This window comes from Paenibacillus borealis, from assembly GCF_000758665.1.
Classification (GTDB): Bacteria; Bacillota; Bacilli; order Paenibacillales; family Paenibacillaceae; genus Paenibacillus_AQ; species Paenibacillus_AQ borealis.
Genome location: NZ_CP009285.1, coordinates 8,008,594 through 8,123,936, shown reverse-complemented (window position 1 = coordinate 8,123,936; position 115,343 = coordinate 8,008,594). Strand labels below are relative to the sequence as shown.

Sequence of the window (115,343 nt, the reverse complement as noted above, 5' to 3'; positions counted from 1 at the left end):
GCGAGCGTTGGGGACGAGCACATAAGGGACTGGATATTGTATCCGGCAACCGTACAATCAAAGCCGCTGATGCCGGTACGGTAAGCTTTGCCGGTGTGCAGAGCGGATACGGTAATGTGGTTATCGTCAATCACAACAACGGATACGTTACTTACTACGGACATTTAAGCAGAATCTCCGTTTCTGTCGGACAAAAGCTTGGACAGGGCAGCCAAATTGGAATTATGGGCAGTACAGGCCGCTCCACCGGAACACATCTGCATTTCGAAATCCGCAAGAATGGAACAGCAGTCAATCCAATGAAATATCTGAAATAATATATAATTCATAAGCTCCGCTAATATAAACACCAGCCGTCCGGATGATTTCGGGCGGTTTTTATTTAGAAATATAAGAATGTACAGGTTTCATACGATGTGACGCCCGGACAGGTATGTTAAAATAAAGGAATCAAGGACCCTAGTATCGTTAGAAAGGTGAAGCGGAGCATATGCAAATGGGCACGATTCTAGTAGTGGATGATGAACAACCTATTGCTGATATATTGAAATTCAATCTGGAAAAAGAGGGCTATGAGGTTATCTGTGCTTTTGACGGCAACAGTGCTGTAGAGCTGGCTCTGTCCAGACGCCCGGACCTGATGCTGCTCGACCTGATGCTGCCCGGCAAGGACGGGATGGATGTGTGCCGTGAGGTGCGCTCTGCGCATCTGGATATTCCGATCATCATGCTTACCGCCAAGGACGGAGAGATTGATAAGGTGCTGGGCCTGGAGCTGGGTGCCGATGATTATGTGACCAAGCCGTTCAGCACCCGTGAGCTGCTGGCCAGAGTCAAAGCCCAGATGCGCCGCCAGCATAAGCCGGCCTTGTCCGAAACGCTGAGCGAAAGCGTGGAGAGCAAGCAGGGGGTATATCATTTCGGCTTATTTATCGATACGGATATGTATCTGGTCTACAAAGACGGCGAACCGCTGGATCTGACGCATCGTGAATACGAGCTGCTCTATTATATGATCCGTCATGCCGGCAAAGTAATGACCCGGGAGCATCTGCTGCAGGCCGTATGGGGCTTCGAATATTTCGGTGATGTGCGGACCGTGGATGTAACGATCCGCCGGCTCAGAGAAAAAATTGAGGAGAATCCCAGCAAGCCGGAATATATATTTACACGGCGCGGACTCGGTTATTTGATGCATAGCCCCAAAAGCGGAGGGCTGTGATGAAAGCACTGTCCTTTTTCCGGACGATTCAGGCCAGGCTTATCGTTATTTATGTGCTGCTGATTCTGATTGCGATGCAGCTGATCGGCGTGTATTTCGTCAGCTCCATGAAGAATTCACTGACAGATAATTTCACCAAGGACCTGAAGGCGCGGGCGGAGATGCTCTCGATCCTCACTGCCGACAAATTCGGGAGTGAGACGGGCACGGCAGATGAAGAATCTGCTGTGGAAAGTCTGCGCGGCATGGTGAACAATCTGTATATTAACGGCGCTGAAATTCAGGTGCTGGATGCGAGCGGCAAGATTATTACCACTTCAGTTCCTTCGCAGAACGATTATGTGGGCCAGCGCAATACCCAGACTGTTGTCAGCCGCGCCTTGCAGGGGATCAGCGACAACGAAGAATATATCATCGCGGATGACAATGTGCGCAAGAAGGTTGTGGCCAAGCCGGTGATTTCCGGTGACAAGGTCGTAGGGGCGATCTATATCGCTGCAGATATGAAGGATTTATATGCCACAATGAGCCGGATCAACAGCGTATTCCTCTCGGGGCTGCTGCTGGCGCTCGCCCTGACAGCGGTGCTGGGGGTTATACTCGCGCATACGATCACCCATCCGATTAAAGAAATGACCAAGCATGCCACTGCGGTGGCGGAAGGCCGCTTCAACCGGAAGGTTCCCGTCTTCGGCAATGATGAGATTGGCCAGCTGAGCCAGGCTTTCAACTATATGACGGACAGGCTGCGCGAAGCGCTGTCGCAGAATGAAGAGGAGAAGGAGAAGCTGTCCTCCATCCTGGCGAATATGAGTGATGGTGTGGTCGCGACGGATGAGAGCGGTGCAGTCATTCTGATGAACACCCGCGCCGCCTTGATGCTGGGTGCGGAAGGGCCGCTTCCGGAAGGAGCGCCGCTCGATGAGCTGCTTGGACTTGACCATGAGCAGTCAGGGTCGCTGGCTCAGGGCAATGCCCAGTCGGCAATGCTGCATCTGTCCCCCATGGGCGGAGAGGACCCTAATATTGTGCGGGTCACCTTCACCCCGATTCACCGCCGTGAAGGCGGGCGGATCGCAGGGACGATTGCGGTGCTGCAGGATGTCACCGAGCAGGAGAATCTTGAAGAGTCCCGCCGTGAGTTCGTGGCGAATGTATCCCATGAGCTGCGGACGCCGCTTACGACGATTAAGAGCTATGCGGAGGCACTGGATGATGGTGCGCTGGAGGATCCGCAGCTGGCCGTGCGGTTTGTCGGGGTCATCCGCAACGAGACAGAGCGGATGATCCGGCTGGTTACCGATCTGCTGCATCTGTCGCGCCTGGATTCTAAAGAGTCCAGTCTGCGTATTCAGCAGACGGATATCTCCGAGATGCTGGAGGATGTGGCTGACCGCTTCTCCTTCCAGATCCGCCAGAAGCGGATTCATATCAGCACCCGAGTGCACAAGGAGATAGCCACTGCCTGGCTGGACCGCGATCAGATTGATCAGGTGCTGGGCAATCTGGTCTCCAATGCCCTGAAATATACGCCGGAAGGCGGTACGATCCGGCTTGAAGCGCATAAGACTGAGGACGGAATGCTCGCAGTTTCTGTACGCGATTCCGGGATCGGGATTCCGAAGAAGGACATTGAACGCATATTCGAACGCTTTTACCGGGTTGATAAAGCCCGCTCGCGGAATATGGGCGGCACGGGTCTCGGGCTGTCCATTGCCCGGGAAATTGTCAAAGCGCACGGCGGCTCCATTTCCCTGCAGTCTGAGCTGAATGAAGGCTCACTGGTAACGTTCACGCTGCCTTTGATGAAGCATAGGGGGAGTGAGGCGTGAAGGAGAAAATCAAGTCATGGATGCTGGTCTTGCTGATACTCGGAAGCCTCGTGGAGAGTTATTACCTGATTTACAGGCTGCCGGGCAGCGACTCGGCGGTGTTATCGGAGAATCTGTATGTGAAGACCGATATTATGGGCCCAAAAGAAAAGGTCGAGAACCTGCTCTATCCTGATAAAATGATTATTCATATGGGCGAGGATAAGCATACGCTGTTCTACCCCAGCTCAACCTTCTATAATCTGATTCTGAACCGGCTGAAGGGGCGCAGCTTCGAGAGCTTCCAGCGCCGCTCTGTGCAGGATTTCGACTGGAATAAGATCCGCAGGGAGAATCCGGGTATTGAGCTGTCCTTCGGGTCAGGGATTCCGGTAACGCTGCTGCAGCGGGTGATGCAGATCTCGCCGGATTCGCTGTTTGAAGGAGAGAGCATCGACCGGATCTGGATTTACAATATCAAGAATGATTCCAAAGCACATGCCATCTTCTTCAGCACACGCGGTGATATTGTGTATGAGGCGGCGAAGGCGGACCTGACGGTGCAGGACGTGCAGCAGCATGTGGACTTCGGCAAGAACCTGACACCTTATACCGCTGTGAACGGCGAGTATTATGTGCCTGAGGCGGCAATTCCGCTGGTTGAGGTAGTGATGCCTGCGGGTATGTATACCATTGAGCAAATGCAGAGCAATCTGTTCTTCGATGCGGGCAGCACAAGATATATTCCTGAGAAGGACGGCTCCAAAATCTACACTGACAGCAAGCGCAGCCTGCAGGTGGATCAGGAGCAGAACTGGATGAGCTATAGCGATCCTGCCGCTCTTCCGGACGGAGACAGTACACCGGCGAAGGATGCGCTGGAGGCGGTGGATTTCGTCAACATGCATGGCGGCTGGAACGGAACCTACAGGCTGGCGGCTACAGAAGAAGGCCGGCAGGACCGCAAGGTATCTTTTCAGCAATATTACGGCGCCTACCCGTCGGGTTCCTATCCGATCATGAGTGATTCTCAGCTCCAGTACGGAGTGATTCATCTGGAGCTGCAGCAGGGGACCGTATCCTCTTATGAGCGCTCCCTGATGTATATGGATGAAGAGAAGTCGGAGAAAACAATTGTTGAGCTGTCCGGGGGCGAGGCACTGAAACAGCGTCTTGCCCAGATTGGAAGCTCCCTGCGGATTACTGATCTGACCCCCGCCTATATGCCTACGCTGACAGGGGAGAAGCTTAAGCTTCATCCGGTCTGGCGGGTTACGCTCAGCGACGGCAGTGTGCTGACGCTGAATTAGATTAAGATTATCCAAGGAGGAAACGGTATGGACTGGGGAAGAGCCAAAAGTGTATTAATCTACGCCTTTCTGGTGCTGAATCTGCTGCTATGCTATCAGCTATGGATAGATGTGCGCGATCAGGTCAGTGCGGGGCTTGACTTCACTTCCCTGTCCGCAGAAACGCAGGCGGTGATGGAGGAGAAGGGCATCCGGCTGCTGTGTCCGATTCCGGCTGCCACTCCGCAGCTGCCTGATATCACGTACCGCTATTCCGGAGAAGAGCAGAACGAGGTGCCGGTGAAGCTTAACGAGCCGATCGACAGCAAGCTGATGTATTCCTCTTTCTCCGAACTGAGCAGCCTGCTGGAGAGCCAGATTACGGATATTGCGAATTACCGCTTTGATTCACAGGAGAGCGAGGTGGGCAAGTTCGTGCTTCATCCGCTGGTGGACAATAAGTGGTCGCTGTTCAGAGTAAGGCTGGAGCTGATTAACAGTGACCAGAAGATTGTGGCGTACCGTTGGCCGCAGATTGAGATCGGTGCCAGCCGGAGCGATAATCTGCAAAAGGTGCTTCCGGCCTCGCAGGCGCTCAGCAGCCTGATCGAAAAGTATTTCCCGGCCAATTCTGCGGTGAAGGAGATTGAGCTTGGCTATTACGGTGAATTATTCAACTCCGAGAGTCAGGTGGCTTCTCCGATGTGGCGGTTTATGCTGGAGAACGGCAGTGCCTATTACGTGGATGCAATTAGTGCGGACATTATCAGTCCTAAGACAACAGAGTAGAAGGAGCAGGAGAGATATGGGGATTTCATTTACAGTACTGTCCAGCGGTTCTACCGGGAATGTGACGGTGGTGCGTAACGGCGAGACCACGCTTATGATCGATGCGGGTCTTAGCGCGAAGCGCATTGATGAGCTGCTGGCCATGCGCGAGCTGACGGGAGCAGATTTAGACGGGATTCTTGTGACCCATGAGCATTCCGATCATATCAAGGGGCTTGGAGCGATTGCGCGCAAATATGATCTTCCGATCTATGCGAATACCAATACCTGGGGAGCGATAGAGAAGGGAATCGGCAAGATTGCCGAGCATAACCGGGTCATTATGGAAACCGGGCAGCACCGGGATTTCGGCAGTATGCGGGTAGAGTCGTTCGCGATTTCCCATGATGCTGCGGAACCGGTAGCCTACAATTTCTATGACGGCAAGGAGAAGCTGTGCGTGGCGACAGACCTCGGGTATGTCAGCGATAAGGTGAGGACGGCAATATCGGATGCCGATGTGCTTGTGCTGGAATCGAATCATGATATTGAGATGCTGCGGATGGGGCGTTACCCGTGGAATACGAAGCGGCGGATTCTCGGCGATCTGGGGCATTTGTCCAATGAGGCAGCGGGAGCGGCGCTCAGCGAGATACTGACGGGGCGGACCAAACGAACCTATCTGGCCCATTTAAGCAGAGACCACAATATGATGGATCTGGCGAAAATGTCTGTGCGCGGCGCGATGGAAGACCGGGGCTGCTTCTTCAAAGACAGCGAGTTCAGACTCTGTGATACTTATTATGACCGGCCTACGCCATGGGATAAGGTGAGCCAGTCATAAGACGGTCCAGTTCAGCGATTTGGTGCTCCAGCTCCTGGCGGGAGAATAGTCCCTTGGCAATCAGCAGCTCGATCAGTGCACTTTGGACAAGAATCAGATGATAGTGTTCATCCTTGAGATCCCCCAGCTTGCCGATAAACTGTACCAGGTCCATACTTGTTGAGAATGACTCCATAGTCCGGCCCTCCTTTTAGATGAATTGTAGCGGAAATGTAAATATTTCACATGTAATTTAACACAGAAAAAATGTGGGCGGCGCTGTTGCCTGTGATACAATCATATAGAGCGTACTAATACTATTGTAGTCTTTTAAGTTGCAAAATATTCCGTATATAAGCTTATAAACTTTTTAGTAGGTTGAAAGAATAGGAGACACCCCTTGCGCTTAGAACCCACAGGAATGTGGTGAATGAATCAAGTGAAACCTTTTAGCACTTTGTGAAGTCTAAGAGTTATAGCGGTTAAGCTCGGGCGTGGTTGCTTGGCGTTCAGGTCTTGAATGCGGTGGCAATAGAGGGGAGAGGATTTAACGTGGGATTGTTTGATGATGATTTCTATTCAACCAAGGTATCGCGGCGCAGAACCGGCAAACAGGGTGTCTCCAAAGGATACGCCGAAGGGAAATGGTCTGTCCGCAGATCGCGGCGTTCGCTTTCAACCTGGCAGATTTCCCTGATCAGCTCAGTATGCAGTGCGGTTGTGGCTGTATTGCTGTTCAGTCTGGTTACGGGACAGCTGACCGAGGAGAAAGCACAGGCTCCGGCGGTTATTGATAAGGTAGCGGTAAGCAGCGCGGATCCGTATGACCGGATTATTCAGGCTGCTGCGCTTGTCCGCCCGGCGGTGGTCAGCATCATTAACCATAAGGAAGACAACGAAGAACTCAATATTCTCGATGAGTCTGCACTAGGCTCGGGAGTTATCTATAAAAAGGACGACAATAAGGCATTCATCATTACCAATAATCATGTCATTGAAGGCGCCGGCAAGCTGGAAATTGTGACTGTAGACGGCGAGACCCGCAAAGCGGAGCTGGTTGGTGCTGATAAGGTGAGCGATATTGCAGTACTCTCTATTGACGCCAAAGGAATTGACACCGTTGCGCAGATCGGTGATTCCTCCAAACTGCGTCTGGGTGAGACGGTCATAGCGATCGGCAATCCGCTGGGGCTTGGGGATACGCTCACTTCAGGTATTGTCAGCTATACGGAGCGGACGATTCCTGTATCCCTGAATCAGGATGGGGTATACGACTGGGAGCAGGAGGTTATCCAGACCGATGCTGCCATTAATGAAGGCAACAGCGGAGGCGCACTGGTCGATCTGGACGGCAAAGTGATTGGCATCAACACGATGAAGATCTCTGATACGGGTGTGGAGGGACTGGGCTTCGCCATTCCGGCCAATCATGTGATGGAGACAGCTGACGAGCTTACAACCAATGGGAAAATCGCCCGTTCATACCTGGGTGTGTACTCTGTGGATCTGAATAATCCGTATGTACCGCTGGCTGAAGACCAGCGCAAGGAGCTTAACCTTCCGACTACGGTAACCGACGGGGTTGTGGTATTGGATGCAGTGGGACCGGCGAAGGATGCAGGCCTGCAATTCAACGATGTCATTACCAAGTTCGATGATAAGTCGATTACATCCACCTTGGCTCTGCGCAAATATTTGTATGACCACACCAAGATCGGTGATGATCTGCAAATTACATTTTACCGCAATGGTGAAGTGAAGCAGGTGACCGTACAACTTCTTGAGAAACCCGAGGAATAAAACCGGAAGCTGCCGTATATAATAATAGGGCAGTCAGGATAACGGACACGGTTCATGCCGTCCTCTTATGCCAAATATAAGAGGACGGAGCCCGTTTCAAGTCCAAATCAACGGGGTAAACAATGATATCAGCTCTAAATATTACTATTTACGGCAACTGGTAACCCTTACATTGGGAAGAAGACCTTATAAGGGAAAAAACGGAGAAATTCGGATAGGACAGCTTGCCTTTGTTATAAAGGTGTGGTAACATGAAATTATTCATACAATTGATACCTAATTCTCGCATTGAAAAGGGCTGTCAAATGAATTACAACCTTTCTCAATGTGTGAATTTTTTCTTTGTCTGAAGATAAAAAGAACATATTAATTTAAATTTGTGGAGGTAACACACATGCAAACAGGTACAGTTAAATGGTTCAACGCAGAAAAAGGATTCGGTTTCATCGAAGTTGAAGGCGGAAGCGACGTATTCGTTCACTTCAGCGCAATCACTGGCGACGGCTTCAAAACTTTGGACGAAGGCCAACGCGTTGAATTCAACGTTGTTCAAGGCAACCGCGGACCACAAGCCGAAAACGTTGTAAAACTGTAATTAATAGAAGGTGCCGTCCCCGCTTGTGAAAGTTGGGACGGTCTTTTTTTATCGTTACTGAGCTTGTAACATAAAGGAAGGGAGGAACGGCAATGAACTACCGGAAGAAGCCTTTGGAGGAAGTACCGGAAGAAAATACCGCAATATGGGCCTGTACCAACGATGGATGTAACGGATGGATGAGGGATAATTTCGCATTTGAGCATGCGCCTTCTTGCCGTCTCTGTCATTCCCCCATGGTTCGTAGCATGAAGATGCTGCCGCAATTGCTTAATTCGAATGGCGATCTCAAATCGCTTAAGAAAGGTATTTCCATTACCTAAACCAATGCCTTTATGAACCAAGACAACTATAAATGATGAACAAATTCAAGACGGCGAAACCGTCTTATTTTTTTTGCTTTCTTTATGTAATATTGTGATATTTGTCACAAATTTATTGATTTTCATGCTGAAACAGGGTGTATAATGTGATAATTATCACACTTAAGGCCCTGGAAATTTGACAGAATAGACATATCGAATGGGGAGAAGGAAGGGGAGAAATATGGATACAGTAATGCTGTCGCGTATACAATTTGCGTCGACGACGATTTTTCATTATTTCTTTGTGCCGGTATCGATCGGACTAGCGCTCTTAATTGCTATTATGGAGACCATGTACGTTAGAAAAGGCAATGAAGAGTACAAAAGAATGGCGCAGTTCTGGGGGAAGCTGTTCCTCATTAACTTCGCAGTAGGCGTAGTGACAGGGATATTGCAGGAGTTCCAGTTCGGAATGAACTGGTCTGACTATTCACGCTTCGTCGGCGATGTTTTTGGAGCCCCGCTGGCTATTGAAGCCTTGCTCGCATTCTTCCTGGAGTCCACGTTCATCGGAATCTGGATCTTCGGCTGGGATAAGGTATCCAAGAAGGTCCATCTCGTCTCCATCTGGCTGGTAGCACTCGGAACGATGCTGTCGGCATTCTGGATTCTGCTGGCGAACTCGTTCATGCAGCATCCGGTAGGCTTCCAGGTGAATAACGGGCGGGCGGAAATGAATGATATCTTCGCACTGATCACGAACGGGCAGCTGCTGGTGGAGTTTCCGCATACAGTACTCGCTGCATACGCTACAGGCGCATTCCTGGTAACGGGGATCAGTGCTTATAAATTACTCAAGAAGCAGGACGTTCCTTTTTTCCGGAAATCGTTCGAAATCGCAGCCATTGTTGGTATTATCTCTTCATTCGGCGTAGCTGTTGCAGGTCATGCCCAGGCACAGTATCTGGTAGAGACCCAGCCGATGAAGATGGCCGCCTCCGAAGCACTCTGGGGTGAGAGCGGCGACCCGGCACCATGGACGATCTTTGCCAATATTGACACGGATAACAAAACCAACAGCAATGAAATTCAGGTTCCCTATCTGCTAAGCTTCCTGTCCTACAGTAAATTCTCCGGTGAAGTGAAAGGGATGAATCAGCTGCAGGCGGAATATGAGCAGGCATATGGACCGGGAGACTATATCCCACCTGTCAAAACAACGTTCTGGAGCTTCCGGATTATGGTGGCTGCAGGCTCACTGATGATCGCGCTTGGCGTGTATGCCATCTATCTCATGTGGCGCAAAAAGATGGACAAACCGAATACCTGGTTCATGCGGTTCATGTTCTGGGGGCTGCTGCTCCCGCCGATTGCCAACACTTCGGGCTGGATTATGACGGAGATGGGGCGTCAGCCATGGACGGTATTCGGACTAATGACTACAGAAGACAGTGTATCACCTAATATTACGAGCGGACAGGTGTTATTCTCAGTGATTTCATTTACCGCAATTTATGCCATACTGGGTGCAGTGCTGATTGGCCTGTTCATCAAAGTTATCAAAAAAGGGCCTTATGCTATGGATAACGACCACGGCGAATCCCACGATCCGTATAACAAGGAGGAATCAACCCATGCTTTCTCTTAATGAATTGTGGTTTCTGCTGATTGCAGTGCTGTTTGTCGGATTCTTCTTCCTTGAAGGCTTTGACTTCGGCGTAGGGATGGAGACTCAGATTCTCGCCAAGAATGATACAGAGCGCCGGGTGCTGATTAATTCCATCGGTCCGTTCTGGGATGCGAATGAAGTATGGCTGATTACGGGGGCGGGCGCAATGTTTGCCGCATTCCCGCATTGGTACGCGACGCTCTTCAGCGGATTCTATATCCCGTTTGTGTTCGCCCTGCTGGCGCTGATTGCCCGCGGTGTTGCCTTTGAATTCAGAGGTAAACGTGATTCGAAGGTATGGCAGAAAACCTGGGATGTCTGCATCTTCTTCGGCAGCTTCCTGCCGCCGTTCCTGCTGGCTGTGGTGTTTGCCAGCTTCATCAAAGGCTTGCCGATTGACGGGGATATGCAGATGTATGCCGGTTTCTTCGATATCGTTAATGCCTATACAGTTGTAGCGGGAATTACAGTAGTCCTGCTGTGTCTGGTACATGGACTGATGTTCACCACGCTCCGTACCCTTGGAGACTTGCAGGAACGGGCACGCAAGCTGGCCCAGAAACTGCTGATCCCGCTGGCAGCGCTGCTGGTAGCCTTCGTTATTATGACGTACACCATGACGGATATCTTCGATAAACGCGGAACACTGCTATGGATTGTAGTTGTTCTGGGCGTAGTTGCTTATCTGCTCGCCGGATATTTCATGACTAAGAAGAAGGATGGTTATGCCTTCGGAATGACCGGAGCGGTAATGGCGCTGTCGGTAGCTTCGATCTTCATCGGACTGTTCCCGCGGGTGATGATCAGCTCGCTGGATCAGGCGTTCAACCTGACGATTACGAATGCGGCTTCCGGCCACTATTCACTGAAGGTAATGACGATCGTTGCCCTGACGCTGCTGCCATTCGTGCTGGGCTATCAGATCTGGAGTTATTTCATCTTCCACAAACGGGTTCACGAGAAGGAGCATCTTGAATACTAATGGATAAAAATTTGCTTGGGTACAAAGGAGTAAAGCCTGTCTTTCTGATTGTCGGCTTCCTTACCCTGGTGCAAAGCCTGTCCATTCTTCTGCTGGCGAAATCGCTGGCCGAAGTTGTCTCTGCGCTGTTTGCGGGAGAACCGCTGAAGGAACAAGGGGCTAAATCGCTCTTGTTCCTTCTTGCATTTCTCGTGCGCCATGCCTGTGCCATGCTGATGAGCCGCACAGCTTACCGCTTCGCGGAAGCTACCGGCAGCAGCATGCGGAGACAAATGATGGATAAGCTGTTCCAGCTGGGACCGAGGCTGGTAGGGGACCGGGGAACCGGGAATGTGGTCACACTTGTGCTTGAAGGAGTAACCAAGTTCCGCACCTACCTGGAACTGATTATTCCGCGGATGGTCGGCATGGCGGTAACACCGGCCCTGCTGCTTGTCTATGTGTACACCGAGGATACGTCCAGCGGTGTCATTCTTACCTTAACCATGCCGATCATCATTGTCTTCATGATTCTGATCGGCATGACGGCCCGCAAGCAAATGGACCGCCAGCTGAAGTCCTACCGTACGCTTTCCAATCATTTCGTGGATTCGCTGCGCGGTCTGGAAACGCTGAAATTCCTTGGGCGCAGCCGCAGCCATAGCGAGAGTATTGCTACGGTCAGCGACCGCTACCGTTCGGCCACGATGCGTACGCTGCGCGTGGCGTTCCTGTCTTCATTCGCCATGGACTTCTTCACCATGCTGTCGGTGGCTTCGGTGGCAGTAAGCCTCGGTCTGCGGCTGGTTAATGAGCAGATGACACTGGTTACAGGCTTAACAATCCTTATACTGGCTCCGGAATATTTCTTGCCGGTGCGGCTGGTGGGTGCGGACTTCCATGCCACACTCGACGGCAAGGAAGCCGGAGAAGCAATGAAGAGCATCATTGACCGTGAGACCGTGCAGGCGAAGCTGCTGGAGCCGGGGGGACAGGAAGCTATACAAGATGGCAAGGCACCTGGAGCGTTTTTCACGTGGAACAATAACAGCAGTTTACGGCTTAATGGAGTCAGCGTGAAATATGAAGACGACGGTGCCTCCTCGCTTGAAGAGGTGAATCTCGAATTCAAGGGATATGCCAAGATCGGAATTATCGGGGAGAGCGGAGCAGGCAAGTCTACGCTCGTGGATATCCTGGGCGGCTTCCTTCATCCGACCTCCGGTAACATCACAATTAACGGAAATGGGGTCAGTGCGCTTACGGATGAGGACTGGCGCAAGCAGACCGCTTATATTCCGCAGCGTCCTTACATCTTCAGCGGCACATTGGCTGACAATGTGCGGTTCTATTATCCGGAGGCTACGCAGGAAGCTGTTGCGGCTGCACTGGAGTCCGCCGGACTATCGAAGCTGATATCCTCGCTGCCTGGCGGCCTGGATGAAATGATCGGCGGCGGCGGACGTTCGCTCAGCGGCGGACAAGAGCAGCGTGTGGCACTGGCCCGTGCGCTCTTGAGCAGCCGCCCGGTTATGCTTCTGGATGAGCCGACGGCTCACTTGGACATTGAGACAGAATATGAGTTGAAGGAAACGATGCTGCCGCTGTTCGCAGGCAAGCTGGTATTCCTGGCTACGCACCGCCTGCACTGGATGACCGACATGGATCTGATTGTCGTCATGCAGCAGGGACGCGTTGCCGAAATCGGCACACATAGCGAACTGACCGCCCGCAAGGGTGCCTACTACGGGCTTATTCAAAGTCAATTGGAGGGAATCCATTGAAACGTGAAGGATGGTTTGCTCCCTATTACTCTGCCTACTTCTGGCGGTTCGTGCTGATTATTGCACTGGGCGCACTGACGATCTTCTCGGCATCGTCCCTGATGTATACCTCGGGGTTCCTGATCTCGAAGGCATCGATTCCGCCGGAAAATATACTGATGATCTATGTGCCGATTGTCGGCGTGCGCACGTTCGGGACAAGCCGGGCCGTCATTCACTATGTGGAGCGGCTCGTAGGACATGACACGATTCTGCGCATTCTCTCGAAGATGCGCATCCGGCTCTACAACATTCTGGAGCCGCAGGCGTTGTTCCTGTCCTCGCGCTTCCGGACCGGGGATATTCTCGGCATGCTCGCGGATGATATCGAATATCTGCAGAATGTATATCTCCGCACGGTCTTCCCGAGCATCATCGCACTCCTGATCTATGCGGTAGCCGTTATTTCGCTCGGCACGTTTGATCTGGCGTTTGCCCTGCTTATGGGCTTATACATGCTGATTCTGGTGGCCGTATTGCCGCTGATCTCCCTGCTGTTCACCCAGAAACGTCAGCGTCAGGTGAAGCAGGAGCGCAACCGGCTGTATCAGAAGCTGACCGATGCCGTGCTGGGTCTGGGCGACTGGGTCATCAGCGGACGGCAGAGCCAGTTCGTCGACACCTATGAGGCCGACGAGCAGACCGTCGCCCGCACAGACGGTGCGCTGCGGCGCTGGGCGCGGCTGCGCATGTTCATCGGCCAAGCCGTTGTCGGGCTTGGCGTGCTGTCCCTGCTCTACTGGGCAGGCGGACAGTATGCCGATGGAGCGATTGCCGGAACGCTGATTGCCGCGTTCGTATTGGTCGTCTTCCCGGTAGCAGATGCTTTCCTGCCTGTATCCGAGGCCGTCGAGAAAATTCCGCAATACCGGAATTCACTGGAGCGCTTGGAGGGGGTGGGAGCAGCGGAGGGAGCTGTGCCGCTTGCGGCCGAAGCAGCCAAGAATGCAGAAGCCAAGGCGAAGGCTGCCGCTGCTGTGCAGGCTATCCAGGCCAGCGGGCAGGCCCATATTGAACTGAAGTCGGCGGGCTACCGCTATGCGGCGGGAGACGACTGGTCAGTGCAGAATATGGTGCTGGACCTGCCGCAGGGCCGGAAGGTTGCCGTGATCGGCCGCAGCGGAGCCGGTAAATCGACGCTGCTCAAGATGGTGCAAGGCGTAATCACGCCTACCATCGGCTCCGCCACGATTAACGGAATTGACGCTGCGGCTTACGGTGAGCAGATTCCGCAGCTCATCGCCGTGCTGAACCAGAGCCCGCATCTGTTCGACACTACGGTGGCGAACAATATCCGGCTCGGGGACCCGGGGGCTTCGGAGGCAGCGGTTAAGCAGGCGGCAGCCCTGGCGAAGCTGGATCCATTGATCTCTTCGCTGCCGGAGGGCTACAACACTCCGGTACGCGAAGCAGGGCAGCGCTTCTCCGGCGGAGAGCGCCAGCGGATCGCTCTGGCCCGTATTCTGCTGCAGAATACGCCGGTCGTTGTGCTCGATGAGCCGACGGTAGGCCTTGATCCGCGCACGGAGCGCGAGCTGCTGGCCACCATGTTCGAGGCGATGGCGGGCAAGACGCTGATCTGGGTTACCCATCATCTGGTGGGTGCGGAGCAGATGGACGAGGTGATTTTCATGGAGAATGGCCTGGTGGAGATGCGCGGCACCCATGCGGAGCTGATGGAGCGGGAACCGCGTTACCGCAAGCTGTATGAGCTGGACCGGCCGAGCCAACTCATGAATGCGGCGGCTGAGAAATAATATTGACATACAAAGAAGCTCTTTCCGCCCGGGTTCGGGTAGAGAGAGCTTCTTTGAGGTTGGGATAGCTGCATAATGTGCAATTAAAAACGGCGATTAGTTATACTTGCAGACTATAACTGTATTTCATACAACTAAAACTGCCCGAATTCGTTAATGTGGTCCTTATAAGGCCGATTAAGTGTACAGAATACAATTAAACGGAGTCCGGGGGCGGAAAATAGAACTTTTAATTGTACGAAGTGCAGTTAAGCGCAACAGATGTACCGAAAGCGGGATATCTGATATCTGATATCTGTTGCGCTTCAGCGAGCGATTGTCCAAAGTAGAATTCACTACGCTTAATCTGGGGTAGTACCCGCCCGTTATATACCGTACTGCTCCGACACCCAATCCGCGAACATGGCATAGTCTTTCTCTACCTGCCCGGCATAGCCGTAAGCCCATTCTGCGATATAACGGGCAAAGGCATCAGAATCGGGACCCATGGCCTTGGCGATCTCCTGCTCACTGTGATAGTCGAGAATACCCTTGTCGACATCGGCATCGGCGCGGGCATGCATTTTGGCGGTCAGGCTGCCCATCTGCTGGATAACTACGGTCAGCTCGTCCATGTCTGCGATATTCTCCAGCTTCAGACTTTTTTTGTACGGGGAGCGCTCCCTGACATAGAACTCCCGGCCGTCTACCGTTAAGAAGCCGAGGTAGGGATCAGCCTGGTGGTGCATCGCCTGCTGGGTCGCGGATACACGTTTGCCCTGATGGGCGAAGGATTGCCAGAATGAGTCCGAGTAAGGCAGGAAATAGGCGGGAACGGGAACACGGACTTCTTTGACCTCGAGTACAGTGTCGTCAGTACCGGCCTGCTCCATGCCGCCTTCAATAAGAATATAATAGCGGTCCAGTCCGATGGAAGCCGTTCCCGAGCCGCGTTTGACCGCAATGTCCTTGATCCGGAAATGCTCCTCGTTCAGGCTGCGCGTAACCACCGTCTGCGTATAGAAGCTCCAGGCCAGCTCCAGCTGTGCCTGCTCGGCAGCTCCGGGAATCAGCAGCTCCGAGGTCTCGAGGAATACCCGGCTGGTCTGCATCTGTGCGGTGACCTTCTCCAGGAAATGACTCTGCCGGCGTTTCTCCAGCTTGCGGAGCAGCTTCTTGATGGGGCCTTTGGCCATATCCTCATCCAGGACGAAATTACCGGGATTGTCTTTACTATCACAGAAGCGGTGAATTTGACGGTAATAAGCCTCCGCATAACTCCGGATCAGCTTAAGCTGATCTGTCTGTCCCAGCCCGAGCTGTCTGCCGACAAGCGCAATACTGACTGCCATCCGCAGCAGATCGTACAGATAAGAGCCGACATACCCCTCGTCAAAATCATTCACATCATACACAATCTCTCCGTCTTCATTGCGGAAAGCGCCGAAGTTCTCGAAATGCAGGTCCCCTTGAATCCAGGTAGGGCGGCTAGGTGAACTGTGGTAAGGGAAGTACTGCCTTGTCGTGTCAAAATAGAACAGATAAGCGCTCCCCCGGTAGAAGGAAAAGGCGCTTTGCGCCATTTTGCTGTATTTCTCGGTTCTTCGGTCAGGGGATAGAGCCATGATGCTGCCATCGAACTCATCAAAAATAGAAATCAGCAACTCTCTGCGCAGCTTCGAACGTGTACGTATAACCCCTTCGGTGATCGACTGGTTGACCATGCGGTGCTCCTTTCCGGAAATCGGTTATGGCTTGGTACAGTTGATTATATCTAATATTTCCATGGACTTCTAATTTGGCAGGCGTGATATACTGAAGTGGATTTTGCAGCAAGGATTATGGCGGACGGGGTGGAAGCATGTGAGGATGAATTGTTCCTGCGACTATAGATAAGGGGATGTTAGAAAATGCAATTAACATGGGATCTGGACCGGATCTATCCCTCCTTCCAGTCGGAGCAATTTCAGCAGGACCGCAGGCTGGTGGAGACACTTGCCGTGGAGCTGAATACATGGTCAGCCTCGCAGATGAATAGCGGGCAGGATGCTGCGGGTGTGATGGAAGAGTTCCTGAGACAATATAATGCTTATCAACATATATATCTCCGCTTGTTCAGCTACGCGGAATTAAGGTTCAGTGCAGACAGCAGTAATATGGAGGCCGTTAATCTGATGGATGAGCTGGAGGAGGTCACATATGGTGCGGGTGAAGCCTTGGTCAGCTTCAGCAAGTGGCTGGCTAAGGTAAGCACGGATGAACTGGAGCGGAGTATCGGGTCCAGCGTTTATCTGGAGCAGCACGGCTTCTACTTGCGGGAGCTTAAGAGTAAATCCGAGCATTTACTCAGCGAGGAAGGCGAAGCGGTGATTGCCCGGATGCAGGCGACGGGGTCCAAGGCGTGGGAGCGGCTGTACATGCAGACGCTGTCTACCTTGCGAGTCGAGGCGGAGCTGGACGGGCTGAGCCGGAGTGTGTCGCTTGCCGAGCTGCGCAATCTCGCCTATGATCCCGATCCTGCGGTACGCCGGGCGGCGGCAGAAGCGGAGCATGAGGCCTGCCGCAGGGTAGCGGAGCAGAGTGCAGCCTGCATTAATGCCGTAACCGGGGAGGCTGCGGCCGTCTATGAGCTGAGAGGATATGCTTCACCACTGCATAAAGTGCTGGAAGCATCGCGGATGGATCAGGAGACACTTCAGGTAATGCTTCAGGCCATTGAAGAGAGTCTGCCGGACTTTCAGCGCTATTATGCCAAAAAGGCGGCATTGCTGGGGCATGCTGGAGGGCTGCCGTTTTGTGATGTTTTTGCGCCTGTCGGGACGGCGGAAGCTGCTGCGGAGCCCATCACTTATGCTGAGGCCCAGGCGATGATTATTGCCGGCTTCAGCAGGTTCAGCCCGGAGCTTGGCGCGTTCGCCCGTAAGGTGTTTGAGCAGCGCTGGATCGATGCCGAGCCACGGAGCGGTAAAGGCAACTTCGGGATGTGCGTTGATATTTTCCCGGTTGGGGAGAGCCGGATCATTACCAGCTTCAATGGCAATTATATAGATGTGAGCGTGCTGGCCCACGAGATCGGTCATGCGTACCACAGCAGCCGCCTCAGCGAGGAAACGATGGTTAACACGGAATATCCGGTTCCGATTGCCGAGACGGCGTCGATTTTTTGCGAGAGTCTTATTCATGTGGAGTTGCTTCAGTCTCTGCCTGCGGGTGAAGCGGCTGCCATACTGGAGCGGAGTCTCACGGATGCCGGGTATTATATTGTTGATTTCTATGCCCGGTATGGCTTCGAGAGCGGGTTATATGCCCGCAGGAAATCCGGTGCTCTGTCTGTGGAGGAGCTGAACGCGCTGATGCTGGAATCCATGCATGCGGCTTACGGTGAGAGTGTGCTGCCGGGCTCGATTCATCCTTACCAGTGGATCAGCAAAGCCGGGTATTATATGGCGGGTAATGAGTTCTTGAATTTCCCGTATTCCTTCGGATTATTGTTCTCCAAAGGGCTGTATGCGCAGTACAAGAAGCGGGGCGGGGCCTTCGTAGAACGCTATGAGCAGTTCCTCTCAGCGACCAGTACCCGGAGTATTACGGATGCGGCAAAGCTGATGGATATCGATGTACATTCACTGGCATTCTGGCAGGATGCGCTCGGGCTGATTGCCGGGGATATTGATAAGTTTACGGGGCGGGAATAAGGCGTGGATTTTGCGCTGCGGAAGGTTCCTTTTTGCCGGGAAATGTGGTAGAACAGTAGTAGAAGTATACACCGAAGCGGCACAGAAAGGGATGCTTGATTGAATGTATGTAGTGTGTAAGGAACACGTAGAGCTGGCCATCGACAAATTTGTGGACGAATACGAGGATGCACCCGATGTAGTGGATCTGAAGGAGACGGAGTTCTCGGACTGGGACCCGCCAGCGAAATGTGCGGAATGCGAGCAGAATGCGGAATATCTGGTGGTCTGAGGACTGCTGAGATTAGAAAAAACACCCTGCAGCCGTGGATGGCTGCGGGGTGTTTGGGCTTTCTGGCATAAACATTACTTAATGTTAGGCGTCTGCTGCTTCCGCCATTTCGGCCAGCGAGCTGCTCTGGCTGCTGCGCCCATATATAAAGGCTGATACAATCGCGACGATTGCCGCAATGGACAATCCCCAGTAGATGTTGGAGTAAGCCGTCTGGAGCGGTAGACCACGTTGCCATTCCAGAGCGCTTGCGGCCATCGCCACGCTGAAGGCTCCGCTGAAGAACTGCAGCAGCTGGAACAGCCCCATTCCGGAGCCAATCTGCGAAGCAGGCAGAATGCGCGAGATTTCGTTCGATACGCTGCTGGACAGTACGGTGAACGAGAGACTCATAATCATATAGACGAGCATGACAGCAACCCACGACCGCCCGGCGAACAAGGCGAACAGTACGGTCGCGGCCAGTACCAGGAACGGTGCCAGGCGCAGAATTCCGGCATTGCCGTAGCGGTCAATGATCCGCCCCACGGTGCGCGAGACGAAGATCGCTAGCAGCGAGCCGGGGAAGATTACAAGTCCGGCATGGCTGGCGCTGAAGCCGAAGCGGTGAACCAGAATCTGCGGCAGCAGGAACAAGGTGGCGAAGCTGCACAGGTAGGAGGCGACACCAACCAGGGCCAGCACGAGATAGGACCGGTTACGGAATAGCGCCGGCATCACGAATGGATCAGGAGTGGTGCGGATGCGGCCGACAAACAAGGCAATTGCTACAATGCCGGCGATCAGGGCAACCCACAGTCCGCTGGTCAGGAACAGCAGCAGACCGGTGGTGCCGACACCGAGGAACACTCCGCCCAGGATGTCGAAGGAGCCGCGGGTAGGAACTTCCTTAGGCAGCAGGATCAGGAATAGCGGGACCAGGAGCAGGATCGCTGCGGTTACCGCGAACAGCCAGGTCCAGCCGAGATACTCAACGATGGAACCGCCTGCTACCGGACCGAGGCCCAGTCCCAGTGAGACGGCGGACATGATCGTCGCCATTGCTTTGCCGCGGCGGGCCTGCGGGACATAGCGGGTGAACAGGACGAGTGACAGAGACATCACTGCACCTGCACCGGACGCCTGCAGAATGCGCACAATAAGCAGGAAGATAAAGTTGGTGCTAAAGAAACCGGCCACAGCAGCAAGCCCTAGCGTAAGCAGCCCGATAACCAGCAGCCGTCGGATTGGCAGGAAGTCAGAGAGCCGGCTGTATGTGATTGAGGCAATAGAGAACATGATGGAATATCCGGTAACAATCCAGGAGGCGGATGCTGCTGTGATGCCGAAGGTCTCGGTCACATCAGGCAGCGCCAGATTGAACATCGCTGTATTCATAATGACGAGAACCACAGCAACGCTGAATAGCAGAGTCAGCAGTCCTTCGCGCGGAAGAGCCGCCTGCGGAGCAGCGGTTGAATCGTTTGTACTGTCCTCAGAGGTATGTAATGAGGTCATTTAAGGGCCACTCCTTTGTTATTGGACTTATTTAAAATAAAAAACTAAATATTTTTATTTTATAGTTCGATTACTTACGAACAATTGAAATATAGCATGGGCTGATGTAAAATGCAATTATATAGATTGAACTGAAGAACTTGTTGGACGTCCTGAGGCTACTGTTGCTAAGGAGTTCTCAATATAACGGCTTTCCGGGGTAATGGTCAGGCAACTTAACCTGAAATCCTGCACAGAATACAACATTTCTCTCATAAAATCGGCCCAAATGCTATATTGTTGTAAGAAATGCAGGATTTCACCTGTTTCAAGCGGCTTTTCCGGATTATTGTTGTATTTAGTGCAACAATCCTCCCGAACAGGTAACTATCTATGAACCAAAGTTGCAAAATGTACAACATTTATATTCACAACATCTATTAAAGTGTAGATTTTGAAGTTTAATCTATATATTTAGAGGATAGATAGAAGAAATCATAGAAGATTAAGTACAATTCTGTACTCCAAAGGAGTCTTAGATATGAAGCAGCTCTTTCATCCGGATCGTAAAGACATTCAGCTCGCCTCCGTATTATATGCGCTTAGCGACCCGGTCCGTCTATATGTCGTGTCGGAAATCCGCAAGCATGGCGAGCAGGCCTGCAACAGCTTCAAGGTGCCGATTGCCAAGTCCACCCTGACCCATCATTCCCGGACGCTGCGCGAAGCGGGGGTCATCAATACGCGGGCACAAGGCACGCAGCGCATTTTGTCGCTGCGGACAGCGGACCTGGACGAGCGGTTCCCGGGATTGCTGGATTCGGTACTGCAGGCTTACGAGAGTTCGGGGCAGGCCGAAGGTTTTGGCGAGCAGGGAGAAATGGCGGAGGACCAGGGTTAGAGGGAGTAGCGGGAAGAGCGAAAATATGAGATAACATAGAGGATGAGTTGAAGCGGAAAGGACGTAGCGGATACGTCCTTTTGCTGTTTAAATAATGAACTAACGATGATTGAGCGGCGGAATTTCAGCGAATGGTACAGGTTTATAGAAGCATAACCCACAGGAGGAAGACATGTTTATTCAGATTATCGGCGTAGGGAAATTGAAGGAAAAGTATTTGGTCAGCGGCATCGCAGAATATGCCAAGCGGCTGACGCCATACCTCAAGTTTCAGATGATTGAGGTGGCGGATGAGAAGGCACCTGACAACCTCAGCGATGCGGAGGTTGTTCAGGTGAAGGTGCGTGAGGGCGAGCGTATCCTAGCGCATATCAAGAGCGAGGCGCATGTTATTGCGCTCGCGATCGACGGCAAGCTCTGGAGCTCGGAAGAGCTTGCAGCTGAGATCGACCGGCTCGGCACCTACGGGACGAGTCATGTCGTCTTCGTCATCGGAGGCAGCCACGGGCTCTCCGATGAGGTAATGCGCCGCGCCCAGCAGCGCATGAGCTTCGGCCGCATGACGCTGCCCCATCAGCTCATGCGGCTGGTGCTGGTGGAGCAGATTTATCGAGCGGTGAAGATTAATCGGGGGGAACCGTATCACAAGTAGGGGCAAGTTTTTTGAAGAAAAACTCGCAGGAGCCATTATTTACAGCATATCGACTATAGGAGCAGGGTAGGCTTCACTCCGGTCGATATGATGTGTAAACAGGCTTCTGCGAGTTTATTTGTACTACAAGGTATGCGATATGGGAAACTAAATCAATTCAATATTTTAACTGAATAGATAATCGGACAAATATAGATTTAAAAGAACTCAAAGATGTAATAGAATAATAATATCCATTGTAAATATTGTAATGTTTACAATAGTTTAGCTTGAATGGGAGGTTATTTATATGGAGATTTTTAGAGAACTTGATTTGGTAAGGAGTATAAACGATCCAATACATGGAGTGATACGTTTAACTATGAATGAGATGAGGGTGATTGAGAACCCATTATTTAAAAGGTTGCATCATATTAGACAAAATTCATTTTTATATAAGGTATTTCCCTCAGCTAAACATACAAGATTTGAGCATTCTATTGGAGTAATGAACTATGCTCATAAGATGCTAGTTTCAATACTAGAAAATGGATATATTGCACAATATCGTTCGGATATTGTGAAGAGTCAAGAAAATTTTGACGAAACTCTTGAAATCGGGGTTGGGATTGATTTATGTAACCTACTTCTTGAAAGCGAGGATTCATTAAAACAAACTTTTATAGAATTACGTTTAGCTGCGCTTTTACATGATATTGGACATGGCCCTTTGTCGCACTTATTTGATGCTTTTGCTCCAAATGTAGATGAGTTTATGATAATTCTACGTAGCGATGAGTGTATTGGTATTGATGAGGATTTTGTTAACCGGATTGAGATTCTATTGGGCAAATATTATAAAAAGCAGAGTGAAAAAGGAAAAACTGATATTAGAATTGAACATGAGCATGTATCGTCTTACTTTACATATAAGGTATTGAATACAATTGAGGGAATTACAAAAAATCAAATTTACAATATTCTTACTATACTCAAGCCAGAGTTACAATTAGGAGAGCGGTTAATTACTATTTTTGATAAAGAATTTGATGTCCTCCCTTTATTAAATGACATTGTAGCGAGTGCACCAATTGATTGTGATCGTATGGATTATCTTAAACGTGATAGTTATTTTGCAGGAGTTCCTTACGGTGATTACTCAGAGTCAAGAGTGTTAAAATCTATGCTAGCTTATGCACATAGTCAAGGGAAGATAAGGATGGGTCTCAAACAAAGTGGACTACATGCAATTGAAAATTTTTTGCAAGCAAGATATGAAATGTATATACAAGTCTACGGTCATAAAACCAATGAAGCATGCCGAGCTATGCTTAATTTTGTAACTGAGGAAAAAGACTTAAATTATAAAACTTGGTCTAAAAGGGAGCTAACGTCTCGAGATTTTGAAGATCTATATATATCACTAAGTGACGAACAGTTTGTTAACCACTTACTTGGAGAACTAGGAGAAGAAAGAAAAACTGCTCTTCAAGATATTAAAGATAGAAATCTATGGAAAAGAGTATATGAATTCGAAGAATTTATCGATGAGAAAAATAAAGTCACTTCTCTAAGCGAACAATTCTCTAAAAGTTTTGAAGAAATGAAGAGAAAATTCGGTGAATCTAAATTTAAGGAGTATAGGGATGAAAGATTCCCACTAAAAGACGTGGATTCTGGTGCTCAGTTGTTGGAAAAATCCAGCAAGGGATTTTATGTTGTCTCTTCTCAAAAAATCAAAGAAGGTTCACAAATAATTAAATCTTTAAATAACGGACTGCGAATTTTAAGAGTATACAGCTTAGATAGAGAGAATGCAGGGGAATTTAAGGAATACGCTGCACTGAATGTTTTACCCATTTTAACAAAAATAAAGAACAGTGAGAACTAGATTTAGATATAATTATATTAGATATTTGAATGAATTTTTAAAATCTGATCGTAATAAACTAAGGAGATGATATCGTGGCAACTGTAGAGAAGGAACTAAAACTTTTGCTAGAACAAGATTCTTACAAAAAAATACTCAATCGAGTAAATCAACAACCCGATGTAATACGACAGACTAATTATTATTTTGATACTTGTGATTTTAAACTAGAGAAGGCAGGTATTACATTACGAATACGAAATGAGGAAAAAAATTGGCTGCTATGTATGAAAACAAAATCTAAAACTGAAAGCCAGTTTGTTTCATCCACAGAAATTGAAAGATCTATCTCCGAGAGGGATTTTGAATACTATAAGGAAAACCCTTCTGAAATATTAGAGGGAATTACTGAAAACCCAGTAAATATAAGTAGTATTATTAATGCAGAAGAAATATCTCTTTTAGGTTCTATTCGAAATGAACGTAAGAAATTAAAGCTATTTAATGAATATACTATAGAGCTAGATCATTCTCTTTTTCCAGGTGGAAATGAATCATTTGAAATTGAAGTTGAAGGTGTTAATACTGAGAGAGAATGTGATTATATAATGAATGAACTCAGACAAATGGGAATTGAATTTAATCTGAACAAAAAAAGCAAATACAAGAGATTTGTTGAATTTATTAGTTCTAATTAAAAGAGTCCTAAGAAAATTTTTTTGGATTTATGTATTATTCTCAGACTATTTTATGCAGATTATCGTTAGCTATCGCACAGTCGGAGCAGTGTGTAAACATCAGGATTTTGTAAGTCATTCCAACTAACTGGATTAGTCAGGGATCATCTCCTCCACCATCTCAATGAGTTAAAAATGTTAGCAAATAAGATACTGCTACAAAATTGGAGATTAACAGGATAAGATACTTCAAAAACCTGAATTTCTTGACAAGAGCTCGTAGGAGCCTGTAATTACACCATTATTACGACTATATAATAGGGGATGCCCCACTTATAGTCGTAACGATATGTAACAGGCTTCTACAAGCTTTTTTTGATACAAATGATGATCTACATCCAAGGGTAAAAATGAAGGCATTAATCAATTCATGAGATTTAGTCTTCCGACTCGAAATGATACAATCCGTGTTCTTGATTTTAGGGGAACTTATGCTCCCATAATGCTTGTATATAAATCTAAGAATGAAGTATAATAGAAGAAATTAGCACTCTTTATTTTGAGTGCTAATTTCTTCAGGTGAGGTGATGCGTATTGAGAGAGAAATAAAAAGACAAACCTAAGTGGTGGTACACTTGGTTTGTCTTTAAGGGTTGGTGTTCTTCATTTCAGAATGAAATATGCTTGGAGTTTTTCTGAGCATGAAGAAGATATCAGTATGGAGAATTTCCATACCTCATATGTAAAGCTGTGGTGGCTATACCTATGTATACGTCATGAATGACGGATATCCTTCTTATTTTCAAAAAAATTATAGAGGGATGGGTTGCGTATGACAATAGAGATTGAGTCCAAAGTATCCTCTTTATTAGATGGTATTGCTTCTCGGTTAGACATTTCTCCTACAAAGTATAAGCAAGCTGTTGAAAGATATACTGCTGTTAGTAGTTGGATTGCTGAGGGGGATTTCGAGGGTGTTGAGGATATACATTTTTACCCCCAAGGTTCTTTTAGGCTTGGAACTGTCGTGAGACCGATTAAAAACGGACAGGACGCTGATTATGATATTGATTTAGTGAGCGAGTTTCAGATTTCCAAGGATAGCATGACTCCAGAAGATCTGAAGCAGATTGTTGGAACGAGAATTACGGAACATGAAAAGTACAGAAAGATGCTTGATGAAGAGGGAAGGCGCTGCTGGACTTTGCTTTATGCCGAAGAGGAGGGAGTGGGTTTCCATCTGGATGTTCTACCGGCAACTCCTGAAGAGGCCGCATTAAGAAACCATCTTATTGATCCGCGAATAGCCCAAAAGGCTATTGCTATTACCCATAAGAATAAGAATAGAACATATGACTGGTATTGCAGTAATCCAAGTGGGTATGCTGATTGGTTTGATGATATTAACAAACCAGCTTTAGATATAGTTAAATCCGTTCAGAAACGAAATCTCTTTGAAACTAATCGGGAAATATACGCCAGTATTGATGAAGTTCCCGAAGCACTTCTCAAGACTCCCCTACAACGAGCAATCCAAATCTTAAAGCGACATCGTGATGTCCGTTTTATAAATCACCCCATGGCTCTAGACAGACCTATCTCAATGATTATTACTACTTTGGCAGCCAAACTCTACAATGGTGAGCCTACTGTTTTATTAGCTCTTAGAAACATAGTAAATCAGTTTGATATGTTATCCGCCTTGCTATCTTCCGATTACAGCCTGAATAAATCCCTTCAAACACAATCATTAATTACCAGAAAAGACGATGGAACCTGGGTCATACCGAATCCTGTTAATCCAAACGAGAATTTTGCAGATCGTTGGCATGAAAATAATAATCAAAAGGCTCGAGCATTTTTCCAATGGGCCAGTTGGGTCAAGGAAGACATTGTTGAGATTATTGGGACCAATGATGTTGGAAAGATTGTAAAAGGGTATGAGACAACTTTTGGTGAGGTTTCTATAAATGCAGCTAGGACTCTAGGATTACCGACAAGTGCAGCTGTTATCTCCCCGCCATTAGTACAAATTTCGGCTCCTAATAAACCATGGGGTAACTAGCAGTGAATGGTCATATTGTGCAGGAGCATTTCAGAAAACTGCGGGAACGATACCCTAATGTTGTCCTTGATTTTGAGAAAGATAAACATTTCGTTCGAGGAGAACTGCGCTTCTGCGCACAATATCAAGATAATGAGATTATGGATGTGGCATATACGGTGGAGATTGAGCTAAATGCTAATTATCCTAATTCCGCTCCAAAAGCTCGTGAATTAAAGGGGGAGATTCCTAGAACATTCCATACATTTTCAGATGGAACATTATGTTTAGGTGCACCGTTGGCAATAAAAGAGAAATTTTCGGCAGATCCAACACTAGTTGGATTTGTCGAAAATCTTCTAGTTCCCTATCTATATACACATAAGCACTTATCTCAAAAGAGTGTGTTGCCTTACGGTGAACTTGAACATGGTGCTAAAGGAATAATGAAATACTATATGGAGTTATTTGAAGTTACTGAATCGATTTTAGTATTAAATTTCTTGTATTTATTGGCATATGAAAAAGTGAAGGGTCACTTACCTTGTCCATGTGGAGGAGGAGCAATAATTAGAAAATGTCATGCTCCTATTCTTAAAAAAATTCAAGGGTTCCAGACACCTAGGGAGTTTGAGTATGAATTGAATTATTGCTACAAGTATTATGAGACAGTGCGGGGGCGCAAATGAAAAGAATATTGACAATCGATGGCGGAGGAATCAAAGGTGTCTTCCCAGTTGCACTGCTAGCCGAAATAGAAGGGCAATTAGGTCAACCGATAGCTGATTTTTTTGATTTAATAGTAGGAACTTCAACAGGGGGGATTATAGCACTTGGGCTTGGACTTGGCTTTTCGGCTGAAGAAATCCTCAATTTTTACCAGAGCTATGGCCCGAGTATCTTTCAACCCAAAAAACAAGGATATTTGGCTAGGCTAGCCCGAAAGGTGACTACTGGTTATGCAGATATGTTGTTCGACACAAAATATGATGCAAAAGTCCTCAAAGGTGCATTGGATGAATTATTCGGAAATAGCGTTATTGGTGATAGTCGTGTGAGATTGGTTATCCCATCATTTAATATTCAAAAAGGCATTGTTCGAATTTACAAAACAAGACATCATCCTAGGTTTGAGTTAGATTGGAAGAAAAGCGCGGTAGAAGCAGCCCTGGCAACTGCTGCGGCTCCACTATACTTTCAAACTTTTAGAACGGAAAGCGGCGTACCGCTTGTGGATGGGGGAGTATTTGCTAACAACCCAATTGGACTTGCTACGGTTGAAGCTGTTGGAGTGTTAAAATGGAAGCCAGAAGAACTGCGAGTTTTGAGCTTGGGTTGTACTGAAGAGCCTTTTGATATTAATTTAGAAAAAGAAAACCTAGGGGTAGCTGATTGGAAAATGGGGCTTATTGAAGTCTTTATGCGCTCACAGTCATCAAGTTCCTATGGAATTGCTACCCTGTTAGCAGAAAACCATACGTATAATAACGTATATAGAATCAATCCGACTACACCTCCAAAGTTATATACTCTGGACGGAGTTGAAAGGATAGGCTTGTTAAGGTCGCTAGCCGATGAGACGGCAAGATACGAGATAGCTGAACTACGTAAGAGAGGGTTTCTTGATACAAAAGCAGAAATATTCACGCCTTACCCTTACTAAATTAGCTTTAGATAGTTTTCCTCGTTCAACAGGATAATTGTCAGTGCTAGAAGATTTGTTGTGGTGAGTGTTCCAGGTTAATTATTAATTGAAGGAGAGGATACAATGGCATTATACCTTGAGAATTTAGACCCAATTACAAGAGAGTACATGATAAAGGAAATTGATTATGACTTGCAAAAAGGTAAATTATATCTTAGTGGAAGGCTTACAGAAACAGGTAAGACAGTTTATCCAGAATTATTAAAGGAATATGCTCAAAACGGAGACGATGAGGATTTTGCTCGGAAGTTAAGAGAGTACATGGCTGCAAAAGAATTAGCAAAGAAGCCACGTGGAGTAGGATATATTGAAAAGGATGTCCCTCACACGGCGAATGAGACCCTGGCTGAAGGCGAGTTTAACACATACTATATTAGAGGTCTTTGTGCACGTGTGATTGAAGAAAAAGAAGGTCAATTAGAGATTTATCGTGCTAAAGAAGTTAACGATCCTAGGCCAGAATCACAAGCATTGCTGGGACAACCTGTAGATGCCGCGAAACTTCTATCAACTCTCAGAGACCCGGAAAGCAAGTTTAAGGCCATACCGAAGCCAAACTCAGGTTTGAGTGTGAGAAGAAAATAATTTGGTTTATGAAAAGGACACTGCGATTGAGTGTCCTTTTCATATGACTTGCCTGTGATAAATCTACTCAATCAATTCTAAATTCATTCGATCAGTGGTATGCCAGATAACGGGTATAGTCATATCCAAAATTTGAGCAATTTTTGTTCGATGTCGTCCATCTTGATAACCTTCCTCGGAAACATGAATAGGGGAAGCTTGGCGTGATCGGTAGGCTCCATATTCTTGAATCCAATAAACTAAACCCTCTGCCTGTTCCTCGCTATCTTCAGCAAAATTTTGTTTTATATATCGATACAGATCTGGGTACTCTTTTGCAAAATTGTGAGGCACCATCTTCCTTATTTCGTTATCCGATAATTTGGTTAGTAACCATTCCCGCGCCTTCCAGGTACGGGCAATATCTCTGCATTTTTTGCATCCGTTTAAATAGTCTGGAACGACATTATCAACAACAGAACAACTTCCAGTTTTATCATTTTGACAGCGATCATCACCCTTGCCCTTAATAAATGGCTTAGGAAGGTCCTGTGCCCTTATAATTCGCCGATAAGACCGCGACTCTTCACGATCTCTAATCTCAGCTAGTGGTAGTGAACCTGAAGACCATTCTGGACTTCCGTCCTTCCGAATGCGTATATGAGTATACTCCTCTTTCCCAAAATTCCAAATTCGTTCTAAAAACCTGATATTTGGATATTTAAACCCGCTTTTTCTCTTATCCTGTTCCAATATGCTAATTTGTTTATGCTCCAAAATTTGCTTTACGATAGCTGGAATGTAATACTCACAAGCATTTGTAACGCTAGTGCCGGATACGTTCTCAAGTACAACCGTAAACAGATCATCTGTTACCTCGTCCTGATCGTACAGTTCTACCCAACAAGTGGAAGGGGAATTGAAACCAAAAATAGTAAAGGGGAAATTATTCGTATTATACCAGGCACCATGTCTAATATCATACATGATCGAACGAAGCATGTGTTTTTTAAAACGAGTGACATACTCTTGTGGATCTAGTGATTTCCCATGTCCTAAGTAATGCTTTCCTTCTTCGCTTTGGCAGAACCATTTCCAAATGTCATTCATTAAAGAGATAAAGACCTCCAGTCGGAAATTCGAACTCCCGTAAGCCCCGTCAAAAGAACCGTATTTTCGAATTGCATCCGTCATCGACTCCACATCAAGAGGATGATAGGGAGATGGAGCGCCGATCAATTCACTCTCCGAGCAACCAAATGCCTTTGCAATCAGCGTAATTTCCTTTTCGTTTATTCGACGGCGTCCATCTTCTAGTCCTTCTAGTTGTCGAACGGGAATTCTTGTTTCGAGCGAAACCTCGTTTACTGTTTTACCAGTTTTCCTACGCATAGTCCCGAGGTCTAATACTTTAAAAGGCTGAGACTCCTCTAAGCCAAGTACACGACGAATTCCTTCCTGAAGTACTTGCGAAAAGTTTATTCCTTGTTCGTCAGCAGCATCAGCCAACCATTTGTCTATGGTAACATTTTTCCGGATCGACTTATGTTCTTTTGCATCCCGCAGAGTAGCTAAATAAACAGTGAAAGATACCAGGGATGAGCCCGGATATTGATCTAGCAACACTTTAACATCTGTTGCTGGTGGTATTTGTTCTCCATTTAATTCAAGTTCGAGCAATCTTTCTGATAAAGCTTGTTGAACAACTGGAGTTAGATCCCCCTCGTCAGGGAAGCTGATTTCACAGTTAGGAATGTCAGGAAAAATAACGGAATTCATTCTGACAATACCCCAGAACGTACAAATATTTTGCTTTTTCATAGAATCACTTTCCTTTTAGATATAATTTATTATTAATATTATAATGCGCATAAAAAGTGCGTGTCAATATTATTAAACGATAAAAAGCGCATAAATAATGCGCATTTAATTTAATGGGAAGTTTTCTTGGAAAGTTTGGGAGAGGTTTATGCACGGATTCTACAACTAGTCGCGGTGTACGTTAGAATGGTGAGGGTGGTGACGCACAGAGGGAACTAGTTGAGAAGTAATTAAATTAGGGTTATGCATTTAGAGTTTAGCTATCCATATTTCACTGAGATTCATAAACAAATGGTCAATTCACGAGTGTGATGCGAATTGGGAAGATAACAGGGCTGAAGTGACGGTTGCTTGAGTAATATTTTTCTTTATTTTCGAATCTTCAATCGACTTAGTGTATATTGTGAAAATTTCCACTACAAAAGTAAAGCATTGTAATTTATTGACGAAATTCGTTGATGAGGGGTACATTTAATATAAAAGTCTTAAGGAGCGACCCTACATGCTCTCACATTTAAACGAAAAACAAATTCAACGATTAATTACTCGTTATTATGAAGGCGAAAAGACTACATTGTTAATCAATGAATATGAAATTAATGCTAGACCTAATGAGCTATATAAATTATTTCCACCACAGCAAGAAAAGACAATTTGTTTTTATTGCCAAGTCCCACTTATAACTCTATGGAAATCTAGGTCTTCATATCTAAAAACAGCTTCAAAATGTCCGAATTGCGGACATCAAGATAACGTTGATTGCAATTGTAACAACTGTGTGAAAAGGAGATCGCTGACCAAACTTCAACAAGAGCAAGAAAAACGAGACAAGATAAATCAATACTATAAATTTGACCGACAGAAGCCTAAGTTACTTGGGGAAATATCTCTCCGCGATCAAGTATACTTAGCCGCGCTACTTCGTGTTGGAGTTGATGAAAATTTATCAATAATACTTCCTGTGGATTCTTATATGGATCAATTATCTCCAACACTGGATTTAACCAAAGAAATAGTGCGTAGCTTAGCAAATAAAAACATCATTTGTGTCCATCCGCAGTCACCCATTTCAGCATTTAAGGACGATTCTGATTTTCCTAACGTTTATTATGTTTATAAGGTTTATTATTACGTGAATGTTGATGCTGCAATTGAATCACTGATAAATCCTACCCCTTCATATTTCAAACAAGATCCCGAGTTTTGTTATGCAATCTGGAGGGAGATTTCGCTTGAAGAAATTAAGCAATATTTATTATATCGTCTAGAGAAAGTAGGGTTTCCTTTTACTATTGGAGAGAAGACAACGGCGGTGTTGGATGATTTGTTAAACCATTTCTCAACCGGACAAGTTCAAAGTTTGATTTATCGTGCTGTTGGGGATGCGACGCGTTATTACCAGGAAAACAAAATCACCAAACAACATGCTGCAAATATTGTCATTTCAAGTTTGCAAAGAATGGGTGAACGTTCGGTTACGTCTAACTGGACAATAAATTCATTCAAACGTAACTATGATTTACCCCAAACGGCGATATCACAGGTAACATTTGATCGCATATTAGGAATAGGGAGAGATGGTTTTGAATTATGTCCGAACATGGACCTTTTTCTAGAAACTCCAAGTGATTTAGAGGATTGATATACACTATGATTCATTTAGCAATAGATCCTTCCCTATACAATTCGAGCACCACGCAGTACTATATGAAGTTATTAAACCATAATTAGGTTACATGAAGCCCTTCCGGTATGTGGACAGGGCTTTGTTTTAAAGCCGTAAATTTGATTCATTTTGTGGTGAGCTTTTTTGGTGCAATTGAAAACTTGCCGCTTCAGTTAGCGCGGTGAACCTTATCACAAGTAGGGGGAAGTTTTTGAAGAAAAACCTGCAGGATCCTGTATCCACATCATCACTACAAGGGCAGGGTATGTCACACTCTGGCAGGAACGATGTGTATTTACCGTTAAAACAAGTAGGACGCCAATGTCTATGAAGCCTCTTTAATTCCCTTAATAACAATAAGAGCGGAACATAAGCTAACAGCTTTATGCCCCGCTCTTATTTACGTTCACTCGTTCTCTTGCACTTTCTCATACTCTATCTCAATCAGCTTGAAAAAATCAGATGGTTTGATTTTCAGTCCCTTACAGAGATCAAATATTTTCGTGACGGAGGGCTCATTTCTGCCAACCTCAATCATGGAAATATAGGATCGGTCGACATTGCATTCATGGGCCAGATCTTCTTGGCTTAGACCTTGTTTGATACGTATAGCTTTAACGGTTTTTCCGATTATCTGCTTAATGATGTTGGACGGATCGCTCAAGGAAAATAACCCCTTTTAAGTCCATTATCAATCTGATATAATGGTCGTGACAGATAAAGTATTCAACAAAAAGTAAAATATATACATATTTCGGGCCTCTTCTGCACTTCCCTGTAGTTTCTCTATGATTCAAAGTTGCTCAGCCCAAAACATGCCGCACAGATAATGTACCTTCATCTAATTAAAAATATTCTTACAGTCTAAAGGAGGCCCTACCCGTGCGCCCATCCTTTCTAAAATCACTCAACCTTGATGTTATTGTGGAGATGATAGAGATGGCTTGCCGCTTGGAGAAGTGGGACAAAGTCATTGAGACATCGGAGATTCTGTATGAATGTGTGCAGTACTTGTATCAGGAACAGCAGTATCGGAAGGCTAAATCTTCACCGATTTTGACAATTGGGCTAGAGCATCCACTGGTCTATTATTACGGATTCAGTTATCTGACTCGGGGGATGGCTTATCAAACAAAAGAGAACTATGAGGAAGCACGGGCATACATAGATAAGTATGCCGAGTTGGGATGGTTGGAGGATCTAGGTGAGGACGGGCTGGAAGTTGTAGAGGAATTCAGATTTCTGGCACAAGCAAACAGATATGCACTCGAGCTTCTGTCTGGCCGGGTGGGGGTTCTGAATTCTTATACTGCCTTTCTGCGAGAGAATCCAGAAGAAGTACTGCCCGGATTGGATGTGATTCTGCAGGCTGCGCTGCGGTATGGGCTGGATGTGGACGAGTTGCTGATAATGTTCGCGGAGCATACGGCTGAATTCTGCACATATGAGGATGAGGGCAATCTAGTACACTTTTATCGCTTCAGTTATCAATTGGCGCTGTACTATAAGAGGGCGGGAAGAATGGTGGAAGCACTGGAGCAGATACTGCAAGCAGTGAGGCTGGCCTATCGGTCGGGGAACGACAGTCATTCTACTAGAAGTCTGGCGCTCTTTGAATCGTTGCGCGATTGGGCAACGGTGGAGCAGGTGAACGAGGTTCAGGCGTTAATTAAGGGGTGAACACCGTGATGGATAAGGAAATACTGAAGCTCGTAGGAACCCGGATTCGTGCTCTTCGGAAAGAGCGGGGCTTGTCTCAGGAGGCGCTTGGGGAGAAAGGCGGATTTCATTTTTCATACATAGGGCAGATTGAGCGTGGTGAGAAGAACGTTTCTTTATTGAATTTACATAAGATAGCGGAATCGCTTGAAGTTAATTTAGTTCAGCTGTTTGCGTATCAGAATGAAGAGTTTATGGTTACCTCAGCTGAGAGCGATATTCAGGATATTGTAGGTATGCTTCGTGACGCTAATGATGAGAAGATACGCGTCGCGAAAAATGTACTTAAAGAATTATTATGAGATACGTCCCTCAGAGCAAATGAGGTCATTTAAAACAAACGCACAAGCCAGTGGCTTGTGCGTTTTGCTGCAGCTTAAGTATAGTTCTTATTTTATGATTAATGGAAATAGTCTGAAGTTTGAGGCGTAACAAAAAAATCTTTAAAAAAGAAATATCGCTTTAACTAGCGTACAATTTATGGGTCATAGGAGGAAAAAATGACTGAATTATTAGCTCCAGCAGGAAATATGGAAGCTTTAAAAGCTGCAATTTCTAATGGTTGTGATGCAATATACTTAGGAATGCAAAAGTTTGGTGCACGTGCATACTCATCTAATTTTGATTTAGAAACGTTAAAAGAGGCTGTTACGTATGCGCACCTGAGGAACGTTAAAATCTATGTTGCCATGAATACCATCGTTTTCGAAAACGAAGTTGAAGAGATGAAAGTGCAGGTACAGGAATTAAATGAAATCGGTGTGGATGGCATTATTGTCCAGGACCTGATTGCTTTCGATTATATCGTTAAAAACTTTGTTGATATGGAAGCACATTGTTCAACTCAAATGGGAATCGACGATTTAGACGGAACTTTATTATTTAAAGAACTTGGTGCTAAAAGAGTTGTTCTGTCCCGTGAGGTCAAGATTGAAAAAGTAAAAGAGATCAAAAGAATAGCTGAAATCCCTTTAGAAATTTTCGTTCACGGTGCTTTATGTGTATCTTATTCGGGAAATTGTCTAATGTCAGGATTGCTCGGCAATCGATGCGCAAATCGCGGAAGATGTGTGGGTTCATGCCGTAAGGAGTATGAACTAATCGATAAGACAACAGATACATCTTTAGGGAAAAGCTATATTCTATCTACTAAGGACTTAAACACCATCGATTATATCCATGATTTAAAAGAAATCGATTCTTTAAAAATAGAAGGCCGAATGAAGGCGCCTACGTATGTTGCTAATGTTGTATCCAAATATCGCAAGGCCTTAGATCATAAAATAACAGAAGAAGACAAAGAAAATCTGAAAAAAACATTCAATCGGACATTTACTAAAGGGTATTTGTTTCACGAAGACAGGAGAAATATTACAAACATCTTAAAACCTAATAACTTTGGTTATGAAATTGGAACAATCAGCAAGGTTATTAAAGACACGTATGAAATAACCCTTACACGTCCTTTAAATCAGAACGATACCATTCGAATCAGTCACAACAATGAAGATGTTAATCTAACGGTTGCCAAACTGTACGATAAAGATGGCGAATTAATCAACAAAGCAGAGGATGTCTGCTATATCAAAATCAAAGAAAAGATGTCTAAGGGAGATGTAGTATATAAAACGAAGGATTATTTCTATAACAAAGAATTAGAAGCATCACTGGAAAAAGAATTTAAGCGGTTTAACCTCGATATTAGAGTATATGCATGTCCAGATTCAAAGCTTGTCATAGATGCGGAAGGCTTAGGCTTTAATTATTCCTATGAAAGCGAGGAAATACTGGGCGAAGCCATTAATAATCCAACAACAAAAGACCAGGTAATCAAGCAATTCTCAAGATTAAATGATACGATATTCGAACTTAATCATGTCGAGTATGAGGAATGCAATGCATTTATTCCAGCTAAACTGTTGAATGCAGCAAGAAGAGATATTGTACTGGGCTTGTATGACTTAAAGCTTAACAGCCAGCAGAAAAGAACCAAGGCTTTGGAAGCAAGAGAAAAAATAAGCTTTGCCCCTGTAAAACCATACCTTACGGCCTCTGTAACGACTAAGGAACAGTACGATGCTTGCGTGAGCTGTGGAATTAAGGAAATCTATTTTGAAAACGTTGTGAGAAGAAATCAGAATGATTATAAGGAACAAGAAGGGCAGCTGCTAATCGGAGGATATGGCGGAATTTATCACTATAAAGAAACTAATCCGTTTGTTACGGACTATTCTCTAAATGTTATTAATGCCACTAGTTGCTATGAATTATATAAATTAGGTGCAAAACGAGTCACTTTATCTTATGAATTGAATAAGAGCCAAATTGAAGATTTAATGAATGCCTATGTTAAAGAAAATGATGGCTATCCTGCACTGGAAATGATTGTATATGGCAGGGCTCCCTTAATGTTTACAAAATATTGTCCGATGAAAAAAATGAATCAATGCAGAATTTGCAAAACGAAGAGCTATGAGTTAAAAGATGAGCACGGAACGTTCCCTATCATTTCCCATGATGATTGTACAACGACTCTCCTTAACGGGAAGACGCTTAATCTGTTGGATGAGCTACAAGATATCCAAGGAATTGAGGCGCTCAGATTAAACTTCACAGTTGAATCCAAAGAGCAGGTTGTGAAAGTCATTAATATGGCGTCAGGCAAATTAAATGGCTCAATGAATAATGCTGTCTTTAATCAGGAAACAGACACAAGAGGACATTTTAATAAAGAGATTGTGTAGGCAGCGAAAGGGATGGTTCTGGCGATATGATGGCGGGAGCGAATCCAACAGCGGCAGGCGGTCAGATTATGGCGTACATAAATGCCCGGACGGCAGACTCTGCGATTGGGGTATTCCGTGTACAGAATTTATGCTTCTGGTTTTAGTGGTAAAGCAGAAAGAGGGAGGTTGAAGCCCATCTCACAGTTCAGGCATACAACCTTCGTCATGGACATACGAGTATAGCACTGCTATAATAGACGTATGAACACATATGACAAAATATTGGCGGCTGCTCTTAAGGTACTTGAGGAGGAGGGCGGAGCCCAATTTTCGACGCGGGCCGTAACTGCGATCGCGCAGGTTACGGCTCCTACACTCTACCACCATTTCGGCAGTGCCGATGGACTCCTGAGTGCAGCTATAGTGGAAGCGTTCAAACAGTTGTTTGAAAGCAAGATTGCCGCAGTAGAGTCGACCATTCCAGAGACGGCTCTTCGCCAAGGATGGGATGACTATGTCCGCTTCGCGGCTGCCCGTCCCCGGATTTATGCGGCGATGATGGGGCGGTTGCTCGAGGGCGCTCATATCGAGGCGGCAGAACATTCGCATCAAGCACTAGTGCAAAATGTTCAGAGAGTCGCCGCCGAAGGCAAACTGGCTGTGTCCGCTCAAGCAGCCGCAGATCTGGTCTGGGCTTCCGCCAATACGGCCGCTTGGCTGTATGTGACGGCCCAGTTTCGTAAGTCACCCCCGCCCCAACCCGACGTTGTTGATCTTATCCGGGAAAGCGTAATGCAGATCATTTTGACAGAGCCTGGAGAGTTCAGGCAAAGCCCTAATTTAGAAGACGTATAAAAAAGATCGCCTATCCAACCTGGACCTCCAGGAGGATGGCGATTTTTTTATGTTTTGCCAGGGTACTTCGTGTGCGCCGAGTGCATCACGCAACGCCCGCCAAACCAATGTCCAGGCCGCAGGATAACACTTCGAAAAAATGTATAGCACCGCTATAGACAACTTCGTATAGCGGCGCTATAATGTTTGTATAGCGGTGCTATACAGCGAACCATATCTTATCAAACTCAGGAGGGGTACGATGTCACTTCATACTCAAGAACTGGTCGTCGTCACAGGTACGTCCAGCGGCATCGGCAGGGCTACCGCAGAGAAGCTCGCCGCTGAAGGATTTCACGTATTGGCGGGTGTTCGCCGTCAGGAAGACGCTGACCAAATCAAACGCAACAATATCGAGCCGGTGATCGTCGATGTTACCCATACCGGCACACTTAAGGCGCTGGCCGAACGGGTGGAGCAAGATCCGCTTGGCCGCCCTTTGCGGGCAGTGGTTAACAATGCCGGCATCGCTGTTAATGCGCCTCTCGAAATGGTTCCGCTTGATGAATTGCGCCGTCAGATTGAAGTCAGCGTGATCGGACAGGTCGCGGTTATTCAGGCGCTCACCCCGGCCTTATTGAACAGCGGCGGACGCGTGGTCAATATCGGCTCCGTTGGCGGCAAGGTCTCCATGCCTGGATTCGGAATATACTCAGCTGCGAAGTATGCGATGGAAGCGATTAATGACAGCCTTCGCAGGGAGATGTCCTCGTTTGGAATCAAGGTTATCATGATCACTCCGGGTGGTGTCAGCACTGGCCTGTCGGAGCAAGGAATTACAACAGCGGAGCGGCTGGCCAGGTTGATGACCCCGGACCAGCACCGGCGCCATGATCGTCTGTTTGACGCCGTGAAGGCTCAGGCTGAAGCGTGGGCAAAGGACGGTATCCGCCCTGAGAAGGTGGCAGCAGTGATTTCACGCGCAATCCACGCAAGAAAACCACACACCCGCTATACGGCTGGTCGTGATTCGGCACTGCTGACCCGGCTGGTCCGTATTCTCCCGGACAAAGTCCTCGACCGGATGCTCCGCAGCCAGATGAAACTGCAGTAACGGGGGAATGAAATATGCCACAAAACAAGTTAGAACATGCCATTATTGTAGGCGGATCTTTAGGCGGTCTAATGATGGGGCTTGCGTTATCTCGTTCTGGTTACACAGTTACCATTCTAGAACGTGCAGATTCATCATTAAGAAATGGTGCTTTTATTCGTTTACAAACAAAGCCTTATAGCAATAGTAAAATTGAACAAGAATTAAGACAATTGGCATCCAATGGTAACAACAATGTTGAAGCCTGGTCAGCCATTCAAGAACGTTTGCGCAATGCGGTTGCTAAAGAATCCGGTATTACCCTACAGCACAATACACGAATTGTTAGTGTTGGGCAAAATGAATCATCTGCTTGGGCTACCAGTGAAGAGGGGCAGACGTTCAAAGGTGACTTTTTGATTGGCGCAGATGGATATCGCAGTATTGTCCGCCGCTATCTGAACCCCGATAGACCATTTGCAGATTATACTGGCTATCTGGTTTGGGTAGGGAAGGTGGACGAAGAACTGCTGCCAAAGAAAGACTGGAAAAAACGGCAGCTTTCGAGTGCTTATTTCAACAATAGTGCTGCCGGTACATTGACAACTGCGGTGATGCCAGGAATAGAAGGGGGAACCAATCCTGGCCAGCGATGGATTGGCTTCTGCTGGTTTGATAATTCGCATAATCAATTGCTGTCTGAATTAGGTGTATTAAAGGGCGGGATTGCCCAGCATTCCTTATACGGTGAAGCTATTCCGGATTCGCTGCTGGAGGAACTGTCACAAACCAGCCAAGCAAACTGGAATAAGGAAGATGATGCAATTTTGCAAATCGCGATTAAGGACCGCAGTTTAATCGGGGCACCTGTTAATGAATACATCCCTAATATATTGTCAAAAGGAAGAATAGCCATGATCGGCGATGCAGCTCATACCATGTCACCAATGACCGGCGCAGGCTTTAATGACTCACTTAATGATACGGTTGCCATTATGGACTCCATTACACAGTATCCGCATTCGATAACAAAAGCTTTGGGTGAATACCAAACCCTTCGTTTAGATGTGGTTCGTCAAGATAAGAAGTCTTTATAAATTAGGAGGAATTAGCATGAACGATACAAAGGACCCTTACGTTACTGTACTCTGGGAGGCGAGAGCTAAGGCAGGGAGAGAAGCCGAGATGAAGGCATTCATGACTGCTGCTGTCACCCCGTCGCGCAATGACCCCGGCAACATTGACTACGAGGCTCACGAGGTGGAAGGCCAGCCTGGCACCTTCATCATCTACGAGCGCTGGGTGAACCGGGGTGCCCTCGACCGGCACCTGAGCGCCCCCCGGATGCAGGAACTGGTGCCCCAGCTCTTAGAACTGATGGAGGGATCCATTGAGGAAGGGATTCGGCTCCTGCAGCCATTCCGTCCAGCGCAGTAAAACAAAAAATTTAGTAGAGGAGGCAAAACGTTGGCAACGATAGATGATTTTGCAGCACTGGATATTCGTGTCGGAACGATTAAGGAAACGGAGTTTTTTGAAGAAGCAAAGATCCCTGCGATAAAGCTTAAGATTGATTTTGGACCGGAGATCGGGATGAAATCCTCAAGTGCACAAATAACTAAGCGTTACAAGGTTGAGGAAATTGTAGGGAAGCAAATTATAGGAATCATCAATTTCCCTCCCCGGCGCATTGCGGGATTCAAATCGGAAGTATTAGTGTTGGGAGGAGTCCCGGAAAAAGGAGATGTTATTCTTTTAAAGCCGGATACTGATCTACCTAATGGTACTCCTATTGCGTAAAAATAAGGATCTACGGCGATGCTTTTGTAAGTCTCCAGTTATAGCTGGAGACTTTTTGGTATATACGACTCCGCCGCACGCTCACTGGAAGAAGCACTAGGAATAGCCGAGCGCGGCGGAGTTGATCCTCTTCCTGCCGGAGGCGCAAAATACACAATTCCCAGCTCCGCTTGCCAGCCTGTTTGGTTGTGGTACTCTAAAGCCAATACGTTCAAAGTAGAGGCGGCCCCAGTGCCGCCATTTTTACAGGATACTTAAAAGGAAAAAGCTGCTAGTAGATATGCATTTACATATGACTTCCGGATCATAATTTAATAGGTTATTGCTGCTTAATATATACCCAAGCTCTCTCATAGCTTGTGCATAAAATATATAGAGCTCATTTGCATCAAATCTCGCAGTTTGCAAAGTTAATGAGTAGGGGGGACGTTCATGAAAGGACTAATCTTGTGTGCCGGCCGGGGGACGAGACTGCAGCCTTCGACTTATACCAAACCAAAGTGCATGCTGCCTGTTAACGGGGAGTTTATTCTTGTCTCAATCATTAACGAACTTGTTGCGGCCGGAATTACCGATATTGGAATCGTAGTGAACCATTCGCAAGGAGAGATCCGGGAAATGATCGGGGATGGGGGGCAGTGGAACGCCTCTTTAACCTTTCTACTGCAAAAAGAAGCTAAGGGACTGGCGGATGCAGTCAAAAGCGCGCAGTCTTTTGTGGCGGATTCCCCTTTTTTATTGATGCTGGGCGATAATTTGTATGAGGGTGATTTAGAGCCATTGATTCGATCACTGGACGCAGATAAATCTGCGGCTTCAATACTGCTTCAGCGGGTCGAGGACCCCCGTCAATTTGGTGTTGCCGTGATCAAAGATGGGCAAATTGTCAGTCTGGAAGAGAAACCCCGCTATCCCAAATCCAATTTGGCTATTGTCGGTGTGTATGCTTTGACTGCAGCCATCTGGCCGGCAATTGAGAGAATTACACCTTCTCCACGGGGAGAATACGAGCTAACGGATGCGATTCAAATGTTGGTTTCGGAAGGCGGGCATGTTGCGTACAGCGTAACGACCGCACCATTTTTTGATATCGGGACCCATGAGCGCTGGCTTGAAGCGAACCGCTACAAGATGGATCAAGATCCCAAGAACTTTGTGGTGCCTTCCGGCATTAATTTCGTTCAGTGGATACCTCCGGTTAGGGTTGATCCGACCGCCCGCGTAACGAACAGCGTAATTGGACCTCATGTGTATATTGGTCCGGATAGCGTCGTCGAAGATTGTATTCTGACCAATAGCATTTTGACGGATCGGGTGCGATTGTCCCATGTTCATGCGGAGGGAAGTGTTTTTGGATCACATGTTCATCTAGCTGAACAAGAAATTCAAGAGCAGCCGGCCCGTCATATCCTGGGAGATCGCGCAACGGTTACAAGATACAATCCTGACTTGCCGAATATTTCAAAATAAATCGGCTGCTTACTGGGGAAGGGTCCAATCCAGTCACTGGGGTAAACATACACTTAAAGTAGTCAAATGCATACGACTATGCAGAAGTATACTTTTAAGGGTAGGTGGTCCTTGAGAATGATTGAGCTGGTTTTGACGATCAACGATAAAGACGGAAGCTATACGGCGCATGCGGGTGTTGTTCTTGCATCGATTTTTTTCAATACCCAGCAAACGATCAATGTGCACATTGTGCATGACGATTCCTTAAGTGAAGAGAACAAGTTAAAGCTCACCCAGTTGGTGGCTGTATTTCATCACAACATCTTTTTTTATCATGTTACACTTCCTGGGGATATGATTGAAGTTGCAGCCGGCGTTCATAAAATTGAATATTGGACTATGGCCAGTATGTACCGTTTGCTGCTTCCGAATTTTATTCAGGCTGACAGGGTAATTTATCTGGACTGCGACATTTTGGTCAATATGGATATTAACGAATTGTGGAGCATCGACCTGGGAGAACACTATTTGGGCGCAGTGCTGGACCAGGGCGAAAACTTGCTTGAGTACTTTACCTCACTTGGGCTAAGTGCGGAGCTGTATTTTAACTCAGGGGTCATTCTGTTTCAACTGAACAATATCCGCAATAAACAGAATTGGTATGGAGAAATGCTAGATTTCTTGCGTAATTTTCCAATGATGACCATGCCGGATCAGGATGTTCTGAATGCCGTTTATAGCTCTAACTATTTGCAAATGGATCAGCGCTTTAATACGTTCGCTCATAGCGAACTCGATGTAGATAATAAAATTGTTCATTTCGCCGGAGACAGCAAATGGTGGGAGACAGACTCACCCGCAGCACCGCTATACAATAAATTCCTTGCCATGACTCCCTGGGCCAGAGAATTTACACCAGCGCCAGTTTCTGAGCAGGAGCAGGCCAACCCGGCCCCGGAGAATATTCCCGTAAAGCGGCATAGACGGAAACGCCGCAGATCGTTACGGTTACGGATAATACGCAGACTGAGAAAGAAAAGAATGATCCGCGCCAAATATCGTCTTATAAAGCGGATAAAACTGATAAAACTGATCAAGCGTCTACATGTAAAGAAGAAAAAAGCACTGCAATTGAGAAAGAAGAAACTGCAGCTGGTCAGAAAAAAGAGCAAACACGTGATGAAAAAGGTACCTCCGAAAAAAAGCACATACCCTTTGAAGCGTACCTCATAAGGGTCTGTGAGAGCGATCCGCAGACGATCTACCGGGATATCGAAAAAATAAGCGAAGCCGGCATACCGATTGCCTCTCGTCCAGCGGAAAGTGCGGAGAATGCTATATTATGGACAGCTATAATATTATTTTTTCAGAAAAATACCATCTTCTGCTTGCCAGAGGCCGCTGCATTTCCTGCAGCGGCCTCATTAACTTTCAGCAAATACGGCTGTTCGTGCGAACCTGGCAGCGCTGATTTACGAAAGCATGGCTTATGAGCATGCCATAGCAGTACTGGCAAGCGGAAACCTGCGGTTAAGAATAGCAATAACAAAAGTATGAAAACGGCCTTTAACGCTGAGTTTGAGCGATTGTTGTCTCTGTACTTCAGGGATGAAGGCTATACACGCCGCTATTATCTAGTATTTACTATGTCTTCTTTCGTAAGTTCCTGGTATAGGGTAAGTTTCTCTTCGGCGAGAGAAATCATGTAATCAATTTCTTGCCGCCTGGATTCCAGTCCCATCAGATGCTTCTCAAGGATTTCAATCCGCGCTTTTAAGGTAGGATTATAATTAGAGGGATTCTCCCCTTGTTGAATTTTATCCATTACACAGCCCTCACGAGTAAATTCCGTAATCTCCTCAAGCGATAAGCCTAATTTTTTTAATTTATTTAGACATTGAATGTAGGAAACCTCGCTTTCTTTGTAGACACGTGCCCCTCCATTACTACGCTTGGGTTCATGTAGTACCCCGATTTTTTCATAATAACGAATCGTATAAGGAGTTAATCCCGTTTTTTCTGACACTTGACTTATCGTAAGCATCCGATTTCTGTCCCTCCTTTTTAATGCTGGTATTGAAAAATATTATACCCTGAAAAATCTCTTGACTTCCAGTTGACTCTAACTTGTAAGTTAACTTTACTAATTAAAATACAGGAACAAACACTAAAGGGGTGTAACAATGAACAACGAATATTTCACGATTCAACAAGCATCGGAAGGTATCTGGGGTGCTATTTCGGTTCCAGGCAGCGGTTCTCTTGGGAATGCAGCAATTATTGATCTTGGGGATTTAACCGTTGTAGTGGATACAACCAACCTGCCGCATTCTGGTGCTTTGTTACGTCATACTGCTGAACAATTAACCAACAAACCGGTCAAATATGTAGTGAATACACATTTTCATGGAGATCATGTCAACGGCAATCAGGAATTTATGAAAAGCGAATTTATATCTACCGTTTGGACAAGAGATTTGCTGTCTGATATGGGTGAAGTGAATATTGATCTCATGCAGCAAAACATTCAAAAGTTAATAACTAGCCTAAATCATGTACGTTCACAGCAAAGAGATCCCCACATGCTAACTGAAATCGACTATGATCTTTCCGTACAGCGAGCCCTGTATGATACCATCCCTTCCCTTTGCAGGGTGATCCCCACGATAACTTTTGAAGATAAACTCGTTATTCAAGGAACAAAGCGAACAATTGAAGTTTTATCTTACGGAGGCGGTCATTCTTTAAGTGATGCTGTTGTGTACGTTCCAGAAGAGCAAACTTTGATTGCTGGTGATTTAATATCGACTAAGACCATTCCGGTCATACCCTACGGTAATCCATACGCTTGGGTACGCATCCTTAAACGGATTCAAAAAGACCTCAAGGTTGATACTGTCGTTCCGGGACACGGGGATATATCTAATTCAGATGGAATCACGGATGTCACACGCTTTTTGGAGAAAACGATCACTTATGTTTCTGGAGCTGTAAAAAGCGGGAAATCAGAGTCTTACTGGCTGGAACAAGGGGTATTAAAAGGCTATGAGGATTGGCATCTGCCCCAGTATTTCAGCTGGAACTTTCGCTGGCTCTTTAACAGTATGCTTGTTCAAAACAACAGATGAGACAACATGCAAGACTGTTTGCAAAATAAATATAGAAAAGTGGATAAAGACACCGTAGAGGCGTATGAAGGAGAAAGTGACTACTCAGACGAATATGTCTGACAATGAATTCCACCCAGAGGAGGAGACGTTACTTTAGCGTCACAAATAATCATGCGAGTCGACCGATTGCTCTCCATGCTGCTGATCATCTCCGGTAAAGGCACAGTAACGGGCAAGGAGCTTGCCGAGCATTTCGAGGTATCCTTACGGACGATCTATCGGGATATCGAAAAAATAGGAGAAGCCGGCATACCGGTTGCAGCGTCCAGCGGCAAAGGCGGAGGATACTATATTATGGACAGCTATAATATAAGCGGCCTCTTTTTAAACCAGGATGAAGCTCATACGTTTGTAGCTGTAATGAAGAATTTACACGGCTTGTTTGGCAGGAACGAAGCTTTTAATGACATCATGCTAAAGGTTGAACATACCTATAAGCAGGAGCAAGGTAAGCACAAACTGACTCTGGATATGTCCCATTTCAGCATGGAGCAGGAAATTAAAGAGTACATAGGGATCATAAGCAAGGCCATCACGGATAACAGAGTGCTGGTGTTTGACTATATCAACCGGGATATGGAATACCTGGAGCGAACGGTGGAGCCAAGCTGGATTGACTTTCGCCACGGCCATTGGTATGTGATAGGCTTTTGCCGGGTCAGAGAGGACTACCGCAGATTCAAGCTCGTGCGGATCAAGCAACTGAAGCAGGGACCGCCTTTTGCCCGAAGAGAGCTGCCCGATGACCGGATCGCCGAGGTCATTGAGCACAGTTATTCGCAGCGGGACATACAGGTTGTGCTCAGATTCACTTCGCGAATTGGCGAACGGCTTACCGAGTATTTTCAGAAAGAGAAGATAAGCCGGGGTGAAGATGGCTTCTATCTCGTTAGGGATACATTTCCTTATGAGGAGGGCCTGCTGAAATTCATTCTAAGCTTCGGCAAGGAGTGCGAGCTGCTGGAGCCTCGTGAATTACGGGCGGAGCTGCAGCAATATATGCAAAATATGCTTCTATCCTACAATGACTGACGCCCTGGTGTCAGTCATTGTGTTTTATAGTGGGGATATCGACGGGAGGAATGAATAACGCCCGCTATAACTAGGCTAGGAGTGAAGCGACTAAATGAAAGCCGGCATTGTGCACGATGATTGCAATGAATGGGGTACGGAGGACACACGAACAGAACTGATACGGAAGCTGGAAAGATTGGAGGAGGAACGCTATATCCTGCGTGAGGGAGAAAGGTTACAAGACTTTACCTGTCTGATGCTGCGGCATATCGGCGACCCGGAGCCGGAGCTTCGTGAGCATATCTATTCCACTTTTCACATATGGCTGAAGCGCGATAATAAGTTCTCCTGTGAGGAAATGCGGCAACTTTTGGCTGTCCTGATGGATGACCGGCATTTGTTCTATCGGATTGGAAGCGAGGGCGATCACAGCGTACTCACCAGGGCGTTTGCGGTTCTGCCTATCGCTCTTATTGTACAGCGGCACAGGGATAATTCATTCTTGACTCCAAATGAGTTCCAGCATCTAAAGCATTCGCTGCTTCGCTACTACCGGAAGGAGAAGGACCTGCGCGGTTATCTGGCAGTTGAAGGCTGGGCTCATGCCGCGGCTCACGGGGCAGATGCCCTCGAGGAGCTGATCCGCTGTCCGGAAAGCGATAATGTGTTGCGGCACGAGGTACTGGGGGCGATTACAAGGATGCTGCATAACGGTGCCCGGATTTTTGACGAGGAGGAAGACGAGCGCATGGCCAGCATTGTGGACACGATGATTAGCGAAGCACTGCTTCCGCAGCAGGAGATTGCCGACTGGATTCATAGCTTGTCGAAGTGTACGGAATGGCCGGATACGCGCGCGCAGAGAATCGCCAGAGTAAACGGGAAAAATTTCGTGCGCAGCCTGTATTTCAGAACAAGGGTCCGGAATGACGGAAATAATCTTATTCTTAACGGCGCCATGCTGACGGCTGAAGCTAAATTAAACCGCTTTAATGAGGCTAATTAAGAAGTGCGCTAGAAATAATACATATGGAGGTAATTAAGTTTGAGTACTCACTACTATTTCAGTTGGTTTAACAAATTTTTTCCAGAGAAGCTGGTCCATTGTTTGCAGGAGGATATCCAAGACAGACAATCGCTTGTTATGATTAGCGCTGACCCGTCTGTTTACACAGATGAGCAAATTAACTTGGATGATATTTCTGAATGGACATGGCTGAATCAGGCTAATATTATTTTTGAGGAATATCATTTCATTGATTACCGCATGCAGAAGGAAGATGCCCGGCGCTTCATTCAGAACGCTTCTGTCATTTTTTTATGCGGCGGGTATCCTGTTTTGCAGAAGGATTTCTTGGCGGCTTATGAATTAGCGGATGTTATTAAGAACAGCAATGCCGTTATACTGGGTGCCAGCGCAGGTGCGCTAAACATGTCTGCTCAATGGTTAAGCTTGAATGACACGGGCCATGAAGTTGAAACAAGTACTATTTATGATGGTATTGGCTTTGATGATTTTGCCTATGAATCTCATTCTAAACGGGGCTACGCCACGTTTGTTCAAGGCTACCTGTTCCCCTTGTCTGAAGAGATTGATGTTTATGCGGCAGAACAGGAGAGCGCTATACGAGTAAAGGACGGCAAAATTGAAACAATGGGTCCTTTATATTTAATTTCCCGCTCAAAGATTCGGAAGTTGGTTGAGACGCTCTAATTAAGGTAAGTGGCTGTGACCTAACAGAACGAATTCCTTTTGATGTATTCAATGACAATTCAAACAACGGTAGAGGATCACCGACAAGCCCGCATAGGGACGCAGGGTAAACCAAAAACATCCGTAGCAGGTGCGATAGGCTCCTGCCACGGATGTTTTACTTTTTAGAGCGCTTCGCCTACTTGGTGAACCCGCAGCAGATTGGTGGTTCCGGTGCAGCCTGCAGGGACACCGGCGGTGATGACCACCAGGTCGCCATCTTGTACGTAACCGGCCGACTTGGCCAGTTCAACGGCGGCTGCTACGGCTGCATCAGTGCTGGAAGCGGACTCGCTGCGGAGCAGCGGGGTTACCCCCCAGGTCAAGGACAAGGCGTACAGCACACTCTCCTTGGTGGATATGGCGATGACCGGTGCAGCCGGCTTGTGCTTGGCGATCATCCGGGCGGTAAAGCCGCTCTCGGTCAGGGCGAGAATGGCCTTGGCAGAGAGCATGAGAGCGGTGCGGGCAACGGCTTCGCCGATGGATCCGGTTACGTCACTGGAAGCCTCTTCACCCTCAAAGCTGTAGCGGCCGTAGCGCCCCAGGACAGACTCGGCGCGGGCGGCGATGCGGGCCATGGTCTCGACGGACTCCAGCGGGTACTTGCCTGCGGCCGATTCACCGGACAGCATGACGGAATCGGTGCCGTCGAAGATGGCGTTGGCGACATCGCCTGCTTCTGCACGGGTCGGACGCGGGTTGATCTGCATGGACTCCAGCATGTGGGTGGCGGTGATGACTGGTTTACCGGCCAGGTTGCACTTCCTGATCATGTCTTTCTGAACCAGCGGCACGTCCTCCACCGGCAGGTCTACGCCCAGATCGCCACGGGCAACCATCAGGCCGTCGGCTACGCTCAGAATGGCGTCCAGGTTCTCCACGCCCTCGTCATTTTCGATCTTGGCGATGACTTGGATATGGCCGGCCTTGTGCTCGTTGAGAATACGTTTGATTTCGAGAATGTCTTCGGCTTTGCGGACGAAGGATTGGGCGATGATATCGATGCTCTGCTCAATGCCGAACTTAATATGCCGGATGTCCTTCTCTGTTACACCGGGAAGGCTGGTTTTGACGCCGGGAACGTTGACGCCCTTGCGCTGCTTCAGCTTGCCGCCGTTCTTGATGAGGCAGGTGATCTCGGTGCCTTCGGTCTTTACGACCTCCAATCGGACCAGACCGTCATCGATCAGGATGATGCTGCCGGGCTTCACATCTTGGGGCAGCTGCTTGTAGGTGACTTGAATGCGGTCCTTGGTGCCGAGCACTTCCTCGGTGGTCAGAACCACGGCTTCACCCGGTACCAGCTCCGCATAGTCCGAGGCCATTTTGCCGATGCGGATTTCCGGACCTTTGATGTCGAGCAGGACGGCAACGTATTGGTTCAGCTCCTTGGCTGCTTCCCGGATGCGGCGGATGCGCTCCGCATGCTCATCCAGCTCTCCGTGGGCGAAGTTCAGGCGGGCGACGTTCATACCGGCTTGGATCATCTTCCGGAGCATTTCGGGGCTGTCGCTGGAGGGACCGATGGTGCAGACGATTTTAGTTTTGCACATGACTTTTCTCTCCTTATATTTAACATTGACCTCTTGTGAAAACTTTCTCTAACCCATACAATAAAGCATAACGATTCATCAGAAAAATATATATATTTTCGCTATTCATCAATTTTGATGTAGAAGGCAGGTCCTCTTATGAATCTTCATGCTCTTAAAATATTCCACACCATCGCCGAAAAAGGCGGAGTCACCCGCGCCGCGGAGGAGCTGCGGATCAGCCAGCCTGCGGTTACTGCCCAAATACGAAACCTGGAGAAGGAGCTGGGTATCCAGCTGTTGGTCTCCAAGGGGCGTGGCATTTTATTGACCGATGCGGGCCTAATGCTGGCCAGCCACGCCAAACGGCTGTTTGCGCTCGAGCGGGAGCTGGATGAAGTGGTCCGGGAATACAAGGCCGGGTTCAGCGGTATCCTGCGGATCGTCGCCACCTATCTGCCAGCCAATCTGCTGCTGCCGGAATGGCTTGCTCTCTTCAAGCAGGAGCATCCTTCTGTGGAGGTGGTCTTGACCACGGCCAACTCCAAGGAAGCGGTGGAGGGGCTACTGCAGTATGATGCGGAGGTAGCCGTCTACGGAGGCGGCTGGGAGGAGCAACCGGGCATCGAATGGGAGGAGCTTCTGGAGGACGAGCTCTGGTTTATTGTACCCAAAAACCATCCTTATGCCGGGAAGGAAATTACATTATCGGAAATGATGAGGGTTCCCTTCATTCTGCGTGAAGAGGGAAGCTCTACCCGGGAGCGTCTTTTCTCCTTGTGCCGGGCCTTGAACGTGAATCCTCCCAAGGTCGGTCTGCAATTTAACGGGGTGAACGAGATGGTTCGGGCCGTCATAGCGGGCTACGGAGCCATCTTTATCTCCTCCCTGGCTGTAAGGGACAATGTGGAACGCGGAGAAGTGGGCCGTGTGATGGTCAAAGGCGCTTCGCTGCTGAATCCAATTGCCGTCTGTATCCGGCAGCAGGAGACGTTGTCGCCGGCAGCGGAAGCATTCCTCTCCCTGGTCCGAGAGCAGTCGAAAGGACGGGTTTAGGAAGTTAACTGTTCCGATGGGTTTCGGGCTATGGTAACACTGGAAAGGCTCAAGGGTTAACTTAGTTGAACTGGAGCATTGCTTCTTTCAGCAATTCAAGGAGGAAAGTGGTAAGCTGGCCAGCATCAACTGCACGAAGTTAGAGGAAATATTCCACCGCATCTTTGTGCTGGCTCAACTTGACCTTAGCATCCATGACCGCTACTACATGGTGACCTTTACTTTAATTAGTAATTTCTTGAGGGACTCACTTTCTGCTTCGGTAAGGCCTTGGGTAATGCTCTTTTCGACTTCCATGAATATGGTGTTGAATTCTTCAACGAGGTCGCTCCCTTTTTTCAATAAATATATTTTTTTCTGGCGCTCATTATCTTCCGGAATCACCCGCTTGATGTATCCCTTTTTCTCCAGCCCTTGAAGCATACTGGTGATGGTGGCACCCTTCCGGTTGAAATGTTCAGCCAGATCCTTCTGGATCACCCCTTTGTCTTGATGTTCAAAAATATAGCCCATCATTTGCCCCTGCTGAGCGTTCAGGCCCAGCTCCGACAATCGGGCGTTCGCCATGCTTCTAATCTTCATTCCAATGGATCGGATTAAATCCGAATAGGGGGTAAGCGAAACATGTTCTGTCATAATGCACACAGTTCCCTTTCTATACTTAGAATTCTAACTTTAAGAAAATCATAATGTCCTTTCATCTAACTGTCAATTACACAATAATACATTCTAACAGATTACATATTGACAGTTAGATTTCTAACTATTATAGTTCTATCTATAAAGATTACATTCATATCATACTGGAGGGAAACGCAATGATTACTGCAATTACCAATGCAAGAATTTTTGACGGCGAGAAAGTGATTGGAGCCGAAACGGTCCTGATCGAAGGCGAGAAGATTATATCGGTGGGCGGTGAGATTCCCGAAGATGCGATCATTATCGATGCTGAAGGAGGGACTTTGCTTCCCGGTCTGATCGATGCGCATGTTCACACTTCCGTGGAAGGCCTGCGGGACGCTCTGCAATTCGGAGTTACGACAGAACTAGAAATGATGGGCGGATTCACGAAAAATGGCCGCGAGACACAATTGAAAGGGATCGAGGATATTGCCGATGTACGATCTGCAGGGATGGGGGTCACACCTCCCGGTGGTCATCCGGATGAACTCATGCCTGGAGACGGAGAAATTCCTGATTTTGTACTGAAGGAATTGGAGAAGATGAGTGAAGAAGATCGGAATGCCCTGTTGGCCGCTCATGCACATGATCATGGAGAGGCTCCTTCGTTATCAACCCCGGACGAAGCTATAACATTCGTGGGTGATCAAGTTAGAGATGGAGCTGACTATATCAAGATTATGATCGAAGAAGGAACCGTATTAGCAGCGCCTGGACTGCCGGTCTTAAGCCAGGACATTCTGAGAGCGGCTGTAGAGGAAGCGCATCGGCATCACAAGATTGCGATTGCCCATGTATTGACTGCGGAATCCTCCCGGCAAGCGATAGAGGTTGGAGTCGAGGGACTCGCTCACTTATTCATCGACCGACCTGAAACGACTCCGGAACTGGTGAGAATGATTGCGGAGGCGGGTGCTTTTGTTACGCCATGTCTCGTCTTGAACTCCTCAATTATCGGTAAACCCGCTTCGGAAATAGCGGAAGATCCGCGTGTGAGTTCCAAGCTTAGTCCGGAATGGATTGATACTCTGAATGCCAGCTTCAATACCTACCCGCAAGGCAGTATGGAGGACAACTATCGGAACGTAATGGACCTTCACCACGCAGGTGTAGACATTCTGGTAGGTACGGATGTCTCTGTACCGGTACCAACGCTTGGCGGACTTGCCCATGGAGTAAGTGTACACCATGAAATGCAGCTATTGGTGGAAGCGGGATTCACACCTGTAGAAGCCCTTCAGTCAGCAACTTCGAAGACGGCTCGCCGCTTCGGCTTGGATGACCGCGGTCGTATTGTGGAAGGGGCAAGAGCTGACTTGGTGTGGGTTGACGGCGATCCGACGACCCATATTTCAGATACGTTATCGGTCCGCGAAGTATGGCAGCGCGGTATTCAGAAATTGGCGAAGGCCTGAAATCATGATGGTGCAATCTCAGCCGTCATCCCGCTGATAGGCTGCGCTCTTAGTTTTATCCTTTGGATAAAGGAATCCATCCTATTTCTGAACAACGTTCCGATCATCTCCTGTAGGCGGCTTTCGAATGAATCGTCAATAGAAGAATCCCCCTCAACCGCTTTGGAGTGGTTGAGGGGGCAATGATAGCGTCAGGCAAGCTGGGCTGTAGGCCGGACAATCAGCTCGTTCACGTCAACGTCTGCCGGCTGCTCTATCGCATAAGCGATGGCACGGGCTATGGCGGTAGCCGGGAGGGCATCACGCCGGTACGTTTTCATCATTTCCTTGGCTTCGTCGTCTGAAATGCTCTCAGCGAGCTCGGATTCCGTCACACCGGGAGAAACGAGCGTTACCCGGATGCTATTACCAACCTCCTGTCGTAAACCTTCCGTGATGGCGCGAACGGCGTATTTGGTCGCACAATATACCGCTGCCGTCGGCGTGACCGCGTAGGCTCCGATGGAAGCCACATTAATTATGTGACCGGATTGTTGCTCTTTCATAACGGGGAGACCCGCAGCAATGCCGTGGAGAACCCCACGGATATTGACATCGATCATTCGGTTCCATTCCTCAACCTTCAAAGCTTCCAAAGGAGAGAGAGGCATCACACCGGCGTTGTTCACTACCACATCAACACGACCAAACCGGCTCTGTGCCAAGCGGATGATTGCCTGCATCTGACCGATATTTGTAACGTCCAACTGTTGATAAGCGACGGAGCCACCTTCGGCTTCAATGAGGGATGCCAGAGCTTCCAATCTGTCCACGCGTCTGGCCCCAATGACGACATGGGCTCCCCGGCTGGCGAGAAGCTTCGCCGTTGCTTCGCCAATCCCACTACTTGCTCCTGTAATCATAACTACTTTGCCATTGATTTCGGACATTGCACAATTCTCCTTTTGATTTAAATTAACGCCATAATGAAAATGACTACTTTCCGCTATTTTTCATAGTAGAGAACCATGCCTGCGTGGTAGAGCACCGAATCGCGGAAATCGCCGTCCGCTGTAAACCCTGTGTCATCCATATATTCGATATGGTCGCCTACGATGGTATATCTGCCTTGATAAGCGCTCTTCCGTTTTCCACGTGCTTCGTCATACCGCCCGTTCGGCAGCAACTCATGCCGGATATAACCGTCTTTTGTCACCCACATGCCGAGATAGGGATGGGATTGTTCGTTTTGAGTATTCATTGAATGTTCTCCTTCCATTTGTAAATGCTGGACTGTATTCTGCCCTGTCACTCGTTTCCTGCGGTCAGCACTTCCGTACCTTGTATCGCATTGCTGACATGATTCATTATCGTTCTTTCGGGAAGCAAGGCGGTAGCCGGATCATACATAATGATTGCCTAATTCTCCAGATGAGGATAAAGTTAAGTTTATCTTATGGATAAAAAGGGGGAGAAGAGGATGGATGAATGGTTCGAGAAACAAAGGAGAGAAATGCTGCAGATCATCGAGAAGTTCACACCGGGGGACGGGACATATAATACGGAAATTCACGGTTTGCGCTTGATTCGTTCTTCCCGGTTATCCGAGCCGGTATACTCTGTCTATGAGCCTTCCCTTTGCGTCGTGGCGCAGGGTTCCAAGTTGGTCATGCTGGGAAAAGAGGTGTATCAGTATGGCCCGAGCAGCTATTTAACCGCTTCGGTACATTTACCGATTACAGGACAAGTGGTGGAGGCCTCGAATGAAACACCGTATTTGAGCCTTCAGATCCTTTTTGATATGAACCAGATTCTTGGTGTCATTCAGGCTTCCGCCGATGCCATTCAAGCAGGAAATGAGACCAGCCGGGGGTTGAAGGTAAGCCGGGTGAACGATACGCTTCTGGATGCGGTGCTGCGGCTTCTGAAACTAGTCGAAACACCGCGGGATATCCCGGTGCTTGCGCCTTATGCCATGCAGGAGATCATTTACAGGGTGCTTCAGAATGACAACAGCGCATCTTTGAAACAATTTGCAGTTATCGGAAGCCATGCACAGCGAATTGCAGGGGTCGTTGAGAAGCTTAATCGCGAATTTGCCCAGCCCCTGCGCGTAGAGGAATTGGCGGCGGAGGCCCGTATGAGCACTTCGTCTTTGTACGATTATTTTAAGGAAGTCACAGGGATGAGTCCGATCCAGTTTCAAAAGCAAATCCGATTACAAGAGGCGCGCCGGCTACTCTTCTCTGGATCGATCGATGCGGCGGAGGCTGCGTTTCAGGTCGGGTACGAGAGCCCGTCCCATTTTAGCAGGGAATATGCACGGATGTTTGGGCTGCCGCCGGTCCGGGACATACGCCGATTGCGGAGCTCTATTGTTTGACGAAATAACGATAAGAGCGGAACATAAGCTAACAGCTTCATGCCCCGCTCTTATTTACGTTCACTCGTTTTCCTGCGCTTTCTCATACTCTATATTTTCGTGACGGAAGGCTCGTTTCTGCCAACCTCAATCATGGAAATGTAAGATCGGTCGACATTGCATTCATACGCCAGATTTTCTTGGCTTAGACTTCGGCGTTTCCAATCTGCTACGCTCACGCATGGCGTTCATTTGCCTTGCATGTCTTTCGGCACGGCGGCGTCCTCTCGTTTTGAGTTGGCTAAGCATAATGAGCAGCCCCAATGTGCCCAACCCATAAGAAACGATATGACTCACTTCATTCCACAGGTTTGCCGCAGTCAGAAGGGATACCGCCCCAATGATTGTTGCAATAATCCGCTGTGTATTCTTGTTCTGAGTCTCAATCAATTTTTGCTCGAAGGAGCTCGATAGCTTCACCCGCAGATTTCCGCTATCCATTTTATCGACTGCAGATATGAACTTCTTGGTCGTAGGAAGGATTCCTTTGAGAATGCTCTTGCCTTCATCTACAACGTTGGAAAAGACATTTCCCCGCAGATCCCTACGCACAACCTCTTCGACATAAGGCTTAACGGTCCCAATCAAATCAAGCTCGGGGTCCAGTCCGGTACAAAGCCCATACACCGTGCCTATGGCTTTTCCCAAAAATGTTGTATTTGCCGGTAACTGAAAAGGCTGAGAATAGAGGAAATCACGTAACTCTTCAACATTGTCACCTGATGTCACGAAGCTAAGGTCAAACGTATCCCCGTTGATTTGCTCAAACAATAACGTAAGATTCCTTGCGAATACCTCTAGATCTACATTCCGTCTTAAAAATCTCAAACGGGTAAGGGCATCGATGGCACCGTGAGCATCTTTTAGATACACCGCCATTAGCAGTGCTACCATTTGCGTCTTCATATCCCCGGCAATTCGTCCGACCATTCCAAAATCGATTAAGGCTATGGTGCCGTCAGGCTGGACGAGAACATTACCCGGGTGCGGGTCTGCGTGAAAGAAGCCTTCTAATAGAATCTGCTCTACGAAAATTTCGATCAGCGATGTCGCTAATTTGGTCCGGTCCACACCCCAGGCATCCAGCTGGGCAAAATCGTTGATTTTCACACCTTCCAGAAACTCCATGGTTAACACTTTCGAAGTGGTATAGGACCAATGAATGCCTGGAACAACGATATCATCCCGATGGATAAACTGCAGCTGGAATTCTTCTGCATTCCGCCCCTCTTGCTCATAATCGAGCTCGTCCATAACGGTATCGTGAAACTCATCATACACCGCATCAAGATCCATGAAGTCTGTAATCTTCGTCTGGCGTTTCAATAACGAAATAGCAACCTGAATGGATTTCCAATCAATGGCGATAATGTCCTCGACCCCGGGACGCATCACTTTCACTGCGACTGCTTCACCTGTTCGTAATGTCGCCCGGTGTACCTGCCCCAAGGAAGCCGCCGCGATGGGAGTCGTACTAAACTCAGCAAAAATCTCGCTAATGGATCTTCCGAGTTCACTCTCAACCTTGTGCTTAATCTCGGAAAAATCAACGAATTCTACCGAATCCTGCAGCTTTGACAGTTCATCAATAACTTCCTTCGGCAAAATATCCACCTGCGCACTCACATGCTGCCCAAGCTTGATAATTAACCCACCCATATCCATGGCGGTCTTCGTAAAATACGCTGCCTGTTTTCGATACAAGGCTTTTGTCTTCGCTTCTAAGCGCCGTCCCGGTATAAAATACTTTTGCTTGCTCAGCCACCAGAAATCCCAGGCGAACTTAAAAATCATCCGCATGGTTCTTCTGAACCGGACATCCTTCATTAATTTAAAGAATTCGCTCATTCTTTTTCATCTACCTCAGGTCTTTTTTCAGCTGCCACAGGTTCATGATCATCAACTTCATCTTCTGGAATAGTAGTGTTTTTATCAAAGATCGCCTGGGCCATGCTTTCAAACTTTCTCGAAGCGCTCATGAAGAAATCCGCAAATTTGTTGAACATTTCGGCTTTGACCAGAATGACAGCGCCCTTGCGCTTATTTCCGAAAACGATGAATTTCTCACCTGGCTTGATATCAAGCTCTTCCCTTGCTTCTCTAGGAATAACAACTTGTCCTCTCTCGCCCATTGAGGTTGTTCCCAGCACTTTGCCGTGCCCGAATCCATGACTATTTTCTTTTTTATGCTGCATCCTAATCTCTCCTTAGATGATGAATCTGCATCAGTATGATGTTTCATACTAATCATATCATCAATGAATGGTGTTTGCTAAAGTCTGAAATCCGTTATTTGTCTGAAATTTGTCTAAAAATACTGTTCTAGATCCGCGTTAAACATGCATTCTTCCGCGTTTGTGTGAATACCCTTATGAATGGTGTGAAAGCCCGTAATCATTAGGGTGGATGAAAGGGGAACGAATGATGGAAGGTTCAGGGCTTAGTCAGGGAAACAAAAGGATTGCGGCGAAGATAAGAGGTTACTTGATGGTGATAGTTATCATTGTTTCGTTAATGGCTATAGGAGCTCCTGCAATTGCCGGAGGCGATCAAGGGGGCAACCCCACCCAGCTGGTCGTGACTTATGACACGAACGGAGGCTCAGCGATTGCCCCACAGTTTGTGTCGGCGTCCGGAGGTAGAGTGATGTTTCAGTATACTCCGGTGAAGGAGTGCTACAGCTTCGAAGGCTGGTACTACGACATTGCGCTGACGCAAGCCTATACTGGGTCAGATCTAATCACTAGAGACCTAACGCTGTATGCAAAATGGGTGGCTACGGGAGCAAACATGCTGTGCAGCGCGGCTACATTGACCTCGGCGGTCGGCACAGTAAGTGCCGGCGGGACGGCGAATGAGACGATCACTGTCGGGAGTGGCATCAATCTAGCTGCGTTGAAGGCCGCGATTACACCGGCGGCGAATGCAACGTTCGAAATTTACAATGCAGACGGAATAACGAAGGCGACGACGCTAGAGACGGGCATGAAGATCATCGTAACCCCGAAATCTGGAACGAATAAGGTTACGTACACGATAATAGTGAGTCCTCCAAATTTAGCATTAAATAAACCCGCGACGGTTGACAGCACGTGCAACGCCTCGCAGACTGCAGCCCAAGCCGTGGAAGGCAGCGTCATCAATGATAGCAAATGGTGCTCCAAGTCCGGCAACCGCTGGCTGCAGATTGACCTCGGCTCCGTGAAGCAAGTAAACCAATTTGTCATCAAGCATGCAGCGGAAGGCGGTGAGACTCCCTCATATAACACGAAGGCTTATAATATCCAGGTCAGCACCGATGGTACGAACTGGAACAAGGTGGTTAACGTAACCAACAATACAATTGGTACTACGGTAGACAATATAACAGTAGTATCGGCTCGATATATTAAGCTGAACGTAACGGTGCCTACACAAACCACGAACTCTGCGGCAAGAATCTATGAGTTTGAGGTATACGGACCAAGTTTTATTTCACCGTAAGGAGAAATTTGTTCGAGAGGTCGCACGAAGCATAGCAATATCGCACACTGGTGCATCTGTAGAATACTTAGGCTATCAAGCTTATGCTTGATGGTCTATTTTTTACATTTCAATTTCTCTCTACAAATATATAAATTTTTTTATACCAATAAATATTGTAAATTGTCCTGGTCCTATTGTAGAATCAAGAAGTTGTCGAATTATGGTGTAATATACCATCCTTGGGACTCGGTAGGACGACAATGTTCATTGATATCTTAGAGAGAGAAGGGGGAAGAAACAATGTTATTCCAAGCAGCACGCCGTAAACTCAGTCTGATGATTGTGTTTGCCCTGTTATTAAGCACCCTTACGCCAAATATGGTGTTTGGTGCGGTTGTGCAGTTCAAGGACATCACAGGCTCTTATGCACAAAAGGAGATTCAATCATTATCGGAAGCGGGAATTATCTCAGGATATGAAGATAACTCTTTTAAACCGAACAAGGCTATGTCACGCGCCGAACTGGCAAAAATCATAGTCCTGTCGCTCGGGCTGGAAGTAAATGGTGATCAAGCTGCACCGTTTAAAGACATTGCTGCGAACAGCTGGTATCGCGGTTATGTAGGTGCATTGGTAAAGGCTGGCATCACGGAGGGTACATCGGCGACTACCTTCAGTCCGAATTCAAATGTCACCCGTGAGGAGCTGGTCGTATTTTTCATCCGGGCATTCGAATTGGATGAAACGGCGAAGAAGCTTCCGGTTGACAGCAAGCTGTCGGATATCTCAGAGGTGTCCGAATGGGCAAAAGCGCAAGTATCCCTTGCCTTCAAAAATGGTTTCATTAACGGAGTCCAAGGCAGTGACGGCACGCTGAAATTCAAACCGAAAGAACGTGCGGAGCGCCAGGCTCTGGCTCGTCTGGCTTATGAGTTCACAACCAATAAGTCAGTATATGTCGAGAAATCCAAACAGCTTCTTGCTGAAGAGACGAATAAGGGCAAGAATCCTGAGGTTACCCCTGCTGTCACCCCTGCTGTCACCCCGGTACCAACTGACCGTGGGACGTCTGTGACAGTACCGGCTCCGGGAACGCCGGCATCGGCAACCCCAGTGCCAGCGACGCCTGAACCAGTAACCCCGGCACCGGTGACACCAACTCCGACACCGACACCCACCCCGACGCCGACACCGGCTATTCCGGCACCGGCAAACACGCTCCAGGTTGTGGTGGAGGGGGAGAGTACAGATGCCATTTATGTGGAAGAGTCCACAGAAGTTATATTCCGCTCATCGATTAATGCGGCAGAAACGGTAATCGCTAGTGTCTACCAGGTAGATGACAGCGGCAAAGTGATTTCGCAGATTAGCCCGCTATACGATGATGGATTGGAAGTCCATGGAGACAGTCTTGCGGCAGACGGACTTTACAGTGGCAAAGCAGTATTGAACGAAAGTACGGAGGGCTACATAAATCTGCAGGCGTTTGCTGGAGATGTGCCAAGCAGTGCAGTCTTTAAATTATCTGTACTGAAGCATCTTACGGATGAACAGCTTGCACAAACGGTTGTCATTGAGAATAATACACAGAGTAAGCTGGATCAACTGGCTGCTTCATATGGTAATCTGCAACAAGCCAAGGAAGAAACGGTGGCTTGGCTTCAAACTCAAGACGAAGTAGAGCATGCCGGGGTTTCGGGTGAGGGAGGAAGTATCTGGTATCTGCTGGACAACGGAATTCTAGGGGGGATATCCGCTGCTCCTGAGAATACCAAAGGGTTAAGCAACACTGTAGAAGAGGCTGCGTCCAGTAATGCATTGACGGCTGAAGCGTTAACGCAAGACGTGGAACAAACCGTAGCCACTATAGGAAGCCAGCGGGTTGCTGTGATTTCTCCGTTTTCTGGCACACTTCCATCTTCGACCGTTTATGATGCTGTATATCATAGCTTCGACCAGTCGAGTTACCCTTTCCTTGTGGAAAGAGTAAAGGACACCGCAGCGGGCGTTAACTTCTTTAAAGGACTGAATCAGTATGGAGTTGTAGTCTTGGATAGCCACGGAGATACTTACTATGATGAAATAGTGCTCCAGAAACTCCATAATAAATACGGCATTGATTTCAAATATGCCGGACCGCAAGTGATGTTCCTGACAGGAGAAAAGGCAACAAACGAGAATAAAAAGGCATATGAGCTGGACTTGAAAAAGGGAAGACTGGCTATTATATCCGGTTATTATGCTATTACACCTTCTTTTATTACACGTTACAACGATATGCTTCCTGACACCATCGTATATAATGGCAGCTGCCGCAGCGCATACAACGATTCTATGGCAGATGCCTTCATCAACAATGGTGCCAGCACTTATTATGGATATACCGGTTATGTAAAGCTTGCTTATGATCAGGCAATTGCTACATCCGTATTCACCGCCTTAAACGATGATAACATGACAACCGAAGAAGCCTTCCAGGCAGCAGTGGCTGCCCATGGAGCAAACGACGGGCTGGCAGCATTCGTCATGAAAGGAAGCAGCATTGGCACTAAGACCGAAGGAATCATCAACGGAACCTTTGAAAACGGGAATTGGACCGGCTGGAATGGAAACGGCGATGTCCGGGTAATCTCCAAGCTGGGGCCGCTTAAGCCGACAGAGGGGAACTACATGGCTATTATAAGCACAGGTCTTGGGTTTGAAAACAATGATCAGGGAGGGTATGACTACAATTCGGATAGTTATATCGAGCAAAGCTTCATTGTTCCGGAGGGAGCAACAACCCTATCGTTTGATTACAATTTCATTTCTGAGGAGCCTAAGGAATACGTTGGAACCAAATACAATGATACGTTCAGAGCAACGGTAACTTCCAGTGTATACATCAACACGGCTTCCCTCATTACCTCTCACTTGAATGGCGGGAATACAGTAACCTCCAGTGTCTACGGCAGTGAGTCCGTTATTGTCGGCACTGAATCGATTAATGAATCCACGGCCTATTGGATTGATGAGAACAAGGTAGCGATTGATTTCTACGGCGGGGATGACACAGCCTACATGACGAATTGGAAGCATGTACAATTTGATGTAAGCCAATTTGCCGGCAAGGGCTCCATTGTCCTCCGGTTCCATGTTTGGGATCAAGGTGACAGTGTCTTCGATACGGCAGTACTGATCGATAATGTAATATTAAAATAATCGAAAAACGGCTGGATCAGGGGAACCTGGCCAGCCGTTTTTTTGGTAAATAAGCTAATGAGGCTTGCGCGGATAGTTATCAAGGAATTTTGATTTCCATCTTGTGGTAATATATTAGATAGTCAACTTGAATACAAACCATTAATAGAATGGAGTGACTGAAGTGAATCAATTTCTTCAGATGGGAGCCAATATAACCTTAAGTACCGCCAAAGGCAGTGTTACGATTAGCCATGAAATCTCTGCTTTAATCGATATATCTTTAACAGCATTCCTGTTAACGGATTCCGACAAGGTACAAGGGGATAGCGGAATCATCTTTTATAATCAACCCGCAAGTTCGTCAGGTGTAGCTACTCTTGTACCATCCGAGACAATAGGCAATACAAAAGTTCATAAAATGAATTTCGACATGGGTAAAGTCCCTGAAGGTATTACTAAGATAGCTATAACTCTGACAGAGGATAATAACACCGGATTTTCGAATGTAAAGAATCTAACAGCAGAGATAAGCACCGGCAATACGATGATTCAGTTATCACCATCCAGCTTCACCAACGAAAATGGAGTCGTAGTATTGGAATTATACCTAAGGAATGGGCAGACAAAAGCAAAATCAATCTGGCGCGGATTTGATTCCGGGCTTGAAGGGTTATGTAAAAATTATGGTGTTGAGGTTGAACCTGAATCTGCCCCTGAACCTGCTCCCGCGGCGATAGCAATTCCTGATAATAAAGATAATCAATACACGAAGTCATCCATAAACCTTGAAAAGGTAAAGGGTAAGATAAACCTCGATAAAGGGCAAAAGCCCGTTATTATTGATAAAACACCAGAAATTACGGCTACTGTCTCTTGGAAGACGGGGACGGATTATGATATCTATGCTTTAGTCTACACAAAGAATGGTAAGCAGATTGATGTAGCTATGTTTGGGGCGGAAGGAACACCTCCTCTCAAAAATTATGGTAACGGTACAGTGGAACATACGGGCGATGTCGGGAGAAGCAGCCAATCAACGAAGACAGAGGTTATCAAATTAAGATTAAAAGATGATATTCTTGCAGTTGTGCCTGTGGTTTATTCCGCTCAATCCAATGGAACCGGCTCATTCTACAGATATAAGGTGTCCATGAGTATTGATAATCATAATGGCACCTCCGTTACGATAACCGCCAAGAATGCAAATAATAATGATACGATTTACACCTGTGTGCCGGGAATACTTCATAATACGCCAGCTGGCGTTATTATAAGCCCGTTGGAGCTTTACAGCAGACCGAATTCAGAGTTTAGGCCTAGTCTCAGGATGGGACCTTCAAATATGGTAGAGGTTATAATGGATGAAGGACCCTTAAATGATTATAAGTAATTCATAGCTTTTCCATAAACATTGTTTTCATAAAATATTAGATAAATCTTAAAATTTATATTCAATAGTGATACACTAAGATCAGGATTGATCCCAAGCAGGTATGTGGCTAAGTCAAGCGTGCCAAAGCAGGAGTGCCTGCATCCTTCCTGCAAATCGTAGGGTAGAAGGACGGTAGAATATGAGCAACCAACAAACCAAAACAGACGTGATTTTAATTGGTGCCGGAATCATGAGTGCAACACTTGGTTCACTGCTTAAGGAACTAGTGCCTGATTGGAGAATCACTGTGTTTGAGCGGCGCGCTGGTGCCGGGGAGGAGAGCTCCAATGAATGGAACAATGCGGGAACGGGGCATTCTTCATTATGCGAGCTTAATTACACCACGGAGCAGCCGGATGGATCTATCGATATTAGCAAGGCTATTAAGGTGAATGAGGAGTTTCAGTTCTCGAAGCAATTCTGGTCTTATCTGGTGAACAGCAGACGAATACAAGATCCGCAGGAATTTATCGTACCCGTACCACATATGAGCTTTGTAGAAGGACAGACAGACGTAACCTTTTTACAAAAAAGATTTGAAGCGCTTTCAAGGCATCCGCTGTTTCAAGGCATGGAATTCTCCGCTGATCCGGCGCAGCTGATGAAATGGATGCCGCTTATGATGAAGAACCGGACACTCGGCCAGCCGGTGGCGGCCACCCGAATGGAATCGGGAACGGATGTTAACTTTGGCGCTTTGACACGCAGCCTGTTCGGCCACTTGCAGAGCAACAACGTCGATATCCGGTTCAACCATCAGGTTGAGGACCTTAAGCGCACTAAGGACGGGTCCTGGGAACTCAAGGTACGTAATGCTAACGGCGCTGCTGAGCGCCATACAGCGAAATTCGTCTTCATCGGGGGCGGAGGCGGGAGCCTGCATCTGCTGCAGAAATCCGGTATTCCGGAGGGCAGAGGGATTGGCGGATTCCCGGTAAGCGGACTATTTATGGTGTGCCGGAAGCCGGAGATTGTGGCGCAGCATCATGCCAAAGTATACGGTAAAGCAGCGGTGGGTGCGCCTCCCATGTCTGTTCCGCATCTGGATACAAGGGTGATCGACAAGCAGGAATCGCTTTTCTTCGGACCGTTTGCCGGCTTCTCGCCCAAATTCCTGAAGTTCGGTTCGATGTTTGATCTGATAACCTCCGTTAAGCCGGATAATCTCGTCACGATGCTGGCGGCAGGCGCAAAGAATATGCAATTGACCAAATATTTGATCGGGCAGGTCATGCTGTCCAAAGAGCAGCGGATGGAAGCTTTGCGGGAATTTGTTCCGGAAGCGAAAACCGAGGATTGGGAGCTGGTGGTGGCGGGCCAGCGGGTGCAGATTATTAAAGATACGGCTGCCGGCAAAGGTACGCTTCAATTTGGCACGGAGGTGATCAGCAGCGCCGATGGCTCCATAGCCGCACTGCTCGGCGCTTCTCCGGGGGCTTCTACCGCCGTTTCGGTCATGCTGGAGGTCCTCAGCAAATGCTTCCCGCAGCATATTGAGGCCTGGGAGCCGAAGATCAAACGAATGATTCCTTCCTACGGCATATCCCTATCGGCAAACACAGCGGTATTGAACGAAATTCATGCTTCGGCAGCAGCATCGCTCGGTCTGACTAATGGACCAGGGGAGCCTGTGCAGCAAATTAAGGTAAAGCATTCATAAGAACAGCCTGAGAACTTTCCCGGTGAGGAAGGTTCTTTTTTTGTGCGCTTAATTTTCTCTAGAACCGTTGAAGGATTTTTCTATAATTTATGGAAAGATATGAGTGCCTGGAATCCATGTTTATTTGAGGGAAAGAGGGAATGTAGCTGATGTCAAATATTCAGTTAGGCCGTACCCGCTTAGCAGGAGCGGATGGTATTCGTGCGATCGCTTGCCTGTCCGTCATCCTGCATCATCTGTCACAAAAGCTGGCGATGCCCGCACAAAAGTCTTGGGTTCAAGAAGTGCAGTCGGTTTTTTTGCTTGGAAACAGCGGGGTCAGCTTGTTTTTCCTGTTAAGCGGTTTTTTGCTGTCGTTCCCCTTCTGGAGCGCTTACTTAAATAAAGAGCCGTATCCATCTATCCGGACGTATGCAGTGCGCCGTGCTGCAAGAATTATGCCCGGCTTCTATGCTTCCTTCCTGGTCTGTCTGTTGCTCGTATGGAGGCTGGACATTCCTACGGAGTTCTTGTGGCGGCGAATCATTACAGGCTTCACGTTTACGTCAGGCTTCCACTACACAACGTTTTTTCCGTCCGATTTGAACGGGCCGTTCTGGTCGATCAGCTTCGAGGTGTTCAGCTACATGCTTATGCCTTTGTTTATGGCTGTATTGTTTGTGCTCAGCAAGCGGCGTTCGTTCGGCAAAGCGGTCTTGTTCTGGATTGTCACGTTTGGACTCTTGCTAGCCGCAAACGCTCTCATTCATCAGTGGTTTACGCCAAGCCAGCAGGGCCGGGGCTGGCAATATGGTCAGATTGGCGGTGCGAAATTCTGGATGCCGAATTACAATCCGGTCGGATTCTTCGGCCATTTCTCGATCGGCATCCTGGCCGCAGGCATAACGACTGCAATTATGCAGCTTGGTGCTAGGGTGGAGCGGCTGCGTAAGCTCGGGGTGTTCGATGTAGCCGGTGCTGCCGCTTTGGGTCTTGCCGGTTTGCTGATCTGGCGTATGCGCCACCAGGGCGAATTTGACTTCAGCCTCCAGCACCAGCCCTATTACTTCCCGGCTTATGCCATTTTGTTCGGAATCGTGCTGCTGTCGGCACCGTTCAGCGTGATCGTCGGGCGCTTACTGGATAACCGTTTTTTCCGGTTTACCGCGAAGATTTCGTTCGGCCTGTATATTTGGCACTATCTGTTCATTACGTTAATCGAGAAGTACGGAATAGAGGATTATCACCATTCCGGGGTTAGGGACGTATGGCGCTGGCTCGGCATCAGTGTAACCGTCATCGTAATCTCGTATGCGGCAGCGGTAATTTCTTATTATGCCATAGAGCGGCCGTTCATCCAGTGGTCGAAAGGTAAGCCGTTCTTTCGGCGCAAGCAGAAGGATACATCCCCGGTTCACGCCGCATAAGCCAGTCCTCAGGCAGTTCTGTGCTATGTACTGATTGACTTTTGTCAAAACCTCGTGATACATTGTGTATACACGGAATACACAATTTCCTGAGGAGGTATGGTATGCTGGCATTAGATATCCGGAATTTAAATAAAAGATATCCGCAATTTCAGATCAAGGATGTATCTTTTCAATTGGAGAAGGGCTACATTATGGGTTTCATCGGGGCCAATGGCGCCGGAAAAACGACCACAATCAAATCGATCTTGAACATGGTTCAAGCCGATAGCGGCGAGGTATACATTCTTGGCAAGAGCATCGCTGAACACGAAATTGAATTGAAGCAGGAAATTGGATGCGCATTCGGTGATATTGATTTCTATACACGCAGCAAGATCAAGACGCTGACCGATATCACCAAGAAGTTCTATAAGCATTGGAATGATGAAACTTACTACAATTATCTCAAGAGATTCAAGCTGGACGAGAATAAGAAAATAGCGGAGCTGTCAAGAGGGATGAAGGTAAAGTACAGCTTGGCCCTTGCTCTATCGCATGGCGCAAAGCTGCTCATCCTGGATGAACCGACCAGCGGACTCGATCCTGTATCAAGAGACGATCTGCTCGATATCTTTCAGGAGCTCATCATTGGCGGCGAGATCAGCATTCTTTTCTCTACGCATATTACCTCCGACTTAGAACGATGTGCGGATTATATAACCTTCATTGAACAAGGGCGAATTATTGCCAGCTCCGAGAAAAACGAATTAAAGGAATCCTACCGTTTGCTCAGCGGCAGCGAAGCCCAGTTGGGCGAAGTGAAGGAGCAGTTGATTTCCTACAAAATCAACTCGTTCGGCTTTACCGGACTGATTCATACCAAAGACATTGATCCATCCTCCAGCCTGAGGGCAACCACGCCGAGCCTAGATGAAATCATGATCTACTTTGCGAAAAAGGAGGCTGTATATGTATAATTTGGTGATGAAGGATTTGAAATTAGGCGTAAACCCCTGGTTCTTCGCATTACCCTTTATTTTAGGCGGCTTAATGCTTATCCCCGGCTGGGTCTATTTTCTCGTCCCGCTGTATTTCTGCTTCTTAACGGTACCGAACATGTTTGGCGGATTCAAGAGTCAGAATGATCTGATGTTTAGTACGATGATGCCCGTGACCAAAACAGACATCGTAAAGTCCCGGATAACCGTGGTGGTTATTCTTGAGCTTATGCATCTTGTCATCGCGATGATCTTCAGTATATTTACGTTTCGCCTGTACCCTCATCTGAATTACATCTTTTATCCGCCGCATATGGGGTTTTGGGGATTATGCTTCATCATGCTGGCGATCTTCAACATCCTATTTATATCTATGTACTACAAGACGTCGTATAAGTATGGCGCGGCAACGACCGCATCCACCACGGCTGCCATACTATTTGCCGGAGGGGCTCAATGGTTGGGAATCCAAAATTCTTGGGTAAATAATATTTTCTATGGCTCCGGGACGGATAATACGGCGCTGCAGCTATCCATTCTGATCGCGGGTATTATCATTTTCATTGCATGTACGCTAATTGCCTATAAGATTGCCGTAAAGAGATTCCTGAAAGTGGAGATATTATGAATGTAACGATCTCGAATACATCCGAGAAACCGATTTATCAGCAGCTGTACGAACAGATCAGCGCACAAATCCTGAAAGGCGAGCTGGAAAGCGGTTATTGTCTTCCGCCCATCCGGCAGGCAGCCCTGGAGCTGAATGTCAGTGTCATCACCGTGAAGAAAGCCTGGGAAGAGCTTGAGCGGAGCGGTCTGATCAATACGGTAACAGGTAAAGGCTGTTTTGTAGCCGAATTCTCGCAGGAGGAGATGCTGCGGATACGCAACGAAATGGTCCTGAAGCAAATGGAGAGCGACACCTCGTACTACAGATCCTTTGGCCTCACCCTGGATGAAGTAATTGGGCTGCTGAAGAAGATTTATTAACAACTTAGCCGTAATAAAAAAAGGGGGAGCCAATGAATAAAACCGACCGCTTATTAGCCATTGTGCTGGAGCTGCAAGGCAGGCGAGTTGTCCGGGCTGAAGATTTGGCGAGCCTGTTTGAAACGAGTGTGCGGACCATTTATCGGGACATTCAGGCGCTTAGCGAAGCCGGCGTGCCGATTATAGGCGCCCCTGGTATGGGGTACTCCTTAATGGAAGGCTATTTCCTGCCGCCGGTCAGCTTCACGGTAGAAGAAGCCGTGACTTTGCTTATAGGAACGGACTTTATCGAGCAGCGATTTGATGATGATTATTGTGCCAGAGCTAAGTCTGCCCGCAGGAAAATCGAGGCCATTCTATCGGAGAGCGTCCGCAATGAGACCTCCCGTATACGCCAGGCGCTGCGTCTGCTTGCTCCCGGCAAACCGGTTACACGGTCAAAAGAAAGGAAGTATTTCGAAAAGATCCGTCTGGCGATATTAGAGGAGCGAAAGATCAGATTTCATTATTCAAAAGGAATCACGGATTCTATGGGGGATCACCATAGTGAGCGTACCGTTGCGCCCTATGGTCTTGTACTGGTAGAAGGATCGTGGATGCTTGTGGCCTACTGCGATCTGCGGCAGGCCATTCGCCATTTCCATGTATCCCGGATGACTGGGCTTGCCGAATTGGAAGAGCGATTCGAACGGCCGGCCGATTTTAACTTAAGTGAATATCAGCCTTCAGATGACCGGCATCTGAGAGTTCACCTTCGATTCGATTATGACGTGGCGGATAAAGTGAAGAAATCAAACAATCATTTCATAGAGGATATGGAAGAGCATCAAGAAGGATTGGATGTGATCTTACGCGTTCGCCAGCCGGCCGATTTGGTACAATGGGTGCTGAGCTGGGGAGCGAATGTAAGCGTGGTGGAACCAGAGTCGTTGCGGAATAGGATTTACGAGGAAGCCGAAAAAATGCTGAAACGCTGCTGACATTTCGTTGTCAGTAGCGTTTTGCTTAATATTGAGGCCATTAGGATAGATAAGTGATCCAGCAGACATCATTCATAGATTGTGACATTGTCCAGTATCGTATTGCCCCAAACAGGGAGCAGGCCTGTCTCTCCCGTAAAGCGGCTTCCGGCTACCGAGCCGTCCTGAAAGAAAGCTCCATCAAAGCTGCATTCCTCGAACCGGCAATACAACAATAAGGCGCCGCGAAAGTTAGCGTTGGCAAAACGGCAGCGTGTGAACGATACATCGTTCGCTATCACTTTACTTAAGTTGCAGCCTGTAAAATCGCAATCATTAAACTCCTTGCTGATCCTGGCATTATTCAGCTTGGCTCCCCGGAAAGAACAGTGGCTGAAGGTGTGAGTCACATATCTGCTATCCAGTTTGACTCCATCAAAGCAACAATTTGTAAAGGTTGAGGTGTTCAAGCTTGCAGAGTCATCGAAACGTGCATAAGACAGATCGGCACCCTCTACTGTCAGGTATTGTATGGTCTCCGTCAGGGTAACTCCCCGGTAATCCTCAAGCCCAGCCTCATTTTGTCCATAGGGGGAGGATGGAAAAGAGCGGTCTTTTTGATGCAGATTAGGTTTGCCTGTAACAGCGGCGAGTAGCCGGTTCACTTCATTAAGCTGGTCATCGTTCCATCTTGCAATGAGTGACTTCTTGTTCAACATAGATCCTCCTCTGATGCATAGCTCTTATGGCGATTATACGTAATAATGCTGCCTTTGCCAAAAAAGGTGAAAAGAGCGCCATACAGTTTATATAATTAGTATGACTGTAGCCAGAGGCGCGAATCTTACCTGTGGCTGGAAGGAGATTATCTATGAAGGATGCGTTAATGAAGCGATTGGAAGTTTTTCTCCACCGGGAGGATAATAGAACACTACTAGGCATTCCGGCGAGCCCAGAGGAAATCGTTAAGGCACAGCAGCAGCTGAATGTAAGCTTTCATGAGGACTACATAGACTTTATCAAAATGTTTGGGGGAGCATATGCAGGTCTTGCAATACATGCATTTTCGAATGGCTCTAGCCTCGGGAACGAAACCGTTGTTGATTTGACGCTTGGGTTCCGGGAGCAATTTAAGAACCATCCTTTTGCAGAGCTTCTAGCAACCTGTTATGTTATTTCCATGGATGGCTCCGGCGATCCGATACTCATTGATCCGGCAGGGAAGGTTACCATCTGTTATCACGATAGCGGGGAGAGCAAGCTATTAGCAGACTCTTTCGAGGAATTGATCGAGGATAATTTCTATGAATGGTGATAACCAAGCACGTCCTCCTGCTGGGTCTGTTAGAGAAGTTGGCCGTTATCCCATCGATCTGTCAGGGCCCCGCAGTCATACTCTTGCCATTCAACCCGGCGTGGGCAGCCTTTCCATTGGACCTGCGTTATTGGGAAAGAAAGCAGATCTTCATGTTGAGCCTGATGCGCAGATCGATTGGACTGTGTTCGATCCTTTCGCCACGCCGGCCGGCTCGCCCTGGCCGCGATTTCTACACTATACAGGAGATAATACGGGCTTCTTTGACTGGGCGCGGAAACGTCCAATTGAAGAGCTGACGTGGGCGCCAATCCTGTCTGCAGACATGGCAGCAGATGCCAGCCAGTCTATTATTCATGGCTTGCATATCGAGCTGGACCCGTCCGGGGGTCACCTGAGCCTGCGGCTTCCGGAGCGGGATTTCCGCCTGAGTGTGTCCGGTAATCTATCACACTTGTCGGCCACGGGCGGTGTACCATCTTCTCTGACACTGGCGCCACATACCAGCCGGCGCAGGAATGATGCTCCGTTCCTGCTGCCTGGCCTGGGTGAATTGCACCAAGTGACAAGCCTGACGCTACAGAATGCGCCGCTGGGGCAGCCCATCTCGCTGGAGTGTCTGGACCGGTTCCCGAACCTTGCCTCACTGAGCTTGTGGGGGAACTTCTGCGGCCTGGACCTGTTGGCCCGTCATGTCCGGTTAAGAAATCTGGAGCTGCGTTTCATGCCTGATTTGGGAGATTTGCCGCCTCTGGATGCCTGGCCGCAGCTCGAAAGATTTATCGCCTACAATGTGGAAGAGATTGCGGGCAAGCGCCTCAGGCAGCAAATGAAAGCACGCGCTAACACCCGCCCGTGGACCGAGCATGCTTCGGTGAGCCAATTGCGAAAGCCGGAGTGGTGGACGGCCGAGTATGGCCGCCCGTTCTCGTCCTGGCCTAAACGTCTGGCTAAGCTGGCTAACGAAGCTTACAGCGCTGCCCAGGCAGCGTTAGCGAAGGCCCGCAACTTTGACGATGCAGAGGCTGCCATTACTGCTTTTACCGTACGCTTCAATACCCTCAAAGGCATCGAAACCACAGAACGGGAAGACCTTAGCGAAGCGGTATGGCAGCTCAGCCAGTCTGAACATCGAATTGGCCAGCCTATAACAGAGGAGATGGCCCAGCGTTGGTTCGATGCAGCGCGCGATTACTGAACAGCTGAGGAAAACGAAGGAGGGGTTCACCCCGTGGGGAGATCATTTGCAAATTTGCATATCAAGTCGAACAATCTTGAGAAGACTGTCGAAGCTTTAAGGGAGCTAAGCGAAGGGCATGCTTCAGTGTTAGGCAAGTCAAATGACAGAGCTCCGGAGAGCAAGGTTGTCATGTACGTAAGCAAAAGCAATGAGAACTGGATCAGCGTGCTTCACGACTATTTTGTATGGGGTACGGTGAAGGAGATCGGCAGAACGCTGTCCCTGCTTACCCAAGAGCCAGTGATGACTGCCGGATATATAAATGAGGAGATATTCGAGTTGTCGTTGTTCGAGAATGGGAACATTCAGGCTGAAAGGATCTTTTGTGAGCAGTGGACGAGGGATGAATATGAACAACTCGGGGAAGAGCATATCAATGATGACTACTTGCAGCGGACGCTGAATATCCGCCATGAGGATTTTGACGGCTTTATTGGGATTACAAGCCCGGAACAAGCCGTAGATAAGCTGTCAGAGCTCACAGGCATGTCTTTATGGTGCGATTGGGAGTGGGTCCCGTACGAAGAAACGCTCGGAGAACGCTTCAAGAAATATGAATTTTGAAGATAGATGAGCTGTGGTAAACAGGAGGATTCCCGAATGCGGAAAATATGGAAAAAACGGATTCTGATCAATAATCCGGCTACGCTGGACCGGATACAGATGGAGCAGGATTTGCGCGAAGGTAACCAGGTCATTGTACAGTTCTCTCACCCCGAGTTCTATGGCTCCATCTTGGAAGAAGTGGATGAGCTTTGTGCGCGCTGGGATGAGAATTTCGGAGTTCGCTTCTATGCCCACTATTCGCTGTCTTTTGATTGTCATACGCTCTTGCGGGTCCCTAATGTCAAAATGCTGCACCTCGATAGCCTCACTCAGGCCCATCGCACCGATGCCTTGGACCACTTGGAGCACCTGCGCAGTCTAAGTATAGGCATATACGAGCTGGAGAACCCGGAAATTCTGGGGCTTGATACGTTGCGCACTCTGAATAAATTAACCATTATGTCGGATAAAAAGATGCTCAACCTCCAACATTTCAAAGAGTACTCTGATCTGGAAGAGCTTCATGTAGGGGGCAAGGTTAAAAATCTTGATGCTATAGGTCATCTGGAGGACTTGAATTATCTCGCGCTGCATTCGGTCAGCAAGCTGCCTTTGCATTTCGTTAACCGGCTGAGGAAGCTGGAGCATCTGCGCATTCTGCTTGGAGGCCGGGAGCATATTCAGGAAATTGAAGAGAATACCATCGGGAATCTGGAGATCACCCGGGTCCGGGGCTTTCATGACCTGTCCAATATTACGGCCTTTCAAGGTCTGAATAGACTTGTGATTGAGGATCAAATCCAGCTGCAGGAAATCAGCTTTGACCAGGAAATGAAGGCACTGGAGGAGCTGTCGATCCGGAATTGTAAGGGCTTAACCCGTCTGGCGGGAATGGACCAGCTGCCTTCGCTGAACACCCTTCGCATTCTCGGAACAGCGATAGATTATGATTCCTTTATCCATCAGAAACTTCCGGGTTCATTATCCTCCGTAGAGTTTGCAACGTTCAAAAGTAAAGCAGACCGGGAAATACAACAATCCTTAGCGGCACTGGGTTATCAATAAAGGGGGAAGTATTTATGTACATCGTATCCCGGCCTAAACCGCTGTCTGAGGGCCAGAACCAGGTGCTTGCGAAGGAAGCTGCTACTGTGTATCCACCAGCCTACCTTCGGTTCTTGCAGCGATTCGGTGAAGGGACTTATAGAGGGTGGATGAATGTCCAGTTTCCGGATGCGGAGGTGCTTAAGCCTTTTGCGGAGTACGGGTTATGGGAGCATGACGAAGAGAGTCCCATTACTGAAGAGCAGATTGGCGAGTGTATTGTTATAGGCACAACGGTGGATGGTGATTTTCTGGCCGTGCATCCCCGGATGGCCGGTCTGCTCTGGCTGCCCCGGCACGCGGAACGTGTAGAGGCGATTTCCCTGCAGGCACGGGAGCCGGAAGATGAAGCGATGTACGCCTTGGTGCTGGACGAAATATATCGCCAGGTGTATGGGAGAAGCAAGGAGGAGCCCGTCTATTATGAACCGTGGACGGGTACCCGGAGCCATCACTTTCTGCGTTTGCCCCAAGGGCAGGGACTGCTTACGCTGCCCGGACTGGCCGAATTATGCCAAAAGGAATTTCCGCCGGATTTGTCCATTGAGAATGCCTATGCCTGCTTCCTGTTCTATAGGCAGCTGGGCGGCTATGTACGATTAAATTATGCCTACCAGCAAGAGGTGGCCGTCTTCTATGAACAGGATGCAGAGCAGGCGTTTGCCGTTATGGAGCAGTGGCTCTTGTCGAATGGGTGCGAAGCGGTTGCAGACAATAACTGATCATCTGGGTGCTGCCCGGCTAACGGAAAGGAGAGTCATGTCATGAAGCCGATGCAAGAAATGGAGTCGCTGGCGTTAGCGATTGCCGATGCTGCCAGAACGTCTTTTCGGACTCTTTTTGAAAATGGTGAACGTTACTATTACTGTACGCTATATACTACCGGCGAGGGACATGCGCCAAGTCTCTCCGCCTGGTCATGGGAGGCTTTGGAGCGGGAAGCAGCCAGACAAGGAGAAGAAAGCGGCGCGCCGGAAGCAACGATTGCGGAGCTCATCAAATGGTCCTACGCCGATTCACCCTATTGTTGCTACGGGGATGAGAACTTTGGCGGCATCAAACAATTGTTTATGGAGCGCCCTTCCATCTGGGAGCTTGAAGAGGACGAGGGTAACCGCGAGTTTGATATGAGGCTGAAGGCGATGGAGCTGGCTATGAAAATGCTCGATGATCAAGGTGTTTTTACCTTGAATCAACCGCGGGAGTCCATATGCGTCCTTGTCGAGGTCATACCGCCGGACAAGATCAATACTGAAATCGCCCTGCGCTTGAACCATGCAGATTCTCCGGCTATGCAAGCCTGGCTGGCGGAAGCCGCCGAGTAGCAGCATCCGCTTCCGGCAACTCTAACCGACCCCAAAGGAGGAAACGTAATATGAGCCAAAAGCATGGAATAGACATGCTTGAGGAGCTGCGCTCTGAACTAACCGGATATTGTTACCGGATGATGGGGTCCATCTTTGAAGCAGAGGATGCTGTGCAGGATACCTTGCTCCGCGCCTGGCAGAGCTGGGACCAGATCAGGCAGGATTCTTCGCGTAAGTCTTGGGTGTACCGGATTGCCACTAATGTTTGCTTGGACAGGCTGAGGAATGCCAAGCGGCGGGCACTTCCGATGGATCTCTCTGAACCCGCGGCTATTATTAAGGAGCCCAGTGACAGCTTGCCCCGGAATTCCTGGATATGGCCGGCCCCCGATAATGCTACCGACCCGGCCAACATCGTGGTCAGCAGGGAGACCGTCCGGTTATCCTTTATTGCAATCCTGCAAATACTGCCGCCCCGGCAACGCGCTGTACTGATCCTGCTTGATGTCTTCCGGTGGTCGGCTAACGAGGCAGCACATGCGATGGGAATGACCACGGCAGCCGTCAACAGTGCTGTGCAACGGGCCCGGTCGGGTATCGCCCGCTCCAATCTCCGGTCCGAGGAGTTACAAGGGGGAGATGCCCAGGCAGATCAACAAGTGCTTGCAAGTTATATGGAAGCCTTCGAACAGTATGATATTGATGCATTGTTGGCCTTATTCCACGAGAACGGCAGCTTGTCGATGCCGCCATTTACGATGTGGGTTCGCGGCAGCTCTAATCTGTCGTCATTCTACACTATTACACGCAGCCATTGTTTGGGCTCCAGATTGCTGCTGGTCCAGGCTAATGGGGATTGCCCCGCTTTTGCCCAGTATGTACCCGCCGGACCGGATGGGCGTTTAGTTCCGTGGAGCATTCATATTCCGGAGCTGAAACAGGGAAAGATCACTCATATCCATCATTTCATTGATCCTGAGTTATTTCTGCGATTTGGATTACCGGCAGATTTGGAGGCGAGGCAGAATTTTTCAATCGACCGATGAGTTTGCGGCGGCCTTATCGTCTATACTAATGAATCACAAATGCGGGTTCAATCCAAACTCAAGGAGGAACAATCTTATGACGGTAAAACTTACCCCTTACATTACTTTGGAGGGCCGGGTAAAGGAAGCCATTCAGTTCTATGAACAAGCCATCGGCGCACAAGTCCTCTCTATGATGACTTACGGTGACATGCCGGACATGCCGGGCACATTCACGGACGATCTGAGGAGTCTTGTAGCACACGCCAAGCTAAAGGTTGGAGGTACGGAGCTTATGTTATCCGATGCTCCAGGCGGTTCACCTGTCGAAACCGGGAAACGGGTTACTATCTGCATTACAACGAATGATGTAGAAGAATCCAAGCGGATCTATGAAGCCTTGCGGCAGGAGGGTCAGGTCAATATGCCGTTTAAAGAAGAACCCTTCAGTCCGGGGTTTGGTGATGTAACGGATAAATTCGGCGTGACCTTTCAAATATATACGGAGCTTGAAGACTGAATGACGGATAAGGAGCTGCACCCGCTGAGGGTGCGGCTCTTTTTTGATAGTTGTGGGGTTATTCTGTGTGAAGTCTGAAATTACGTCAGGCGCATGTTACTATGGGCATCCGCCCAAGCACCCTCTCCGCGAATGCATATGATGATTATGCCTACTCACTTGAAAGGGAGCGATCACATATGGGATTTTTGCCAACACCGGGAACCGGCGGCGGATTTCCGGGGGTTCCGGGAGGACCTGGAGGACCTGGGTTTCCAGGTGGAGGTCCCGGAGGATTTCCGGGGACTCCGGGACCTCCGGGAGGCGGACCGGGAGGCGTTCAAGCGCCGACAGCCCCTCCACCGCAATTCGTACCGCAAATGCCGGCTACCACATTCGCCATCGACGCCGGGGGAATCAGACGATGCCTGTTCCGCAACACTTACATTTGGCTGAACAACGGTGAGCAATTCTGGTTCTTCCCGATATTCGTCGGACGCAGTTCAATTGCAGGGTTTAGATGGACCGGTTTCTTCTGGACGTACTTCGGCATTGATCTGAACCGGGTCAGCTCGTTCACCTGCTTCTAATAAGGCAGACAGCGTAAGAGAACAGCATAAGGGCTGTTCTCTTTGTTGTGGTACTTATATATAATTGGCGTATATATCCTAGAGTGTACTGAGCAGGAGGACGGCATGCAATTTCAACCCATGTATGAAGGCGGGGAATTATTTCTGCCGAAGATTGAATTTGATATGATACCGGGCCAGCCGGTTGGCATTATAACGGACTTGAAACGAAAGCAGCTTGTAATGAATCAATTAGCGGAGTATGCCGGGTTTCATTTATTTCGGGTGCAGCAAGGCGAGTACATGCGTTTAACGGTGGAGGAGCTAATCACATTTTTAATTCATGTATCGGAGAGGCATGAGCGTATCGCTTCACTCCTCGAGTATTTTGCTTTAAGAGAAGAACGGAAAGTAAGAATCAAGGATCTAAGCTCATCAAAAAGGATGTATGTGACCCTGCTGCGTGTCTTTTTTGCACATCAGCCTGCACTTGTCCTGGAGGAACCGTACTTTTATCTGGAAGAGCAGGACCGCCGTCAATTCAAACGGATTCTGGATGACCTGTCGGCAGACAAGCAGATTATAATCCTAACTTCGAATTTAGAGGATGCCCTGATTTCCTGTGATGTCATTTACCGGTTGAACGAGTCCGGATTTCACCCGCTCGATATCCGGGACTCTGAAGAGGACAAGCAGGAGGTACAGAAACAGGACGAGCCCAATATCACCCTGCAGAAGATCTCTACCAAACGAAACGACAAGGTGATTTTATTTAATCCGCCTGAGATCGATTTTATAGAAAGTGTAGAGGGTTCGATTCTTGTTCATGTGGGCGGGGAGAATTACGACTGTGCTCTGACGCTGACCGAGCTGGAGCAGAGATTATTGAATTTCGGGTTCTTCAGATGCCACCGCTCCTACATCGTTAATCTGCAAAAGGTCAGAGAGATTATTACCTGGACGAAGAATAGCTACAGCCTGCGGTTAAACACAGGCCAGGATGCCGTGGTTCCGTTATCCCGTTCCAAATTGCAGGAATTAAAGGCACTGCTGAAGATTTAAATGGTACCGTTCAGCCGGTTACAGCTACATTTCGGCGGGTTTTGATGGCAGGAAGCACGTATTCTTTATATATTTATGCCATCAACGCTAAGGATGTGGGGTTCATGGATGTGATCCAGGTAGAACGTATCCGTAAGAGATTTGGACCAAAGGATGCGCTAACAGATGTATCTTTTTCTATACCTAAGGGAGAAATTTTTGGGTTCCTCGGCCCAAGCGGCTCAGGCAAAACTACATTGATCAAGATTCTAACGGCACAGTTGAATCCGACAAGCGGACAGGCAAGTGTATTTAACGAGCCGGCGGATAGGATGCGGCAGTCTGCCCAGAAGATGCGCTTCGGCATTCTGACGGATAACAGCGGCCTCTATGAGCGATTGTCGGTTGAGGAGAATCTGGAGCTGTACCGTAAGTTATATGATCTTCCCAAATCTGCGGTCGATAAGGTGCTGCAGTTTGTGAACTTAAGCGGCGAGCGCAAAAAGAAAGTAAATCTCTTATCGAAGGGGATGCGTCAGCGTGTTACGCTGGCCTGCGCAATTATCCATGAGCCGGAATTATTATTCTTAGATGAACCTACCTCGGCTTTGGACCCGGTAAACTCCGCACATATTTATAAAGGCCTGCGCTACCTGAACGCTAGAGGGACAACGATTTTTCTGACTACGCATGATATGGCTGAAGCAGAATTGATGTGCAACCGGGTAGCGATACTGTATCAGGGACAAATCCAAACCATCGGCTCACCGAAGGAGCTTAAACGGCAGCACCGGAAGAATGCAGTTAGTGTTGACTTAACCAATGGGGAAGTCCATGAGCTCCCGATTGGCGGGGAGACAGCTGATCAAATCGCGGATTGGATGAAGCGGGGGCTCATTGACCGGATCGAGACGAAAGAGCCCAGTCTGGGTGATATTTTCATTAAAATGACAGGAAGTGAGCTGCTATGAGTATCTCATTCAAACGGGCCCGGGCGATATTTGTGAAGGATTACAAAGAGTTCTCACGCAATTATGCGATCTCGATTATTCTGGTATTTCCCATACTCTTCGCATTTCTTTTTCGAAGTGCAGGCTCAGCCTTACCTGGAGCGATCGGTTTTCTTCTGAATACATCGTTAGTGATCCTGACGAGTATGGCACAAGCCTGCTTGATCGCTGAGGAGAAAGAGCGTAACACTTTAAGGTCATTAATGCTGACTCCGGCCACGACCCTGGATGTTCTGATCGGTAAAAGCAGCCTGGTCTTTGTCATGTCCGCTGTTGTTCTGGCTATTTCTACGTATATCTTGGGCTATGAGCCGGCTAATATAGGAACGTTTACGGCAGCAATCATTCTGTCGATTATTCTATACACAGCAGCCGGGACGATCTGCGGTTTATTCTCCAAGACAGTGCTTGAAGCCTCATTATCTATACTCCCGGTGGCGTTCATATTCACCGGTGCACCCTGGGGAGCAGTACTGGCCAAGGATTACCCGGTCTTCAAGGTGCTGGATTACATGCCAAGCAGCCAGCTTGTGCATTTGCTGGGTCTAAGCGATACAGGACATACAACGGGAGATGTCTTGAAACCCCTTCTCATTATTTTGGCATGGACGGTTGTATTAACGGTTGTGTCGGTTGTTCTGTATGTGCGGCGGTTGAAGGACGAGTAAGGGGCTCTGAAGGGACTTTAGCCAGCCTCCGGTGGGTCTTTGGTAGGGCCGAAACAAGCGGCCGGCTGAGACTATACGACGATTATTGTCCAGTTGCGGATTTGATGTTGTCATAACGGGGCACGCGGGGTAATAAAGATGATTAGAACTTACGAATTTGGCTGAATTTGGAGCAGGAGCCAAGGAAACGGAGGGAAAGATCATGGCGGCACAGACAGTATCAGGCATCAGCTCCGTACAGCCCATTGCGGCCTATGGCGGTACACAGAGTGATGTCAGTTCCCTGGAGAAACAGCGTAACCGGCTGATGATGGAACTGGATAAAGTGAATGCGGCGCAGGGAAGTGAGATGCAGACTCCCTACCGGCGGGAGCAGCTGCAGCGGCAAATCCGGCTGCTGGAGTCCCAGCTCGTACTGAAGAGCGGAAGCAGCACCCCTGCCAATTTCGTACCGGCATCTCCGCTTCAGGATCACCTCCCCCTCTGGCGCAATGAAGGAACGGGAGGCTTCAAGGGTAGCGGTCTCACCGATCCCCGGACGGCGACGGTGGACTCGGAAGGCCATTTCAACGCCTTAATTTAAGCTAGAGAGTGAAGGTGCGGCGAGCGTCTGGTGATAAACCGGGCTTGTCGCACCTTTTTTGTGTGAAGAGGCGGGCCTATAGGAATGGGAAAAAAGAGCGTAATAGACCGCCGCGCTTTCTTGGCGGAGACGTCAGCCTGCCAGCGGCAGCCGGAAGAAGCTCTTCATACGGGGAGCGGGAGGTGCTGTTTGGCTTCTGTATCGTTTCCAGTGAAGCGGATAATTGCTTAATCATTATACGCATATCCTCAAGCTCTGCACGCTGCTGGAGCAGCTGCACCGAAACTACCTCGCTGGCCTTTTGATCCAGTGCGTGTTCAATATACTCGATCCGGGACCATATTTCATTCATAGCGTCACCGTCTGTACCCAGACTTGGATTCTCTTGCAGCGGGCCCGTTGTCAGCTTGTCGTTCGCGAGATACAGATTTATGCCTTCCAGTGCTTCGCCCTGATTAATACGGTCTTTAATATGATTGAGCTGGCTGATCTGCTGCTCCGAGAAGGTATAATGTCCAAATCGGTCCTTTGGAAAGAAATCAGGGAACATGGCCGCCCAGCGTTTGATCGTAGTCAGGCTAACGGACAGCAGTTCCGCGGCTTCCTTTGTTTTGAGAATTTCCATTTCAATCCCTCCAGTGTAGTGGTCTTTCTATGGTAATTCGTTGTTATTTGGCGGCTCCCTGCACAGGTGACAAAGGTAGTGCTGATTCGCTAAGCAAAGTGGTATTACGACTATTCTTGCTCTCTCCAGGAAGCTGGTGCATTTCATGCAGCACAGTATAATTGTATCCCTGGAGAGTGGGCCTGCCACGCTCCTTTCTTCATGGACCAGGATTATAGTAAGGAATAACTCCGTATGTGAGGCTGTGAAAGCGGTTACTATTATCATGGATTGTCCTAAAGAGGCTACAACCTATGGATCATATCTTAATCCTGGCTGATAAGAGGGATACTTCTTATGCGCTGGGATTTTTTCTGTGGAAATTATAATATAAGTGCAACCCGTTCCAACAATTCCCTACTGTATAGATAAGAGATTAAAAGGAGAATGACAGATGGAAGATCAGGGAATAGTCCACCTATACTTACAGCGTTCACAGCAGGCCATTGTAGAAACTAAGAATAAATACGGGGCTTACTGCAGAGTGATTGCCCGAAACATCCTTTCCAATATCTCAGATATTGATGAATGTGAGAATGATACATATTTGGCTGCGTGGAATACAATTCCGCCAACGATGCCCAGGAAGCTATCTGTTTTTGTAGGAAGAATCACCCGTAATATAGCGCTTGATAGACATAGTTATAATACAGCCAAGAAACGTAACCGTCAGTTTGAAGCCATTCTAACCGAACTGGAAGGATGCATAGCTTCACCGGAGACTGTAGAAACAGAGTACGAAGCAGGTGAAACCGTAAGCTTGATCAATGAATTTCTGTATGACATCGATGAGCAAGCCCGAAATATATTTATCAGAAGGTACTGGTATTCGGATTCTATAGAGGATCTTGCTATGAGATTTCAGATGAGCAGCAGTAAAGTGAAGTCCATTCTTTTCAGGACAAGAAATAAGCTCAGAGTTCATTTAGCCAAGGGGGGAGTTCACCTGTGAAAAGAGAAGAGTTATACCGGGAGATCGGACTTATTGATGAGGATTTAATTGAAGCAGCCGGGCAGAGCGGGACAGTGAACAAGAAAAAAGGCTTTTCTAAGAAATGGGTTGCTTTGGTTGCATGTCTTGTACTCTATAGTTCAACCGCTTCTGCTCTATTAGCAACCGAATATTATAAGAATCAGAACGCAGAGCCGTATATCCGTTATCTGAGAGCTGAAGACATGGAGTTACTGCCCGTTCCCAAGTATGACGGGATGAAATTTCTGCAGGCCCTCACAAGTGATAATGAAGAACATGTATATATTGCTATTAACCGGCTTGTGGAAGGCTTCAATGATCCAAGCTTAAGAGCAAAGGCTTTACAGAAACTTCAGCCGTTTGCACGGAATGAGAATCCCAAAATCGCCGATGCGGCTGCTTTTGCCATAGATATTCTCTCACAAAGTTACCGGAGTCCGTATATTGTTAAACTGGCAGACGGCAGTATGTTATTTACGTTATTTAATCATTATTCGGATTATGGAAGTCAGAATGTCCTATGGAGGATCAAAGACAATAAGCTGGAGGAATATTCAAGCTTCTCTGCACCCTCTCTGTACATCACAGATATTATTCCTTCACCCGATAAGAGGTTAGTTGCGGTCGTCACCTGCTCTAATAAAAGTGAATTTGTGCAGATCATCAATGTGGAAGCAGGAAGAACCAGCCCGGAGTTAGTCGAATCCGCAAGAGTCAAATATGGGGCGGAGCAAGAAATAGACACATGGATCCGCCCGGATTATGAGAATTACAGCTATGCGGATCATATCGTGTGGAAGGACAATGACACCTTGGAGTTTCAGGGTTCCCTGGCCTATCAGGATACGGAGATTATAGAGAATGTCACTGTAACGTACCAGTTTAGCAGCAAGGTGATCGAAGTGAAGAAACTTAATTAGTCTGCGCAAAGCAACGAATATAAGAAAACCGTGAGCCGCCTGTGAGGGCGGCCTTATATTTATTATTTAAGGCGGCGGGTCAATGCCCAGAATAGCAGTGCCAGGGCACTGACGATTGCGCCTAACAAGCATACTCCGCTCCAGCCAAAGTAAGCATAGATGCTGGTGGATGCGATGGACCCGGTGGCGCTGCCTATGGAATAGAAAATCATATACCCGGCGGTAAGCCTGCTGCGTGCCTCAGGGCGTACCGTAAGAATCATGCTCTGGTTAGTAACATGCACGGCTTGTACTGCCAGATCGAGCAGGATAATGCCGATGATTAGCGCAGGAAGCGAATGCTCCGTATAACTTATGGGCAGCCATGACAGAAGCAACAGTATTAATGCCACACCTGTAGTCCTCTGCCCCAGACCCCGGTCGGCAAGACGGCCTGCCTGCGCTGCTGCTAACGCTCCCGCTGCACCGGCAAGTCCAAAAGCGCCGATTGAAGTATGGGATAGAGACAGCGGCGGAGCGCTGAGCGGCAGCACCAGGGAAGTCCATAATATACTGAACGCGGTAAAAATCAGCAGGGCCAGCACAGCGCGGATGCGCAGGATCCGTTCCTGTGCGAACAGCTGGAACAACGAATGCAGCAGCTGCAGGTAGGATAAGGATTCTCTTGAGGGCTCATCCTTGGGCAGTACCCGAAACAATACTCCAGCCATAATTAGTGTTAATCCCGCAGAGACCAGGTAGACGGAGCGCCAGCCGGCTATATCCGTCAATACACCGGCGAATGTCCGTGCGAGCAGAATCCCAATTACGATTCCACTGGTTACCACGCCCACGGTACGTCCGCGCTCTGCCGGGGCTGCCAAAGTTGCCGCGAAGGCAACCAGTGTCTGTGTGACTACGGCAAGCAATCCAACGGCAGCTATGGCTATGAATAATATCCGGCTGGTAGGGGCGGTGCCAACTACAATCAACGCCAGCACGGATACCAGCATCTGTCCGGCGATCAGCCAGCGCCGGTTCAATAAATCGCCGAGGGGCACCAGCAACAGCAATCCAAGCGCGTAACAGACTTGAGTGATGGTGATAACGAGGCCGACGGAGGAATGAGTAATCCCGAATTCTTGCGAGATAGCGTCCAGCAGGGGCTGCGCGTAATAAATATTGGCGACTGCCAGTCCGCAGGCGATGGCAAATAAGAGTGCAACACTCCGGGACATCGGAGATGCTGGAGCCGATTCGGATGCTATAAGCGGTTGTTCAACTACCTTTCCCAAAGAGACGCCTCCTTAAAAGAATGTATAACGGATCGGATAATAAAATACTGATCGGTATAAAATATGTCTCGATAAATATAACTACAAACAAATATAATTGTCAATACATTGACTTAATAGCGTGATAAACATAAAATCATAATATACTGATCGATATGAAAAGAGGGGTTCCGATGGCCCGGCAACGTGAATTTGAGGAAGACAAGGTATTGGATGCAGCGATGCAGCTATTCTGGGAAAAAGGGTTCGAAGCTACCTCCTTAAGCGATCTGACTTCAAGAATGGGCATTCAGCGCCCCAGCCTATACTCCGCCTTTGGAGATAAAAAGGGTCTATTTGAAGCTGCGCTGCGCAAATATACGAGTGCTCACGCGGCCTCCATCCGGGGTAAGCTCCAGACTAATTCTTCTGTTAAAGAGGCATTTCGCAGTTTTTTTGAGAATCTAGTGGCACAGGAATATGGGAAAGACCCGAACTGGGGATGCTTCTGTCTCAACTCGATGGTGGAGCTTGCACCGCATGATGAGAAATTCGCAATTCTGACCAGAGAACATCAGATGTATCTCTCGGTAATCTTCCAGGAAACGATTGAACGGGGGTTGCGTTCAGGTGAGCTTGATCCCGGGATTAACGCGAAGAGTCTGGCGCAGACCCTGGTCATATCATTAATTGGACTTACAGTGTTCATGAAATCCCGGCCTGAACGGGCCTTTGTTGATAATTCTGTCAGAGAAATATTGACATTGTTGAGATAGAATCATGAATAGGAGAGTCTGATTAGAGAAGGGTTGGCTTAGAATGCTGCTGACGACTGAGGACCAATTAATTGGCGAGATCGCAGGCTGGCTGAAGAAGCATCTATCGGTTGAGCTGCTGTCTGCCGGGCGTGTGAATCGCGGGCTAATGAACGAGAAGTGGATTATCGGGACGAATAAGGGACGGCTGTTCGTGAAATGCTATCACCCCGGGCGGTTTAAGATGGATGATCCGGAGTTTCGCAGCAAGATTGAGCATGCGCTGCAGCAGCAGCTTCTGTGGTATCAGTCGGGAGGACCGTGTCCTGAGCCGCTGACGATGGAAGGGCGCTGCATGCACATCCTGCCGTGCGGAAGGTACATGTCCGTCATGACATGCTGTCCGGGCGTGATGGTACCTGCCGGTATGATCGGTGAGCAGGCGATGCATTCACTCGGACGGGCTGCCGCCGATATGCATACCGTCTGGGATTCCGCAGGTGCATCAGGGGTCGGAGCAACAGTCCCGGCGGGTGAACCGGCCTGGCAGTTGTCGCGCGAGGAGATGGAGCGCACCTGGGAGGTAAGCTGGGAGGCAGCGCGCAGCTCGTCCGGGCGTGTCCGGAGCGCGTTGCAGTTACAGAAGGCGGTTGCGGATTCACTTGGAGATGATGATTTTACACCTCTGACAGCGGGCTGGGCCCACCTTGATCTGTGGGCGGACAACCTGCTGTTCGAAGGAGATGCGCTGGCAGCCATCGTTGATTTCGACCGGGCACGCTACTCGTTTCCGGCGCTCGATCTCGGGCGGGCGGTCCTTTCCGGTACGCTCGGCGGGAGCGGATTCCGCAGGGATGCGGTTGCTGCTTTCGCTGAAGGCTACCGTAGTGTACAGCCGCTGCCGCCGGGCTCGCTTTTGAAGGCAGTCAAGTACGTGTGGTGTATTGAATCACTTTGGTGGATTAAGCCGGCGCTCGAATCGTCGAGCAGTGTCCCTGTCCGCTTTGCCGAAGAAATGATTTATACTGCGGAGCATTGGGACCAGCTGGATACACTTCTTGGGGATATTTAGCCTGCTGCATTCGTCTGATATGGCTAAACCGATGTATGAAAGCTTTGGATTTTATTTAAAGCCAGACCTTCATTCCCATTAAAAAAGCTTTCCACAACCCCCTCCCGGGCGATTATGAAAAGCTGTCTTACATACGCTTTTTATTACAATCCCCTAAAACTTCTCCGGGAACTGCTTGATAATGCCTGATGACAGAACATCCGCTAAATGAATCATATGGATCTCGTTCTTGTCGGTTGCGGCAATATCGGCCTCCCAGTCTCCATTTAGACAGTTCAGCACAATGTCTGTAACTAACTGGAGGTGCTCATACAGCATCTCCTGTACCACTTTAAACGGCCAGTTCGGATTCAATGCGCTTAAAAAAGTTGCAATATCATCGGCATTCTTATGCCAATCGGCCTGCAGCTTCTTCACTTCAGCCTGATTGCCCGCTTTGGCGGCTGCTACAATCTTGCCTGCAATCCCAATATGCTCTTTCAACAGCTCCGCAAGCTTATTGCCGGCGGCCTCTCCGTAATACGGTTTGAATACATCGCCTATGTCCTGCTGGTTTCTCAGCAGCCGATTGAGTACGTCCTTCTGGTCCGGGTTATTAGAGATGGCACTGACAATATAGCTCCGCGTCCATATGGTATGGTCAATCCATACCTTCTGCATATCGCTTTTCAGCTGAACCATCTTGGGGCTGAAGCAAACAACAGCTTCTTGCTTGCCGCCTGCCTGTGCCTGTACGGGCCCTGCTGCCTGCGTCAAGGTGAGTGCAAGCACCAATGTTAACGCCAGCAGCCATTTGTTTTTCAAATTCATCTGCTCCTTTATGTGTGCGTTTGAAATGGCTTGTATTATTATGGCTGAAGCGGAGGGTTATATTCAGAATAGGGTATTATGGTTTTGTCGTTCTTCTACTTTTCTTCCAATTGTTGTTGCCTAATCCTCTATTTGCAAATATTATAGATTCATAATACTCCATGACATTACATCATTTTTCGAACTATTATTTGTAATAATACGAGGAGGAACGGTAGCGATGTTCAGGAAAAGGATTATGAAACGAAGCTTTGCTCTATTAGTAATTCTAGTATTGGTATTATCTTCTATTCCGCTCAAGCCTGCCCTGGCTCAAGAGGACTCAACGGGCGGCCAGCAAGAAACGGTCTACACGGGAGAGGGTTATGAGGTAATCTACACCATTTCGTCCAAATGGGAGGGGGCCTTCAACGCGGATGTCACCATCAGGAATACGGGCGACCGGACGATTGAGAATTGGTCGCTGGACTTCAGCCAGCCCTATGAAATCACTAATATCTGGAACGGGATTGTGCAGGCCTATGAGAATGGTGCTTATGTCATCAAGAATGCAGGGAGCAATCAAGACATACCTGCGGGCAGCAGCGTGAATTTTGGCTTCACGGCGAAGTGTGACGGGGAACTGGTCCTGCCGTCAGCGTTTGATATGCAAGGCAGCGAACAGATCGTGCCGGCCGGGGACTATGAAACAAGCTTCAAAGTGACGAGTGATTGGGGAAGCGCTTTTAACGGTGAAATCGCAATTAAGAATATATCGCAGACCACAATTGAGGACTGGAAGCTGAGTTTTGATTACGAGGGGAATCTGGAACGGTTCTGGACGGCCGAAATCACCGGGCATACCGGTAATCATTACGTCATACATAATGCGGGCTACAACGCCAACATTCAGCCGGGGGAGACGCTGACACTCGGGTTTTCCGGGAATCCGGGAAATGTACTCAATGAGCCTGCGGGCTATGAGCTGACGCAGATTGCGCTCAAGCAGGATGTACCTGAACCGGAGGAAGTCTCCGTGCAGCTGGATACGGGCGGTTTAGAACTTCAGAACAGTGCAGACGGCGACTACTACTTCCTGAGAACGAAGCTGGACAAGCTGTCGGGAACACTGGGAGGGACATCACGCATCAAGACCTTTACCTACCAGACTTCTGATAAGAATAAAACAGTCTTGCAGCAAGGATCTATTCCTGTAAGTGAGGCCTGGTCCGTGGAAGGCATAGGGCTGGGTGTTGGCTATAATCTGCTGAAGCTAAGCGCGCAGTTAAGTGATGGTTCTGAGGTTGCCAAAGAGTATATCATCGTCAATTTCGACGAGAATAATCTGGATAACCTAGGGATTGACCGGGAGCTAGACAGTGACGGTGACGGAATTAGCGATTATTACGAAGAACATTATGGTCTCTCGGTTACCAGTAAAGATACTGATGGAGACGGATTAAGCGACCGGGATGAGATTATCGTATTGAAGCTGAATCCGCTGGAACTGGACAGTAATCAGGACGGAATTCTGGATGGGGACGAGGACAGCGATAACGACGGATTAACCAACCTGGAAGAATTGTCCTATCAAACGAGTCTGATCAGCGCGGATACGGACGGTGATGGTCTTTCGGACGGCGAAGAGGTTCAGACGTACCAGACGGACCCCCTGAAGGCGGACACCGATGGCGACGGGCTGTCGGACGCCTGGGAGGTGAAGATCGGAAGCAATCCGCTCGTGACCGAAGCGAAGTTCTCAAGAACGGTTGCGGTTGAAGATGCGGATGCCAAGGCAGTTCCCAGCGTTACCGTTGAAGGGGTCAGCGCGGAACAGGTGGGCAGTTTATCTGTAAATCCTGTTGAAGACGGCATTCTTAATGATACAACAATCCCCGGCTATATCGATCAAGGCTACAATTTCTCAATAAACGGAGCCTTTGAGAAGGCGACGATTTCCTTCGAACTCGATGATAGCTTGTTGAATACAGCGAACTTCGTCCCGCGGATCTACTATTTCAATGAAGCTGCGCAGTTATTTGAAGAGCTGCCCAATCAGAAGGTTACGGGGAATGTGGTTTCGGCCGAGACCGCACACTTTTCAAAGTACATTTTATTAAACAAAACCGTATACGATACTGTATGGCAGTATAAGTTCCTGTATGATGAGGGAGAAGAGCAGTATTCGGGGATGGACATTGTCTTCGTCATCGACTCCTCGGGCAGCATGTCGAGCAATGATGGAAGCAATGTGAGAACCAGCGTAACCAGACAGTTCATCAACCTGCTGACAGGAAGTGACCGGGGGGCTATAGTTGATTTTGACGACACCGCCAAGGTATTATCCGCTTTCACCTCTGATAAGGCAGCTTTGAATACAGCCGCAGGGAAGATTGACAGTAACGGCGGAACGAGCCTGACTAGCGGAATTGCAAGTGCGCTTAATTTGTTCACCGCCAGCGGCAGAACAGATGTCCTGAAGTATATTATTATGCTTACGGATGGGGACGGCACTTACAATACATCGCTGACCAAGCAGGCCGCTGATAATCAAATCGTTATTTATACGGTGGGACTCGGCAGCAGTGTATCGACGAGTGTCCTGACAAACATGGCGCAAGGCACCGGCGGCAGCTACTATCATGCGAGCAACGCCGATCATTTATACGGGATCTTCGACACGATCGCCGAGACCTCGGACTTATACAAAGATACAGACATGGATGGCATTAGTGATTATCACGAAAAAGAAATGCAGGCCGGCCGGTTGCGTCTCGGTACAGGCGGTGCGGTGGTCAGAGTGAACTACCTGGATGCGGACAGCGATGGCGACGGGCTCAAGGATGGTGAAGAGGTCCGCATTCTGAAAGCCGGCGATAAGGTCTATGCCTATATGTATTCTAATCCTAATCTGACAGACACGGACGGCGATGGATTGTACGACGCGGTGGATCCCAGAAGGCTGACTCCAGATGTTAATGAGGCAATAATCCTTCAGTCAGATCACAGAGAAGGGGTACTCAAGGATGCTCCGCGAGGAGATTATACCGTATCGGATGACCTGACGTTCAATGACTACACCTATAGTGAATTATTCAAGCTGGGTCCGGTGTTCTCTGTGGCCAGGATTACGCCGGAAGCCATGATCTGGGGCGAAATGGCGTTCCTATTCTCCGTCGGTAGAACCGGTGCGAGTGACGATATGAGCTCCGTTCTGAGCGATATGATCTCGACGTTCAGATACGATAACCGCAATAATGAAGGTACATCGGTTTCCGATGGTGACACCTTCAATACGGACAAATATATCAAATATCATAACAGCAAGCTGGATAACGCAGTCATAAGTGACTCCAGTACCCAGAATTATGTGCAATTAATCCGTGATTTCGTGGTCCAGGAGCTGCACAATAGTAATGGCGACCTGTCTAAGCTGGAGTATGACCCAACTGCGGACAAGGAAGTTGTTTATGATTACGTGGGCGGATTCTCACACAGCCCGTATCCGGTGTTTACGGAGAAGACCAATCTGGCGTTATCTCTGGCGATTCACGCGTTCCATGGCAATAATATTACCATTAAGGACTTCAAGATTGCCGGGGACCAGTTCAGCGGGAAGCTGGTATTCCATTTCTATGATCATTTCGGCCTGGACGCTGATGATGAGATTAATTGGCCGGGATTTGTCGATTGGTTCACGCTGCAGCACTACGACCGTTTCAACGGAAAATATGTGCCGTTCATTACAACGATTGATTACGAGCTGTATTTCAGCGGTTCTGTTAACTAATTCAAAGCGTCTCATTCTGAAAAGGTCAGGCAGGTGAAGCTATGGGCCGCACTAGAATCGTCTTTATGGGCATTGCAGCTGCAGTGATAATTGTGGCGTTAGGGGTGATCATTAAATATAACCATTCCAGCGCGAAATATGATATTTACAGGGATCACCGCGAGCTGTTTGCGGCTGTAAAAGAGGAGACCGAGCTTCTGATGGCCAGCCTGGATAACCGGAGTGATATAGGAAATACCTTTATCTATTCGAATAACGGCAATGCTGTGGGCCATCAGTTCCTTGATGGTGCAAATGAGAGCCTGCAGGGCAAGGTAGGGCAGATTATAGCGTTGTCAGAAGACAAGCTGAACTTTGTGAGATACAACAGACAGGACGGGAAGAGCCTCATAAGGTTCGTGTTTGACTGGGAAGGCGAGCACGGCAACACCTATCATATCGTGTATTGTGACAGTCAGGATCTGGCCGAGAAGGCTTATAGTGAGGAGCCTGTTAAATACAAGCTGGATAAACTGGCGGATGGCTGGTACGGGATAGAGATCAAGTGATTTGAGCGATGGCTGCAAAACGGAGCAGGCTCCGTCCCTTTAGGGACGGGGCTTTTCTGTAGTATGGTTAAATCCGGAAACGTCAAAATCAACCTCTTCAATAAATTCGATAATTTCCCCGTTGGGACTATGAATGAGTGCGTTCTTCACCAGCAGCGGCGGTTCACCAAGTGAAAGGGTATCCGGTGCTACGAAAGTCCTTGCTCCGTGAGCAAGGGCTATTTGATATATTTCCTCCACATTATCCACATAGAAAGCCAAATGCAATAACGCTCCGTGGGCGATCTCATCTTCAGATGCTGCTTTCTTCCCTTGAGCCGGAATGACCGCCTCGTTATCAAAAATCTCAAGGCATGTTCTATGGTCCGGTGAAATCAGCATTGAAGCTTCTTCAATATGAAACAAGGGTAAACTCCAGTGATGCCCCCGCTTAAATCCCAGAACCTCAGTATAAAATGCAATAGTCGCTGTATAATCTCTAGCTTGGATCGCTACATGCGCCAGACCTTTTACGCCCATTTAATTGCCGCCCCCTTATCTGATATAGCTTCATTATAGGTATAACAAAGCTTGAAATACATGTGAATAACAAGGGATTTATAGTAATATAGACTTTAAATCTGAGATATTTTAGACGTTTTGGTTTATTAAATGAGGGGGCAATCAGGATGGATAATTATATGGATGACATCGATAAGAAAATCATGAGCTTACTTCAGTACAACGCGCGGATATCCATAGCCCAAATCAGCAAAGAGGTGGCCATGTCGCAGCCCTCCGTGAAAGAGAGAATTATTAAGCTGGAAGAAAAGAACATCATTTCGGGCTATATCACTACGTTTAATCTGCGGGAGCTGAACCGGGGGACGACAACCTTTGTTCTATTGAAGACAGAGCACTGCCAGGAGCTCACTGACTTTTGCCGGGAGGCTATTGAAGTAACAGATTTATTCCGCATCAGTGGAGAATATAATTATCTCATTAAGGTGCAGACTGAATCGATTGAAGAGCTTGCTGAATTTCAGGATTCGCTTATTAAGTTCGGCCCTTCCAAGTCGCATATTAGTCTGAAAAACATACTGGAGAACAGGGTATTGCTGTAAAGAATACCTGAGAGAATCAGCTTGGAGAATCATTGCAAAACAGGCCGCTATCCAAACAGGAGGGTGGTCTATTTCTTTTTTGACGAGAGGTGAATTGGGCTTGCATCCTGACGTAGCTTCTGTTATCTTGATATTAACAAAATGTAATTATCATAACGTTAATAAGTAATTACGATCAGGAATAAACGGAGGGGATGCATCGTGAAAAAGTACGCGGGGAGCTGGAAGGGGTTTGAAGTCGCCTGGCTGGTTTTGTTCACTTTGACCGGGGTGGTGTTCACGTTCCTGTCGAAGGATTCCTTGTTCGGATTCACCGTCTTTATCACCGGGGTGCTGTGCGTGGTGCTTACGGCGAAGGGGAAGCTATTGAGTTATGTTTTTGGAATGTATAATACCTTCGGCTACGCCTATCTGGCCTATATTAACGGATTATTCGGAGAGGTTATGCTGAATCTGCTATTCTTCGTACCGATGAATGTTGTAGGCTTCTATATGTGGAAGAAGAATATGCAGAGCGGCAAGCTGTCCATGCGCCAAATGGAGGCCAAAGGCATACTGCTCACGATAGCGGTCTGTATTTCCGGGGCGCTGCTGCTGGGGTATAGCCTGTCGTTCATCCCGGAGCAGAATTCGCCTTACATCGATGCCATAACAACTGTATTATCCGTAGTAGCTACGATTCTGATGGTGCGGAGATTCAAGGAGCAGTGGCTGGTCTACATTGTGCTGAATATGTTCACGGTGGCACTGTGGGTGATCCGGATGCTGGATGGCAGCAGTGAGGGACCGCTGATGATTGTTATGTGGAGTGCCTATCTGATTAACGCTGTATACGGCTACTATAACTGGCACAAAGGGGCTAAGGAGGCGCTGGCATGAAGACACTTGGATTAACCCTCGGGAAGTTCGCTCCGCTGCATAAAGGGCATCAGCTCATGATCGACACGGCGCTGCAGGAGGTCGATGAATTGATCGTGGTGATCTATGAAACGTCCGTCTCGCCGGTTCCGCTGCATATCCGGGCGAACTGGATACGCAGGCTGTATCCTTCATCGGTGCGGGTAATTGAAGCGTGGGATGGTCCGGATGGGTACTCCGATGACCGGGAGCATGAGATCCGGGAAGAGCAGTATATTCTGGGGCTGCTGAAGGGCGAGCAGGTGACCCACTTTTACTCCAGCGAGTTCTATGGCAAGCATATGAGCATGGCCCTGGGCGCCATAGACCGGCGGGTGGATGAAGCGCGTCAGCAGGTGCCGGTATCAGCTACCATGGTCCGCTCTGATCCTTATAAATACCGGGACTATGTAAGCGGCATCGTATACCGGGATCTAATTACGAAGGTCGTGTTTGTAGGGGCGATGTCTACCGGCAAGTCTACGATTACTGAAGCGCTGGCGAAACAGTATTGGACGGCTTTTGCCAGCGAGTATGGTCGGGATTACTGGACGGAGCATCAGGTGGACCGCCGGATCGGCATAGAGGCTTTTGACGACATTGCCGTGGGCCATATCAAGCGGGAGGAACAGGCGCTCCTTACAGCAGACCGGTATCTGTTTGTCGATACGAATGCGATTACCACTTATATGTACGCCCTGGATTACCACGGCCGGGCTCCGGAGCTGCTAACCCGGCTGGCCTTGGAGAATGCACAGCGGTACGACCTGTTTTTCCTGTGCGACGACGATATTCCTTATGACGATACGTGGGACCGCAGCGGGGACCAGAAACGGCATGTTTTTCACAAGCAGATCATAGCAGATTTGAAGGAGCGGCGGATTCCCTACATTACGCTTAGGGGAACACTGGAGGAACGCATGCGTAAGGTAGACGATGTACTTGCAAAGTTCAAGCCTTATGGGAATTATTTCGGAGAGCTGCAGCACTAGAACAAAGAATCCGGGAGGCGGAGACGCTTGGAATTATTAGATCGTAATGGACTTACAGAACGTGAATTTCTGGAGCAATACCGGGCAGGGGATTATGAGCGGCCTTCGGTGGCGGCGGATATGGTGGTTTTCACCGTAACGGACAGGGGGTCAGATGACTACGGCAAGCTTGCTGAAAAAGAGCTGCGCATCCTGCTTATCCGCCGGGGAGGGCATCCCTGCCTGGGGAAATGGGCGCTGCCGGGCGGTTTCATCCAGCCGGACGAGACCGGAGAGCAGGCGGCCGCGCGGGAGCTGTACGAGGAGACCGGAGTTGCTGACGTACACTTGGAGCAGCTCTATACCGTTACCGATCCCGGCCGCGACCCCCGTACCTGGGTGATGAGCAGCAGCTATATGGCCCTGATTGACAGCAGCCGGATCCGGCTGCAAGCGGGGGACGATGCCGATGATGCGGCCTGGTTCACGGTAGGCTACCGGCTTCTGCGGGAGCACAAAGAGCTGCTGGAAGAAGGATACATCAGAACATGGACCTGCGAGCTTAAGCTTAGCAGCGAAGAGGAGGAGCTGACGGCAGTGATCAACCGGACGGTAACGGCCAAGCGGACCGCTAAGTCCACCGTGTACTCCATCCAGTCGAATGAGGGACTCGCGTTTGATCATGCCAAAATCATTGCCTATGCGATCGAACGGCTGCGGAAGCAGACGAATGACACTGATATTGCACTGCACCTTATGCCAGAGCTGTTCACTCTAACGGAATTACAGTCGGTGTATGAGGTGATTCTGGACAAAGAGCTGCCGGAGGCAGCTTTCCGGGACAAGGTGGCGGGTCTGGTGGCTGAGAACGACCACTATACGGAGAATACGCTGCAACATGCTTCCCGCTTGTACCGCAGGAATTGGGAAGAGGATTGAATTTACTGGTGCTTCTCTATTTGTTGTGTTCACAGCCCCTGTTACAAAGGGGCTCCTTCCTTGCTGGATCCAGCAGCCTTCTTCTCCGGCATCATCTTGCTCTTAGCCGGCATGAATAAGGTAATAACAAACGCAGCGGCAGCTAGAATCATCATGAAGTAGTAGGCGTCACTCGCCCCCAGCATCGATGCAAGGGATTTGAGAAGTTCAGGTGTAGTAGAAGGGTTGCTGTGCATCACGGTTGCCGCATGACTTGTTGCCTGCACGGTATAGATCGTAATAACGACAGCCGTACCAATGGCTCCGGCAATTTGGCGGACGGTATTATTCACGGCGGTCCCATGCGTGCCCAGCTGCCTTGGCAGCGCGTTGAGTCCGGCTGTATTAAGCGGCATGGTAATGAAGCTTAAGCCGATCCGCAGACCAATGGTACGAATCATCAGATACGTATACGTGGTGGATTGCGATAAATCGGTAACCGCCCACATCGCCGGAATAATAAACAGCAGGCCAATGATGAACAGCGGCTTCGCACCGAAACGGTCATACAATTTGCCGGTGACAGGTGACATGAACGCATTTACAAGTGCGCCCGGCAATAATAGCAGTCCTGCATCAAAAGGGGTGAAACCGCGGCCCTTCTGCAGATAAATAGGCAGCAGGATCATATCCGCGTACATCATCATGGTAATTAATACGTTAATAAGGGAGGTTAAGGTGAAGACTTTATTCTTGAAGACGGCCAGGTTCAGCAGCGGATCATCGGACTTGATTTGCCGGATACAGAATAGGGCCGTTACAGAGGCTCCAGCCGCCAGAGTCAGGATCACCACCGCATCGCTCCAGCCCTTACTGCCTGCACTGCTGAAGCCGTACAGAATGAGGCCGAAGCCGATTGTCGATAAAAGAACACTTACCACATCAAGCTTCGACTTGGATGTTTCCGATACATTCACCAGATACTTGAAGGCCAGCACGATAACCATGAGGACAAGCGGAATGAGACCGATAAATAACCAGCGCCAGGAGTGATACTCTACAATAAACCCCGAAAGCGTCGGACCAATAGCAGGAGCGAAGATCATCGCCAGCCCGAGCAGCCCCATTGCACTGCCGCGTTTCTCAACCGGGAAGATAGCGAGCACCACACTCATCAGGAGCGGCATGATAATGCCTGCACCGGCGGCCTGGATCATCCGCCCGATCAAGAGCACGCTAAAGCTTGGTGCCGCCGCACAAGTTATAGAGCCGATTAACAGGAACAACATGGCGCTCAGAAATAACTGCCGTGTTGTGAAACGTTTCATTAAATAGGCAGTGACCGGAATCAATATCCCGTTGACCAGCATAAAGCCTGTAGAAATCCATTGTACGGTGGTTGCCGTGACATCGAATACATCCATCAGACTGCTTAAGGCGACATTTAATAACGTCTGATTGAGTGTAGATAAGAAACAGCCAAAGATTAAGATGGTCAGTAAAAGCCCTTTGTTTATTTTCTTGGATTCTGCCTGCATAGCGTAAGCCTCTCTTCATTGCTTTTTCGACACAGTGTCAATAAAATGAATCATATCAGGATTTAAACGTTAATCCTATTTGCAATTTCGGTGGAAATGTCGACTAATCGACAGAATGATGTAATGCGTTGATGAAGTGCCAAATAAACAAATCAGAGGGATGATATGTCAGAATTCAAAAGGGTTGACCCGCGAACCATCCGCTCGAAAAAGATGCTGAAGGATGCTGTTTTTTCATTGTTGGCCGAAAATGGGGAGATTGCTCAATTGACCGTCAAAAAAATTGCCAGCCGTGCTGAATTGAACCGGGCAACATTTTATTTACATTATGAGGATATTAACGATCTGCTGCGCCAGCTGGTTCATGAGATTTTTGATGAGCTGTCTAACAAGGTAGAGCCGTTATTACAAGTGAAGAGCAGTAACGAACAGGAGCAGCTGGTAATATTCCTGAATTATTTCTATGAATACCGGAAGGTTCTTGCTGTATTGGTAGAGCATAAGGGCTTCGCGGACCATTTGAGCAGCCTGCTCAAGAATACGATCGAAAAACGGCGGAACGCCAGAAATATAAGCGCCGCAAGGGAAGCAGCCTCGGTGGATATTATTATTGCTTCACTGCTGGGGATTATTATGTGGTGGATTAAGGAGGGCACGGAGTACAGCGCGGAATACATAGCAGGCCAGATTACTTTAATGTATAAGAGAAGGTATATTTAACCGGGGACCTGACGGAGAGAGTTGTGTAATGAGAGTAAGTGGCGTTACGTTCCACCAAGAAGGGGATTGCCCCCAGCTCTGCGGCCGGACTGGCAATCCCCTTGTATTGGTTCATCAGTTATAGTGTATTTGGTGATGGTTATTTAAGCGGGATTTTGATCTCCAGCTGCTTGTTGTAATCTTTGATTACCTTCCCTTGGGCGTCCAGTTTATAGGCTCCGGAGCTGCCCTTCGCGAATGCCGCCTGATAGGGTCTGATAATCAGATATTGTGCGTCAGGGCGGGGTGACCCGATCAGCAGGTCTTCAGTAATAGCATCCCCGGCAGCTGCAGCCGATTCCCTGGCGATAAGGCTCAGCGGATTCCCCAGATTATCATAAATGTCATAACCTACAGCTTGCGCTTGTGCGCTCTCCCCTGTAACCGTCAGTGCAATGCGCACAGAGGCTGCTCCGGCAGTGACCCGGGTAGTATTGATCTGAAGTTGGCTGTCTGCCCTCGGAGCAGGCGGCTGAATATTACGCAGCACTCCTGTCTGCTTGAGGGGGAACTTCAGGATATACGCTTCCTGTACACCATTCAGCTTCACGGCAACGCTCAACTCAGCGGAAGCAGCCAGGCTAGCCTTCTGTTCTTCGTTTAAGGAGGCGGTCTGCAATACAATAACGGCCTTGTTGGGATCCCCGTCATTGATCCAGCGCGGTGACTTCAGCTCAATGCCTCCAGACTGGGTTATCGTTGCATCTACCCCGATAATGGTTCCTTCGGCCAGATAGGGCTCACCTTTATCATTCAGGGTTATTCCTGCCAGAGCGCCGGAATACAGGACCCCTTCGCGGCTCAGATTGACTCTGATATAATTCCCGTCAAACTGCGCGTTGCCTTGCAGAGTAACCTTATCATGCGAAGCCGTGGCCTGCGGCAGATTCAGAACCGTTTCAGCGGCCGGTTGGTTGGTGGCAGTCCGGGCGGATGCCCCCTGGGTTGCAGCCGGCATCCCCAGCGCTCCTAGGGCTACAGCGGCGCTTACGATTACAGATAATTTCATTGTCTTTGTATTCATTATATTCATCTCCTAAGTTCTTATTGGACCCGCACGTTCATTTCCAGCCCGTCGATATAATGCTTCACCGGCTCTCCGGAGCTGTCAGTCTTGAAGGCTCCGCTGTTACGCTCCGGATCTGCGAATTCATTCAGATAGGCCCGGATGGTGAGCAGATTCGGGCGCTTGCCGAATGGCTCTGTAAGCAAATCCACGTTGCGTGATCTAGCGGAAGCCGGGGACGCTTTTTGCGAGATAACTTTCAGTATCTGTCCCTGTTCATCCGTAACTTCAAAGCCTATTAGATCCATAGCCGGACTGTCTTCCTCAGTTTCTTGTTCAAGCAGGAGGGACAGGCGGGTCGTAAGCGGACTGTACTCCAGCTTGTTCAGCATCAGGCTCCATCCACCGGCTTGTGCACGCAGATCAGGCTTGTCGATGATATTCTGTGTTGCCTTGCGGGCAGGAATACGGAGAACAAACGGTTCTTCTATTCCTTCCAAGCCGATGGTTGCGGTTAGTACAAAGTGCTCAGGGAAAGGCTTGGCAGAGATGCTTAGAGTCGAAGGATCCACCAGTTTAAAAATAGCTGTGTTGCTCTCCGTCCCCTCCGTCCAGCTCAGTAAGGGCATAACTGCCCAAAGCCCCTCTGAGAATTCCTCCAGTGAAGCCCCGTCGATCAATACTTCAGCAGAGGTTATCGTCCCTTTCTCTTGAAAGACCTTTCCATCTGGCCCCACCGTCACTCCGGTCAGCTTGCTGTCCAGCCCGTCTCCCTCACGCTTCACCGAGAAGGCCAGGCGGCTGCCGTCAAATACGGCCTCTTCAGCGGATAAAGTGATGCCCTCATGGGTATCCCTGCTATCCGGGCGGGAGATCAGACCCAGCCGTACGGCGGCCTGCAGCCCCAAATCATCGGCCCGTTCAAAAATGCCCCCTACCCACGGAAGCTGCTTCAGCGCATGGGCCAGCTCCGGCGGATAGGCCGCTGTCAGCATCACGCCCAGCACTAGGGCGGCAGCTGCAGCTGAAATTCCGGGATAGAGCTTTCTGTTCTTTCTGGATTCCGCAGAATCCTGGACGCTGGAGGCCAGTGTTGCATAGACCGCATCCTGCCGCGCCCGCAGTGAAGGGGGAAGCTCCTGTGGCGCAGCTTGTCCAAGCTCCCTGAGCTGTTTATCTAAATAGTTATTGTTCATTGGCAAGACCTTCCTCCCGCACAGGCTGAATCTGTTCGAATAACAACCGGCGTGCGCGGTGAAGGCGTGCCCTGACCGCTCCTTCCGAGATGCCAAGCACACCCGCAATCTGCTTGATGGATAAATCCTCATAATAGAAAAGCACGATCGCAAGCCGCAGGGATTCGTCCAGCCGGTTAATACAGCTCTGCAGGTCCACGGCCCCTGAATTATCAAAATGAACATAGGAGACGTCCGTTTCTTCAGGAACTTCTGCCACAGTCACCGTCCGCTCCCGCATCCGGAGCAGCTGATTGCATTCATTAATCAGGATGCGTATGACCCAGGTCTTGAAGAACTTGGGCTGTTTAAGGCTGGTGAGTCCTTTGTATACCTTCAGTGTCGTCTCCTGAAGAGCATCCGCGCAATCTTCATCTTGTACCAGAATGGTCTTGGCTACACGATACAGCTGTGCTTCCAGCTGCCTGAACAGACGGGTGAACGCCTCGTGGTCGCCTCTCTGTGCCTTTCTGATATCCAGTTCGTTTTCCAGCAAATCATTCTTCCTCCTTGAGGGCCCTCTGTATAATTAGATGGATGAAGGATACAAAAAGTTATTTTTCAGGAAAAAAAATAAAACAACCCCGGTCCTCATAAAGAGAATCAGGGTTGTTCCATTCGCTTGCGCCTATTGTTACAGGGGGGATTTGTCTACAACCAGCAGATGGAGCTAGCCGGATCCTAACGTCTGCGGAATGCGCCGCCGCGGGCCAGTGCAAAGAATATCAGTAAGGCAATGATTGATCCAACGATGGCCGGAATGATATGAAATCCGCCAACAACTGGTCCCCTTGGCCCAAGCAGCTCTGTACCCAGCCAGGAGCCGACAAAGCCGGCAATGATATTCCCCAGCACGCCCCCTGGAACGTCCCGTCCAATCAGATTGCCGCTTAGCCAGCCGATAATTCCGCCGATAATCAAAACCCAGAGCAGATACATTGATTTGTCCCCTTTCCAGTGGTTTCTTCAAGGTATGTTAGAAAGGGGGATAGGTGAACTGCTTTGTGAATTTTTTTTGAAAATTCTGCTAATCCAGCACCCTAACCGTCTCTCCCTCAATCAGCACAGGCTGATAGTAGGTGCTGTTCCGCAGATCCTTTTTCCCCTGCAGCTTCTTAATGACCCATTCGGCGGCGTCACGGCCCATTTGTTCCTGCGGATGAGTTAGGGTAGTGAGCTTGATGCCTGCATTCTTGGCGATATAAGAATTATCCTGGCCGATGATTGATAAATCATCCGGGATCGATATGTCCAGCTGCCTGCACACATTTACGACTTCCAGGCCAACCTCATCGTTATAGCAGACAATAGCCGTTAATACCTCTCTGTTATCGGTCAGGAATTGCTTCAAGTTCTCTGACAGGGCCTGCTTAGACTCGGTATCGAAGGACAGCACCTGCTCAGGATGGAAGCGTAATTTGGCTTCGCCGAGCGCTTTGATATAGCCCTTCATGCGGTACTTGCCTTGCAGGTCATCCATTTTGGCGATAATACCGATCTGGGTGTGGCCCTTCGAAATTAGCTCTTTGGTCGCCAGATAACTGGACTGCACATCATCGAGGCAGAAGAAGGGTACCTCCAGTTCCTCGTAATAAGCATTGATCATGATGAATGGGACATCCTGTTCTTTGAACGACAGGTAGTAGGCGATATTCGGATTGTACAGATTGCTCTTCGTAGGCTCAATAATGAGACCTTCGACACCGAAGGACAGCATCATTTCCAGCGCCTTCTTCTCTTGGGCGACATCGTTATTGGTACTGGCGAGCAGCAGTGAATAGTTATCCTCGTTGAGTCTGCTCTCGATCCCGCGGATGATGGAAGGGAAGATGTAATCTGAGAGGTAGGTCGTGATGACACCGATGGTTTTATTATTGGGATTCCCTCCTGATTTGGAGCGGAACTGGTTGCTTACATAGGTGCCCGAGCCTTTCTCGCTTCTTAGGAAGCCCTCATTGGACAGCTCTAAGATAGCCTTCCGGACAGTCTGCCGGCTAACGCCATACGTATCCTGCAAGGCCAATTCTGTAGGGATTTGTTCACCCACGCTATACGTTCCTGATAGTATATTGCTTTTTATATCATCAAAAATGATCTGGTATTTGGTCTTCATACGGCTCACTTCTTTCATGGTTGTTCATATGCGAATCCACATGTCCGCAATAGTTGTACGTACACATTATAGTATGAATATATCGTTATTATAATCCGATGTCTACTATGTACCAGCTTTTCCGGGCAAATATGAATGGATCATTGTAAAATATGTAGGTATATCTTGTGTATAATGTTGACAAATGTACGAACAAAAAATATACTAAGTCTGTTAATAAAGGAAGCGCCTTCTTTCCATTTCTATTATAACAGTTTGGTTCAGAGAGGAGTAACGTGGGCATGGATCAGAACATCGGGCAAGCGATACTTAAGGGAGAAACTGCACTGGGTATCGAATTTGGATCCACACGTATCAAGGCAGTACTGATTGATCAGCGTTTCGGGACAATTGCATCCGGAAGCTTCGAGTGGGAGAATCTGCTTGAAGGCGGGTACTGGACGTATCATTTGACAGACATTATCAAGGGCCTGCAGGAGGCTTACCGTGAACTGAAGCAGGAAGTCCAGCAGAAATACGGTGTTACGCTTACGACCGTTGGTTCTATCGGGTTCTCGGCAATGATGCACGGATATATGGCTTTTGACAGCGCAGGCGGGCTGCTGGTTCCATTCCGGACCTGGCGTAATGCAACAACCGGTGCTGCGGCCAAAGAATTGACGGATATATTCCAATTCAACATTCCTGAACGCTGGAGCATAGCGCACCTGTATCAGGCGATACTGAACGGGGAAGAGCATGTGCCTCAGGCGGAGTTCGTAACGACGCTGGGCGGGTATATTCACTGGCTGCTGACCGGCAGCAAGGCGATCGGGATCGGCGATGCTTCAGGTGTTTTCCCGATAGATGAGGCTACGCAGGATTACAATGCAGCGATGGTTGCACAATTTGATGAACTCATTGCAGACAAGGGCTACCCTTGGAAGCTGAAAGATATTCTTCCTAAAGTTTATACTGCGGGTGAGCAGGCAGGGCTATTAACCGAAGCGGGTGCGTTAATTCTGGATGCGTCCGGGGACCTGCAGCCGGGTATTCCGCTGTGTCCTCCGGAAGGCGACGCCGGAACAGGAATGGTGGCTACGAACAGTGTCCGCAAACGGACCGGTAACATCTCTGTAGGCACTTCCGTGTTTGCAATGATCGTACTTGAGAAGGATCTTACAGCCGTATATCCGGAGATTGATATGGTAACGACTCCAGACGGCAGTCCGGTCGGCATGGTTCATGCCAACAACTGTTCCAGCGACATCAATGCCTGGGTCGGCTTGTTCCGTGAATTCTCGGAGGCGATGGGCTTTAAGTCTGACCCCGGCCAGTTGTTTAGTGTCCTGTTCAATAAGGCACTGGAGGCGGATGCTGATGGCGGAGGTCTGCTGAGCTACGGGTATTTCTCGGGTGAGAATATCACCGGGATCGAGAAGGGCCGGCCATTGTTTGTGCGTTCACCGGAGAGCCGCTTCAATCTGGCCAACTTCATGCGGACGCATTTATTCTCCGCTTTTGGCGCACTGAAGATCGGAATGGATATTCTGACCAAGCAAGAACAGGTATCCATCGACAGCATTCTGGCTCACGGCGGGCTGTTCAAAACTCCTGTTGTCGGGCAAAAAATCGTGGCCGCTGCAATGAACGTCCCTGTCTCTGTCATGGCAACAGCCGGAGAAGGCGGCGCATGGGGGATGGCAATTCTGGCTGCATACATGCAGAACAAAGAGCAGCAGGAGCGTCTCGACGATTTCCTCGATCACAAGGTATTCAAGGATGTTGAAGGGCAAGTCATTCATCCGGATGAAGCAGATGTTAAGGGCTTCGAGCTGTTCATGGAACGTTACACTGCAGGAATTGCGATCGAGCAGGCTGCTGTAGATCATCTGGTAGAGAACGGGAGGGGTTAATTTATGTTAGAGCAACTGAAAGAAGAGGTATTCGAGGCCAATCTGGATCTGCCTAAGCAAGGACTCATCAAATACACCTGGGGCAATGTGAGTGCGGTGGACCGCGCAAGCGGTCTGTTCGTCATCAAGCCGAGCGGCGTCAGCTATGACAAGATGAAGCCAAGCGATATGGTCGTTGTGGATTTCGACGGCAACGTAGTTGAAGGGGAAATGAGACCTTCTTCGGATACACCGACTCACGCGGTATTGTATAAGCATTATCCGGAGATCGGCGGTATCGTGCACACGCATTCGACCTGGGCAACCATCTGGGCGCAGGCCGGGCTTGATGTTCCCGTCATGGGCACGACACATGCCGATACCTTCTATGGCTCTGTACCGTGTACCCGCTTCCTGACGCAGGAGGAGGTTGACCGTGGTTATGAAGCGGAAACCGGGCATGTGATCATTGAGACCTTTGAGCAGCGGGGCATTGATATTATGGCGGTTCCGGCGGTTTTGCTGAAAGGCCACGGCCCGTTCACCTGGGGAAAGAATGCCCATGATGCAGTGATGAACAGCGTGGTGCTGGAGGAAGTGTCCAAGATGAACCATTTTGCCCGCGAGCTGAACCATTTCGCTGAAGAATTGCCGCAGCGGATTCTGGATAAACATTATCTGCGCAAGCATGGTGCAGGCGCCTATTACGGCCAGAAATAATACCCATACTATAATATCCAAGAGAAGAGGATGAACGAATATGTCAACAGTAAGCGCTAAGCAATTCTGGTTTGTTGTAGGATCACAGCATCTGTACGGAGAAGAAGCCCTCGGTGAAGTTAAAGCTCATGCGCAGGAAATGACGGATGCCCTCAATAACAGCGGTGTGCTGCCGTATCCGCTGGTGCTGCAGGACCTGGCTGTCAGCGCAGACACAATCACTTCGATTATGAAAGAAGTCAACTACCGTGACGAGGTTGCCGGTGTGATCACCTGGATGCATACCTTCTCCCCGGCCAAAATGTGGATCCGCGGAACGAAGCTGCTGCAAAAGCCGCTTCTGCACCTGGCTACTCAGTACAATGAGAGCATTCCTTGGGCAACACTTGATATGGACTTCATGAACCTGAATCAGGCTGCCCATGGCGACCGTGAATATGGCTTCATCAATGCCCGCTTGAAGAAACAGAATAAAGTGGTAGTAGGGTACTGGGAACGTGCTGAAGTCCAGAAGCAAATTGCCGAGTGGATGGACGTTGCCGTAGCTTATAACGAAAGCTTCAACATCAAAGTGGCCCGCTTCGGCGACAACATGCGTAACGTTGGGGTTACCGAAGGCGACAAGGTAGAAGCCCAAATTCAGTTCGGCTGGACAGTGGATTACTTCGGCATCGGCGACCTGGTTGCGTACGTGAACGAAGTGAAGGAAGAAGAAATTGATGCGCTGTTCGCCGAATATGCAGAGCTGTATGACTTCGATTACGGTTCATACAGCAAGGAAGCATGGGAAGCCAGCGTGAAGGTGCAGGCCAGCTACGAAATCGCCCTTAAACGCTTCCTTGATGCCGGAAATTACAATGCCTTCACTTCGAACTTTGAAGACCTGCACGGCATGAAGCAGCTTCCGGGTTTGGCGGTTCAGCGTCTGATGGCACAAGGCTACGGCTTCGCCGGCGAAGGGGACTGGAAGACAGCAGCCCTGGACCGCCTGATGAAAGTGATGAGCCATAACCTGAACACCGGATTCATGGAAGATTACACCTATGAAATGGCTGCCGGCCAGGAAGCGATTCTGCAGTCCCACATGCTTGAGGTTGACCCGAGCCTGGCAAGCAACAAGCCGAAGGTGCTTGTGTCTCCGCTGGGTATTGGCGACCGTGAAGATCCGGCCCGTCTCGTATTCGACGGCAAAGCGGGCGAAGGCGTCGTTGTATCGATGGCTGACTTCGGCACTCATTACAAGCTGCTGATTAACGAAGTTACTGCCTTTGAGCCGACGGTTCCTGCTCCGAACCTTCCAGTGGCACGAGTGCTCTGGCAGGTGAAGCCTAACTTCCAGGATGGAATTAAAGCGTGGATCGAGAACGGCGGCGGCCACCACACCGTGGTATCCCTCAATCTGACTACAGATCAGATCGTTACCTATGCCAAGCTGGTTGGCCTGGATTATGTAATCATTAAGTAAATAGCGGAATAATATCGTATCAAATGAGCGGATAGGCTATTGCCTGTCCGCTTTTTTTGCACATAATACAACAATTCCCCCGGCATATCGGCCCAAATCCAATATTGTTGTACAAAAGGCAGCATTTCTCTTCCTGCATGCGGTTTAGCGGGGAAATTCTTGTATTTCATACAACAATCCTCCCGAACACCCGAGGTTCTGCGCATCCGAGTTGCAATACGTACAACATTTATGACGCTGCAGTGCAGGGGCGCATACAGACACTCCTAGGCGGACATATAATGCAGGAGACTTTTATCACTGTTCAATACTCACATGCCGAGTAATATGTTAGAATATCAGAATGCATTAACGCTTCACCAATTTAATACATCACACGAGCTATGATTGCTATGGATCACACTATAGCAGGAGCAGCTTCTGGAGAGACTGCGGAGTTCCGCAGCGCCGAAGGGTTCACAATCTCAGGCAAAAGGACAGAAGAGTACGGAATTTGTATTTGTCATGCTGATTAATTACGATCAGCGGGGCAGGTAGCTTATTTTGATATTCTTATGAACCGGGAGATTGGATGATATCCAATCTCTTTTTGTGTTTCTTGGCAGCAAAGCGTTGTACACATTAAGGGGGAAAAGGCAATGGCACAGACAGAATTAAAGAGAGATTTGGCTAACCGGCATGTACAGCTTATCGCCATCGGCGGCACGATTGGTACAGGGTTATTCCTGGGATCAGGCAAAGCGATTCAGCAGGCCGGCCCGTCCATTATGATCACGTATTTACTTGTAGGGATATCCGTATTTTTTGTGATGAGGGCGCTGGGTGAGCTGCTGCTCTCCAAAGCGGGATATCAATCTTTTACAGACATTGCTGAAGACTATCTGGGGCCGCGGGCTGCATTCATTACGGGCTGGACCTACTGGTTCTGCTGGATTATGACGGCGATGGCGGATGTGATTGCGGTGGGCGTCTATGTGCAGTACTGGTTCGATATCCCGCAGTGGGTACCGGCCGTCATCTGCCTGATTATTCTGTTAGGACTCAATCTGTTAACAGTCAAAAGCTTCGGCGAACTCGAATTCTGGTTTGCGCTAATCAAAGTCGTCACGATTCTTGCCTTAATCGGTCTGGGGATTATTCTGCTGGTCATCGGATTCAAGACAGATGCAGGCTCGGTAACGGTCCGCAATCTCTGGGAGCACGGGGGCGTATTCCCGAACGGTGTTAAAGGCTTCTTATTTTCCTTCCAGATGGTTGTGTTCGCTTATGTCGGTGTGGAGCTTGTGGGTGTCTCGGCAGCAGAAACAGCAGATCCGGAGAAAAATATTCCGTCGGCAATTAACAAGATTCCTCTGCGGATTCTCTTCTTCTATGTAGGCGCGCTCTTCGTCCTGCTGTGCATTAACCCGTGGACCCAGCTCAGTGCGGCTGAAAGTCCTTTTGTGCGAACCTTCAGTCTGGTCGGGATTCCGGTTGCTGCGGGGATTATTAATTTCGTCGTCCTAACCTCAGCGGCTTCCGCCTGCAACAGCGGGATGTTCTCCACGAGCCGGATTCTCTATAATCTGAGCAGAAGGGATCAGGCCTCCCCGCAGCTCGGCAAACTGAACAGAAATCATGTGCCTGCGAACTCTTTATTTATCTCAACGCTTGTGATCTCGGCCGGGGCGCTGCTCAGCAAGCTTATTCCGGGTCAGGCTTTCGGCATCGTTACAACGATCAGCGCCATTTGCTTCATCTGGGTGTGGGGTGTTGTGCTCGTATGTCATATCAAGTATAAGAAGAACCGCCCGGACTTACATGCCGCGTCCACATTCAAAGCACCGTTCACACCGGTCATCAATTATGCGGTATTGACGTTGTTTGCCGCCATTCTGGTCATTATGCTGTTCGCAGAGGAGACCCGTCCGGCGCTGCTGTTCACCCCGCTCTGGTTCATCCTGTTGTTCATCTTGTATTCCATGAGAAGTAAGAAGGAGAAGAGTGATCAGGATACTAGTACCGGCGGCTATTCTGCTGTGAGCAACCCGGAGGGCAGCCAGCTGTAGTAGAATAGGGAGTAAATAAGCCCGAGTGCCAATAAAGGATGTGCGGAACGTGAAGCAGCTGTTACTCCAATATATGACCCGGCTAACCTCCCTCAGTGAAGGAGAGCAGCAGGCTATTCTGGATGAGATTCTTGTTGAGGAATACAGCAAGGGAACCGTTCTGCTTAGACAGGGGGAGGTTCCGGGCAAATGCTATTTCGTGCTGCGGGGATGCGTGCGGCAGCACAGCGTTGACGTTGCAGGCCGTGACATTACCTCCAACTTCTACACAGAAGAGCAGGCGATTGCCATCTTCAATGCTCATAAGCAGGAGGCCTCTTCCGAATACAGCCTGACTTGTCTGGAGAACTGCGTGCTGGTAGTCGGTGCACTGGATACCGAGCAGGACATGTACGCCAGACATACGCAGCTGGAGCTGATGACACGCCGGATGATCGAGGAGAATTTCGGGCAGGTGCAGGCGGAATTCGCCGCTTTCATTGCGGCATCCCCCGAAGACCGCCTGAAGGCACTGCTGCATAGGAGACCAGGATTGATCAGCCGCGTCCCCCAGCATCAGCTGGCCAGTTATCTCGGGATGACACCGGAATCGCTCAGCCGGATTAAGAAGCGGCTTGAACGCGAACACGCACAGCCGGGACTTTGAACAGCAGCCAGATGCCAAGCCCCAGCTCTCCTGCGGTCATCGGCAGCATGAACACCCATTTGATGATTTGGAGGGCTTCCTCATACCCGGGCACAAGTATGCCGCACAGATGGACCACAATATAGCCGAAGCCTGCCAGCAGCAGCAGCACACTGACGGGCTTCGGAACATTCTGCGAATTAACCGCCAGTACACCTATAATCAGCAGATGTCCCCCGAATAGAATTAAACCAGCCGACCATACCGCTTCAAAAGCTTGAAGAATAAGCATCACCTCCGCCTGAGCTTCCCCTCGTGTAAAGCCGGTAAGCGTAAGTTCCCTGTTGTCTGTAAGAAGTGAGACTACGATCAGACTGGAAACAGCAATTCCCAATACTGCCGTATAAGCCAGGCGCAGCCATGCCCCCAGCAGGGACAGTCCCGGATGCACAGGCTTCATTACCAGATATAAGGCCCAGGCCGCTGCCACGTCACAGGCCATGATGAGTACCCAGCCCAGAATCCCGGCTCTGAACAGCAACGGAGAGGCCTGAAGATTGGCGAAGGTCGCAGCGGCATCCCCATCCACCACCAGACTTCCATGAACATATCCGTACGAGAGCGCGGCGGCAACCGCCATTACAATGAGTGAGATTCCCCCGGTTCGAGCCACTGCAGCAGACATCAGCATAACCCCCAATGAATTAATGATTGCAGTTATATTGTACTAATCTGCCTGCAGGGCTTCATTGACTTAAGTTAAGAGGGTATGATTAAATTTTAAATATAAAGTTTTGAACAAAAGATAGTCATCAGAAAATGTCGAACCTTAATCTAGATATTACTGTGCAGTGAAGCGATTTAATAAAGGAGAACCCGCATCCATGAAGAACATTGTCCGCTCCCTTGAAGATATAGTGAACCTGGCGCCGATCCTGAAGGCTGCTTTTCCCTATGATGTATCTATTGCTGTCTGTGACACGGAGAAGTTCATCGCTTATTTCCCTGGTGTTTCGATTGATCTGGGGATCCGGGCAGGGCAGATTATTCTCGCAGACGAACCCCTGTACCATGCACTGAAAAATGATGAATTCTCAAAGGCTAATGTCCCTAAGGACTATTACGGGTATGAATTCGTCGGCACTGTCCTTCCGGTACACGAAGAGAATGGAAGGGTCTGCGGGGCGATCTGCATCCAGGTCCGCAGACAGACCGAGCTGCGCGAGATCGCCGATCAGATCTCTGTCTCTCTGAATCAGGCGAATGCCCGGATCGGGCATGTGGCAGAGGGCTCGGGCCTGCTTGCCGATTTCTCGCAGAAGCTGCTGCTCCAGTCAGAAACGACCGCTGAAAGTGTCAAAAAAAGCGATGAAGTGCTGACTGTCCTCAGGAAGGTCGCCGACCAGACGAATCTGCTCGGGATTAATGCAGCCATTGAAGCCGCCCACGCCGGGGACAAGGGCCGGGGATTCGACGTTGTAGCGAAGGAAATCCGCAAATTCTCGAAGGAAACCGAGCAGTCCGCGCAGCGGATCCGGGATACCCTGGGGGAGATCCAAGCCGCGATGAAACAGATCAGCCAATCGATCCATCAGATTGCGTCAGTCGGGCAAGAGCAGGCCGCTTCAACGAATGAAATCTCCAGCTTCATTGAGGAGATCCGGACGATGTCCGGGCAGCTGAACCAGTTCGCGCAGAAGCTGTGAGGGGAGAGCGGCAGGCCGCCCCTGCAGGCAACAAAAAGACCAGGACATGGCTGTCTGGTCTTACATACATCATTATTCCTTTGAAGCCATTACCCTCAAAGAAAATTACCCCTGATTATCTATTCTCACAGTGAACCCCATCTAATATAATAGAGGCAGACTGCCTGAGCCTTCGGCAAGCTTTACAGATTCGCCAGAACAACGGTAATGAGAGCAATGAAGGCCGGGAGGCCCTGAACCAAAAGAATTGATTTCTTGGCAGTGATGCCGCCATAGATGGCTGCAACCGCAACACAGATCAGGAAGAACAATTGAAGCTGAACACCGAAGGTATCATTCGGATGAAGCAGGCTCCAGACTAAACCGGCAGCCAGGAAGCCGTTATACAATCCCTGGTTGGCAGCAAGCGATTTCGTCTCCCGGGCGAACTGCGGGGTCGTTCCGAACGACTTTTGCGCCCGCGGGGTAGTCCACAGGAACATTTCCAGTACTAGAATATACACATGCTCCAGCGCAACTAACGCCACGAGTATTGAACTCACAATCATCACAGTAAATCCCTCTTTTCATAAATATGTAGGACCAACTAACGAAAATATGTAGGACAAACTAACGAATAAATTAAGTTGTTTAAAATATAATTTTACACGTCTAAATATAGCCAAATTCTGCAAGTTTGTCAATTTTTAATCCATAAACCCTTTGAGGAGGCCATCCCTTTGTATATAAGAACACTGACATCCGCCGATGCGGAGATTTACCGCGGGCTTCGTCTGCAGGCGCTGCGGCGGCATCCGGAAGTCTATCTCAGCTCCTATGAATCAGAGAAGAAATTATCCATAGTGACCACCCGTATCAGGCTTGAGCCCTCGGAGAATAATTTCACGCTGGGAGCGTTTGATGACGGGGAGAAGCTGGTGGGCATCGTTACTTTTTTCCGGGAGAGCAGGCCTAAAATTGATCATAAAGCTAATATATATTCAGTATATGTGGATTCGGATGTCCGTAAGCAGGGGGTGGGGCGCCGTTTAATGGTGGAGCTGATTGCCCGTGCGCGGCTGTTGCCGGGGCTCGAAATTCTGAATTTAACGGTAACCTCAAATAATCTATCTGCCAAAGGGCTGTACGAATCTCTTGGATTCATCTGCTATGGCACAGAGCCGAAGGCGATGAAGGTTGGGGATGAATATCTGGATGAGGACCTGATGATTCTAATGCTGTAACTCTATCACTGACAGCGTTCCCCGGCGTCGATCATAGCACATGCCAAAAAGCACAAGCCACTGACTTGTGCTTTTTGAGCTGATTATAGCTGGCGGACAATGGGAATGTTCCGGGTATTATTGATTCGCAGCAGCCCGTTTCAGGATCTCCTGAACCTGGCTGACCATAGCGGCCGCGTCTGTACGGGTAATTCCAGCCTGCGGATTGAACTTGCCGTCAGCATCCAGCTTCACGATCTTCAAGGCAATCGCCGTCTGAATGGCTCCCGAGTTCAGGATATTGATCTTGTCATTATCCTTGATCTCCACCGGAATCAGATTAAGCAGCGGCAGCTGGCCGCTGGTCTGGAGGGTATGCACCAGCAGGTAGGTGAACGATTCGCGGGACATGCTGGCAGCCGGATCAATCTTGATCTGCAGATCTGCTTCCGGACCTGCGGCTTCCCTGATCAGCTGAACGGCCTCTTCGGCAGTGAGTGTCTCGCTTGCCTCAGCTGGTGCCGGATGTGCCTTCAGGTACGCCAGTGCATTGCTGATCGCTACAGCTGCTTCAGCCCGGGTAATTTCCTGCTTAGGGTTAAGCTTGCCATTGGCGTCCAGCTTCAGAACACCGTAGTTCAAGGCGCGCTGGATCGAACCGGAATACTCGGCCTTGACCTGATCCTGGTCCTTATAATCAATAACAACCGGCTTAATCATCGGCAGCTGGCCGCTGGCTTCGATCGCATCAATGAGCTGATGCGTGAATTCTTCACGTGTTAACTTCTGGTTTGGCTTCAGGTCAGCGGGCAGATCCAGCCCGTGGACACCGGCAATAATGAGCGCTTCAGCGTACCAGGCGGAATCATTGGCATTCTTGAAATAGTCGGACGCGTGCGGCTCTTTCACGAACCGGATCAGATCCAGGTTCAGGTCAAGTGCATTTACGATCATCTGCACGCCTTCAGCCTCCGAGATACTGATATTCGGGCCGAACAGGTCTTGGCTGATGCCTTTGATCAGGCCGCTATTCTGCAAGGCGATGATCTTCTCTTTGTCCTGCACATTGTTAATATCCTTGAAGGCTGCTGCGGAAGCGAACTGTTGTCCCGCGAAGCTGAGCGCCAGTGCAGCAGCTGCAGATATAGTAATGATCTTGAATGTATTTTTCATTGCCAGTCACCTCATAGAGTAGTTTGTGGTTTATTTGTGATCTTAGACGTGCCGTCCTGCAAAAAGGTTACAGCAGGTTTGAATTCATCCGAAATTCCGGTCTATTGTGGTCTACTCAGACAAAGCTCCCGCCATTTCATAAGCCAGCCATACTGCTCATCGCAGAACGCCTTGGATACCGACTGCAAGCCCTGGCAGCGGACAATTCTGGAGATGATCTGATAATGCCTTACCGCAATGAAATCAAATACGGCTGAGCACTCCTTGTCATTCAAGGTCCGTACCTTACTATATCCGGAATAGAACTGCTCAAACAGACGCCGGGTATCATCATACATGGACTCGTGAAATTGATTAAAGTGAGTGTCATCAGACATATAGGCAACATCCATGGCCGGATAATCCCCTGAGGCGTCATCGAAGTCCATAAGAACGTATTGCCCGCGGCTGTCCCTAATTATGTTGCCTGTATGCAGATCGCCGTGACAAAAGTGTCTGGGCAGCTCTGACATACGGATCCATAGTTCATTGCCATAGTGTTCGAGCGCAGCAACGGACTGGGAATCACAGTCCATTTCGCGCATAATGGAGAGATAGTCACCGATGTATTCGGTTTTTGTACGGTGGATCAGTTCATCCGGGTAGCCCTGCATGAGCTGATGCAGCTCGCCGGTTTGTTGCCCGATAGACCCCGCTTGAGCTTTGCCTTCAGGGTTATCTCCCTCCACATAATCGTAGAGTATAGCTGCGTGCAAGCCATCCTGAGCCTCAAGAAGGATGTGGCTCTCCTGCCCGGCGGTCCGCAGAACAGTAACCGCAGGATAGGAACATTCCTGTAAATAATCAAGAATGCGAACGGACTGCAGAGCATCGGCTGTTTTGAAGCTGCGGTATATTTTGAGAACATAACGGTTACCTCCGCCCTCTGCGAAATACACCCCGCCGATCATCTCCCGGTGAAGCCGGATCTGCTCGATACGAAGCGGGTAGGAGCGGTTAATCTCACGGATAAGATAATCATAGTTCATCTGCGGGAACCCCTTTTGACGGATAGTTCTAGCTGTTATTCATTATCCTGCTTGGCGAAACCGGATGTATAGAGAAAGCTTAGCTATAATTAAAGTTGCAGTAGCGGACAGCCGCCGGACAAAAGTTAAGCCACCCGGGTTCCTGAGCCGGGTGGCTTACGTGCATTTGCTATTTTCTCGCAGAAACAATCTGATTGCGGCCCTGATGCTTGGCTGCGTACAAGGCTTTGTCTGCCGATCTGAACAAATCGTTCAAGTAAGTCGTTGTACTCATGGGCGGGGAGACCTTGAATTCCCCGATGCTGAGCAGTCCTATGCTGATGGTGATGGATATAGGCTCGTCTATATTATCAATTCTGATTTGGTTGGACTCAATGCTCGATTTAAGCTGTTCTGCCAGCTCATACGCCTCATCCTCTTCCGTATCGGGCAGGTAGATAAGGAACTCCTCGCCGCCATAACGGGACAGAATATCGGAGTGGCGCAGATTACGCTGCAGGACCTCCACCGTACTGCAAATGACCTCATCTCCGGCCAGGTGGCCGTAGCGGTCATTGACCATTTTGAAATAATCGATGTCGATCAGTATAATGGTCGAAGGGACCCTGGGATCCCGGTCCTTCATTAATTCATTCTCCAGCTGCTGCATGAGATAATGGCGGTTGAAGCAGCCGGTCAGGCTGTCGGTGATGGCCATCTTCCGGAGCTTGGCGTTCGTCTGGAACAGCTCTTCCTGGACTTTGATTAAGGCGGAGTTGCGCTCCTGCAGAATGGTGTTCTGCTGGTTCGTCTCATCAATGAGGCGCCGAAGCTCGGTTATATTCTGGAAGGTGACAATCCGGCCCACCCTCACACCGCTCACCATAATCGGTGCAGCATGAATGCTGATGTACATTTGGAGTGCGGGATACATTAGTTCTGTCTCGGTTACCTCAAGCGGATGGTCAATGTAGGTTTGCAGGAACTGTTCGGTCTTCACGATGTTGCCGCCGGGCAGGTGGCGGGCCATATCGAACCTCTCTCCGGGATTCAGCCGGATCTGGGGAAGCAGAGCCTGGTTGATTTCGACCACCTGTTCTTGATCGTCGAGGACAAGGATTCCGTACTCCATCGTATTGATAATATCCTGGTGGGCGATAGTTACAATATCAAACACCTTATCCTGGTGAATGGTAATCACGAAGAATGTAGCCGACACGACTATGCCCAGCGAAGTAAAGCCCGGAATAACCGGCAGATAATCGTCCAGGATTACATTCAGGAACACATCGAGCATCAGGAAGGCACATACGGCAACAATCCCTTTTAACATATACATGATCTGATTCTTGATTCGGGGCGCCTGGTCGGAGACCAGAGCTACATAAATGATATATAGGGATACGATGGCATGAAGGATGAGAATAGACATGTTAATCCAGAAAATAGGCCCGTAGATCCGCTCCACATATCCGCCGTTTACCGGGAGAACAAACCAGCCGTTCGGATTCAGCACCACAGCCAGCGACGACAGGAATGCCGGAACAAGCAGGGCGATTAATATTTTGCGGTTAAGGAATTGCGATTGTCCTGAGAGCAGAATGGTGAAGAAGATCCAGCCCGTCGTCAGCAGGGAGGCATCGACAAACGCGAGTTTCACATAGAATAGCTGATAGACGGGATCATCCACGGTCCGGATGGCAAACTGGCAGTAGGGCCAGATCATCATGGAGAAATGAAAACCCAGGTAGACCTTGTGCAAATTTGTAATTGTAACCGAAGTAAATATGTATATAAACAGAAGAAACAAGACGAAGCACATCATCAGATCAATCCATGACTCCAAGGCCAATATACTACACCTTCTTGATATATTTAGTGTTTTATTGATTTTTCTGGGTCAAAGGTCTTATATATTGATTTTAATATATAATTAGCGTGTGCAGATTACAAGATTTTTAAATGAATCTATCGGAAGAAAATGGTTGGGAGGAGAACAATATGAAATCTATCACCGTTCAGAATCTTACGGACAAGTTTCATTTGGAAGTGCTGGCAGGGGCAGAACGCATGGACCGCGTCATTACCCGTCCACGGACGCACAGACCCGGGCTTGAGTTTGTCGGTTATTTCGATTTCTTTCCGATGGCACGGGTACAGGTGCTCGGCCGCAAGGAGATTAACTATTTATTGACGCTGAGTGTAGAAGAACGCATGCTGCATATCGGCAATATCGTCAAATATCATCCGCCTTGCTTCATTGTAACGAGCGGCCAGCAAGAGATCCCTTATCTCACCTTATACTGTAATCAGGAGGGCATTCCGCTGCTGCGGACACCAGAGGTAACGACAGAGTTTATTGCCAAGCTGGACAGCTTTCTGGTGAAGACGCTGGCGCCGGAGCTGTCAATTCACGGGGTGTGTGTTAACGTGTCGGGCATCGGAATTCTGCTTCGGGGCAA

General features: G+C 48.5%; 112 protein-coding genes and 1 riboswitch (2 of these 113 only partly in view). Of the genes, 82 read left to right on the top strand and 30 right to left on the bottom strand.

Annotated elements, in window-relative coordinates:
• From PBOR_RS34635 to PBOR_RS34610, 6 genes are all read left to right on the top strand, one after another.
• A protein-coding gene (locus PBOR_RS34635; RefSeq protein ID WP_042218686.1) for a M23 family metallopeptidase crosses the window boundary here: on the top strand, window positions 1–317 show its 3' end. It extends 1,225 nt beyond the left edge of the window; only the last 317 of its 1,542 coding nucleotides appear in the window; its start codon lies off the left edge, out of view; the stop codon is at window positions 315–317.
• Between the two features lie 173 nt (window positions 318–490).
• Window positions 491–1,222, top strand: coding sequence for a response regulator YycF (gene yycF, locus PBOR_RS34630; RefSeq protein WP_042218683.1), 732 nt, complete (start codon window positions 491–493; stop codon window positions 1,220–1,222).
• Window positions 1,222–3,054, top strand: a complete 1,833-nt coding sequence (gene walK / locus PBOR_RS34625) for a cell wall metabolism sensor histidine kinase WalK (RefSeq protein WP_042218681.1) — start codon at window positions 1,222–1,224, stop codon at window positions 3,052–3,054. The genes yycF and walK overlap by 1 nt, the downstream gene beginning before the upstream one ends.
• Complete coding sequence (locus PBOR_RS34620) at window positions 3,051–4,343, top strand: YycH family regulatory protein (protein ID WP_042218680.1); 1,293 nt, start codon at window positions 3,051–3,053, stop codon at window positions 4,341–4,343. Before walK ends, PBOR_RS34620 begins: the two co-directional genes overlap by 4 nt.
• A gap of 27 nt (window positions 4,344–4,370) precedes the next feature.
• Window positions 4,371–5,111, top strand: a complete 741-nt coding sequence (gene yycI, locus PBOR_RS34615) for a two-component system regulatory protein YycI (RefSeq protein ID WP_042218678.1) — start codon at window positions 4,371–4,373, stop codon at window positions 5,109–5,111.
• A gap of 16 nt (window positions 5,112–5,127) precedes the next feature.
• Window positions 5,128–5,934, top strand: a complete 807-nt coding sequence (locus PBOR_RS34610) for an MBL fold metallo-hydrolase (RefSeq protein WP_042218677.1) — start codon at window positions 5,128–5,130, stop codon at window positions 5,932–5,934.
• Here PBOR_RS34610 and PBOR_RS34605 read toward each other — a convergent pair.
• Window positions 5,903–6,109 (bottom strand): hypothetical protein, encoded by a 207-nt coding sequence (locus PBOR_RS34605; protein WP_042218675.1) that lies wholly within the window; start codon window positions 6,107–6,109, stop codon window positions 5,903–5,905. The genes PBOR_RS34610 and PBOR_RS34605 overlap by 32 nt on opposite strands.
• A gap of 356 nt (window positions 6,110–6,465) precedes the next feature.
• On the opposite strand from PBOR_RS34605, the gene PBOR_RS34600 reads away from it, so the two are divergent.
• The 7 genes from PBOR_RS34600 (at window position 6,466) to cydC (ending at window position 14,823) form a co-directional block, all read left to right on the top strand.
• Window positions 6,466–7,713 (top strand): S1C family serine protease, encoded by a 1,248-nt coding sequence (locus tag PBOR_RS34600; RefSeq protein ID WP_042218673.1) that lies wholly within the window; start codon window positions 6,466–6,468, stop codon window positions 7,711–7,713.
• Between the two features lie 394 nt (window positions 7,714–8,107).
• Window positions 8,108–8,308, top strand: coding sequence for a cold-shock protein (locus PBOR_RS34595; protein ID WP_019914582.1), 201 nt, complete (start codon window positions 8,108–8,110; stop codon window positions 8,306–8,308).
• 92 nt (window positions 8,309–8,400) lie between these two features.
• The gene (locus tag PBOR_RS34590; protein ID WP_039295880.1) at window positions 8,401–8,631 is read left to right on the top strand and encodes a cold-shock protein; all 231 of its coding nucleotides are present in this window, start codon (window positions 8,401–8,403) and stop codon (window positions 8,629–8,631) included.
• A gap of 223 nt (window positions 8,632–8,854) precedes the next feature.
• Window positions 8,855–10,261: a cytochrome ubiquinol oxidase subunit I gene (locus PBOR_RS34585; RefSeq protein WP_042218670.1), complete on the top strand. Its 1,407-nt coding sequence runs from the start codon at window positions 8,855–8,857 to the stop codon at window positions 10,259–10,261.
• Window positions 10,248–11,264 (top strand): cytochrome d ubiquinol oxidase subunit II, encoded by a 1,017-nt coding sequence (gene cydB, locus PBOR_RS34580; protein ID WP_042218667.1) that lies wholly within the window; start codon window positions 10,248–10,250, stop codon window positions 11,262–11,264. Before PBOR_RS34585 ends, cydB begins: the two co-directional genes overlap by 14 nt.
• Window positions 11,264–13,027 carry a thiol reductant ABC exporter subunit CydD gene (gene cydD, locus PBOR_RS34575; protein ID WP_042218666.1) on the top strand — a complete coding sequence of 588 codons (1,764 nt, stop codon included), beginning with the start codon at window positions 11,264–11,266 and terminating at the stop codon, window positions 13,025–13,027. The genes cydB and cydD overlap by 1 nt, the downstream gene beginning before the upstream one ends.
• Window positions 13,024–14,823 carry a thiol reductant ABC exporter subunit CydC gene (gene cydC, locus PBOR_RS34570; RefSeq protein WP_042218664.1) on the top strand — a complete coding sequence of 600 codons (1,800 nt, stop codon included), beginning with the start codon at window positions 13,024–13,026 and terminating at the stop codon, window positions 14,821–14,823. The genes cydD and cydC overlap by 4 nt, the downstream gene beginning before the upstream one ends.
• Window positions 14,824–15,188: 365 nt before the next feature.
• Here cydC and PBOR_RS34565 read toward each other — a convergent pair whose 3' ends face one another.
• Window positions 15,189–16,526, bottom strand: a complete 1,338-nt coding sequence (locus tag PBOR_RS34565) for a DUF2252 domain-containing protein (protein WP_042218663.1) — start codon at window positions 16,524–16,526, stop codon at window positions 15,189–15,191.
• Between the two features lie 186 nt (window positions 16,527–16,712).
• Here PBOR_RS34565 and PBOR_RS34560 point away from each other — a divergent pair, with 186 nt between their 5' ends.
• Both PBOR_RS34560 and PBOR_RS36575 read left to right on the top strand, forming a co-directional pair.
• Window positions 16,713–18,497, top strand: a complete 1,785-nt coding sequence (locus PBOR_RS34560) for a M3 family oligoendopeptidase (RefSeq protein WP_042218661.1) — start codon at window positions 16,713–16,715, stop codon at window positions 18,495–18,497.
• Window positions 18,498–18,600: 103 nt separating this feature from the next.
• Window positions 18,601–18,768, top strand: coding sequence for a CxxH/CxxC protein (locus PBOR_RS36575; protein WP_063776434.1), 168 nt, complete (start codon window positions 18,601–18,603; stop codon window positions 18,766–18,768).
• Window positions 18,769–18,852: 84 nt separating this feature from the next.
• Here the strand turns inward: PBOR_RS36575 and PBOR_RS34555 are convergent, their stop codons facing one another.
• Complete coding sequence (locus tag PBOR_RS34555) at window positions 18,853–20,265, bottom strand: MFS transporter (RefSeq protein WP_042218660.1); 1,413 nt, start codon at window positions 20,263–20,265, stop codon at window positions 18,853–18,855.
• A gap of 520 nt (window positions 20,266–20,785) precedes the next feature.
• Between PBOR_RS34555 and PBOR_RS34550 the strand changes: the two genes are divergently transcribed.
• From PBOR_RS34550 to PBOR_RS34515, 8 genes are all read left to right on the top strand, one after another.
• Window positions 20,786–21,145 (top strand): ArsR/SmtB family transcription factor, encoded by a 360-nt coding sequence (locus PBOR_RS34550; protein ID WP_042218658.1) that lies wholly within the window; start codon window positions 20,786–20,788, stop codon window positions 21,143–21,145.
• Window positions 21,146–21,317: 172 nt separating this feature from the next.
• Window positions 21,318–21,797 carry a 23S rRNA (pseudouridine(1915)-N(3))-methyltransferase RlmH gene (gene rlmH, locus PBOR_RS34545; protein WP_042218656.1) on the top strand — a complete coding sequence of 160 codons (480 nt, stop codon included), beginning with the start codon at window positions 21,318–21,320 and terminating at the stop codon, window positions 21,795–21,797.
• A 289-nt stretch (window positions 21,798–22,086) separates the two neighbouring features.
• Window positions 22,087–23,667 carry an HD domain-containing protein gene (locus tag PBOR_RS35955; protein WP_052429777.1) on the top strand — a complete coding sequence of 527 codons (1,581 nt, stop codon included), beginning with the start codon at window positions 22,087–22,089 and terminating at the stop codon, window positions 23,665–23,667.
• Window positions 23,668–23,741: 74 nt separating this feature from the next.
• A complete protein-coding gene (locus tag PBOR_RS34535) occupies window positions 23,742–24,344 on the top strand; it encodes a CYTH domain-containing protein (RefSeq protein WP_042218655.1) in 603 nt (200 codons plus the stop codon).
• Between the two features lie 811 nt (window positions 24,345–25,155).
• On the top strand, window positions 25,156–26,388 hold the full coding sequence (locus tag PBOR_RS34530) for a nucleotidyltransferase domain-containing protein (protein ID WP_042218653.1): 1,233 nt from the start codon (window positions 25,156–25,158) through the stop codon (window positions 26,386–26,388).
• Window positions 26,389–26,390: 2 nt separating this feature from the next.
• Window positions 26,391–27,056: a hypothetical protein gene (locus PBOR_RS35950; RefSeq protein WP_052429776.1), complete on the top strand. Its 666-nt coding sequence runs from the start codon at window positions 26,391–26,393 to the stop codon at window positions 27,054–27,056.
• Complete coding sequence (locus PBOR_RS34520; protein ID WP_042218651.1) at window positions 27,053–28,030, top strand: CBASS cGAMP-activated phospholipase; 978 nt, start codon at window positions 27,053–27,055, stop codon at window positions 28,028–28,030. The genes PBOR_RS35950 and PBOR_RS34520 overlap by 4 nt, the downstream gene beginning before the upstream one ends.
• A gap of 105 nt (window positions 28,031–28,135) precedes the next feature.
• Window positions 28,136–28,657, top strand: a complete 522-nt coding sequence (locus tag PBOR_RS34515; protein ID WP_042218649.1) for a hypothetical protein — start codon at window positions 28,136–28,138, stop codon at window positions 28,655–28,657.
• Window positions 28,658–28,720: 63 nt separating this feature from the next.
• Here PBOR_RS34515 and PBOR_RS35945 read toward each other — a convergent pair whose 3' ends face one another.
• The gene (locus PBOR_RS35945; protein WP_052429775.1) at window positions 28,721–30,457 is read right to left on the bottom strand and encodes a helix-turn-helix domain-containing protein; all 1,737 of its coding nucleotides are present in this window, start codon (window positions 30,455–30,457) and stop codon (window positions 28,721–28,723) included.
• Window positions 30,458–30,959: 502 nt separating this feature from the next.
• Here PBOR_RS35945 and PBOR_RS34505 point away from each other — a divergent pair.
• Window positions 30,960–32,099 (top strand): hypothetical protein, encoded by a 1,140-nt coding sequence (locus PBOR_RS34505; protein WP_042218646.1) that lies wholly within the window; start codon window positions 30,960–30,962, stop codon window positions 32,097–32,099.
• Between the two features lie 430 nt (window positions 32,100–32,529).
• Here PBOR_RS34505 and PBOR_RS34500 read toward each other — a convergent pair whose 3' ends face one another.
• Window positions 32,530–32,787, bottom strand: a complete 258-nt coding sequence (locus PBOR_RS34500) for a helix-turn-helix domain-containing protein (protein WP_081972309.1) — start codon at window positions 32,785–32,787, stop codon at window positions 32,530–32,532.
• Window positions 32,788–33,005: 218 nt separating this feature from the next.
• On the opposite strand from PBOR_RS34500, the gene PBOR_RS34495 reads away from it, so the two are divergent.
• From PBOR_RS34495 to PBOR_RS34450, 10 genes are all read left to right on the top strand, one after another.
• Window positions 33,006–33,803: a DNA-binding protein gene (locus PBOR_RS34495; RefSeq protein WP_099052510.1), complete on the top strand. Its 798-nt coding sequence runs from the start codon at window positions 33,006–33,008 to the stop codon at window positions 33,801–33,803.
• A gap of 5 nt (window positions 33,804–33,808) precedes the next feature.
• Window positions 33,809–34,144, top strand: coding sequence for a helix-turn-helix domain-containing protein (locus tag PBOR_RS34490; protein WP_042218645.1), 336 nt, complete (start codon window positions 33,809–33,811; stop codon window positions 34,142–34,144).
• A 198-nt stretch (window positions 34,145–34,342) separates the two neighbouring features.
• Window positions 34,343–36,586 (top strand): U32 family peptidase, encoded by a 2,244-nt coding sequence (locus PBOR_RS34485; protein WP_042218643.1) that lies wholly within the window; start codon window positions 34,343–34,345, stop codon window positions 36,584–36,586.
• 243 nt (window positions 36,587–36,829) lie between these two features.
• On the top strand, window positions 36,830–37,423 hold the full coding sequence (locus PBOR_RS34480) for a TetR/AcrR family transcriptional regulator (protein WP_042218642.1): 594 nt from the start codon (window positions 36,830–36,832) through the stop codon (window positions 37,421–37,423).
• Between the two features lie 241 nt (window positions 37,424–37,664).
• Window positions 37,665–38,516, top strand: coding sequence for an SDR family NAD(P)-dependent oxidoreductase (locus PBOR_RS34475; protein WP_042218640.1), 852 nt, complete (start codon window positions 37,665–37,667; stop codon window positions 38,514–38,516).
• A 14-nt stretch (window positions 38,517–38,530) separates the two neighbouring features.
• On the top strand, window positions 38,531–39,592 hold the full coding sequence (locus tag PBOR_RS34470) for an FAD-dependent monooxygenase (protein WP_042218638.1): 1,062 nt from the start codon (window positions 38,531–38,533) through the stop codon (window positions 39,590–39,592).
• A gap of 16 nt (window positions 39,593–39,608) precedes the next feature.
• Window positions 39,609–39,932, top strand: a complete 324-nt coding sequence (locus tag PBOR_RS34465) for a putative quinol monooxygenase (RefSeq protein WP_042218635.1) — start codon at window positions 39,609–39,611, stop codon at window positions 39,930–39,932.
• A gap of 30 nt (window positions 39,933–39,962) precedes the next feature.
• Complete coding sequence (gene csaA / locus PBOR_RS34460; RefSeq protein WP_042218633.1) at window positions 39,963–40,295, top strand: chaperone CsaA; 333 nt, start codon at window positions 39,963–39,965, stop codon at window positions 40,293–40,295.
• Window positions 40,296–40,727: 432 nt separating this feature from the next.
• A complete protein-coding gene (locus tag PBOR_RS34455) occupies window positions 40,728–41,765 on the top strand; it encodes a sugar phosphate nucleotidyltransferase (RefSeq protein ID WP_042218631.1) in 1,038 nt (345 codons plus the stop codon).
• 117 nt (window positions 41,766–41,882) lie between these two features.
• Entirely contained in the window at window positions 41,883–42,980 is a 1,098-nt protein-coding gene (locus PBOR_RS34450) for a glycosyltransferase family 8 protein (protein WP_042218629.1), read from the top strand.
• A 397-nt stretch (window positions 42,981–43,377) separates the two neighbouring features.
• On the opposite strand, the gene PBOR_RS34445 is transcribed toward PBOR_RS34450, so the two are convergent.
• The gene (locus tag PBOR_RS34445) at window positions 43,378–43,791 is read right to left on the bottom strand and encodes a MerR family transcriptional regulator (protein ID WP_042218626.1); all 414 of its coding nucleotides are present in this window, start codon (window positions 43,789–43,791) and stop codon (window positions 43,378–43,380) included.
• 139 nt (window positions 43,792–43,930) lie between these two features.
• Here PBOR_RS34445 and PBOR_RS34440 point away from each other — a divergent pair, with 139 nt between their 5' ends.
• The 4 genes from PBOR_RS34440 (at window position 43,931) to PBOR_RS34425 (ending at window position 47,645) form a co-directional block, all read left to right on the top strand.
• Window positions 43,931–44,875: an MBL fold metallo-hydrolase gene (locus PBOR_RS34440; RefSeq protein WP_042218624.1), complete on the top strand. Its 945-nt coding sequence runs from the start codon at window positions 43,931–43,933 to the stop codon at window positions 44,873–44,875.
• 153 nt (window positions 44,876–45,028) lie between these two features.
• On the top strand, window positions 45,029–45,949 hold the full coding sequence (locus PBOR_RS34435; protein WP_042218622.1) for a helix-turn-helix transcriptional regulator: 921 nt from the start codon (window positions 45,029–45,031) through the stop codon (window positions 45,947–45,949).
• A gap of 94 nt (window positions 45,950–46,043) precedes the next feature.
• Window positions 46,044–46,937: a DUF2785 domain-containing protein gene (locus PBOR_RS34430; RefSeq protein WP_042218620.1), complete on the top strand. Its 894-nt coding sequence runs from the start codon at window positions 46,044–46,046 to the stop codon at window positions 46,935–46,937.
• A gap of 39 nt (window positions 46,938–46,976) precedes the next feature.
• Window positions 46,977–47,645: a type 1 glutamine amidotransferase family protein gene (locus tag PBOR_RS34425; RefSeq protein WP_042218618.1), complete on the top strand. Its 669-nt coding sequence runs from the start codon at window positions 46,977–46,979 to the stop codon at window positions 47,643–47,645.
• Between the two features lie 164 nt (window positions 47,646–47,809).
• Here the strand turns inward: PBOR_RS34425 and pyk are convergent, their stop codons facing one another.
• Window positions 47,810–49,240 carry a pyruvate kinase gene (pyk, locus tag PBOR_RS34420; protein ID WP_042218617.1) on the bottom strand — a complete coding sequence of 477 codons (1,431 nt, stop codon included), beginning with the start codon at window positions 49,238–49,240 and terminating at the stop codon, window positions 47,810–47,812.
• 138 nt (window positions 49,241–49,378) lie between these two features.
• Between pyk and PBOR_RS34415 the strand changes: the two genes are divergently transcribed.
• A complete protein-coding gene (locus PBOR_RS34415; RefSeq protein ID WP_042218616.1) occupies window positions 49,379–50,275 on the top strand; it encodes a LysR family transcriptional regulator in 897 nt (298 codons plus the stop codon).
• A 204-nt stretch (window positions 50,276–50,479) separates the two neighbouring features.
• Here PBOR_RS34415 and PBOR_RS34410 read toward each other — a convergent pair whose 3' ends face one another.
• Window positions 50,480–50,911 carry a MarR family winged helix-turn-helix transcriptional regulator gene (locus tag PBOR_RS34410; protein ID WP_042218614.1) on the bottom strand — a complete coding sequence of 144 codons (432 nt, stop codon included), beginning with the start codon at window positions 50,909–50,911 and terminating at the stop codon, window positions 50,480–50,482.
• 182 nt (window positions 50,912–51,093) lie between these two features.
• On the opposite strand from PBOR_RS34410, the gene PBOR_RS34405 reads away from it, so the two are divergent.
• The gene (locus tag PBOR_RS34405) at window positions 51,094–52,374 is read left to right on the top strand and encodes an amidohydrolase family protein (RefSeq protein WP_042218613.1); all 1,281 of its coding nucleotides are present in this window, start codon (window positions 51,094–51,096) and stop codon (window positions 52,372–52,374) included.
• Window positions 52,375–52,565: 191 nt separating this feature from the next.
• Here the strand turns inward: PBOR_RS34405 and PBOR_RS34400 are convergent, their stop codons facing one another.
• Window positions 52,566–53,303 carry an SDR family oxidoreductase gene (locus PBOR_RS34400; protein WP_042218612.1) on the bottom strand — a complete coding sequence of 246 codons (738 nt, stop codon included), beginning with the start codon at window positions 53,301–53,303 and terminating at the stop codon, window positions 52,566–52,568.
• A 56-nt stretch (window positions 53,304–53,359) separates the two neighbouring features.
• Entirely contained in the window at window positions 53,360–53,614 is a 255-nt protein-coding gene (locus tag PBOR_RS34395) for an Atu4866 domain-containing protein (protein WP_042218610.1), read from the bottom strand.
• Between the two features lie 219 nt (window positions 53,615–53,833).
• Here PBOR_RS34395 and PBOR_RS34390 point away from each other — a divergent pair, with 219 nt between their 5' ends.
• Complete coding sequence (locus PBOR_RS34390; protein WP_081972307.1) at window positions 53,834–54,736, top strand: AraC family transcriptional regulator; 903 nt, start codon at window positions 53,834–53,836, stop codon at window positions 54,734–54,736.
• Between the two features lie 89 nt (window positions 54,737–54,825).
• On the opposite strand, the gene PBOR_RS38675 is transcribed toward PBOR_RS34390, so the two are convergent.
• Genes PBOR_RS38675 through PBOR_RS34380 form a run of 3 tightly spaced genes read right to left on the bottom strand, consistent with a single transcriptional unit; the run spans window position 54,826 to window position 56,970 of the window.
• Entirely contained in the window at window positions 54,826–54,954 is a 129-nt protein-coding gene (locus PBOR_RS38675; RefSeq protein WP_081972306.1) for a helix-turn-helix transcriptional regulator, read from the bottom strand.
• Complete coding sequence (locus PBOR_RS34385) at window positions 54,899–56,623, bottom strand: ABC1 kinase family protein (RefSeq protein WP_042218607.1); 1,725 nt, start codon at window positions 56,621–56,623, stop codon at window positions 54,899–54,901. Before PBOR_RS34385 ends, PBOR_RS38675 begins: the two co-directional genes overlap by 56 nt.
• Window positions 56,620–56,970: an AbrB/MazE/SpoVT family DNA-binding domain-containing protein gene (locus PBOR_RS34380; RefSeq protein WP_042218605.1), complete on the bottom strand. Its 351-nt coding sequence runs from the start codon at window positions 56,968–56,970 to the stop codon at window positions 56,620–56,622. The genes PBOR_RS34385 and PBOR_RS34380 overlap by 4 nt, the downstream gene beginning before the upstream one ends.
• A gap of 292 nt (window positions 56,971–57,262) precedes the next feature.
• Here PBOR_RS34380 and PBOR_RS35940 point away from each other — a divergent pair, with 292 nt between their 5' ends.
• From PBOR_RS35940 to PBOR_RS34335, 9 genes are all read left to right on the top strand, one after another.
• Window positions 57,263–58,258 carry a discoidin domain-containing protein gene (locus tag PBOR_RS35940; protein ID WP_167549591.1) on the top strand — a complete coding sequence of 332 codons (996 nt, stop codon included), beginning with the start codon at window positions 57,263–57,265 and terminating at the stop codon, window positions 58,256–58,258.
• Window positions 58,259–58,540: 282 nt separating this feature from the next.
• Complete coding sequence (locus PBOR_RS34370) at window positions 58,541–61,441, top strand: S-layer homology domain-containing protein (RefSeq protein WP_042218603.1); 2,901 nt, start codon at window positions 58,541–58,543, stop codon at window positions 61,439–61,441.
• Between the two features lie 163 nt (window positions 61,442–61,604).
• Window positions 61,605–62,813 carry a TerD family protein gene (locus PBOR_RS34365; protein WP_042218602.1) on the top strand — a complete coding sequence of 403 codons (1,209 nt, stop codon included), beginning with the start codon at window positions 61,605–61,607 and terminating at the stop codon, window positions 62,811–62,813.
• 181 nt (window positions 62,814–62,994) lie between these two features.
• Window positions 62,995–64,515, top strand: a complete 1,521-nt coding sequence (locus tag PBOR_RS34360) for a malate:quinone oxidoreductase (protein ID WP_042218600.1) — start codon at window positions 62,995–62,997, stop codon at window positions 64,513–64,515.
• Between the two features lie 149 nt (window positions 64,516–64,664).
• Window positions 64,665–65,921, top strand: a complete 1,257-nt coding sequence (locus PBOR_RS34355; protein WP_042218598.1) for an acyltransferase family protein — start codon at window positions 64,665–64,667, stop codon at window positions 65,919–65,921.
• Between the two features lie 104 nt (window positions 65,922–66,025).
• The gene (locus tag PBOR_RS34350; protein ID WP_042218597.1) at window positions 66,026–66,880 is read left to right on the top strand and encodes an ABC transporter ATP-binding protein; all 855 of its coding nucleotides are present in this window, start codon (window positions 66,026–66,028) and stop codon (window positions 66,878–66,880) included.
• Window positions 66,873–67,529, top strand: coding sequence for an ABC-2 transporter permease (locus PBOR_RS34345; protein ID WP_042218594.1), 657 nt, complete (start codon window positions 66,873–66,875; stop codon window positions 67,527–67,529). The genes PBOR_RS34350 and PBOR_RS34345 overlap by 8 nt, the downstream gene beginning before the upstream one ends.
• On the top strand, window positions 67,526–67,891 hold the full coding sequence (locus PBOR_RS34340; protein WP_042218593.1) for a GntR family transcriptional regulator: 366 nt from the start codon (window positions 67,526–67,528) through the stop codon (window positions 67,889–67,891). The genes PBOR_RS34345 and PBOR_RS34340 overlap by 4 nt, the downstream gene beginning before the upstream one ends.
• A 32-nt stretch (window positions 67,892–67,923) precedes the next feature.
• Window positions 67,924–68,871, top strand: coding sequence for a helix-turn-helix transcriptional regulator (locus PBOR_RS34335; RefSeq protein ID WP_042218590.1), 948 nt, complete (start codon window positions 67,924–67,926; stop codon window positions 68,869–68,871).
• Window positions 68,872–68,939: 68 nt separating this feature from the next.
• Here PBOR_RS34335 and PBOR_RS34330 read toward each other — a convergent pair whose 3' ends face one another.
• Window positions 68,940–69,569: a pentapeptide repeat-containing protein gene (locus tag PBOR_RS34330; RefSeq protein ID WP_245647988.1), complete on the bottom strand. Its 630-nt coding sequence runs from the start codon at window positions 69,567–69,569 to the stop codon at window positions 68,940–68,942.
• A gap of 152 nt (window positions 69,570–69,721) precedes the next feature.
• Between PBOR_RS34330 and PBOR_RS34325 the strand changes: the two genes are divergently transcribed.
• The 13 genes from PBOR_RS34325 to PBOR_RS34265 all read left to right on the top strand — a co-directional run bounded on the left by PBOR_RS34325 (window position 69,722) and on the right by PBOR_RS34265 (window position 79,757).
• Window positions 69,722–70,165, top strand: a complete 444-nt coding sequence (locus PBOR_RS34325; protein ID WP_042218588.1) for an SMI1/KNR4 family protein — start codon at window positions 69,722–69,724, stop codon at window positions 70,163–70,165.
• Window positions 70,155–71,363 (top strand): hypothetical protein, encoded by a 1,209-nt coding sequence (locus tag PBOR_RS34320; protein ID WP_042218587.1) that lies wholly within the window; start codon window positions 70,155–70,157, stop codon window positions 71,361–71,363. The genes PBOR_RS34325 and PBOR_RS34320 overlap by 11 nt, the downstream gene beginning before the upstream one ends.
• A gap of 33 nt (window positions 71,364–71,396) precedes the next feature.
• Window positions 71,397–71,969, top strand: coding sequence for a hypothetical protein (locus PBOR_RS34315; RefSeq protein WP_042218586.1), 573 nt, complete (start codon window positions 71,397–71,399; stop codon window positions 71,967–71,969).
• Window positions 71,970–72,005: 36 nt separating this feature from the next.
• Window positions 72,006–73,016 (top strand): hypothetical protein, encoded by a 1,011-nt coding sequence (locus tag PBOR_RS34310; RefSeq protein WP_042218585.1) that lies wholly within the window; start codon window positions 72,006–72,008, stop codon window positions 73,014–73,016.
• A gap of 14 nt (window positions 73,017–73,030) precedes the next feature.
• Entirely contained in the window at window positions 73,031–73,777 is a 747-nt protein-coding gene (locus PBOR_RS34305) for a hypothetical protein (RefSeq protein ID WP_042218584.1), read from the top strand.
• 42 nt (window positions 73,778–73,819) lie between these two features.
• A complete protein-coding gene (locus PBOR_RS34300; protein WP_042218583.1) occupies window positions 73,820–74,380 on the top strand; it encodes a DUF4303 domain-containing protein in 561 nt (186 codons plus the stop codon).
• Window positions 74,356–75,408: a sigma-70 family RNA polymerase sigma factor gene (locus tag PBOR_RS34295; protein ID WP_281192362.1), complete on the top strand. Its 1,053-nt coding sequence runs from the start codon at window positions 74,356–74,358 to the stop codon at window positions 75,406–75,408. The genes PBOR_RS34300 and PBOR_RS34295 overlap by 25 nt, the downstream gene beginning before the upstream one ends.
• A 76-nt stretch (window positions 75,409–75,484) precedes the next feature.
• Complete coding sequence (locus PBOR_RS34290; protein ID WP_042218581.1) at window positions 75,485–75,907, top strand: VOC family protein; 423 nt, start codon at window positions 75,485–75,487, stop codon at window positions 75,905–75,907.
• Between the two features lie 179 nt (window positions 75,908–76,086).
• Window positions 76,087–76,476: a hypothetical protein gene (locus tag PBOR_RS34285; RefSeq protein ID WP_042218580.1), complete on the top strand. Its 390-nt coding sequence runs from the start codon at window positions 76,087–76,089 to the stop codon at window positions 76,474–76,476.
• Between the two features lie 105 nt (window positions 76,477–76,581).
• Entirely contained in the window at window positions 76,582–77,517 is a 936-nt protein-coding gene (locus PBOR_RS34280; RefSeq protein ID WP_042218579.1) for a LytTR family transcriptional regulator DNA-binding domain-containing protein, read from the top strand.
• Between the two features lie 104 nt (window positions 77,518–77,621).
• Window positions 77,622–78,467, top strand: a complete 846-nt coding sequence (locus tag PBOR_RS34275; protein ID WP_042220254.1) for an ABC transporter ATP-binding protein — start codon at window positions 77,622–77,624, stop codon at window positions 78,465–78,467.
• The gene (locus PBOR_RS34270; protein WP_042218578.1) at window positions 78,464–79,174 is read left to right on the top strand and encodes an ABC transporter permease; all 711 of its coding nucleotides are present in this window, start codon (window positions 78,464–78,466) and stop codon (window positions 79,172–79,174) included. Before PBOR_RS34275 ends, PBOR_RS34270 begins: the two co-directional genes overlap by 4 nt.
• A gap of 202 nt (window positions 79,175–79,376) precedes the next feature.
• Window positions 79,377–79,757 carry a hypothetical protein gene (locus PBOR_RS34265; protein ID WP_042218577.1) on the top strand — a complete coding sequence of 127 codons (381 nt, stop codon included), beginning with the start codon at window positions 79,377–79,379 and terminating at the stop codon, window positions 79,755–79,757.
• A 76-nt stretch (window positions 79,758–79,833) separates the two neighbouring features.
• Here PBOR_RS34265 and PBOR_RS34260 read toward each other — a convergent pair whose 3' ends face one another.
• On the bottom strand, window positions 79,834–80,382 hold the full coding sequence (locus PBOR_RS34260; protein WP_042218575.1) for a MerR family transcriptional regulator: 549 nt from the start codon (window positions 80,380–80,382) through the stop codon (window positions 79,834–79,836).
• A gap of 433 nt (window positions 80,383–80,815) precedes the next feature.
• Between PBOR_RS34260 and PBOR_RS34255 the strand changes: the two genes are divergently transcribed.
• Complete coding sequence (locus tag PBOR_RS34255; protein WP_042218574.1) at window positions 80,816–81,373, top strand: RNA polymerase sigma factor; 558 nt, start codon at window positions 80,816–80,818, stop codon at window positions 81,371–81,373.
• A complete protein-coding gene (locus PBOR_RS34250; RefSeq protein WP_042218572.1) occupies window positions 81,370–82,314 on the top strand; it encodes a hypothetical protein in 945 nt (314 codons plus the stop codon). Before PBOR_RS34255 ends, PBOR_RS34250 begins: the two co-directional genes overlap by 4 nt.
• 62 nt (window positions 82,315–82,376) lie before the next feature.
• Here PBOR_RS34250 and PBOR_RS34245 read toward each other — a convergent pair whose 3' ends face one another.
• Entirely contained in the window at window positions 82,377–83,531 is a 1,155-nt protein-coding gene (locus PBOR_RS34245) for an MFS transporter (protein ID WP_081972436.1), read from the bottom strand.
• Between the two features lie 230 nt (window positions 83,532–83,761).
• On the opposite strand from PBOR_RS34245, the gene PBOR_RS34240 reads away from it, so the two are divergent.
• Together PBOR_RS34240 and PBOR_RS34235 are read left to right on the top strand one after the other, a co-directional pair.
• The gene (locus PBOR_RS34240; protein ID WP_042218568.1) at window positions 83,762–84,343 is read left to right on the top strand and encodes a TetR/AcrR family transcriptional regulator; all 582 of its coding nucleotides are present in this window, start codon (window positions 83,762–83,764) and stop codon (window positions 84,341–84,343) included.
• Between the two features lie 43 nt (window positions 84,344–84,386).
• Window positions 84,387–85,394 (top strand): phosphotransferase, encoded by a 1,008-nt coding sequence (locus PBOR_RS34235; RefSeq protein ID WP_042218566.1) that lies wholly within the window; start codon window positions 84,387–84,389, stop codon window positions 85,392–85,394.
• Between the two features lie 153 nt (window positions 85,395–85,547).
• On the opposite strand, the gene PBOR_RS34230 is transcribed toward PBOR_RS34235, so the two are convergent.
• The gene (locus tag PBOR_RS34230; RefSeq protein ID WP_174479842.1) at window positions 85,548–86,198 is read right to left on the bottom strand and encodes a glycosyltransferase; all 651 of its coding nucleotides are present in this window, start codon (window positions 86,196–86,198) and stop codon (window positions 85,548–85,550) included.
• Window positions 86,199–86,424: 226 nt separating this feature from the next.
• On the opposite strand from PBOR_RS34230, the gene PBOR_RS35935 reads away from it, so the two are divergent.
• Together PBOR_RS35935 and PBOR_RS34220 are read left to right on the top strand one after the other, a co-directional pair.
• Entirely contained in the window at window positions 86,425–89,973 is a 3,549-nt protein-coding gene (locus PBOR_RS35935) for a DUF3289 family protein (RefSeq protein WP_052429773.1), read from the top strand.
• Window positions 89,974–90,014: 41 nt separating this feature from the next.
• Window positions 90,015–90,521, top strand: coding sequence for a hypothetical protein (locus PBOR_RS34220; protein WP_042218562.1), 507 nt, complete (start codon window positions 90,015–90,017; stop codon window positions 90,519–90,521).
• A gap of 39 nt (window positions 90,522–90,560) precedes the next feature.
• On the opposite strand, the gene PBOR_RS34215 is transcribed toward PBOR_RS34220, so the two are convergent.
• Window positions 90,561–91,040 (bottom strand): VOC family protein, encoded by a 480-nt coding sequence (locus tag PBOR_RS34215; protein WP_042218560.1) that lies wholly within the window; start codon window positions 91,038–91,040, stop codon window positions 90,561–90,563.
• A 149-nt stretch (window positions 91,041–91,189) separates the two neighbouring features.
• On the opposite strand from PBOR_RS34215, the gene PBOR_RS34210 reads away from it, so the two are divergent.
• The 4 genes from PBOR_RS34210 (at window position 91,190) to PBOR_RS34195 (ending at window position 94,431) form a co-directional block, all read left to right on the top strand.
• On the top strand, window positions 91,190–91,624 hold the full coding sequence (locus tag PBOR_RS34210; protein WP_042218558.1) for an Lrp/AsnC family transcriptional regulator: 435 nt from the start codon (window positions 91,190–91,192) through the stop codon (window positions 91,622–91,624).
• A gap of 201 nt (window positions 91,625–91,825) precedes the next feature.
• The gene (gene pnuC / locus PBOR_RS34205) at window positions 91,826–92,503 is read left to right on the top strand and encodes a nicotinamide riboside transporter PnuC (RefSeq protein ID WP_042218556.1); all 678 of its coding nucleotides are present in this window, start codon (window positions 91,826–91,828) and stop codon (window positions 92,501–92,503) included.
• Window positions 92,500–93,513 carry an AAA family ATPase gene (locus PBOR_RS34200; protein ID WP_042218554.1) on the top strand — a complete coding sequence of 338 codons (1,014 nt, stop codon included), beginning with the start codon at window positions 92,500–92,502 and terminating at the stop codon, window positions 93,511–93,513. The genes pnuC and PBOR_RS34200 overlap by 4 nt, the downstream gene beginning before the upstream one ends.
• Before the next feature lie 27 nt (window positions 93,514–93,540).
• Window positions 93,541–94,431: an NUDIX domain-containing protein gene (locus PBOR_RS34195; protein ID WP_042218552.1), complete on the top strand. Its 891-nt coding sequence runs from the start codon at window positions 93,541–93,543 to the stop codon at window positions 94,429–94,431.
• A 41-nt stretch (window positions 94,432–94,472) separates the two neighbouring features.
• Here PBOR_RS34195 and PBOR_RS34190 read toward each other — a convergent pair whose 3' ends face one another.
• Complete coding sequence (locus PBOR_RS34190; protein WP_042218550.1) at window positions 94,473–95,948, bottom strand: DHA2 family efflux MFS transporter permease subunit; 1,476 nt, start codon at window positions 95,946–95,948, stop codon at window positions 94,473–94,475.
• A 165-nt stretch (window positions 95,949–96,113) separates the two neighbouring features.
• On the opposite strand from PBOR_RS34190, the gene PBOR_RS34185 reads away from it, so the two are divergent.
• Complete coding sequence (locus PBOR_RS34185; RefSeq protein WP_042218548.1) at window positions 96,114–96,668, top strand: TetR/AcrR family transcriptional regulator; 555 nt, start codon at window positions 96,114–96,116, stop codon at window positions 96,666–96,668.
• Window positions 96,669–96,807: 139 nt separating this feature from the next.
• Here the strand turns inward: PBOR_RS34185 and PBOR_RS34180 are convergent, their stop codons facing one another.
• The 5 genes from PBOR_RS34180 to PBOR_RS34160 all read right to left on the bottom strand — a co-directional run bounded on the left by PBOR_RS34180 (window position 96,808) and on the right by PBOR_RS34160 (window position 101,061).
• A complete protein-coding gene (locus PBOR_RS34180) occupies window positions 96,808–97,731 on the bottom strand; it encodes a DUF5643 domain-containing protein (RefSeq protein WP_042218545.1) in 924 nt (307 codons plus the stop codon).
• 20 nt (window positions 97,732–97,751) lie between these two features.
• Window positions 97,752–98,909: a DUF5643 domain-containing protein gene (locus PBOR_RS34175; RefSeq protein WP_042218544.1), complete on the bottom strand. Its 1,158-nt coding sequence runs from the start codon at window positions 98,907–98,909 to the stop codon at window positions 97,752–97,754.
• Window positions 98,899–99,444, bottom strand: coding sequence for a sigma-70 family RNA polymerase sigma factor (locus PBOR_RS34170; protein WP_245647986.1), 546 nt, complete (start codon window positions 99,442–99,444; stop codon window positions 98,899–98,901). Before PBOR_RS34170 ends, PBOR_RS34175 begins: the two co-directional genes overlap by 11 nt.
• A 185-nt stretch (window positions 99,445–99,629) precedes the next feature.
• Complete coding sequence (locus tag PBOR_RS34165; protein ID WP_042218542.1) at window positions 99,630–99,887, bottom strand: GlsB/YeaQ/YmgE family stress response membrane protein; 258 nt, start codon at window positions 99,885–99,887, stop codon at window positions 99,630–99,632.
• An 88-nt stretch (window positions 99,888–99,975) separates the two neighbouring features.
• Window positions 99,976–101,061, bottom strand: coding sequence for a GntR family transcriptional regulator (locus tag PBOR_RS34160; protein WP_042218540.1), 1,086 nt, complete (start codon window positions 101,059–101,061; stop codon window positions 99,976–99,978).
• Window positions 101,062–101,342: 281 nt separating this feature from the next.
• Between PBOR_RS34160 and PBOR_RS34155 the strand changes: the two genes are divergently transcribed.
• Genes PBOR_RS34155 through araA form a run of 3 tightly spaced genes read left to right on the top strand, consistent with a single transcriptional unit; the run spans window position 101,343 to window position 105,120 of the window.
• Complete coding sequence (locus PBOR_RS34155) at window positions 101,343–102,956, top strand: xylulokinase (protein WP_042218538.1); 1,614 nt, start codon at window positions 101,343–101,345, stop codon at window positions 102,954–102,956.
• A gap of 3 nt (window positions 102,957–102,959) precedes the next feature.
• Window positions 102,960–103,655, top strand: a complete 696-nt coding sequence (locus PBOR_RS34150; RefSeq protein WP_042218536.1) for an L-ribulose-5-phosphate 4-epimerase — start codon at window positions 102,960–102,962, stop codon at window positions 103,653–103,655.
• A 40-nt stretch (window positions 103,656–103,695) separates the two neighbouring features.
• Window positions 103,696–105,120: an L-arabinose isomerase gene (gene araA, locus PBOR_RS34145; RefSeq protein ID WP_042218534.1), complete on the top strand. Its 1,425-nt coding sequence runs from the start codon at window positions 103,696–103,698 to the stop codon at window positions 105,118–105,120.
• Here araA and PBOR_RS34140 read toward each other — a convergent pair.
• A complete protein-coding gene (locus tag PBOR_RS34140; protein ID WP_042218532.1) occupies window positions 105,102–105,290 on the bottom strand; it encodes a hypothetical protein in 189 nt (62 codons plus the stop codon). The genes araA and PBOR_RS34140 overlap by 19 nt on opposite strands.
• A 240-nt stretch (window positions 105,291–105,530) precedes the next feature.
• Window positions 105,531–105,610: riboswitch (glycine riboswitch) on the top strand.
• A gap of 148 nt (window positions 105,611–105,758) precedes the next feature.
• Between PBOR_RS34140 and PBOR_RS34135 the strand changes: the two genes are divergently transcribed.
• A complete protein-coding gene (locus PBOR_RS34135) occupies window positions 105,759–107,168 on the top strand; it encodes an amino acid permease (protein ID WP_042218530.1) in 1,410 nt (469 codons plus the stop codon).
• A gap of 73 nt (window positions 107,169–107,241) precedes the next feature.
• Entirely contained in the window at window positions 107,242–107,814 is a 573-nt protein-coding gene (locus PBOR_RS34130) for a Crp/Fnr family transcriptional regulator (protein WP_425415557.1), read from the top strand.
• On the opposite strand, the gene PBOR_RS34125 is transcribed toward PBOR_RS34130, so the two are convergent.
• Window positions 107,771–108,478, bottom strand: a complete 708-nt coding sequence (locus tag PBOR_RS34125; protein ID WP_042218527.1) for a DUF4386 domain-containing protein — start codon at window positions 108,476–108,478, stop codon at window positions 107,771–107,773. The genes PBOR_RS34130 and PBOR_RS34125 overlap by 44 nt on opposite strands.
• A 199-nt stretch (window positions 108,479–108,677) precedes the next feature.
• Here PBOR_RS34125 and PBOR_RS34120 point away from each other — a divergent pair, with 199 nt between their 5' ends.
• The gene (locus PBOR_RS34120; protein ID WP_042218526.1) at window positions 108,678–109,499 is read left to right on the top strand and encodes a methyl-accepting chemotaxis protein; all 822 of its coding nucleotides are present in this window, start codon (window positions 108,678–108,680) and stop codon (window positions 109,497–109,499) included.
• Window positions 109,500–109,681: 182 nt separating this feature from the next.
• Here PBOR_RS34120 and PBOR_RS34115 read toward each other — a convergent pair whose 3' ends face one another.
• Window positions 109,682–110,050, bottom strand: coding sequence for a DUF1304 domain-containing protein (locus PBOR_RS34115; RefSeq protein WP_042218524.1), 369 nt, complete (start codon window positions 110,048–110,050; stop codon window positions 109,682–109,684).
• Between the two features lie 168 nt (window positions 110,051–110,218).
• Here PBOR_RS34115 and PBOR_RS34110 point away from each other — a divergent pair, with 168 nt between their 5' ends.
• Complete coding sequence (locus PBOR_RS34110; RefSeq protein ID WP_042218522.1) at window positions 110,219–110,722, top strand: GNAT family N-acetyltransferase; 504 nt, start codon at window positions 110,219–110,221, stop codon at window positions 110,720–110,722.
• A gap of 117 nt (window positions 110,723–110,839) precedes the next feature.
• On the opposite strand, the gene PBOR_RS36565 is transcribed toward PBOR_RS34110, so the two are convergent.
• The 3 genes from PBOR_RS36565 to PBOR_RS34090 form a co-directional block, all read right to left on the bottom strand.
• Window positions 110,840–111,874 (bottom strand): S-layer homology domain-containing protein, encoded by a 1,035-nt coding sequence (locus PBOR_RS36565; RefSeq protein ID WP_081972304.1) that lies wholly within the window; start codon window positions 111,872–111,874, stop codon window positions 110,840–110,842.
• A gap of 101 nt (window positions 111,875–111,975) precedes the next feature.
• The gene (locus PBOR_RS34095; protein WP_042218521.1) at window positions 111,976–112,902 is read right to left on the bottom strand and encodes a phosphotransferase enzyme family protein; all 927 of its coding nucleotides are present in this window, start codon (window positions 112,900–112,902) and stop codon (window positions 111,976–111,978) included.
• A 169-nt stretch (window positions 112,903–113,071) separates the two neighbouring features.
• Window positions 113,072–114,733 (bottom strand): histidine kinase N-terminal 7TM domain-containing diguanylate cyclase, encoded by a 1,662-nt coding sequence (locus PBOR_RS34090; RefSeq protein ID WP_052429771.1) that lies wholly within the window; start codon window positions 114,731–114,733, stop codon window positions 113,072–113,074.
• A gap of 149 nt (window positions 114,734–114,882) precedes the next feature.
• Here PBOR_RS34090 and hprK point away from each other — a divergent pair, with 149 nt between their 5' ends.
• Window positions 114,883–115,343, top strand: the 5' portion of a protein-coding gene (hprK, locus tag PBOR_RS34085; protein WP_042218518.1) for an HPr(Ser) kinase/phosphatase. Its footprint extends 457 nt past the window's final position; the window shows 461 of its 918 coding nt (coding positions 1–461); it begins with the start codon at window positions 114,883–114,885; its stop codon lies beyond the right edge, outside the window.

Coding starts and splice junctions, on each gene's coding strand:
- yycF (WP_042218683.1), top strand. CDS start 491: ATGCAAATGGGCACGATTCTAGTAGTGGATGATGAACAACCTATTGCT.
- walK (WP_042218681.1), top strand. CDS start 1,222: ATGAAAGCACTGTCCTTTTTCCGGACGATTCAGGCCAGGCTTATCGTT.
- yycI (WP_042218678.1), top strand. CDS start 4,371: ATGGACTGGGGAAGAGCCAAAAGTGTATTAATCTACGCCTTTCTGGTG.
- PBOR_RS34610 (WP_042218677.1), top strand. CDS start 5,128: ATGGGGATTTCATTTACAGTACTGTCCAGCGGTTCTACCGGGAATGTG.
- PBOR_RS34605 (WP_042218675.1), bottom strand. CDS start 6,109: ATGGAGTCATTCTCAACAAGTATGGACCTGGTACAGTTTATCGGCAAG.
- PBOR_RS34595 (WP_019914582.1), top strand. CDS start 8,108: ATGCAAACAGGTACAGTTAAATGGTTCAACGCAGAAAAAGGATTCGGT.
- PBOR_RS34590 (WP_039295880.1), top strand. CDS start 8,401: ATGAACTACCGGAAGAAGCCTTTGGAGGAAGTACCGGAAGAAAATACC.
- PBOR_RS34585 (WP_042218670.1), top strand. CDS start 8,855: ATGGATACAGTAATGCTGTCGCGTATACAATTTGCGTCGACGACGATT.
- cydB (WP_042218667.1), top strand. CDS start 10,248: ATGCTTTCTCTTAATGAATTGTGGTTTCTGCTGATTGCAGTGCTGTTT.
- cydD (WP_042218666.1), top strand. CDS start 11,264: ATGGATAAAAATTTGCTTGGGTACAAAGGAGTAAAGCCTGTCTTTCTG.
- PBOR_RS34565 (WP_042218663.1), bottom strand. CDS start 16,526: ATGGTCAACCAGTCGATCACCGAAGGGGTTATACGTACACGTTCGAAG.
- PBOR_RS34560 (WP_042218661.1), top strand. CDS start 16,713: ATGCAATTAACATGGGATCTGGACCGGATCTATCCCTCCTTCCAGTCG.
- PBOR_RS36575 (WP_063776434.1), top strand. CDS start 18,601: ATGTATGTAGTGTGTAAGGAACACGTAGAGCTGGCCATCGACAAATTT.
- PBOR_RS34555 (WP_042218660.1), bottom strand. CDS start 20,265: ATGACCTCATTACATACCTCTGAGGACAGTACAAACGATTCAACCGCT.
- PBOR_RS34550 (WP_042218658.1), top strand. CDS start 20,786: ATGAAGCAGCTCTTTCATCCGGATCGTAAAGACATTCAGCTCGCCTCC.
- rlmH (WP_042218656.1), top strand. CDS start 21,318: ATGTTTATTCAGATTATCGGCGTAGGGAAATTGAAGGAAAAGTATTTG.
- PBOR_RS35955 (WP_052429777.1), top strand. CDS start 22,087: ATGGAGATTTTTAGAGAACTTGATTTGGTAAGGAGTATAAACGATCCA.
- PBOR_RS34530 (WP_042218653.1), top strand. CDS start 25,156: ATGACAATAGAGATTGAGTCCAAAGTATCCTCTTTATTAGATGGTATT.
- PBOR_RS34520 (WP_042218651.1), top strand. CDS start 27,053: ATGAAAAGAATATTGACAATCGATGGCGGAGGAATCAAAGGTGTCTTC.
- PBOR_RS34515 (WP_042218649.1), top strand. CDS start 28,136: ATGGCATTATACCTTGAGAATTTAGACCCAATTACAAGAGAGTACATG.
- PBOR_RS35945 (WP_052429775.1), bottom strand. CDS start 30,457: ATGAAAAAGCAAAATATTTGTACGTTCTGGGGTATTGTCAGAATGAAT.
- PBOR_RS34505 (WP_042218646.1), top strand. CDS start 30,960: ATGCTCTCACATTTAAACGAAAAACAAATTCAACGATTAATTACTCGT.
- PBOR_RS34485 (WP_042218643.1), top strand. CDS start 34,343: ATGACTGAATTATTAGCTCCAGCAGGAAATATGGAAGCTTTAAAAGCT.
- PBOR_RS34480 (WP_042218642.1), top strand. CDS start 36,830: ATGAACACATATGACAAAATATTGGCGGCTGCTCTTAAGGTACTTGAG.
- PBOR_RS34475 (WP_042218640.1), top strand. CDS start 37,665: ATGTCACTTCATACTCAAGAACTGGTCGTCGTCACAGGTACGTCCAGC.
- PBOR_RS34470 (WP_042218638.1), top strand. CDS start 38,531: ATGCCACAAAACAAGTTAGAACATGCCATTATTGTAGGCGGATCTTTA.
- PBOR_RS34465 (WP_042218635.1), top strand. CDS start 39,609: ATGAACGATACAAAGGACCCTTACGTTACTGTACTCTGGGAGGCGAGA.
- PBOR_RS34455 (WP_042218631.1), top strand. CDS start 40,728: ATGAAAGGACTAATCTTGTGTGCCGGCCGGGGGACGAGACTGCAGCCT.
- PBOR_RS34450 (WP_042218629.1), top strand. CDS start 41,883: ATGATTGAGCTGGTTTTGACGATCAACGATAAAGACGGAAGCTATACG.
- PBOR_RS34445 (WP_042218626.1), bottom strand. CDS start 43,791: ATGCTTACGATAAGTCAAGTGTCAGAAAAAACGGGATTAACTCCTTAT.
- PBOR_RS34440 (WP_042218624.1), top strand. CDS start 43,931: ATGAACAACGAATATTTCACGATTCAACAAGCATCGGAAGGTATCTGG.
- PBOR_RS34435 (WP_042218622.1), top strand. CDS start 45,029: ATGCGAGTCGACCGATTGCTCTCCATGCTGCTGATCATCTCCGGTAAA.
- PBOR_RS34430 (WP_042218620.1), top strand. CDS start 46,044: ATGAAAGCCGGCATTGTGCACGATGATTGCAATGAATGGGGTACGGAG.
- pyk (WP_042218617.1), bottom strand. CDS start 49,240: ATGTGCAAAACTAAAATCGTCTGCACCATCGGTCCCTCCAGCGACAGC.
- PBOR_RS34415 (WP_042218616.1), top strand. CDS start 49,379: ATGAATCTTCATGCTCTTAAAATATTCCACACCATCGCCGAAAAAGGC.
- PBOR_RS34410 (WP_042218614.1), bottom strand. CDS start 50,911: ATGACAGAACATGTTTCGCTTACCCCCTATTCGGATTTAATCCGATCC.
- PBOR_RS34405 (WP_042218613.1), top strand. CDS start 51,094: ATGATTACTGCAATTACCAATGCAAGAATTTTTGACGGCGAGAAAGTG.
- PBOR_RS34400 (WP_042218612.1), bottom strand. CDS start 53,303: ATGTCCGAAATCAATGGCAAAGTAGTTATGATTACAGGAGCAAGTAGT.
- PBOR_RS34395 (WP_042218610.1), bottom strand. CDS start 53,614: ATGAATACTCAAAACGAACAATCCCATCCCTATCTCGGCATGTGGGTG.
- PBOR_RS34390 (WP_081972307.1), top strand. CDS start 53,834: ATGGATGAATGGTTCGAGAAACAAAGGAGAGAAATGCTGCAGATCATC.
- PBOR_RS34385 (WP_042218607.1), bottom strand. CDS start 56,623: ATGAGCGAATTCTTTAAATTAATGAAGGATGTCCGGTTCAGAAGAACC.
- PBOR_RS34380 (WP_042218605.1), bottom strand. CDS start 56,970: ATGCAGCATAAAAAAGAAAATAGTCATGGATTCGGGCACGGCAAAGTG.
- PBOR_RS35940 (WP_167549591.1), top strand. CDS start 57,263: ATGGTGATAGTTATCATTGTTTCGTTAATGGCTATAGGAGCTCCTGCA.
- PBOR_RS34370 (WP_042218603.1), top strand. CDS start 58,541: ATGTTATTCCAAGCAGCACGCCGTAAACTCAGTCTGATGATTGTGTTT.
- PBOR_RS34360 (WP_042218600.1), top strand. CDS start 62,995: ATGAGCAACCAACAAACCAAAACAGACGTGATTTTAATTGGTGCCGGA.
- PBOR_RS34355 (WP_042218598.1), top strand. CDS start 64,665: ATGTCAAATATTCAGTTAGGCCGTACCCGCTTAGCAGGAGCGGATGGT.
- PBOR_RS34350 (WP_042218597.1), top strand. CDS start 66,026: ATGCTGGCATTAGATATCCGGAATTTAAATAAAAGATATCCGCAATTT.
- PBOR_RS34345 (WP_042218594.1), top strand. CDS start 66,873: ATGTATAATTTGGTGATGAAGGATTTGAAATTAGGCGTAAACCCCTGG.
- PBOR_RS34340 (WP_042218593.1), top strand. CDS start 67,526: ATGAATGTAACGATCTCGAATACATCCGAGAAACCGATTTATCAGCAG.
- PBOR_RS34335 (WP_042218590.1), top strand. CDS start 67,924: ATGAATAAAACCGACCGCTTATTAGCCATTGTGCTGGAGCTGCAAGGC.
- PBOR_RS34330 (WP_245647988.1), bottom strand. CDS start 69,569: ATGTTGAACAAGAAGTCACTCATTGCAAGATGGAACGATGACCAGCTT.
- PBOR_RS34325 (WP_042218588.1), top strand. CDS start 69,722: ATGAAGGATGCGTTAATGAAGCGATTGGAAGTTTTTCTCCACCGGGAG.
- PBOR_RS34320 (WP_042218587.1), top strand. CDS start 70,155: ATGAATGGTGATAACCAAGCACGTCCTCCTGCTGGGTCTGTTAGAGAA.
- PBOR_RS34310 (WP_042218585.1), top strand. CDS start 72,006: ATGCGGAAAATATGGAAAAAACGGATTCTGATCAATAATCCGGCTACG.
- PBOR_RS34305 (WP_042218584.1), top strand. CDS start 73,031: ATGTACATCGTATCCCGGCCTAAACCGCTGTCTGAGGGCCAGAACCAG.
- PBOR_RS34300 (WP_042218583.1), top strand. CDS start 73,820: ATGAAGCCGATGCAAGAAATGGAGTCGCTGGCGTTAGCGATTGCCGAT.
- PBOR_RS34290 (WP_042218581.1), top strand. CDS start 75,485: ATGACGGTAAAACTTACCCCTTACATTACTTTGGAGGGCCGGGTAAAG.
- PBOR_RS34285 (WP_042218580.1), top strand. CDS start 76,087: ATGGGATTTTTGCCAACACCGGGAACCGGCGGCGGATTTCCGGGGGTT.
- PBOR_RS34280 (WP_042218579.1), top strand. CDS start 76,582: ATGCAATTTCAACCCATGTATGAAGGCGGGGAATTATTTCTGCCGAAG.
- PBOR_RS34275 (WP_042220254.1), top strand. CDS start 77,622: ATGGATGTGATCCAGGTAGAACGTATCCGTAAGAGATTTGGACCAAAG.
- PBOR_RS34270 (WP_042218578.1), top strand. CDS start 78,464: ATGAGTATCTCATTCAAACGGGCCCGGGCGATATTTGTGAAGGATTAC.
- PBOR_RS34265 (WP_042218577.1), top strand. CDS start 79,377: ATGGCGGCACAGACAGTATCAGGCATCAGCTCCGTACAGCCCATTGCG.
- PBOR_RS34260 (WP_042218575.1), bottom strand. CDS start 80,382: ATGGAAATTCTCAAAACAAAGGAAGCCGCGGAACTGCTGTCCGTTAGC.
- PBOR_RS34255 (WP_042218574.1), top strand. CDS start 80,816: ATGGAAGATCAGGGAATAGTCCACCTATACTTACAGCGTTCACAGCAG.
- PBOR_RS34245 (WP_081972436.1), bottom strand. CDS start 83,531: ATGTCCCGGAGTGTTGCACTCTTATTTGCCATCGCCTGCGGACTGGCA.
- PBOR_RS34240 (WP_042218568.1), top strand. CDS start 83,762: ATGGCCCGGCAACGTGAATTTGAGGAAGACAAGGTATTGGATGCAGCG.
- PBOR_RS34235 (WP_042218566.1), top strand. CDS start 84,387: ATGCTGCTGACGACTGAGGACCAATTAATTGGCGAGATCGCAGGCTGG.
- PBOR_RS35935 (WP_052429773.1), top strand. CDS start 86,425: ATGTTCAGGAAAAGGATTATGAAACGAAGCTTTGCTCTATTAGTAATT.
- PBOR_RS34220 (WP_042218562.1), top strand. CDS start 90,015: ATGGGCCGCACTAGAATCGTCTTTATGGGCATTGCAGCTGCAGTGATA.
- PBOR_RS34215 (WP_042218560.1), bottom strand. CDS start 91,040: ATGGGCGTAAAAGGTCTGGCGCATGTAGCGATCCAAGCTAGAGATTAT.
- PBOR_RS34210 (WP_042218558.1), top strand. CDS start 91,190: ATGGATAATTATATGGATGACATCGATAAGAAAATCATGAGCTTACTT.
- PBOR_RS34200 (WP_042218554.1), top strand. CDS start 92,500: ATGAAGACACTTGGATTAACCCTCGGGAAGTTCGCTCCGCTGCATAAA.
- PBOR_RS34190 (WP_042218550.1), bottom strand. CDS start 95,948: ATGCAGGCAGAATCCAAGAAAATAAACAAAGGGCTTTTACTGACCATC.
- PBOR_RS34185 (WP_042218548.1), top strand. CDS start 96,114: ATGTCAGAATTCAAAAGGGTTGACCCGCGAACCATCCGCTCGAAAAAG.
- PBOR_RS34180 (WP_042218545.1), bottom strand. CDS start 97,731: ATGAATACAAAGACAATGAAATTATCTGTAATCGTAAGCGCCGCTGTA.
- PBOR_RS34175 (WP_042218544.1), bottom strand. CDS start 98,909: ATGAACAATAACTATTTAGATAAACAGCTCAGGGAGCTTGGACAAGCT.
- PBOR_RS34165 (WP_042218542.1), bottom strand. CDS start 99,887: ATGTATCTGCTCTGGGTTTTGATTATCGGCGGAATTATCGGCTGGCTA.
- PBOR_RS34160 (WP_042218540.1), bottom strand. CDS start 101,061: ATGAAGACCAAATACCAGATCATTTTTGATGATATAAAAAGCAATATA.
- PBOR_RS34155 (WP_042218538.1), top strand. CDS start 101,343: ATGGATCAGAACATCGGGCAAGCGATACTTAAGGGAGAAACTGCACTG.
- PBOR_RS34150 (WP_042218536.1), top strand. CDS start 102,960: ATGTTAGAGCAACTGAAAGAAGAGGTATTCGAGGCCAATCTGGATCTG.
- araA (WP_042218534.1), top strand. CDS start 103,696: ATGTCAACAGTAAGCGCTAAGCAATTCTGGTTTGTTGTAGGATCACAG.
- PBOR_RS34140 (WP_042218532.1), bottom strand. CDS start 105,290: ATGAAATACAAGAATTTCCCCGCTAAACCGCATGCAGGAAGAGAAATG.
- PBOR_RS34135 (WP_042218530.1), top strand. CDS start 105,759: ATGGCACAGACAGAATTAAAGAGAGATTTGGCTAACCGGCATGTACAG.
- PBOR_RS34130 (WP_425415557.1), top strand. CDS start 107,242: ATGACCCGGCTAACCTCCCTCAGTGAAGGAGAGCAGCAGGCTATTCTG.
- PBOR_RS34125 (WP_042218527.1), bottom strand. CDS start 108,478: ATGTCTGCTGCAGTGGCTCGAACCGGGGGAATCTCACTCATTGTAATG.
- PBOR_RS34120 (WP_042218526.1), top strand. CDS start 108,678: ATGAAGAACATTGTCCGCTCCCTTGAAGATATAGTGAACCTGGCGCCG.
- PBOR_RS36565 (WP_081972304.1), bottom strand. CDS start 111,874: ATGAAAAATACATTCAAGATCATTACTATATCTGCAGCTGCTGCACTG.
- PBOR_RS34095 (WP_042218521.1), bottom strand. CDS start 112,902: ATGAACTATGATTATCTTATCCGTGAGATTAACCGCTCCTACCCGCTT.